General features: G+C 55.4%; 109 protein-coding genes (1 of these 109 running past the window's edge). 60 read left to right on the plus strand and 49 right to left on the minus strand.

Annotated features, from left to right (window positions below; genetic code table 11):
- Window positions 1-150 precede the first annotated feature (150 nt).
- The 7 genes from J7J49_RS15820 to J7J49_RS15850 all read left to right on the plus strand — a co-directional run bounded on the left by J7J49_RS15820 (window position 151) and on the right by J7J49_RS15850 (window position 6,950).
- Window positions 151-1,323: an ABC transporter substrate-binding protein gene (locus J7J49_RS15820; RefSeq protein ID WP_215093943.1), complete on the plus strand. Its 1,173-nt coding sequence runs from the start codon at window positions 151-153 to the stop codon at window positions 1,321-1,323.
- Window positions 1,324-1,390: 67 nt separating this feature from the next.
- Entirely contained in the window at window positions 1,391-2,251 is an 861-nt protein-coding gene (locus J7J49_RS15825) for a branched-chain amino acid ABC transporter permease (protein ID WP_215093945.1), read from the plus strand.
- Window positions 2,252-2,263: 12 nt separating this feature from the next.
- Window positions 2,264-3,328 (plus strand): branched-chain amino acid ABC transporter permease, encoded by a 1,065-nt coding sequence (locus J7J49_RS15830; RefSeq protein WP_215093947.1) that lies wholly within the window; start codon window positions 2,264-2,266, stop codon window positions 3,326-3,328.
- 3 nt (window positions 3,329-3,331) lie between these two features.
- Window positions 3,332-4,099, plus strand: a complete 768-nt coding sequence (locus J7J49_RS15835; protein WP_215093949.1) for an ABC transporter ATP-binding protein — start codon at window positions 3,332-3,334, stop codon at window positions 4,097-4,099.
- Window positions 4,096-4,827 carry an ABC transporter ATP-binding protein gene (locus tag J7J49_RS15840; protein WP_215093951.1) on the plus strand — a complete coding sequence of 244 codons (732 nt, stop codon included), beginning with the start codon at window positions 4,096-4,098 and terminating at the stop codon, window positions 4,825-4,827. Before J7J49_RS15835 ends, J7J49_RS15840 begins: the two co-directional genes overlap by 4 nt.
- Window positions 4,828-4,909: 82 nt before the next feature.
- Window positions 4,910-6,109 (plus strand): benzoate/H(+) symporter BenE family transporter, encoded by a 1,200-nt coding sequence (locus J7J49_RS15845; protein WP_215093953.1) that lies wholly within the window; start codon window positions 4,910-4,912, stop codon window positions 6,107-6,109.
- A 37-nt stretch (window positions 6,110-6,146) separates the two neighbouring features.
- Window positions 6,147-6,950 (plus strand): universal stress protein, encoded by an 804-nt coding sequence (locus J7J49_RS15850; protein ID WP_215093955.1) that lies wholly within the window; start codon window positions 6,147-6,149, stop codon window positions 6,948-6,950.
- A gap of 19 nt (window positions 6,951-6,969) precedes the next feature.
- Here the strand turns inward: J7J49_RS15850 and J7J49_RS15855 are convergent, their stop codons facing one another.
- Window positions 6,970-7,872 (minus strand): LysR family transcriptional regulator, encoded by a 903-nt coding sequence (locus tag J7J49_RS15855; protein WP_215093957.1) that lies wholly within the window; start codon window positions 7,870-7,872, stop codon window positions 6,970-6,972.
- A 253-nt stretch (window positions 7,873-8,125) separates the two neighbouring features.
- On the opposite strand from J7J49_RS15855, the gene J7J49_RS15860 reads away from it, so the two are divergent.
- Together J7J49_RS15860 and mscL are read left to right on the plus strand one after the other, a co-directional pair.
- Window positions 8,126-8,569, plus strand: coding sequence for a universal stress protein (locus J7J49_RS15860; protein ID WP_215093959.1), 444 nt, complete (start codon window positions 8,126-8,128; stop codon window positions 8,567-8,569).
- A gap of 140 nt (window positions 8,570-8,709) precedes the next feature.
- Window positions 8,710-9,234, plus strand: coding sequence for a large-conductance mechanosensitive channel protein MscL (gene mscL / locus J7J49_RS15865; RefSeq protein ID WP_064235740.1), 525 nt, complete (start codon window positions 8,710-8,712; stop codon window positions 9,232-9,234).
- A gap of 54 nt (window positions 9,235-9,288) precedes the next feature.
- Here the strand turns inward: mscL and J7J49_RS15870 are convergent, their stop codons facing one another.
- Window positions 9,289-10,566: a heme biosynthesis HemY N-terminal domain-containing protein gene (locus J7J49_RS15870; RefSeq protein ID WP_064235739.1), complete on the minus strand. Its 1,278-nt coding sequence runs from the start codon at window positions 10,564-10,566 to the stop codon at window positions 9,289-9,291.
- Window positions 10,563-11,567, minus strand: a complete 1,005-nt coding sequence (locus J7J49_RS15875) for a uroporphyrinogen-III C-methyltransferase (protein WP_165603394.1) — start codon at window positions 11,565-11,567, stop codon at window positions 10,563-10,565. Before J7J49_RS15875 ends, J7J49_RS15870 begins: the two co-directional genes overlap by 4 nt.
- Before the next feature lie 25 nt (window positions 11,568-11,592).
- Between J7J49_RS15875 and J7J49_RS15880 the strand changes: the two genes are divergently transcribed.
- The gene (locus J7J49_RS15880; RefSeq protein ID WP_215093961.1) at window positions 11,593-11,940 is read left to right on the plus strand and encodes a hypothetical protein; all 348 of its coding nucleotides are present in this window, start codon (window positions 11,593-11,595) and stop codon (window positions 11,938-11,940) included.
- A 165-nt stretch (window positions 11,941-12,105) separates the two neighbouring features.
- On the opposite strand, the gene J7J49_RS15885 is transcribed toward J7J49_RS15880, so the two are convergent.
- Window positions 12,106-12,885, minus strand: a complete 780-nt coding sequence (locus J7J49_RS15885; RefSeq protein WP_215093963.1) for a uroporphyrinogen-III synthase — start codon at window positions 12,883-12,885, stop codon at window positions 12,106-12,108.
- Entirely contained in the window at window positions 12,882-13,826 is a 945-nt protein-coding gene (gene hemC, locus J7J49_RS15890) for a hydroxymethylbilane synthase (RefSeq protein WP_064235736.1), read from the minus strand. Before hemC ends, J7J49_RS15885 begins: the two co-directional genes overlap by 4 nt.
- A 135-nt stretch (window positions 13,827-13,961) precedes the next feature.
- On the opposite strand from hemC, the gene J7J49_RS15895 reads away from it, so the two are divergent.
- From J7J49_RS15895 to J7J49_RS15930, 8 genes are all read left to right on the plus strand, one after another.
- Window positions 13,962-16,751 (plus strand): bifunctional diguanylate cyclase/phosphodiesterase, encoded by a 2,790-nt coding sequence (locus J7J49_RS15895; protein ID WP_215093965.1) that lies wholly within the window; start codon window positions 13,962-13,964, stop codon window positions 16,749-16,751.
- A 97-nt stretch (window positions 16,752-16,848) separates the two neighbouring features.
- Window positions 16,849-18,252 (plus strand): argininosuccinate lyase, encoded by a 1,404-nt coding sequence (argH, locus tag J7J49_RS15900; protein WP_215093967.1) that lies wholly within the window; start codon window positions 16,849-16,851, stop codon window positions 18,250-18,252.
- Entirely contained in the window at window positions 18,249-18,389 is a 141-nt protein-coding gene (gene lptM / locus J7J49_RS15905) for an LPS translocon maturation chaperone LptM (RefSeq protein ID WP_215093969.1), read from the plus strand. The genes argH and lptM overlap by 4 nt, the downstream gene beginning before the upstream one ends.
- Window positions 18,390-18,422: 33 nt before the next feature.
- A complete protein-coding gene (gene lysA / locus J7J49_RS15910; protein ID WP_215093971.1) occupies window positions 18,423-19,694 on the plus strand; it encodes a diaminopimelate decarboxylase in 1,272 nt (423 codons plus the stop codon).
- Window positions 19,694-20,527, plus strand: a complete 834-nt coding sequence (gene dapF / locus J7J49_RS15915) for a diaminopimelate epimerase (RefSeq protein WP_215093973.1) — start codon at window positions 19,694-19,696, stop codon at window positions 20,525-20,527. Before lysA ends, dapF begins: the two co-directional genes overlap by 1 nt.
- A gap of 90 nt (window positions 20,528-20,617) precedes the next feature.
- A complete protein-coding gene (locus J7J49_RS15920) occupies window positions 20,618-21,328 on the plus strand; it encodes a DUF484 family protein (RefSeq protein ID WP_064235731.1) in 711 nt (236 codons plus the stop codon).
- Window positions 21,321-22,277 (plus strand): tyrosine recombinase XerC, encoded by a 957-nt coding sequence (locus J7J49_RS15925; RefSeq protein WP_215093975.1) that lies wholly within the window; start codon window positions 21,321-21,323, stop codon window positions 22,275-22,277. Before J7J49_RS15920 ends, J7J49_RS15925 begins: the two co-directional genes overlap by 8 nt.
- A gap of 13 nt (window positions 22,278-22,290) precedes the next feature.
- Window positions 22,291-23,040, plus strand: a complete 750-nt coding sequence (locus tag J7J49_RS15930) for an HAD family hydrolase (protein ID WP_215093977.1) — start codon at window positions 22,291-22,293, stop codon at window positions 23,038-23,040.
- Window positions 23,041-23,047: 7 nt separating this feature from the next.
- On the opposite strand, the gene yihA is transcribed toward J7J49_RS15930, so the two are convergent.
- Window positions 23,048-23,686: a ribosome biogenesis GTP-binding protein YihA/YsxC gene (yihA, locus tag J7J49_RS15935; protein WP_064235728.1), complete on the minus strand. Its 639-nt coding sequence runs from the start codon at window positions 23,684-23,686 to the stop codon at window positions 23,048-23,050.
- Between the two features lie 357 nt (window positions 23,687-24,043).
- Between yihA and J7J49_RS15940 the strand changes: the two genes are divergently transcribed.
- The 10 genes from J7J49_RS15940 to dtd all read left to right on the plus strand — a co-directional run bounded on the left by J7J49_RS15940 (window position 24,044) and on the right by dtd (window position 32,922).
- Window positions 24,044-24,673, plus strand: a complete 630-nt coding sequence (locus J7J49_RS15940; protein WP_064235727.1) for a c-type cytochrome — start codon at window positions 24,044-24,046, stop codon at window positions 24,671-24,673.
- A 183-nt stretch (window positions 24,674-24,856) separates the two neighbouring features.
- Window positions 24,857-25,489 carry a thiol:disulfide interchange protein DsbA/DsbL gene (locus J7J49_RS15945; RefSeq protein ID WP_064235799.1) on the plus strand — a complete coding sequence of 211 codons (633 nt, stop codon included), beginning with the start codon at window positions 24,857-24,859 and terminating at the stop codon, window positions 25,487-25,489.
- A 2-nt stretch (window positions 25,490-25,491) separates the two neighbouring features.
- Window positions 25,492-26,328: an endonuclease/exonuclease/phosphatase family protein gene (locus J7J49_RS15950; protein WP_353048387.1), complete on the plus strand. Its 837-nt coding sequence runs from the start codon at window positions 25,492-25,494 to the stop codon at window positions 26,326-26,328.
- Window positions 26,329-26,430: 102 nt separating this feature from the next.
- Window positions 26,431-26,991 carry a TRAP transporter small permease subunit gene (locus J7J49_RS15955; protein WP_007112318.1) on the plus strand — a complete coding sequence of 187 codons (561 nt, stop codon included), beginning with the start codon at window positions 26,431-26,433 and terminating at the stop codon, window positions 26,989-26,991.
- Window positions 26,991-28,394 (plus strand): TRAP transporter large permease, encoded by a 1,404-nt coding sequence (locus tag J7J49_RS15960; protein ID WP_215093979.1) that lies wholly within the window; start codon window positions 26,991-26,993, stop codon window positions 28,392-28,394. The genes J7J49_RS15955 and J7J49_RS15960 overlap by 1 nt, the downstream gene beginning before the upstream one ends.
- 188 nt (window positions 28,395-28,582) lie before the next feature.
- Window positions 28,583-29,695 carry a TRAP transporter substrate-binding protein gene (locus J7J49_RS15965; protein WP_064235724.1) on the plus strand — a complete coding sequence of 371 codons (1,113 nt, stop codon included), beginning with the start codon at window positions 28,583-28,585 and terminating at the stop codon, window positions 29,693-29,695.
- A gap of 171 nt (window positions 29,696-29,866) precedes the next feature.
- Window positions 29,867-30,697, plus strand: coding sequence for a bifunctional hydroxymethylpyrimidine kinase/phosphomethylpyrimidine kinase (gene thiD / locus J7J49_RS15970; RefSeq protein ID WP_215093981.1), 831 nt, complete (start codon window positions 29,867-29,869; stop codon window positions 30,695-30,697).
- Window positions 30,698-30,824: 127 nt separating this feature from the next.
- Window positions 30,825-31,718 carry a universal stress protein gene (locus tag J7J49_RS15975; protein WP_215093983.1) on the plus strand — a complete coding sequence of 298 codons (894 nt, stop codon included), beginning with the start codon at window positions 30,825-30,827 and terminating at the stop codon, window positions 31,716-31,718.
- A gap of 137 nt (window positions 31,719-31,855) precedes the next feature.
- The gene (locus tag J7J49_RS15980; protein ID WP_215093985.1) at window positions 31,856-32,440 is read left to right on the plus strand and encodes a chalcone isomerase family protein; all 585 of its coding nucleotides are present in this window, start codon (window positions 31,856-31,858) and stop codon (window positions 32,438-32,440) included.
- A gap of 44 nt (window positions 32,441-32,484) precedes the next feature.
- Window positions 32,485-32,922 (plus strand): D-aminoacyl-tRNA deacylase, encoded by a 438-nt coding sequence (gene dtd / locus J7J49_RS15985; protein WP_215093987.1) that lies wholly within the window; start codon window positions 32,485-32,487, stop codon window positions 32,920-32,922.
- Window positions 32,923-32,937: 15 nt separating this feature from the next.
- Here the strand turns inward: dtd and J7J49_RS15990 are convergent, their stop codons facing one another.
- On the minus strand, window positions 32,938-34,899 hold the full coding sequence (locus tag J7J49_RS15990) for an ATP-binding cassette domain-containing protein (RefSeq protein WP_215093989.1): 1,962 nt from the start codon (window positions 34,897-34,899) through the stop codon (window positions 32,938-32,940).
- Between the two features lie 29 nt (window positions 34,900-34,928).
- On the opposite strand from J7J49_RS15990, the gene J7J49_RS15995 reads away from it, so the two are divergent.
- From J7J49_RS15995 to J7J49_RS16025, 7 genes are all read left to right on the plus strand, one after another.
- Window positions 34,929-35,516 carry a TIGR02444 family protein gene (locus tag J7J49_RS15995; RefSeq protein ID WP_064235719.1) on the plus strand — a complete coding sequence of 196 codons (588 nt, stop codon included), beginning with the start codon at window positions 34,929-34,931 and terminating at the stop codon, window positions 35,514-35,516.
- Between the two features lie 260 nt (window positions 35,517-35,776).
- Window positions 35,777-36,826, plus strand: a complete 1,050-nt coding sequence (locus J7J49_RS16000) for a TRAP transporter substrate-binding protein (RefSeq protein WP_064235718.1) — start codon at window positions 35,777-35,779, stop codon at window positions 36,824-36,826.
- Window positions 36,827-37,135: 309 nt separating this feature from the next.
- Complete coding sequence (locus tag J7J49_RS16005) at window positions 37,136-37,714, plus strand: TRAP transporter small permease (protein ID WP_215093991.1); 579 nt, start codon at window positions 37,136-37,138, stop codon at window positions 37,712-37,714.
- A gap of 30 nt (window positions 37,715-37,744) precedes the next feature.
- Window positions 37,745-39,028, plus strand: coding sequence for a TRAP transporter large permease (locus tag J7J49_RS16010; RefSeq protein ID WP_064235716.1), 1,284 nt, complete (start codon window positions 37,745-37,747; stop codon window positions 39,026-39,028).
- A gap of 21 nt (window positions 39,029-39,049) precedes the next feature.
- Window positions 39,050-39,493, plus strand: coding sequence for a universal stress protein (locus J7J49_RS16015; RefSeq protein ID WP_022521256.1), 444 nt, complete (start codon window positions 39,050-39,052; stop codon window positions 39,491-39,493).
- A gap of 140 nt (window positions 39,494-39,633) precedes the next feature.
- Window positions 39,634-40,314, plus strand: coding sequence for a BamJ family beta-barrel-assembly machinery protein (bamJ, locus tag J7J49_RS16020; protein WP_064235715.1), 681 nt, complete (start codon window positions 39,634-39,636; stop codon window positions 40,312-40,314).
- 3 nt (window positions 40,315-40,317) lie between these two features.
- Complete coding sequence (locus tag J7J49_RS16025; RefSeq protein ID WP_215093993.1) at window positions 40,318-41,418, plus strand: alpha/beta hydrolase family protein; 1,101 nt, start codon at window positions 40,318-40,320, stop codon at window positions 41,416-41,418.
- Between the two features lie 12 nt (window positions 41,419-41,430).
- Here the strand turns inward: J7J49_RS16025 and J7J49_RS16030 are convergent, their stop codons facing one another.
- Entirely contained in the window at window positions 41,431-42,024 is a 594-nt protein-coding gene (locus J7J49_RS16030; protein ID WP_215093995.1) for an SCO family protein, read from the minus strand.
- 5 nt (window positions 42,025-42,029) lie between these two features.
- On the minus strand, window positions 42,030-42,638 hold the full coding sequence (locus J7J49_RS16035; RefSeq protein WP_251048361.1) for a hypothetical protein: 609 nt from the start codon (window positions 42,636-42,638) through the stop codon (window positions 42,030-42,032).
- 2 nt (window positions 42,639-42,640) lie between these two features.
- On the opposite strand from J7J49_RS16035, the gene J7J49_RS16040 reads away from it, so the two are divergent.
- Both J7J49_RS16040 and J7J49_RS16045 read left to right on the plus strand, forming a co-directional pair.
- Entirely contained in the window at window positions 42,641-43,555 is a 915-nt protein-coding gene (locus tag J7J49_RS16040; RefSeq protein WP_215093997.1) for an AEC family transporter, read from the plus strand.
- A gap of 583 nt (window positions 43,556-44,138) precedes the next feature.
- Window positions 44,139-45,131, plus strand: a complete 993-nt coding sequence (locus J7J49_RS16045; RefSeq protein ID WP_064235709.1) for a 2-hydroxyacid dehydrogenase — start codon at window positions 44,139-44,141, stop codon at window positions 45,129-45,131.
- A gap of 22 nt (window positions 45,132-45,153) precedes the next feature.
- Here the strand turns inward: J7J49_RS16045 and argE are convergent, their stop codons facing one another.
- From argE to J7J49_RS16065, 4 genes are read right to left on the minus strand one after another with little or no spacing between them, the layout of a single operon-like run.
- Window positions 45,154-46,341, minus strand: a complete 1,188-nt coding sequence (argE, locus tag J7J49_RS16050) for an acetylornithine deacetylase (RefSeq protein ID WP_215093999.1) — start codon at window positions 46,339-46,341, stop codon at window positions 45,154-45,156.
- Between the two features lie 35 nt (window positions 46,342-46,376).
- Window positions 46,377-47,849: a tripartite tricarboxylate transporter permease gene (locus tag J7J49_RS16055; protein ID WP_215094001.1), complete on the minus strand. Its 1,473-nt coding sequence runs from the start codon at window positions 47,847-47,849 to the stop codon at window positions 46,377-46,379.
- Window positions 47,850-47,874: 25 nt separating this feature from the next.
- Window positions 47,875-48,378, minus strand: coding sequence for a tripartite tricarboxylate transporter TctB family protein (locus tag J7J49_RS16060; RefSeq protein ID WP_215094003.1), 504 nt, complete (start codon window positions 48,376-48,378; stop codon window positions 47,875-47,877).
- Between the two features lie 56 nt (window positions 48,379-48,434).
- Window positions 48,435-49,400: a Bug family tripartite tricarboxylate transporter substrate binding protein gene (locus J7J49_RS16065; protein ID WP_251048362.1), complete on the minus strand. Its 966-nt coding sequence runs from the start codon at window positions 49,398-49,400 to the stop codon at window positions 48,435-48,437.
- A gap of 227 nt (window positions 49,401-49,627) precedes the next feature.
- Here J7J49_RS16065 and J7J49_RS16070 point away from each other — a divergent pair, with 227 nt between their 5' ends.
- Window positions 49,628-50,548: a LysR family transcriptional regulator gene (locus tag J7J49_RS16070; protein WP_082906731.1), complete on the plus strand. Its 921-nt coding sequence runs from the start codon at window positions 49,628-49,630 to the stop codon at window positions 50,546-50,548.
- Window positions 50,549-50,630: 82 nt separating this feature from the next.
- On the opposite strand, the gene trmB is transcribed toward J7J49_RS16070, so the two are convergent.
- Genes trmB through thiS form a run of 3 tightly spaced genes read right to left on the minus strand, consistent with a single transcriptional unit; the run spans window position 50,631 to window position 52,443 of the window.
- On the minus strand, window positions 50,631-51,401 hold the full coding sequence (gene trmB / locus J7J49_RS16075; protein ID WP_215094007.1) for a tRNA (guanosine(46)-N7)-methyltransferase TrmB: 771 nt from the start codon (window positions 51,399-51,401) through the stop codon (window positions 50,631-50,633).
- A gap of 15 nt (window positions 51,402-51,416) precedes the next feature.
- Window positions 51,417-52,226 (minus strand): thiazole synthase, encoded by an 810-nt coding sequence (locus J7J49_RS16080; RefSeq protein ID WP_215094009.1) that lies wholly within the window; start codon window positions 52,224-52,226, stop codon window positions 51,417-51,419.
- A gap of 10 nt (window positions 52,227-52,236) precedes the next feature.
- Window positions 52,237-52,443 carry a sulfur carrier protein ThiS gene (thiS, locus tag J7J49_RS16085; protein ID WP_007112347.1) on the minus strand — a complete coding sequence of 69 codons (207 nt, stop codon included), beginning with the start codon at window positions 52,441-52,443 and terminating at the stop codon, window positions 52,237-52,239.
- Between the two features lie 137 nt (window positions 52,444-52,580).
- Between thiS and J7J49_RS16090 the strand changes: the two genes are divergently transcribed.
- Both J7J49_RS16090 and J7J49_RS16095 read left to right on the plus strand, forming a co-directional pair.
- Entirely contained in the window at window positions 52,581-52,970 is a 390-nt protein-coding gene (locus tag J7J49_RS16090) for a DUF423 domain-containing protein (RefSeq protein ID WP_064235701.1), read from the plus strand.
- Window positions 52,971-53,112: 142 nt separating this feature from the next.
- Window positions 53,113-53,559 (plus strand): DUF411 domain-containing protein, encoded by a 447-nt coding sequence (locus J7J49_RS16095; protein ID WP_215094011.1) that lies wholly within the window; start codon window positions 53,113-53,115, stop codon window positions 53,557-53,559.
- On the opposite strand, the gene J7J49_RS16100 is transcribed toward J7J49_RS16095, so the two are convergent.
- Window positions 53,540-54,145 (minus strand): nucleotidyltransferase family protein, encoded by a 606-nt coding sequence (locus tag J7J49_RS16100; RefSeq protein ID WP_215094013.1) that lies wholly within the window; start codon window positions 54,143-54,145, stop codon window positions 53,540-53,542. The genes J7J49_RS16095 and J7J49_RS16100 overlap by 20 nt on opposite strands.
- A gap of 22 nt (window positions 54,146-54,167) precedes the next feature.
- Window positions 54,168-55,184: an XdhC family protein gene (locus tag J7J49_RS16105; protein ID WP_215094015.1), complete on the minus strand. Its 1,017-nt coding sequence runs from the start codon at window positions 55,182-55,184 to the stop codon at window positions 54,168-54,170.
- 223 nt (window positions 55,185-55,407) lie between these two features.
- Between J7J49_RS16105 and paoA the strand changes: the two genes are divergently transcribed.
- From paoA to paoC, 3 genes are read left to right on the plus strand one after another with little or no spacing between them, the layout of a single operon-like run.
- Entirely contained in the window at window positions 55,408-55,974 is a 567-nt protein-coding gene (gene paoA / locus J7J49_RS16110) for an aldehyde dehydrogenase iron-sulfur subunit PaoA (protein WP_215094016.1), read from the plus strand.
- The gene (locus J7J49_RS16115; RefSeq protein ID WP_215094018.1) at window positions 55,971-56,921 is read left to right on the plus strand and encodes an FAD binding domain-containing protein; all 951 of its coding nucleotides are present in this window, start codon (window positions 55,971-55,973) and stop codon (window positions 56,919-56,921) included. The genes paoA and J7J49_RS16115 overlap by 4 nt, the downstream gene beginning before the upstream one ends.
- A gap of 3 nt (window positions 56,922-56,924) precedes the next feature.
- Complete coding sequence (paoC, locus tag J7J49_RS16120) at window positions 56,925-59,126, plus strand: aldehyde oxidoreductase molybdenum-binding subunit PaoC (protein WP_215094020.1); 2,202 nt, start codon at window positions 56,925-56,927, stop codon at window positions 59,124-59,126.
- Window positions 59,127-59,140: 14 nt separating this feature from the next.
- Here paoC and J7J49_RS16125 read toward each other — a convergent pair whose 3' ends face one another.
- The 3 genes from J7J49_RS16125 to J7J49_RS16135 form a co-directional block, all read right to left on the minus strand.
- Window positions 59,141-60,643 (minus strand): methyl-accepting chemotaxis protein, encoded by a 1,503-nt coding sequence (locus tag J7J49_RS16125; protein WP_133733606.1) that lies wholly within the window; start codon window positions 60,641-60,643, stop codon window positions 59,141-59,143.
- 277 nt (window positions 60,644-60,920) lie between these two features.
- Window positions 60,921-61,337, minus strand: coding sequence for a PaaI family thioesterase (locus J7J49_RS16130; RefSeq protein ID WP_133733605.1), 417 nt, complete (start codon window positions 61,335-61,337; stop codon window positions 60,921-60,923).
- A 70-nt stretch (window positions 61,338-61,407) separates the two neighbouring features.
- A complete protein-coding gene (locus J7J49_RS16135) occupies window positions 61,408-63,594 on the minus strand; it encodes a malate synthase G (RefSeq protein ID WP_215094022.1) in 2,187 nt (728 codons plus the stop codon).
- Window positions 63,595-63,840: 246 nt separating this feature from the next.
- Between J7J49_RS16135 and J7J49_RS16140 the strand changes: the two genes are divergently transcribed.
- Both J7J49_RS16140 and J7J49_RS16145 read left to right on the plus strand, forming a co-directional pair.
- Entirely contained in the window at window positions 63,841-64,833 is a 993-nt protein-coding gene (locus tag J7J49_RS16140) for an alpha/beta hydrolase (RefSeq protein WP_215094024.1), read from the plus strand.
- A gap of 22 nt (window positions 64,834-64,855) precedes the next feature.
- Window positions 64,856-65,425, plus strand: a complete 570-nt coding sequence (locus tag J7J49_RS16145; protein ID WP_251048363.1) for an NADPH-dependent FMN reductase — start codon at window positions 64,856-64,858, stop codon at window positions 65,423-65,425.
- Here J7J49_RS16145 and J7J49_RS16150 read toward each other — a convergent pair.
- The 6 genes from J7J49_RS16150 to J7J49_RS16175 all read right to left on the minus strand — a co-directional run bounded on the left by J7J49_RS16150 (window position 65,422) and on the right by J7J49_RS16175 (window position 74,121).
- Window positions 65,422-66,930 (minus strand): YifB family Mg chelatase-like AAA ATPase, encoded by a 1,509-nt coding sequence (locus J7J49_RS16150; RefSeq protein ID WP_215094028.1) that lies wholly within the window; start codon window positions 66,928-66,930, stop codon window positions 65,422-65,424. The two genes, J7J49_RS16145 and J7J49_RS16150, sit on opposite strands and share 4 nt — an antisense overlap.
- 106 nt (window positions 66,931-67,036) lie before the next feature.
- Complete coding sequence (locus J7J49_RS16155; protein ID WP_215094030.1) at window positions 67,037-67,942, minus strand: ABC transporter substrate-binding protein; 906 nt, start codon at window positions 67,940-67,942, stop codon at window positions 67,037-67,039.
- Between the two features lie 170 nt (window positions 67,943-68,112).
- The gene (locus tag J7J49_RS16160; protein WP_215094032.1) at window positions 68,113-70,233 is read right to left on the minus strand and encodes a TonB-dependent siderophore receptor; all 2,121 of its coding nucleotides are present in this window, start codon (window positions 70,231-70,233) and stop codon (window positions 68,113-68,115) included.
- A 158-nt stretch (window positions 70,234-70,391) separates the two neighbouring features.
- Entirely contained in the window at window positions 70,392-71,375 is a 984-nt protein-coding gene (locus tag J7J49_RS16165; RefSeq protein WP_215094034.1) for an AraC family transcriptional regulator, read from the minus strand.
- 61 nt (window positions 71,376-71,436) lie between these two features.
- Window positions 71,437-73,590: a TonB-dependent receptor gene (locus tag J7J49_RS16170; protein ID WP_215094036.1), complete on the minus strand. Its 2,154-nt coding sequence runs from the start codon at window positions 73,588-73,590 to the stop codon at window positions 71,437-71,439.
- Window positions 73,591-73,767: 177 nt separating this feature from the next.
- Window positions 73,768-74,121, minus strand: coding sequence for an accessory factor UbiK family protein (locus J7J49_RS16175; protein WP_215094038.1), 354 nt, complete (start codon window positions 74,119-74,121; stop codon window positions 73,768-73,770).
- 357 nt (window positions 74,122-74,478) lie between these two features.
- On the opposite strand from J7J49_RS16175, the gene J7J49_RS16180 reads away from it, so the two are divergent.
- The 3 genes from J7J49_RS16180 (at window position 74,479) to glnK (ending at window position 76,637) form a co-directional block, all read left to right on the plus strand.
- Window positions 74,479-74,817 carry a P-II family nitrogen regulator gene (locus tag J7J49_RS16180; RefSeq protein ID WP_007112359.1) on the plus strand — a complete coding sequence of 113 codons (339 nt, stop codon included), beginning with the start codon at window positions 74,479-74,481 and terminating at the stop codon, window positions 74,815-74,817.
- Window positions 74,818-74,861: 44 nt separating this feature from the next.
- Window positions 74,862-76,109, plus strand: a complete 1,248-nt coding sequence (locus tag J7J49_RS16185) for an ammonium transporter AmtB (RefSeq protein ID WP_215094040.1) — start codon at window positions 74,862-74,864, stop codon at window positions 76,107-76,109.
- A gap of 189 nt (window positions 76,110-76,298) precedes the next feature.
- Entirely contained in the window at window positions 76,299-76,637 is a 339-nt protein-coding gene (gene glnK, locus J7J49_RS16190; RefSeq protein WP_007112362.1) for a P-II family nitrogen regulator, read from the plus strand.
- A gap of 145 nt (window positions 76,638-76,782) precedes the next feature.
- Here glnK and J7J49_RS16195 read toward each other — a convergent pair whose 3' ends face one another.
- Complete coding sequence (locus J7J49_RS16195) at window positions 76,783-77,559, minus strand: ferredoxin--NADP reductase (protein ID WP_064235686.1); 777 nt, start codon at window positions 77,557-77,559, stop codon at window positions 76,783-76,785.
- A gap of 180 nt (window positions 77,560-77,739) precedes the next feature.
- On the opposite strand from J7J49_RS16195, the gene J7J49_RS16200 reads away from it, so the two are divergent.
- Complete coding sequence (locus J7J49_RS16200; protein WP_009286188.1) at window positions 77,740-78,666, plus strand: LysR family transcriptional regulator; 927 nt, start codon at window positions 77,740-77,742, stop codon at window positions 78,664-78,666.
- A gap of 4 nt (window positions 78,667-78,670) precedes the next feature.
- Here J7J49_RS16200 and J7J49_RS16205 read toward each other — a convergent pair whose 3' ends face one another.
- The 8 genes from J7J49_RS16205 to phnD form a co-directional block, all read right to left on the minus strand.
- Complete coding sequence (locus J7J49_RS16205; protein ID WP_215094042.1) at window positions 78,671-80,527, minus strand: methyl-accepting chemotaxis protein; 1,857 nt, start codon at window positions 80,525-80,527, stop codon at window positions 78,671-78,673.
- Window positions 80,528-80,772: 245 nt separating this feature from the next.
- Window positions 80,773-82,908: a methyl-accepting chemotaxis protein gene (locus J7J49_RS16210; protein ID WP_215094044.1), complete on the minus strand. Its 2,136-nt coding sequence runs from the start codon at window positions 82,906-82,908 to the stop codon at window positions 80,773-80,775.
- An 11-nt stretch (window positions 82,909-82,919) separates the two neighbouring features.
- Window positions 82,920-84,791 (minus strand): methyl-accepting chemotaxis protein, encoded by a 1,872-nt coding sequence (locus J7J49_RS16215; protein WP_215094046.1) that lies wholly within the window; start codon window positions 84,789-84,791, stop codon window positions 82,920-82,922.
- 124 nt (window positions 84,792-84,915) lie between these two features.
- A complete protein-coding gene (locus tag J7J49_RS16220; protein WP_215094048.1) occupies window positions 84,916-85,344 on the minus strand; it encodes a host attachment protein in 429 nt (142 codons plus the stop codon).
- A gap of 133 nt (window positions 85,345-85,477) precedes the next feature.
- Window positions 85,478-86,287 (minus strand): phosphonate ABC transporter, permease protein PhnE, encoded by an 810-nt coding sequence (gene phnE / locus J7J49_RS16225; RefSeq protein ID WP_215094050.1) that lies wholly within the window; start codon window positions 86,285-86,287, stop codon window positions 85,478-85,480.
- Window positions 86,281-87,093 (minus strand): phosphonate ABC transporter, permease protein PhnE, encoded by an 813-nt coding sequence (gene phnE / locus J7J49_RS16230; RefSeq protein WP_215094052.1) that lies wholly within the window; start codon window positions 87,091-87,093, stop codon window positions 86,281-86,283. The genes phnE (J7J49_RS16225) and phnE (J7J49_RS16230) overlap by 7 nt, the downstream gene beginning before the upstream one ends.
- On the minus strand, window positions 87,080-87,874 hold the full coding sequence (gene phnC, locus J7J49_RS16235; RefSeq protein ID WP_064235679.1) for a phosphonate ABC transporter ATP-binding protein: 795 nt from the start codon (window positions 87,872-87,874) through the stop codon (window positions 87,080-87,082). The genes phnE (J7J49_RS16230) and phnC overlap by 14 nt, the downstream gene beginning before the upstream one ends.
- A gap of 57 nt (window positions 87,875-87,931) precedes the next feature.
- Complete coding sequence (phnD, locus tag J7J49_RS16240; protein ID WP_215094054.1) at window positions 87,932-88,924, minus strand: phosphate/phosphite/phosphonate ABC transporter substrate-binding protein; 993 nt, start codon at window positions 88,922-88,924, stop codon at window positions 87,932-87,934.
- Between the two features lie 173 nt (window positions 88,925-89,097).
- Between phnD and J7J49_RS16245 the strand changes: the two genes are divergently transcribed.
- Window positions 89,098-89,697, plus strand: a complete 600-nt coding sequence (locus J7J49_RS16245) for a histidine phosphatase family protein (protein ID WP_215094056.1) — start codon at window positions 89,098-89,100, stop codon at window positions 89,695-89,697.
- 53 nt (window positions 89,698-89,750) lie between these two features.
- A complete protein-coding gene (locus J7J49_RS16250) occupies window positions 89,751-91,214 on the plus strand; it encodes a sensor domain-containing diguanylate cyclase (protein ID WP_215094058.1) in 1,464 nt (487 codons plus the stop codon).
- 39 nt (window positions 91,215-91,253) lie between these two features.
- On the opposite strand, the gene J7J49_RS16255 is transcribed toward J7J49_RS16250, so the two are convergent.
- The 7 genes from J7J49_RS16255 to hemE form a co-directional block, all read right to left on the minus strand.
- On the minus strand, window positions 91,254-91,646 hold the full coding sequence (locus J7J49_RS16255) for a RidA family protein (RefSeq protein WP_007112377.1): 393 nt from the start codon (window positions 91,644-91,646) through the stop codon (window positions 91,254-91,256).
- Window positions 91,647-91,823: 177 nt separating this feature from the next.
- Window positions 91,824-92,552 (minus strand): amino acid ABC transporter ATP-binding protein, encoded by a 729-nt coding sequence (locus J7J49_RS16260; protein WP_040480329.1) that lies wholly within the window; start codon window positions 92,550-92,552, stop codon window positions 91,824-91,826.
- A 135-nt stretch (window positions 92,553-92,687) separates the two neighbouring features.
- The gene (locus J7J49_RS16265) at window positions 92,688-93,788 is read right to left on the minus strand and encodes an amino acid ABC transporter permease (protein ID WP_064235675.1); all 1,101 of its coding nucleotides are present in this window, start codon (window positions 93,786-93,788) and stop codon (window positions 92,688-92,690) included.
- A 15-nt stretch (window positions 93,789-93,803) separates the two neighbouring features.
- On the minus strand, window positions 93,804-94,994 hold the full coding sequence (locus tag J7J49_RS16270) for an amino acid ABC transporter permease (protein WP_215094060.1): 1,191 nt from the start codon (window positions 94,992-94,994) through the stop codon (window positions 93,804-93,806).
- 102 nt (window positions 94,995-95,096) lie between these two features.
- Window positions 95,097-96,122 carry an amino acid ABC transporter substrate-binding protein gene (locus J7J49_RS16275; protein ID WP_064235673.1) on the minus strand — a complete coding sequence of 342 codons (1,026 nt, stop codon included), beginning with the start codon at window positions 96,120-96,122 and terminating at the stop codon, window positions 95,097-95,099.
- Between the two features lie 285 nt (window positions 96,123-96,407).
- Window positions 96,408-97,274 (minus strand): polyamine aminopropyltransferase, encoded by an 867-nt coding sequence (gene speE, locus J7J49_RS16280; protein ID WP_064235672.1) that lies wholly within the window; start codon window positions 97,272-97,274, stop codon window positions 96,408-96,410.
- Entirely contained in the window at window positions 97,274-98,386 is a 1,113-nt protein-coding gene (gene hemE / locus J7J49_RS16285) for a uroporphyrinogen decarboxylase (RefSeq protein WP_215094062.1), read from the minus strand. Before hemE ends, speE begins: the two co-directional genes overlap by 1 nt.
- Before the next feature lie 262 nt (window positions 98,387-98,648).
- Between hemE and ribA the strand changes: the two genes are divergently transcribed.
- The 3 genes from ribA to cheZ all read left to right on the plus strand — a co-directional run bounded on the left by ribA (window position 98,649) and on the right by cheZ (window position 100,972).
- On the plus strand, window positions 98,649-99,284 hold the full coding sequence (gene ribA, locus J7J49_RS16290) for a GTP cyclohydrolase II (RefSeq protein ID WP_064235670.1): 636 nt from the start codon (window positions 98,649-98,651) through the stop codon (window positions 99,282-99,284).
- Window positions 99,285-99,329: 45 nt separating this feature from the next.
- Complete coding sequence (gene trhA, locus J7J49_RS16295; protein ID WP_215094064.1) at window positions 99,330-100,004, plus strand: PAQR family membrane homeostasis protein TrhA; 675 nt, start codon at window positions 99,330-99,332, stop codon at window positions 100,002-100,004.
- A gap of 281 nt (window positions 100,005-100,285) precedes the next feature.
- Window positions 100,286-100,972 carry a protein phosphatase CheZ gene (gene cheZ, locus J7J49_RS16300; RefSeq protein WP_064235668.1) on the plus strand — a complete coding sequence of 229 codons (687 nt, stop codon included), beginning with the start codon at window positions 100,286-100,288 and terminating at the stop codon, window positions 100,970-100,972.
- 84 nt (window positions 100,973-101,056) lie between these two features.
- Here the strand turns inward: cheZ and J7J49_RS16305 are convergent, their stop codons facing one another.
- The 5 genes from J7J49_RS16305 to J7J49_RS16325 all read right to left on the minus strand — a co-directional run bounded on the left by J7J49_RS16305 (window position 101,057) and on the right by J7J49_RS16325 (window position 105,715).
- On the minus strand, window positions 101,057-101,680 hold the full coding sequence (locus J7J49_RS16305) for a glutathione S-transferase family protein (protein ID WP_215094066.1): 624 nt from the start codon (window positions 101,678-101,680) through the stop codon (window positions 101,057-101,059).
- A gap of 134 nt (window positions 101,681-101,814) precedes the next feature.
- Window positions 101,815-102,579, minus strand: a complete 765-nt coding sequence (gene djlA / locus J7J49_RS16310) for a co-chaperone DjlA (RefSeq protein WP_064235666.1) — start codon at window positions 102,577-102,579, stop codon at window positions 101,815-101,817.
- A 30-nt stretch (window positions 102,580-102,609) separates the two neighbouring features.
- Entirely contained in the window at window positions 102,610-104,535 is a 1,926-nt protein-coding gene (gene dxs, locus J7J49_RS16315) for a 1-deoxy-D-xylulose-5-phosphate synthase (protein ID WP_215094068.1), read from the minus strand.
- 2 nt (window positions 104,536-104,537) lie between these two features.
- The gene (gene ispA, locus J7J49_RS16320) at window positions 104,538-105,431 is read right to left on the minus strand and encodes a (2E,6E)-farnesyl diphosphate synthase (RefSeq protein ID WP_215094070.1); all 894 of its coding nucleotides are present in this window, start codon (window positions 105,429-105,431) and stop codon (window positions 104,538-104,540) included.
- Window positions 105,425-105,715 (minus strand): exodeoxyribonuclease VII small subunit, encoded by a 291-nt coding sequence (locus J7J49_RS16325; protein WP_215094072.1) that lies wholly within the window; start codon window positions 105,713-105,715, stop codon window positions 105,425-105,427. Before J7J49_RS16325 ends, ispA begins: the two co-directional genes overlap by 7 nt.
- Before the next feature lie 236 nt (window positions 105,716-105,951).
- On the opposite strand from J7J49_RS16325, the gene serA reads away from it, so the two are divergent.
- Window positions 105,952-107,196 carry a phosphoglycerate dehydrogenase gene (serA, locus tag J7J49_RS16330; protein WP_064235662.1) on the plus strand — a complete coding sequence of 415 codons (1,245 nt, stop codon included), beginning with the start codon at window positions 105,952-105,954 and terminating at the stop codon, window positions 107,194-107,196.
- Between the two features lie 72 nt (window positions 107,197-107,268).
- Here the strand turns inward: serA and J7J49_RS16335 are convergent, their stop codons facing one another.
- Entirely contained in the window at window positions 107,269-107,958 is a 690-nt protein-coding gene (locus J7J49_RS16335; protein WP_215094074.1) for a pirin family protein, read from the minus strand.
- Window positions 107,959-108,141: 183 nt separating this feature from the next.
- On the opposite strand from J7J49_RS16335, the gene trhO reads away from it, so the two are divergent.
- The 5 genes from trhO to ybiO all read left to right on the plus strand — a co-directional run.
- Window positions 108,142-109,104, plus strand: coding sequence for an oxygen-dependent tRNA uridine(34) hydroxylase TrhO (gene trhO / locus J7J49_RS16340; protein ID WP_215094076.1), 963 nt, complete (start codon window positions 108,142-108,144; stop codon window positions 109,102-109,104).
- 86 nt (window positions 109,105-109,190) lie between these two features.
- Window positions 109,191-110,024: an enoyl-CoA hydratase gene (locus J7J49_RS16345; protein ID WP_215094078.1), complete on the plus strand. Its 834-nt coding sequence runs from the start codon at window positions 109,191-109,193 to the stop codon at window positions 110,022-110,024.
- A 145-nt stretch (window positions 110,025-110,169) separates the two neighbouring features.
- A complete protein-coding gene (locus tag J7J49_RS16350) occupies window positions 110,170-110,991 on the plus strand; it encodes an IclR family transcriptional regulator (protein WP_215094080.1) in 822 nt (273 codons plus the stop codon).
- A gap of 28 nt (window positions 110,992-111,019) precedes the next feature.
- Window positions 111,020-111,451 (plus strand): YqaA family protein, encoded by a 432-nt coding sequence (locus J7J49_RS16355; protein ID WP_215094082.1) that lies wholly within the window; start codon window positions 111,020-111,022, stop codon window positions 111,449-111,451.
- A 171-nt stretch (window positions 111,452-111,622) separates the two neighbouring features.
- Window positions 111,623-113,102, plus strand: the 5' portion of a protein-coding gene (gene ybiO / locus J7J49_RS16360; RefSeq protein WP_215094084.1) for a mechanosensitive channel protein. It continues 920 nt past the right edge of the window; only the first 1,480 of its 2,400 coding nucleotides appear in the window; it begins with the start codon at window positions 111,623-111,625; its stop codon lies beyond the right edge, outside the window.

The following is a 113,102-nucleotide window of genomic DNA, read 5'->3' on the forward strand; positions in this document are numbered from 1 at the left end:
ATCACAAGAAAAGTCGTGCAGCTGAATAACGACTATATCCATCAGGTTATCGACGTATATCACGTGTGACTTGATAAGACAGGGATGTCGCTTATTGCTGTATTCGTAGCCAAAACAACTTCATAACAACTGAACCCTGGTGAAAATATAATGAAAACATTTAAAAAGACCTCCCTAGCCACTCTCCTTAGTGCCACTGCCATGCTGTCAGCAGGGAGTGTCGTTGCCAATGAAGATCCGGTGAAACTTGGCTTGATGCTTCCCTATTCAGGCACCTACACAGCCCTTGGAGAAGCCATCACTAATGGTTTGAAATTGGCCATTGAGGAAGAGGGTGGCCAGTTGGGTGGTCGTGATGTGGAATACATTGAACTTGATTCAGAAGCTGACCCATCTAAAGCGCCTCAAAATATGAGTCGTTTGGTCAATGGCGACGATGTGGATTTCGTCATTGGGCCCGTACACTCAGGCGTTGCTATGGGCATGCTGCGAGTGGCTAAACAGACCGGTGCGATTACCATTATTCCTAATGCGGGGCTAGGCGCTGCGACTAATGAGCTGTGCATGCCGAACGTTTTCCGCACCTCGTTCAGCATGTGGCAGGACAGCTACCCGATGGGCAAAGTGGCTTACGATCAAGGGCACCGCAAGATTGTAACCATAACTTGGGATTACGCAGGTGGAAAGGAAGATCTCGCTGGTTTTGAGGAGGCGTTTACCGCTGAAGGCGGTGAAATCGTCCAGCAAATTTTAGTGCCTTTTCCTAGCACTGAGTTCCAGAGTTACCTGACGCAAATCGCCAGTTTAGCACCAGATGCGGTCTACACCTTCTTTGCCGGTGGCGGCGGGGTGAGCTTCGTTAGGGATTATGCAGCAGCAGGACTCAAAGAGAGTATTCCGCTGCTAGGGTCAGGCTTCCTTACCGAGGGTAATTTAGCGGCTCTGGGTGATGCCGGGGAAGGCGTGATGACCACGCTACACTACGCCGAAACCCTCGAAAATGATGCCAACAAATCCTTCGTTTCAGCCTACGAAAATGCCTACGGAGAAATGCCTGATACCTATGCGGTACAGGGCTATGACACAGGCATGATGCTGATCCAAGCGCTCTCTGTATTGGGTGGCGATACGTCAGATCAAGAACGCTTGATAGATGTATTAGCCAATGTCCAATTGGAAAGCCCGCGTGGGCCTTTAAGCTTCTCTAACTCCCACCACCCCATCCAAAATGTTTACCTGCGAGAGATCCGCGACGGCAAGCATGAAGTCGTCAGCATCGCTTCCGAGAATCTAGAAGTACCCGATGAAGCTTGCCAAATGTAACGGCATCTTTATGCACTATGGGGCGGGCATCTAGCCCGTCCCTCACTCTGATTTTCGGAGGGATCTCATGGATCTCGCATTTTTCAGCGTACAGCTCCTTAACGGCCTGCAGTACGGCCTGCTACTTTTTTTGATTGCCAGCGGTTTGACGCTGATCTTCGGCATTATGGGGATTATTAATCTCGCCCATGGCGCCATGTATATGATCGGTGCTTATTTGGTCTATGACCTCACACTCCGACTGGGCAATTTTTGGCTCGCCATTCTGGTGGCCATCCCCATCGCGATTGCACTAGGGCTCATCATTGAGCGTTTGTTTCTCGATACGCTTTATAAGCGCGATCATCTATATCAGGTCCTACTGACGTTTGGGCTGATTTTAGTACTCAACGAAGCGCAGCGGATTATCTGGGGGGGCGATGTGCATCGTATTCCAGTGCCCGCGCCTTTTGATACCAGTATTCAACTCACCGACAACCTTCAGTACTCGGTCTACCGGCTCTTTGTGATGGGGGTCTGCTTAGCATTAGCAGGCGTGATCTATTGGGTTATTCGCCATACGCGCCTGGGCATCATCATTCGTGCTGGTGCAGTGAATCGCGACATGGTGGAAGGTTTAGGGATCAATGTAAGAACCCTCTTTACGCTTATCTTTAGCGTTGGGGTCGCACTGACTGCCTTCGCTGGAATGATCGCCGCACCGCTTACGTCCATCGCGCCAGGTATGGGCGATAGCATCCTCATTACCTGTTTTGTGGTCGTGGTCATCGGCGGCATCGGTTCTATCAAAGGGGCTTTCTGGGGCGCCATTCTGATTGGCATGGCCACCACTTTTGGTTCGGTTCTGATTCCAAGTCTTGCCAGCATGGTGATCTATCTGATCATGGCCGCCGTCTTGTTGGTTAAGCCACGCGGCTTGTTCGCTTGAGGAGAGTGAGAAATGTTACATAGATACCCCAAGCGTGTTGCTTTCATTATGTTGGCTTTAACAGCTCTTGTAGCGCTATTTCCTCTTTGGGGAGAAGCGGTATTTGGCAGCAAAGCTGATTTTTATTTAGAAAAACTGACGCTGATGCTGATTTTGGCCCTGTTCGCGATGAGCCTGGATTTACTCGTTGGCATGATTGGCTTAGTGAGTTTAGGGCACGCCCTGTTTTTTGGACTTGGCGCTTATACGTTGGCATTGGCTAGCCCGGATTTCAGTCCAGCATCAATGTGGTGGATGCTGCCACTGGTAATGGGCGTGTCAGCTCTTGCCGCTTTAATAGTGGGGCTACTGGTCATTCGCACCAATGGAATTTTCTTCATCATGACCACCCTGGCGTTTGGTCAGATGCTTTATTACTTCATTAGCACCTCACAGTTTGCAGGGGGTACTGATGGTGTCTTCATTATGTTCCGCCCAAGCGTCACTGTTGGTGAGAACACGTTAGTCGATCTTGATAACCCTTATAGCTTCTTCTACTTCTGTTTGGGGACGCTGGTGATCGGGTATTTCTTTTTACGCTGGCTGACCCACTCCTACTTTGGGCAGGTGCTTGACGGTATCCATGACAACGAACACCGTATGCAGGCCCTTGGTTACGCCACCGGCGGCTACAAGCTGGTGGCCTTTGTTATCGCAGGGGTAATGGCGGCAATAGCCGGGATGCTAGCGGCAATGCAGTACGGTTTTGCGAGTCCCGCACAGCTTGGTTGGCACACCTCTGGAGAAGTGTTAATGATGCTGATTTTAGGCGGCATGGGAACCGTTTTTGGCCCCATTTTAGGCGCCTTTGCCTATGAAATTCTGCTCTACCTCTACGAACATGCCACCACTCATTGGCCAATACTGATGGGGCTAACCATCATCGTGGCCGTATTAGTGTTACCACGCGGTATTGCTGGCTTGATTATTGCGCCGCCCTGGCAGCGCAAGCACCCCGCGAATGCTGAAACGCTCGAAACAGAAAATTCGTCTGCACGAGCCTCCTCTCAACCCGTCACACAGAGTAAGGAGGACTGAGCAATGCGCGATGAAATTGTATTAGCTACCCATGGTTTAACCCGTCGCTTCGGGGGTTTAGTGGCCGTCAACGATGTTGATTTTGATGTTAAATCCAACGAAATACACGCCATTTTGGGGCCTAATGGCGCGGGTAAAAGCACGTTGATTAATCTTCTCTCCGGGGAGATCCCCCCATCTGAAGGGCAGGTGCTCTATCACGGCGACCCAATCCAAGGCAAAAGCGCTCGCCACATTGCGCGTATGGGTATCGGTCGCAGTCATCAGAAGACCAATATCTTCCCGCGTCTCAGCTGTCTGCAGAACTGTGAATTAGCTGCGCGTATTCATATGGGCGGCGTGTTTGGCAGTTGGCGTTCCCGACAAACAGCCCGCAAGGTTAGCGAGCGTGCTCAGGAAGTGCTTGATACCTGCCAATTGACTCACCGTGCTTATACGACGGCAGCTGATATGAGCTATGGCGAACAGCGGCAACTGCAGATCGCCATGGTGCTGGCGACGGCACCGTCGCTGATGCTACTCGATGAGCCGATGGCGGGTATGGGACGCGAGGAAACAGTCCAGGTAACCGAATTGCTCGCGAGCCTTACGGATCGCTATACCTTGGTTTTGATTGAGCACGATATGGACTCGGTGTTCCGACTGGCTGATCGTATCACCGTCATGGTTGATGGCTGCGTTTTGGAAAGCGGACCGACTGAACAAATACGCACCAGCGAACAGGTACGCGATGTCTACTTGGGGCGTCATGATAAAGGGGCAACCGCATGAGCGTAGAAAACACCACTTCTCCATTGGTTGAGGCGCGCGGACTGCATACTTATTACGGTGAGAGCCATATTTTACATGGGGTAGATTTGACCCTGATGCCCGGTGAGACGCTGAGTCTCTTGGGCCGTAACGGAATGGGCAAGACCACGACGCTGAAGTCGATTCTTGGCTTTGTGCCGCCACGACGGGGAGAGGTCTTTATCAAAGGTATCTCCGCAACGAAGCGCCGGCCTTGGCAACTGATTCGACAAGGCATCGGCTACGTGCCGGAGGGACGCGGTATTTTTCCAGGGATCAGCGTGCGTGAACACCTTATTATGGCTGCACGTCCTAACGCGCGTGGAGAGACCCCTTGGACATATGAGCGCGTCTTGGATACGTTCCCGCGGTTAGGGCAACGTATTAATCACGATGGTTCTTTTCTATCAGGTGGTGAGCAGCAGATGCTTTCCATTGGCCGCGCGCTGACCACAAACCCCGACCTGATGATCCTTGATGAAGCGACCGAAGGACTCGCGCCGCTGATTCGTGACGAGATTTGGAAAATCATCCATGACATTAAGGCGACCGGTATTTCGACCATCATTGTCGATAAAAATATCGATAACTTACTCGATATAGCGGAAAAACACCTGCTACTGGTCAAAGGTGAAGTGGTCTATAGCGGCGATTCTAAGGGGCTGAAAGACAACCCATCGATACTCGAAACCCATCTCGGCATCGCTTAATAATCTGGCTCCGGCAAGCAAGTGCTTGTCGGAGCTGATGTTGGCTATTAGTCAAATTTAACGACATTGGGAAGTTTGTAGTATGCAATTTTATAAGCAATTGCACAGGGATTGGTCGATTCCGGCGATTACGGCTGGTTTTGTGGCCGTGCTGATCTCTTACTCTGGTCCGCTCGCTATCTTTTTTCAGGCGGCTCAAAGCGCCGAAATATCGAACGCGATGATGACATCGTGGGTCTGGGCCATCTCTATGGGGGCTGCTGTTTCAGGTATTTTGCTTAGCCTTTGGCTGAAGGTGCCCGTAGTGACCGCTTGGTCGGCACCAGGTACTGCTTTGTTGGTAACCTTATTCCCAGGGCTGTCACTCAATGAAGCGGTAGGCGCCTACTTAACCGCGGCATTGATCATTTTCGTGATCGGTATCACTGGCTCCTTTGATCGTATTATTCAGATGATTCCTCCCGGTATCGCTAGCGCGATGATGGCGGGTATTCTCTTTCAGTTTGGCGTAGGTATCTTTGTCTCATTGGAGAGCGTGCCAGCGTTGGCGATTGGTATGATTATCGCTTATCTCATATTTAAGCGGCTAACGCCGCGTTATAGCCTAGTGCTCTTGTTGGTAGTTGGCGTCGTTTTGGCTGTCGTTTTAGAAGGCGCAAGCCTGGAGGGCGTTTCTATACAGCTTGCCGAGCCGCAGTTCATCCGTCCTGTGTGGACATGGGAGGCTACCTTGAGCCTGGCCATCCCGCTGGTATTGGTTAGCCTCACAGGCCAGTTCTTGCCAGGTATGGCGATCATGCGCAGTTCTGGCTATAACATGGCGGCTAAGCCGATTGTCACGTTGACTAGCCTGACCTCCTTTGCGACAGCCTTTTTCGGTGGCATCACCACAGTGATCGCGGCGATTACGGCGGCAATTTGCACCAGCAAAGAAGCGCACGAAGATCCCGACAAGCGTTACGTGGCCGGAGTGGCCAATGGCGTCTTCTACCTAATCGGTGGCACTTTCGCAGGCACTATCGTGCTGCTCTTTACCTCGCTGCCCAGTGAATTTGTCGCTGTACTGGCGGGTTTAGCGTTGATTGGCGCTATTTCAAGCAATGTCAGTGCGTTTGCCGCCGAAAAAAATCACCTGGAGGCCTCAGTCATTACTTTTATTGCCACGGCATCGGGAGTTAGTTTCTTAGATTTGGGCTCTGCTTTTTGGGGAGTGGTTGTTGGGGCGCTTGCCTACAACCTCTTGCACCGTCGTTTTCGTTCGCTTAAGCGTAAAAACCAATAACAATAGTCACTACTGTGGCGGTAGTAGGAGTATAACCATGGAAAAGATTTTTGTGGCGCTTGACGATAGTGAAGCCTCTATAGGTTCACTGGTATTTGGCCAGAGGTTAGCAGCACAGTTAGAAGTGGATATAAGCGTTATCTCAGTGGTACCAGGAAAAGATAATATCGCCGCAAGGCAATCTCAGTTGCAATCGCTTATGTCGGCTCACCATTTGGAAGCAATAGCGCTTGACGTGGTTGCCCATGAGAGTGCCAAGGCGTATCTCGGTGAGCTTGCCAGCCGCGATGATGCTGGACTATGCATGATGGCCCACGGTCGCCGTCCGGTGCCGGAAATGCTGATTGGAAGCGTCACTGCTGGTGTGGTGCGTCGAGCCCATCGTCCGGTTTACTTGTGCGGACCTCGTTACGACAGCCGTGTTCATCAGCGTATTGACGTATTAGCCGTGTGTGTCGATGGCTCTAAGCTCTCTGAGCATATGCTGCCGCATATGGCATCCCTATCTAAGCGCTTGGGCGCGCGTTTTCAACTGCTGCAAGTGATTGATACTTCGGTGGCCAGAAAGCCAACGGCGCTAGGTCATACGGATGTGATGGAATCAGCCTACTTAACCGCTTTGGCGCGTCGTGTCGAGAGTGAACAAGCGATTGAGGTTGATTGGGAGGTGCTGCATGGCGACCCGGCCGACTCTATCGTCAGTTACTTAGCTGATAGCCACAACACTATGCTCGCAATGACGACCCATGGCCGCAGTGGCCTTTCGCAAGTGGTTGCTGGCAGTGTTAGCCATGAAGTGCTGCACGAAGCTACTTGCCCTGTGGCTGTACTGCGGCCTTGAGTTGCTTGGATAATGGCCGTTATGGGTAGCGTCCAGAGCGGCGATTTTCAACAAGCACATCTAAAATAGCGTTTGCTTCCAGCATTAGCGAAGAGGGTTTTTCTCCGCGGCGACGGCTACAGATAACAGGTGAGGTAATAGTCTTGTCTGCCAGTGGTACATAACAAATGCCATCCCGTTGAACGCGTTTTACCTGTTCTGGAACCAGCGTAATTCCGATACCTGAGGCCACCAAGCTAAGTGCTGTCTGAACCTCGTTTGCTTCCTGTACCACTTCGACCTTTAAGCCCTGGCGTCGGAAGATCCCTAACACCATGTCCGCGAGGCTTGGCCGTGGTTTCGCTGGGAAGAGTATGAGTGGATAGCGAGCTAGTTCTTCACAGCTAGGGGTCGTGCCTGCTAACGGATGCCCGCTGGATAAAGCTGCAATTAACGGTTCATCGAAGAGTATCTCCTGTTCGACGTCTGGGTCATCGATGCGTAAACGCCCAAAACCCATATCAATGCGGCCAGCTTTAAGTGCCTGAATTTGTTGTACTGTCGTTAGTTCTGCCAGTGAAAGCTCGACATTATCCATTCGGCGTAAATCACGAACAAGCATAGGAAGCTGCCCGTAGAATACAGAAGGCACAAAACCAATACCGAACAGGGCGCGTTTACTACGTGCCATGTGCCTTGTCGCATCAATGGTCACTTCTACTTTCTCTAATATCTGCAGAGCATGCTGCTGAAAAAAAACACCAGATGATGTGAGCCGCAAGCCTCTGGAGCTTCGCTCAAATAACTCCGCACCCACTTCTTGCTCTAATTGCTTTATTTGGCGCGAAAGTGGAGGCTGAGACATGTGTAAGCGCTCAGCAGCAGAGGTAAAATTAAGCTCTTCAGCCACAATGCAAAAGTACCTAAGGTGGCGTAGTTCCATGATACCTCCAAGGTATGAGCGGCTACTTAAATAATATTGGTTTTGTCATTCTGCTGCTTTCAAGCTGGCTGCAATCTGACGTGCGGAAATTGCTTGCGTGACATGAGCCCGTGCGTTGTTTAGCAGTATATCTTGAGTCTTCTTAATTCAGCTAAATAATGGTTACAACGCTACCAGTATTTAACTGTTTAAAAGCTAAATATTGTCTAAGACTTTAGTTTCAACAAAGCACATAAATAGGATTGAATCAGCTATGTATAATCGCATTTTAGTTCCGATTGATGGCTCTGAAAACGCTCAACAAGCGTTGTCAGTAGCCTGTAAGCTGTTGAGTGAGAATTCCTCAACGCTTTATTTATTACACATCCCGGAAGCCTTAGCATATCCCACCACGCTAGTTTGGGGTGTCGGTGCCCTGAATGCTGAAGCTACCTTTTCTGAACGTGAAAAAGCAGGAGAGCAGTTGCTGATGCAAGCTGCTCAGTCAGCGCAAGATCAGGGTGCTCAGCAAGTAGAAAAGAAACTGGTACAAGGTGATCCGGTAAGGGTGATACTCGATACTGCCAATGACCAGGGCATAGATACGATTGTGATGGGGAGCCGTGGATTAAGTGACTTAGCGGGCGTCGTTATTGGAAGCGTTTCGCACAAAGTGAGCCACTCCGCTAAATGCCGTGTGATTTCAGTAAGTCATTAAACGTTGATATCAGCGAGTGACTATCCACAGGCTCCAACCTGAATAAATTTACTTGCCGCCTAACGTACCGTCGCCCATGCTCTTAATTGAATGAAATGACGCTGGGTATTGGCTAAAACGAAACGTTGGGACGTTTGAAAATGGCAAAGTTTTTTCAGGAATTCCGTGAGTTTGCGGTAAAAGGTAACGTCGTCGATATGGCGGTGGGGATTATTATCGGCGGGGCATTTACGCTAATTGTGCAGAGCCTGGTGGCGGACGTCATGAACCCGCTGATTGGTTTGCTGGTGGGCGGGGTCGACTTTTCAAATCTATTTGTGGTGTTGCGGCCAGGGAGTGTGGCTGGCCCTTATGCCACGCTGGCGGATGCCCAGGCGGCAGGGGCGGTAACGCTAAATGTTGGGCTGTTTATCAATGCGGTGGTGAGCTTTACGATTGTCGCCTTTGTCGTTTTTCTATTGGTGCGCACCATTAACCGGTTAAAGCGCGAAGAGGCGGTGGCCCCGGCAAGCCCGACAGAGCAGCCTTGCCCTTATTGTTTGATGGTGGTGCCGATCAAAGCCACCCGCTGCGGTCACTGCACAGCAACGCTTTCTCAGCCAGTCGTGGCTGAAGCGCCGGTTGAGACCACCATGCCACCCCAAACGCCGCCAGCCAAACCTTGACTCACTAAAAAGGGCGCCTAAAAGGCGCCCTTGAATGTTATACCAGAAGCTCAATTAGGCGCTTTTCTTGATGGTTTTACTCTCTTTTTGCTTACTGTCTGGTTTTTTGCTGTCGTTAGCATCGCTGGGTTGCGGTAGTGATGGCAGCGATTTAGCCAGCATTTCAACGCTGTGGCGGTAGTAGAGCTGGCTCTTATTATGCTCGCCAAGGCTTGCATAAAGGCGCGCAAGCTCAGCGCAAACTTCGCCATTGGGGCGCTGACGCTGGCTGGCTTCAAAGTACTCTAGCGCCTTTTGCCACTGGCCGATGCGTAGCGAGAGGCGGCCGCAAGCGAGCAGCAGCTCTGGATCGTTGGGACGCTCCTGCAGCCATTTTTCGGCTTTTACAAGTTGGCGAGCGGCGTCCACATTTAGCAAGCCGTAGCGTTTTACTAAACGTGCGTCCCAATGGTTATCCAACGAGTGGTTGAGCAGACGTTCGGCGATGGGCTCTTCGTTGGCCTGAATCAGCGCCTCGGTATAGAGTACGATCAGCTCGGTATTGCCGCGCAGGTAGTCGGGCATATCGGCCCAAAGGCCACGCACCCGCTCGATGTTGGTGGGGTTTTGCGCCTCAAATACGATGAGTTCACGGTAGGCTTTAAATTCCAGCTGCTCACGCTCTTGCTGAGTGATGAGCTTCTGCGCCGCGAGGCGTGGAATCAAACGCCGTAAACCTTCCCAATCATTGACGCTTAAATGTACCTGTTTGAGTAGTTTGAGCACCTGCGGGTGATTAGAAAGCTTTTTATCCAGACGATTAAGAATCGCCAGCGCCTCTTCCGGCTGCTGGCGCTCAATCATCATTTGCGCCTGCATCAAGCCTACTGCCGTGTCGGCGCCGTCGGTGGTTAGCTCCGCTTGATTCAGGTGCTCCTGGGATTTGCTGTGATGGCCCTGGTAATGGGCGGCCAGCGCTGCGGATAGGTAGTTAACCAGCGGTGTGCTGGAGTCATCGGCGGCGTTAAGCAGCGTTTTCTCCGCTTTTTTCCAGCGCCCCTCGGTCAACGCTACCAAGCCACGCACGGTGCGCTGCATGGCGCGACGGTTGCGGGCACGGCTGTTCCAACTGCGAAAGCGTCCCATGGGGCGAATAATGCCGCTGAGCAGGCGCAGCACAAAGTGTAGGACGATAAAGGCGGCAAACAGCAGCACCAGACCAAACCAAAACGAGGTTTGGATGGAAGAGTCGCCCACGCGGATTAGCCAGTAGCCGGGCACCGACATCATCAGGTGCCCAAACAGAGCCCCGACGGCGAGGCCTGCGACAATGAGGAGAACAAGCTTTCTCATGCATCACCTCCGCTTTGGCCACGTGTCTCATAGCGGTTCTCGATAAAGCGTGCGAGTTCCTGCTGTGAAGCGCTGATATCGGGCAGCTCCGGCTTTACCTCGGCCTGCTTTAGCTCTTCAAGGCGCGTAATAACGCTTTGTGTCTCTTCGCGCGTGGTGTCGTAGTAGTCGTTCAATAGCTGTAGTGCTTTATCGATACTCGCGTCATAAAGCGCTTTTTCTTCGTTGAGCAGGGCTAACTGCGTCTGCTCCAGCACCAGGCGTAGGCTCTGGCGCAGGTAAGACTCTTGCTCTGGCGTAATCAGCGCTTCCAGGGCTTCGTCGTGATGACGGATCACTACCAAGTCTTTGAGCTCTTCACCGAAGCGCGCCAGTTGGCGTTGGAAAGTGCCGGTGGGCGGCTCTTCGATGCTAGAGGTTACCGCCTGCTCTTCAATTTCTTGGGAGAGACGTAAGCTAGAAATACGCTGCTGCTGTGCATTGAGTGCTAAATAGAGGCCGGTGCGGTCAATCTGGGGGACAGCGTCTAGAGCGGCTAGCTCATTGGCAATCGCTTCGCGTACAGGGGTCAACGCGGGGTTATCAGCATCAACCAGGCGGGCGTCGGCGGTACGCAGCAGTGCTGCCGCGCCATCTACGTCGCCTTCAAGCTGTAGGCGCTGGTTGGCCAAACGCAGCAGGTAAGCCGCTTCGGCATGCAGCCACTCGCGTTCGTCGGTGTCCTGCTCTTGAGAGAGCTGATCCAGCACTTGGCCCAGGGTCTCATCGACGTCGCTGCGGTAGCTGTCAAATTCATCACGCAGGTCACCCAGTGTGCTCTGCAGCGCTTCATCGCGCTCGGCTTCACCGCTATCCAGGCGTGATTCAAGGTCGCTAACCGCCTGTTGCGAGGCGCTACCCTCAGTCTGTTGCGCCAGTTCGTCGAGGCGCTGCTGCTGACTATCCAGGCGTTGCCAACCTTGCCAAGCGACGAACACCAAGGCAATTGCCAGGATAACCACCAGGGCAATCGCGAGACCGCCACTTTTGCCGCCTCCGCTTTTGCCACCACCGCTCTGGCTGCTGCCTTTGTGGCCAGTGGGCGGCGTGGTGCCCGCCGATGACTTGTCGCTGGTCGGCTTTGACGAGGCGGCGTTTGAAGATGGCGAGCTCGAAGCTGACCCACTTGAGGAAGAGGGGCTTGGTTGCGCTGAACTCGGTGAAGCTGATGCAGGGCTAGTGGCGCTCTCTTTAGGTGTGCCAGGGGCGCTTGCATTGCTTGTCGTGGTATCTGACGGTTTAGCCGTGCTGGTAGCGCTGCTAGCAGCGGTTGAACTCGCAGCTGGCGAGCCCTTTCCACGCCGCCGCGACCGACTATTTTTAGCATCGCTCTGAGCAGGTGTTGTTGAGCTCGGCGTTGCGGTCGGCGTGTTGGGCTCAGTCGCGTCGGTCGTGGAAGCTGCTTTGTCGGTCGTTTTAGGGACGCCTTGGGAGGCATCGGCGGACGTGGGTTGTACATCGTCCTGATCGTTTACTTGTTTGCTCATGTGTCGCTAGCCCTTAGTAAGTTCCTTGATCGACATCGGCACCCTGTGGGTCGCAGGTCTCCAACGCCGCTATCAACGCAGCTGGCGTAGCTCCGGACGCCACCTTAAGGTCACAAAAACCCAGTATGCCAGCCAGTGTAGCCAAACGGCGACTGGAAACGATTAGCGGTTGGTTCAAGGCCGCCTGATTACACCATTTTGCCAGATGTTCCAGCAGTTCGCTGCTGGTGACGATCAACGCCCGGTAATTACCTGAAAAAAAGCGCGTTTGCAGAGTGGGAGCGAGGGGTTGGAGCGTGCGTCGATACACCGCCACCCGCGTTATCTGAGCCCCTCGCTCGGCAAGCGTTTCAGCGATCAGGGTGCGGCCTCCTTCTCCTGCCACCAGTAGAATGCGCTGGTGTGCTAACTGCTGTAGCGAGGCGAGCGCAAGTAGCGCTTCGCTGGTATCTTCACCGGCACTCGGCGAAGGCACATGCACGCGCACTCCCAACTGATCATAAAGCGTCGCCGCGGTGGTGCTGCCAACGCTGTAGTAATCGATGCCAATGGGCAGTTGTGGCCAGAAGCGATCCAATGCTTCGCTTAAACACGTCGCCGCAAAGGGGCTGATGACAATTATCTTATGGTACTGATCAATATCCAGCCAGATTTGCCGCATCGCGGGGTCTTCTGGCAAGGCTTCAAGTTGCATCACGTTCAGTGATTCAACGCTCTCGCCCCGTTCACGTAGCGCAGCGGCAAGTGCTTCTCCGCGCTTGCCTGGGCGACAGATCAGTACTGGCTGGTTCATATGGCGCGACCATAAACCTCAGCTAGAATTTCGCCAGCGCCCTGGTCAAGTAGATCTTCAGCAACGCGAATACCCAGCGCTTCAGGTTCGTGCATTGAGCCGCTGCCTTCAGCACGCAGCACTTCAGTGCCTTCAGGATTGCCAACTAAGCCGCGTAGCCACAGGGTTTCATTGGCGGTGTCCAGCACCGCATGGCCTGCAATGGGCACTTGGCAGCCGCCCTCTAAACGGGTATTCATGGCCCGCTCGGCGCGCACACGCGTTGCGGTGTCGGCGTCATCCAGCGGGGCTAACAAGGCTATCAGTTCGGGATCATGCAGGCGGCACTCAATGCCTAACGCGCCTTGACCGCAGGCGGGCAAGCACACTTCCGGCGGCAGTGCCTGGGCAATCCGCTCATCCAAGCCTAAACGTTTGAGGCCAGAGGTCGCCAGGATGATGGCGTCGAATTCGCCCGCATCTAATTTGCCTAGCCGGGTTTGCACGTTGCCACGCAGGTTAAGAATTTGCAGGTCGGGGCGGGCTTCTCGCATCTGCAACCCGCGCCGTAGGCTGGCGGTGCCAATGCGAGCGCCTTCGGGAAGCTCATCCATACTGGCGTAGTGATTCGAGACAAACGCATCGGTAGGGTCGGCGCCCTCTAAAATGACCGAAAGGCCCAGCCCTTCAGGGAAGTGCATCGGCACATCCTTCATCGAGTGGACGGCAATGTCGGCGCGACCATCCAGCATGGCATCTTCCAACTCTTTGACGAATAGACCTTTGCCGCCAATTTTAGATAGCGGCGTATCAAGAATTTTATCGCCCTTGGTAGACAGCGCCACAAGCTCGACCTCAAGGCCGTCGTGGGCCGCCATTAAGCGGTCGCGAACGTACTCCGCCTGCCACATGGCCAATTGGCTTTTACGCGTGGCAATGCGCAGTTTGGTGATTGATAGCACGTTATTCTCCCTATACCGCAGACACGGCGAGTCAAGCTATGATAAATGTCATCATAAAGCACCGAACGCCACAGTAAAAATAACGGAACTCATTATGCTCACGTAACGTGTTTTATTTGTTCCCTAGGAAATCTTATGTCTTTAGTGTTGCCCCAAGGTCAGCTTGACCAATTTTTCCTGCTTTCGCAGGATCTGTTCTGCTGTATTGACTTTGAAGGCACGCTGCTGCAAGTCAATCCAGCCTTCGAGACACTGCTAGGGTATTCATCCGAAAAATTAATCGGGCGTGCCTGTGGCGTTGTGGTGAATTCCCTTGATCATCCCGTCATCGAGCGGGCGCTAAAGCGAATGCATCAAGGAGAAAAGGTCATTCCTTTCGAGGTGCGCGCCGTTTCCGCAACCGGCAAACAGCATTGGCTAGAAGTGACGGCTTCATTTGGCGAAGGGGTGATTTACGTAATCGCCCGGGTGATTACGCGCCGTAAAGCCGCCGATGAGCAGTTGCTGCGCAACCAACGCCTATTCAAAATTGCCGGTGAAACCGCGCTGATTGGCGGTTGGTATGTCGATATGGCGGATGGCAAGCCAATTTGGTCAGATGAGCTCAGCCATATCCACGGTATGCCCGCTGGGTTTCAACCCAGCGTTAAAGAGGCGTTCGCTTTCTATGCACCGGAGTCGCGAGAACGCCTGCTGGCGGCATTCAATGCCTGCTGTGAGCACGGCGTAAGTTTTGATAGTGAGTATGAGGTGATTACCCGCCAAGGTAAGCACCTTTGGGTTCGGGCCATTGGTAAAGCGGTATGCGATGACGAGGGGCGCATCATTCAGGTGCAGGGAGCGTCGCAGGATATTACCGAGCAAAAGCAGCTGCGCGAAGAACTCACCCAGCTTGCGCACCGGCTTACCATGACCCTCGATAGCATTACCGACAGTTTTTTTACCCTGGATACTGATTGGCGTTTTAGCTACGTTAATCGTGAGGCTGAGCGCACGTTGAAGCGCAGTGAAGGCGAACTGCTAGGCCAGCATATTTGGCAGATCTTTCCTGACGCCGTGGGCAGCAGATTTCAGAAAGAGTATCAGCGTGCCGCGAGCCAACAAGTAGCGGTGCATTTTGAGGCGTTCAATCCGCGGCTCAATAGTTGGCTTGAGGTGCACGTATACCCTTCAACTGAGGGGCTTGCGGTCTATTTTCGCGATATTAACGAGCGTAAATTGACCGAGCACCAGCTAAAACTGCTGGAGCGTAGCGTTGAGTCAAGCACCAATGGCGTCATCATTGTCGATGCGCAACGTGCTGATTGGCCAATTGTGTATGTCAATGCCGCCTTTGAGCGCATTACCGGCTATTCGCGCAGTCAGGTACTGGGGCGTAACTGTCGTTTTCTACAAGGAAATGAGACCGACCCCGCCACCATTAAGCAGCTACGGGAGGGGGTTACCGAACAGCGCGAAGTACACGTGGTCATACGCAACTATCGGCGTGATGGCACGGTTTTTTGGAACGACCTGTACATTTCGCCTGTTCTCGATGAAAACGGCCAAGTAACCCACTTTATTGGCGTTCAGAACGATATTTCTGAACAGCGCGAATATCAGGCCCAGCTTGCCCATAACGCCCACCATGATGCCCTGACAGGACTGCCCAACCGTCTGCTGCTAGGTCAGCGTTTAGAGCAAGGGTGCGTGGTGGCGCGCCGCTACCAGCGCTACATAGCCGTGCTGTTTATTGATCTGGACGATTTTAAGCCGATCAACGATACCTTGGGCCATGAAGTGGGCGATTTTATTCTGGTCGAGGTTGCCAAGCGCCTGGAGAATGAGCTGCGCCCCTGGGACACTGTGGCACGTTTTGGCAGCGACGAATTCGTCGTGCTGCTGCCAGATCTGGCCCACCAAAATGATGTGATACAAGTGGTAGAGCGGGTTCTTCAGGGGCTTTCACCACCTTACTCGTATCGTGGCAGCGAGCTGCGCATCACCGCCAGCATCGGCATTGCCATCAACGATGGCAGCATAAAAAAACCACGCCAGCTTATCCAGCAAGCGGATTTGGCAATGTACAAAGCCAAACGGCGTGGGCGCAATACCTATCACTGGTATACCGAAGACTTGAATCGCAAGGTAAGCGAGCGGGTCAGCTTGCGCAGTGCACTACAGCACGCCATTGAGCAGCAGCAGTTTGAACTTCATTATCAGCCGCAAATCCACGCCCCAAGTGGTCGCGTGGTTGGCGTTGAGGCGCTGATCCGTTGGCCGCACCCTGAGCGCGGTAATATTCCGCCGTCAGATTTTATTAGCCTTGCCGAGGATACCGGCCAGATCATTCCCATCAGCGAATGGGTGTTGGCCACCGCTTGCCGCGATGCCCAGCAGCTTAATGGCCTGGGGTTAGGTGAAATCACTATGGCGGTCAATATCTCGCCGATGCAGTTTCAACGGCCCGGTTTTTTCGCCTCAATTGAGCAGGTGCTGGCTAGCAGCGGCCTCACGTCATCGCTGTTAGAGCTGGAACTGACCGAGAGCGTTCTGATGGACAGTGCCGAACAAGCGATCCAGGCGTTAAAGAGTTTGCGTACGCTGGGGGTTCAAATTGCGCTAGATGACTTTGGCACCGGCTTCTCTAGCCTAAGCTACTTAAAACGCTTACCGATTAACCGCATCAAGATTGACCGCTCCTTTGTGCGCGATGTGATCTCCGACCGCCGTGACGCCGCCATTATCGACGGCGTTGTCGCCATGGCAAACAAAATGGGGCTGGAGGTGCTGGTCGAGGGCGTAGAAGAAGCCGAGCAATTTAACTACCTTCAGCAGCGCGGCTGTGACTATTTCCAGGGCTACTATTTTGCCCGCCCCATGCCCCTCGATGCCCTGCGCGAATTTTTGCACAATCCACCGGCGGTCATACCGTCACACTCTTAGCCCCTGCATAAATAAAAACGGCGTGCCGCTGACCGGGGCGACTCTGGTACACTTTCTGCTAACGACTCCTTTGTTTTGTCAGCAGGAAATATCTTCGATGAGCCAAGCCACGAATCAGTCTTGGGGCGGTCGCTTTAGCGAGCCCACCGATGCCTTTGTTGCACGCTTCACCGCGTCAGTTAATTTCGACCAGCGCCTGGCCCCCCAGGACATCCAGGGCTCCATCGCCCACGCCACTATGCTGGCTCGGGTCGGGGTGCTCACCGATGATGAGCGTGATGCGATTATTAACGGTCTGAACGAGATTCAGGGCGAAATCGAGCGCGGCGAGTTTAACTGGTCGGTGCCGCTGGAAGACGTGCACATGAACATCGAAGCGCGGCTGACCGAAAAAATTGGCATAACCGGTAAGAAGCTCCACACCGGGCGTTCGCGTAACGACCAGGTCGCCACCGATATCCGCCTGTTTATGCGCGATGAGATCGATGTGATCGAAGTGGAGCTGAAACGCCTGCGTGAAGGCATGATCGAACTGGCTGACCGCGAAGCCGAGACGATTATGCCCGGCTTTACCCACCTGCAAACTGCCCAGCCGGTCACCTTTGGCCACCATATTCTTGCTTGGCAAGAGATGCTGGCTCGCGACCACGAACGCCTGTTGGACTGCCGCAAGCGCGTCAACGTAATGCCGCTGGGCGCTGCCGCCCTGGCCGGCACTACCTATCCCATCGACCGCCACGTGACCGCAGAGCTACTAGGCTTTGACCGCCCGACGGAAAATTCCCTGGATGCAGTCTCCGATCGTGACTTCGCCATCGAATTTACCAGCTTTGCCAGCATCCTGTTGATGCACCTGTCGCGCATGAGCGAAGAGCTGGTGCTGTGGACCAGCGCCCAGTTCAATTTTATCGATCTGCCCGACCGCTTCTGCACCGGCTCATCCATCATGCCGCAGAAGAAAAACCCCGATGTGCCGGAGCTGGTGCGGGGTAAAACCGGTCGCGTGTATGGCCACCTGATGTCGCTGTTAACACTGATGAAATCACAGCCGCTGGCCTACAACAAAGATAACCAGGAAGATAAAGAGCCGCTGTTCGATGCGGTAGATACCGTGCGTGATTGCCTAAAAGCCTTCGCCGATATGGTGCCCGCCATTGAGCCCAAAAAAGCCAGCATGTATGAAGCGGCGCGGCGTGGTTTCTCCACTGCGACTGACTTGGCCGACTACCTGGTGCGCAAAGGCGTGGCCTTCCGCGATGCCCATGAAATCGTCGGGCAGTCGGTGGCTTATGGCCTGAAAACCGAAAAAGACCTGTCCGAGATGAGCCTAGAAGAGCTCCAGCAGTTCTCCGACATCATCGAGCAAGATGTTTTCGAGGTGTTAACCCTGGAAGGCTCGGTCGCCGCCCGAAACCACATTGGTGGCACCGCACCCAATCAGGTGCGGGCGGCCGCTCAGCGAGCTCGTGAGGCACTGGCTGCGCTCAAGGCGGGCGCATGAAAGCACTGGCTATCATGGCCTTTTCGGCACTGCTGTTCGTTAGCTTGGCAGGCTGTGGGCAAAAAGGGCCGCTGTATTTGCCGGACGATGCACCCGCCACCGAACCGTCTGGCCAGCCGTCTGAGCCCTCTGAATAGAGCGTTGCAGGCCGAGGAGAAGGGGAGAGCACCATGGATTACTTTAATTACCGCGATGGCGTGCTGTACGCCGAAGATGTGCCGCTGTCACGGATTGCCGACGAGCACGGCACGCCCTGCTATGTCTACTCAAAAGCGACCTTTGAACGTCACTTTCGCGCCTATACCGAAGCGCTGGGTGGTCACCCGCACCTGATTTGTTACGCGGTGAAGGCTAACTCTAACCTGGCCGTGCTGGGCCTGTTGGCCAAGCTGGGGGCGGGGTTCGATATTGTTTCCATCGGCGAGCTTGAGCGCGTGCTTAAGGCGGGTGGCGATCCGGCGAAGGTGGTATTTTCAGGCGTTGCCAAGCAGCCCCATGAAATGGTTCGTGCGCTGGAAGTAGGCATTAAGTGTTTTAATGTTGAGTCACGCCCCGAGCTTGAGCGCTTGAATCGCGTCGCCGGTGAGCTGGGCAAAATAGCGCCGGTTTCGTTGCGGGTGAATCCGGATGTAGACGCGGGCACCCATCCGTATATTTCCACCGGTTTGAAAGATAATAAGTTCGGTATCCCGGTCGATGAAGCGCTGGATGTCTACGAACTAGCGGCAAGTCTGCCCAATCTGCAGGTAAAAGGCCTTGATTGCCACATTGGCTCGCAGCTTACTGAAACGGCGCCGTTTTTAGATGCGCTGGATCGCCTGCTGATGCTGATGGAGCGCCTGCGTGAGCGCGGTATCGAAATCGACCACCTCGATTTAGGCGGCGGTTTAGGCGTGCCCTACCGCGATGAAAAACCGCCCCAGCCGTTTGATTACGCCAGCCAACTGCTGGCGCGGCTTTCCCGCTGGGAAGGCGGCGAGCAGCTCACCTTGTTGTTTGAGCCAGGCCGTTCGATTGCCGCTAACGCCGGTGTGATGCTGACCCGAGTGGAGTTTTTAAAGCCCGGCGAGACCAAGAACTTCGCTATTGTCGATGCGGCCATGAACGACCTGATTCGCCCGGCCTTGTACCAAGCCTGGCAGGCGATTGTGCCGGTGGATACCCGCCAAGCGCGGGAAAGCGCCTATTACGACGTGGTGGGCCCAGTGTGTGAAACAGGCGACTTTCTGGGTAAAGAGCGTGAGTTGGCGATTGCCGAAGGTGATCTGCTGGCGGTGCGCTCGGCAGGTGCCTACGGTTTTGTTATGGCGTCGAACTACAACAGCCGCCCGCGTGCCGCCGAGTTAATGGTCGATGGCGACAACTGCCACCTAGTGCGCGCGCGGGAAACCGTTGCCAGTCTATGGGCGGGTGAAGCGCTGCTGCCCGAAGGGAGGCGCTAATGCTGTTACACTTCACCAAAATGCATGGCCTGGGCAATGACTTTGTCATGGTGGATCTGGTCACTCAGCGCGCGCGGCTGGACGAAGCGCAAATTCGCGTGCTAGCCGACCGACGCTTTGGCATTGGCTTTGACCAGCTATTGGTGGTCGAACCGCCCCGCGATCCGGAGATGGATTTTCGCTACCGCATTTACAATGCCGACGGCAGTGAAGTGGAAAATTGCGGTAACGGCGCGCGCTGTTTTGCTCGCTTCGTGCGCGACCAGCGGCTAACCCATAAGCATGAAATTCATGTGGAAACTGCCGGTGGGCCCTTGGTACTCACCGTTCAGCACGATGGTATGGTACGCGTGGACATGGGCCGCCCGCGGTTTAGCCCTCTGGCGCTGCCGTTCGATGCGCCTGGTGATCAGCCTCTTCACCCACTTGAAGTGGGCGATGAAACGCTGCAGATCGGCGTGGTCTCTATGGGCAACCCCCACGCGGTGATGCAGGTCGACAATGTGGATGATGCCCCGGTCGAGCGCCTCGGGCCCTTAGTAGAGGCGCACCCGCGTTTTCCCAAGCGTGTTAACGTGGGCTTTATGCAGGTGCTCTCGCCCAGTGAAATCCGCTTGCGCGTGTATGAACGTGGCAGCGGTGAAACGCTGGCCTGCGGTACCGGTGCCTGCGCCGCGGTAGCCAGTGGCATTCGTCAGGGGCTGCTGAAAAGCCCGGTAAAAGTCCATTTGCCCGGTGGAGAGCTCAGCATTGAGTGGCCTGACCCTGAAGGGGCGCTAACCATGGTGGGGCCGGCCACACGCGTCTTTGATGGACGCATAGCTCTTGGTTAATTAATTCTTGGTTAAGTAGCCTTGGTTAAGTGGCTCTTGGTTAAGCAGTGCTGGGTTAAGTAGTACCCCATTAATTCGAGGAGAACGGCGATGTCTCAAGCCCCCGAACCCCGCAAGACGCTCGAGCCTGATCAAGTGGCGTTCTGGCTGGCGCGCCATCCCGATTTTTTCGTCGGCCGTGAAGGGCTGCTCCAGCAACTGCAGGTGCCCCACCCGCATATCGACGGGGCGGTGTCACTGCTCGAGCGCCTGGTGTTAGACCTACGCAAGCGTGCTGAAACCGCTGAAGGTCGCCTGGAGCACCTGCTGGAGACCGCCCGCCATAACGAGTCCCAGTACCGCCGGCTGCGCGAAACCTTGATCGCGTTGGTAGAAGCGCCTGATCGCGATGCACTGGCGCAAGCGCTGGCTACCCAGCTTAGCGAGCGCTTTGAAACCCCGGCCACGGCGTTGTGGTGCCCTGCCACGTTAAGCGACAGTGAACCGACGCCCCCTCAGCCGCCGCGCCATGTGTTGGATCAGTACGCTAGCACGCGGCTGTCGGCGCTGTTGGATGGCCGCACCAGCCGCTGCGTTAAGCTAAGCGTTAGCGACTGGAAGTGCCTGATACCCCATGTCAAAGCACCCCGCAAAGCGGGTTCCTGCGCTATTTCGCGCCTCTCAGCGGGCGACTCCTTGGGCTATTTACTGCTAGCCAGCCCCAGCCCTGATGCTTACCGGGCCAGTATGGACACGCTGTTCACCGAGTACTTGGGCGATATCGTCGCGCGGCTGCTGGTGCGTCTGGGCGATCATGGCTAAATCGCCGCTAGATGAGCCATCCCTGGTTGAGACGCCGATAGCCAAGCGCGTTGAGGCCTTTCTAGCGATGCTGGCGTCCCATGCAAGCCCTGCCACGGTGGAGGCTTATCGGCATGATCTGGCGGCGCTATGTACCTTCACAGAGCGCCGCGAAGTGACGGATCCCACGGCGCTAGATACCGCACTGCTAAGGGCGTTTTTGGGCTCAGAGCGCAGCCGCGGCTTGGCGCCTAGAAGCTTGGCTAGGCGTCGGGCGGCACTGTCACGTTTCGCTGATTACTTGGTTAAGCAGGGCGTACTGGTGGATAACCCGGTGGGCTTACTGCGTACGCCTAAGCAGCCCAGCCACCTGCCGCGCCCAGTGGATGTCGATGCGCTGGCGCGCTTTCTTGATACACCCCACGACGGTTCGCCCTTGGGCGTGCGCGATCAGGCCATTCTTGAACTGTTTTACTCCAGCGGCCTGCGCTTAGCGGAGCTGGCGGCGCTTGATTTGGGCGATTTACAGAACAGCCGGGTAAGGGTGATCGGCAAAGGCGGTAAGCCGCGTCAGGTGCCGGTAGGGCGCCGTGCCCAGCAGGCGCTGGCTGAGTGGCTAGGGTGTCGTTCCGTGCTCGCACCTATTAACGAGCAGGCGCTATTTGTGGGCCAGCGCGGACAGCGCTTGGGCCATCGCGCCATTCAAAAGCGCTTAGCGCAGCTGTCGCTTGCCCGGGGCCTGCCCGAGCATTTGCATCCTCACCGTTTACGCCACTCCTTCGCCAGCCACCTGTTGGAGTCGAGCCAGGATTTACGCGCCGTGCAGGAGCTGCTGGGGCACGCCAATTTGTCGACCACACAAATCTATACCCGGCTTGATTGGCAGCATCTGGCGACCAGCTACGATGCAGCGCATCCTCGGGCTAAAAGAAGCCCCAGTCCCGGCAACGGGGACAATAGAACCAAATAGCCCAGGAGCAAACATGACGATGCTGAAGGCAATTACCTTCGATTTGGATGACACGCTTTGGGATAACCACGGGGTGATGGCGCGTACCGAGGAGGGCCACTATCGCTGGCTTCTGGAGGCCCTTCAGACATGGCGAGCGGCACGCCAGGAAACCGCCCTTGCGTTATCCCATGAAGAGGGCGGGCTGGATTACCTTCAGCGTCGTCAACAGTTGGCTAAAGAAGTGCCTGAACGGCGGGGTGACTTCACTTGGCTACGTTTGCGCGCCCTGGAGGCCCAGTTAGAAGACGCAGGCCTGCACCGCAGTGCTGCGTTGATGTGGGCATCAGCGGCGATGAATGAGTTTCACCGCCTGCGCGTGCAGGTCACCCCCCACCCGGAAGCGGCTGGTTTGCTGGCCACCTTGGCGGAGCGCTACCAGTTGGCGGCGATCACCAACGGCAATATTCATCTTCAACGTCAGCCGCTGGCTAGCTACTTTCCGGTCGCCATTGCGGCGGGCGAGTTACTGGCGCCCAAGCCGGATCCTACGCCGTTTCTCACCGCGCTCTCGCGCTTAAACGTGGCCCCTGAACGCGCCATGCACGTGGGCGACTCCTGGCAGGAGGACGTGCTGCCCGCTCAGCAACTGGGTATGCACGCGGTATGGATTTCTGAAACAGAGGAGCAGACGTTGCCGCCGCGTGTGTATCGCATAGCCCATATTAAAGAGCTACCCAACGTGCTTGATACGTTAGAAAAGACGTTAGAAAAAAGTGACTAGAGGGGCGTCATTCGGGCGGCGTATACAGCCACTGATTGAGCTTCTGTGACAGTGTATCGACGCCGTCGCGCTTGAGAGAGGAGAATAGTTGAACGGAGACGAGATCTTCCCACTCCTTCAACTGCGAGCGTACTTTTTGCAACGCCGCGCTGGCAGGCCCTCTTTTCAGCTTGTCGGCTTTGGTGAGCAAAATATGCACCGGCATGCCGCGCTGGTCGGCATAGTCGAGCATCATTTGGTCGAACTCGGTGAGCGGGTGGCGTACGTCCATTAGCAGTACTAAGCCGCGCAGACTAAAACGGTTGCGCAGGTACTCGGCAAGGTGTTTTTGCCACTCTAGTTTGACCGCCTCCGGTACCTTGGCGTAGCCGTAACCCGGCAGGTCGACCAAACGCCGCGCCTCGTCGTTCATCACGCTGAAGAAGTTGATCAGCTGGGTGCGCCCCGGCGTGCGCGAGGTGCGCGCTAACGCATTTTGTTGCGTTAGTGCGTTGATAGCACTGGATTTGCCCGCGTTTGAACGCCCGGCAAAGGCGACTTCTGCGCCGGTATCATCCGGGCATAGGGCCAGGGTGGGGGCGCTGATAAGAAAGCTTGCTGTCGGGTAGTTCAGCCGAGGGACTAGGCTATCATGGGGGGTAGTCATGGGGTTGATCCTGAAAAACGAACATAAAAACGGCCTACTCTGCGCACTATCACCTCTTTATCGCCTCATCATCAGGTAAAGTAGAGCGCATAATAGCGACTCATGATAAAGAAATGAGAGCAGTACCGCGACGAATTACCCCTAAAGCAGTCCAGCACTTGCATTCCCGCCGCTGGGGTGATTCGTTATAATACAAGCGGTTTATATCTGCGACCTGGGGCGCTAGTGTACCATCGCGATACGTTGTTGGTGTTAGCGGAGGTTGGTATTGGCGGAGCTAACCCTGGTAACTTGTGAAACCTGGGAGGCGCTCAGGGTGCGTACCAGTCAAACATAAAACGGCATAGTGGAATAGCAATGAGAAAGTTACTGGCAAGCCTAGCAATTACCATGGGCGCCGTTGGCATCGCCCACGCTCAAACGGACTATCAAGCCGATGCAGACGCATCCGCTGGCCAGGAAATGGCCCAAACTTGCGCCGCCTGTCATGGGCAACAGGGCATTAGCCCATCGGGCGCTTTCCCTAACCTGGCGGGTCAGCAGATGTCTTATCTGGCTAAGCAGATTATGGATATCCGCGACGGCAACCGCATGGTTCCCCAAATGGCTGGTCAGGTAGATGACTACTCTGATCAAGACGCCTGGGACGTAGCGGCACACTTTGCACGCCAAGATGCCAATCTAGGCCAAACCAGTGACGAAGACGCTGAGTTACTGGCCCGCGGTGAAGAACTTTACCGCGCTGGCGATATGTCCAAGGGCATCCCAGCCTGTGCTGCCTGTCACACACCGACCGGTGTCGGTATCGGTAGCGCCGTTTATCCGGGCCTTTCTGGTCAGCACGCTGAGTACACGGTCTCAACGCTGCAGGATTTCGCGGCAGGCGATCGTAACAATAGTCCCAACAACATCATGGGCGACATTGCTTCAAAAATGAGCGACAACGATATGGAAGCAGTGGCTAATTATTTGTTAGGTTTGAACTAACGTTTTAACAAACTCGTTTCAAACTGGAAATAAGCAGCCTCAACACTTCCTCATGTCGTTTGCGGGCCCTCACTTGGTAACGTGCTTGTAACGTTCGCTAGCTGAGGGAACCCGCTCATGTATCCACGGTCTCACTTTTCGCTTACTCATGGAGAGTCTTTTAAGATGTCTAAAACGCAAGCGATGTTAAAAACGCTAATGGCCGCACTGGTTGGTTTGGGGCTTTCTGCGGCAGTGAGTGCCCAGGAAGTGGTTGAGGGTCAGCACTATGAGGTGCTTGAAGCGCCGGTAGAGACCCAGGTTGACGATGGGCAAGTTGAAGTCACCGAAGTTTTTTGGTTTGGCTGCCCGCACTGCTACCGTCTGCAAACGCCGATTAACGAGTGGTACGAGACCCTGGACGACGACGTCAGTGTCGTCAAAATGCCTGCCACCATGGGCGGCGATTGGAATACCCACGCGACAGCATTTTACGCGGCTGAGTCGCTGGGCATCGAAGATGAGCTACACGCTGATTTCTTTAACGCCATCCATAAGGAAAAACAGTCGCTCACAGAACCCGATGAGATTGCAGCTTTCTTCGCCAACTATGGCGTCAGTGAAGAAGAAGCCAAGCAGGCGCTGACCAACTTTAGTGTGCGTAGCGAAGTGAATGAGGCTAACCGGCGCATGCGTCAAATGAAGTTGATGGGTGTGCCAGCCCTAGTGATTGATGGCCGTTTTCTGGTAACGCCGAGTTCAGCCGGCAGCCTTGATAACATGCCGAAAATCGCTGAAGCGTTGGTCGAGCAGGTGCGTGCTGAGCGCGCAGAATAACCGTGTTGCGTGAAGTGAGGGAGCGTGATGAAGCAGCCATAATCGGCCCACGCTCGACGCTGCTTGAAGACGGGCACTTGCGTTTGCTTACCTTTAATTTACAGGTGGGCATCCAGACATCTGCGTATCATCACTACCTTACCCGTAGCTGGCAGCACCTACTGCCTCACCCGCGACGCCAGAAGCGGCTGGACGTGATGGGAGAAGTGCTGAGCAAGTTTGATGTGGTGGGGCTTCAAGAGGTCGATGGCGGTAGTTTTCGCTCAAGCCGCGTCAACCAAGTGGAGTATCTCGCTGCCAAAGCGGGGTTTCCCCACCATGTTCAGCAGCTCAACCGCAATCTGGGCCGCATCGCTCAGCACAGTAACGGTTTACTCTCGCGGTTGGTGCCCAGCCAAATAGAAGAACACCGTTTGCCAGGTGCCATGCCTGGTCGCGGCGCGATTCACGCACGTTTTGGCGAAGGGCCGGATGCGCTGCACGTATTCGTCGCCCACTTGGCGCTTAGCCATCGTGGCCGGGTGCGCCAGCTCAATTATTTAAGCGAGATTATCCAACCGTTACGCCACGTGGTGGTAATGGGGGATCTCAACTGTACCCCTGACCAGTTGCATGCCCATGAGCGTTTCAGTGCGTCGCTACCGCTGCACCCGGTTAAACCCCTGCTTAGCTACCCCTCCTGGCAGCCGCGCCGGGCGCTGGATCATATCCTGTTGTCGCAGTCGTTAGAGGCCGCCGAAGTTCGGGTGTTAGATCATCTGTTCTCTGATCACCTGCCGATCGCCGTCGATCTCCCCTTGCCCGAGGCCTGTTTAACGGCCATTCGCCCAAGCGTTTAATAATAACCATGCTGTGCAGCGCGTGGGCGCTGCATTGTCCGCGTATATGCGCTATTGTCTGGGGCGCTGACTCCCCTTAGTCGTTTTACGCGAGACACTTCCATGTCGGACACAACACAACTACCTGCATTTATTGGTGCGCTGGACCGCGCTTCAGAGTGGTTCGGACGTACCCTTGCGTGGCTGATCATCATTATGATGTTGATTCAGTTCGCGATTGTACTGCTTCGTTATGCCTTCAGTGTGAACAGCATTTTTATGCAAGAGCTAGTGATGTATATGCACGCCAGTGTCTTTATGCTTGCGGCCGCCTATACGTTTCGTCACGACGGCCACGTGCGGGTTGATATTTTCTATCGAGGCATGACCCCGCGCCGCCAAGCGTTAATCAATGTCGTGGGCATTATTACGCTACTGATTCCGGTGATGATCTTTATCATTGCTTCTAGCCTGGGCTATGTCGCTAACTCCTGGCGTATCCTGGAAAGCTCCCCTGATTACGGCGGTATTCCAGCCGTCTACGCGCTGAAAACCTTAATACCGCTGTTTGCCGTGCTGATGATCGTGCAAGGCGTCATTGAGATTGTGCGCAATGGCTACGTGATGGCCGGGCGGATAGTGCCGTCCGCAGCCGGTGGCAATCATCTTGAGGAGCGTGTTTGATGCTGGAATTCATGCCGATTATTTTATTTGCCGTTATATGCATTGTGTTGATGTTCGGCTTTCCCGTAGCACTCTCCCTGGCGGGTACGGCGCTGCTGTTTGCCGGTATGGGGCTGGGTCTTGAAGCGATAGGTATCGACGCCAACTTTGATAGCGGCTATCTCGCCGCCTTGCCCAACCGGCTCTACGGCATAATGACCAACCAAACGCTGTTGGCGGTGCCGCTGTTTGTGTTGATGGGCGTGTTGCTGGAAAAATCTAAAGTGGCTGAAACGCTGCTGGATGCCATGGCCTTGTTGTTTGGCGCTATGCGCGGCGGTTTGGGTATTTCGGTGACGCTGGTGGGTATGTTGATGGCGGCCTCAACCGGTATTGTGGGGGCCACCGTGGTCACCATGGGGCTGATGTCACTGCCGACAATGCTTAAGCGTGGCTACAGCACATCGTTGGCCACAGGCACCATTTGCGCTACCGGCACCTTGGGCCAAATCATTCCACCCTCCATCGCCCTGGTACTGCTGGGTGACGTGCTGTCATCGGCGTATCAGCAAGCGCAGCTGGACATGGGCATTTTTAGCCCTAAAACCGTTTCGGTGGGCGACCTGTTTATGGGCGCGCTAGTGCCTGGCTTGCTGCTGGTCGTGATGTATATGATTTACGTCGCCCTGGTGGCCTGGTTGCGCCCGCATATGGCGCCTGCTGCTGACCGTGAAGAGTTAATGGCTGAGCTTGGCCATACCTCAGGGATTGGCATGCTGCTGCTCAAAGGGCTGGTGCCTCCCGTGGTGCTGATTGTGGCGGTACTGGGCTCGATCTTAAGTGGTTTTGCCACGCCTACGGAGGCCTCCGCAGTAGGCGCCTTTGGCGCTCTAGTGTTGGCACTGGCTTACCGTCAGCTCGACTGGGCGACGTTGAAAGACGTGCTACGCTCAACGACTCACGTCACCACCATGGTGTTTTTGATCCTGATCGGTGCGGCGCTGTTTTCGCTGGTGTTTCGTGCCTATGGCGGCGAACACATGGTCACCGAACTGTTCGAGTCAATGCCCGGCGGGGTGGTAGGCGCTACGATCATCGTTATGCTGGTGATTTTTCTGCTCGGCTTTATTCTCGACTTTATCGAAATCACTTTCGTGGTGGTGCCGATCGTCGGGCCGATTCTGCTCGCCATGGGGCTTGATCCGATTTGGCTGGGGATCATGATCGCGATCAACCTGCAAACGTCGTTTTTAACGCCACCTTTTGGCTTCGCGCTGTTCTACCTGCGCGGCGTGGCGCCGCCGTCTGTGTCTACATCGGCGATTTACCGTGGCGTTATCCCGTTTATTTTGATGCAGCTGGGTATGCTGCTCATGCTGAGCTTCTTCCCGCAGCTAGCAACATGGCTGCCTGATCAGTTTTAGTTCAAGGGCAATGAGTAGACGTCTAGTGAGTTGAAATACATCGCAGCTATCAACGGATAGATGTGGCAACCTAATTAAAAAGCAGTTAATAGCCATGAATGGCCTGTAGCAAACCGCCTGGTGTTCTACGCTAGGCGGAGTATTCCCTACTCAATAATAGTAATAATAGAAAGTAAGAGGGTTATTGTATGAAAGCCAAAACACTCCCCGTCGCCATTGCCATGACGACCGCTCTCTCCGCCAGTTTGCTGGTGGTCTCTAGTGTTGATAATCACGCCCAGGCACAAGAAGACGAGTTTCGGTGGAAAATGGTCACCTCCTGGCCGAAGAATTTCCCAGGGGTTGGCCAAGGCCCTGAGCGCCTATCGCAGCTGGTTGATGAAATGTCGAATGGTCGTTTGACCATTGAGGTCTTCGGGGCTGGCCAATTGGTGCCGGGTTTTGAGGTGTTTGACGCCGTTTCCGACGGCACCGCTGAACTTGGCCACTCTGCCTCCTATTACTGGAAGGGCAAAGCACCTGCCGCACAGTTCTTTGCCGCTGTGCCGTTTGGGATGAACGCCCAAGAGATGAACGCCTGGCTAAGCTATGGCGGTGGCATGGAGCTGTGGAACGAGCTTTACGATGACTTTGGCGTTGACGTAATGGTCGCGGGTGCCTCAGGCGTGCAGATGGGCGGCTGGTACAATAAAGAAATTAACTCGGTTGACGATCTAAACGGCCTGAAAATGCGCATGCCCGGCCTGGGTGGCGAAGTCATGAGCCGCATGGGCGTGGCCATTGTTAACATGCCTGGCGGCGAAATCTTTACCTCGCTACAGTCGGGGGCGATTGACGCAACCGAGTGGATTGGCCCCTATAACGACTTGGCGTTTGGCCTGCATCAAGCTGCCGACTATTACTACTATCCAGGCTGGCACGAGCCGACGGTGATGTTCGAGGCGATCGTTAACGAAGAGGCTTATGCGGAGCTGCCAGCGGATCTGCAGGCGATCCTGCGTAGCGCGATTAGCGACATCAACCAAAGCGTGCTGGATGAGTACACCGCGCGTAACAACGACGCGCTGGAAACCCTGGTCAACGAGCACAGTGTTGAGTTACGCCGCATTCCTGACGATGTACTCGCTCAAGCCCGCGAACATTCGGCTGATGTGGTTGCAGAGTTGGCGGAATCAAGCGAGCTGGCCACGCGTATCTATGACTCTTATCAAGCGTTCCAGGAAAAAGTTGAGGATTACCACGCCATCTCCGAGCAAGCGTACTACAACGCCCGCAACCCCGAAGGTGACACCGCCCAATAGTTGGCCGTGCTCGACGTACACGAACGCAATGGCCGCCTGCGGGCGGCTTTTGTGTGGCTGGCAGTTACGTTTTCGGCAGCATAAGGCGCGCAGCTTGGGTATCCTAGTGGGTATCTTAAAAGCAGGCGCACAGTGGCGTTTGTTTTGCCGATTTTGTCGTGAAGGAGCCTCATGTCTACCCATTCCCATCTTCGCAATGTGCTTACCATCGCGGGTTCCGACCCGTCCGGTGGCGCTGGTCTACAGGGCGATTTAAAAACCTTTTCAGCCCTCGGCGTTTACGGCACCAACGTAATTACCGCGGTGATTGCCCAAAACACCTGCGGCGTGGCCTCGGTATACCCTGTTGCCCCTCAGGCCATTCGCGAGCAGTTGGAGCACCTGCTGGATGATGTGGCGATAGAGGCGGTTAAAATTGGCATGGTGGCCAGCCGCGAGGTCGCCGAGGTGATCGCCGATGTGCTGCGTCAGCGCCGCCCACGCTGGATTGTGCTCGACCCTGTGATGGTCGCTAAGAGCGGCGATATTCTGGTCGGCGATGAAGGCATTCGCGCTGTACGCGATATTCTCGTGCCACTGGCCGATGTGATTACCCCTAATCTGCCGGAGGCCGCGGTGCTGCTCGACACGCCGTCGCCCACCAGCTTAGACGCCATGGAGGCGATGCTACCGGGCTTGGCGCAGTTGGGCGCGCCCTATGTGGTGTTAAAAGGCGGCCATCTAAGGGGGGCGACCTGTCCGGATCTATTGGCAACCCCCAACGGCCATGAGTGGTTGCCCGCCTCGCGTATCGATACCGACAATTTACACGGTACCGGCTGTGCGCTCTCTTCGGCGATTGCCGCCTGCCTGGCGAAGCTCCCCGTGGATGCCGACGCGGATGCCCCGGTAGCCGCGATCAGCGATGCCAAGCAGTGGCTGCACGCGGCGTTAGAAGCGAGCGTGCGTCTAAATGTAGGCAAAGGCCGCGGCCCGGTGCATCATTTTCACGCCTGGTGGTGATGGGGTGTAGTGCGATAAGGCATGTGGGCAATCGGTAACTTGCCAGAAACCGCATTGCGCACCATGCTAAGGAGTGTTTGCTTAACGGCTTGTAAGGCTGAGTTGCTCAGCCGAGGAGCGTTTCGCCATGCCTCGTTCGATCCCAAGTACCAACCCAAGTACTATCCCAAGTACGAACCCAAGTACGATCCTATTCGCCACCGATCTTTCTGCTGACAATCGCGCGGCGTTTGCCCGGGCATTACGCTTGGCCTACGCCCGAGGGGTACAGCTAGATGTGCTGCACGTGTTGGATCCTTACCTGCCGCGGCGTGTGCTGCGTGATGTCGAGAGCGCGGTGGTGGAAGACATCACCACCATGCTGACGGATCTACGCGAAGACTACGCCCTGGAGGCGCCGAAAACGCTGATCCAGACCGTGACCGGTTCACCTCACGTTGAAATTGTCCGTGAAGCCCACGAGCGCAATGCCGAGCTGATTGTGCTGGGCATGCATCGCAAGCGCGGGCAAAAAGACCTGCTGGCGGGCACTACCGCTATGCGCGTGCTGCGCAGCGCCCCTTGCCCGGTGGTGGTCTCTTCTCATCAGCCCACCCAACCTTGGCAGCACATCCTGGTGCCGATCGATTTTTCACTAACGGCGCGGCATACCTTGAAAGAGGCGCTGATTCGCTTTCCTGAAGCCACGCTCACCCTACTGCACGCCTGGACACTGCCCGGTGAACGCGAACTGGGTTCGCAAGCCTATTACGCCCACTGGCGAGAGCATGAGGTGCTACGGCTACGCGAGCAGTTGAATAATGAAATTGATACCCTGATGAGAGAGCTTGACGGCGTGCCCGACGTTGAATTGGTGCTAGAGCAAGGCGCGCCCTGTGACGTGCTGCAGGCGTACATGAAGCGCCACTCGCCGGATCTGGTGATGATTGGCAGTCGCGGGCAGCCCCATCACACCAGCCAGCTAACCGAGATGCTGCTGTGTGAACCGCACTGCGATCTAATGCTCTGCCGCGCTTGGTAAGCGAGTGCTATTAAAAAATAAGTGCTATTAGAAATAAGTGCTATTAGAAAAAGTACTGTGCTGACAATAGTGAGTATTGTACGGAACCTTTATTTCTATTATCGGTATGTATAGATATTATGCCGTAAGGAGGTTCTATGTACACATGCATATTGGGTGCTAGGCGTGTCGTTCAATTGTCACTGCTTCTCGCGGGGCTCTCGTTAATGCCCTGGGCGATGGCCAGCAGTGTGACCGAAAAAGGCGAGGTGTTTGAGCGCACCGTAGAGGAACACGGCCAGCGCTATGGCCTGATCGGGAGCGGCGTGTTTCGTTACATGATCTGGACGGCCTACGCTGGCGCCTATTACCAACTTGAAGGTGAAACCCAGCCGCAGCCGTTGAGCGACGTACCACGGCGTCTGGAGTTGGCTTATTTTCACGCCATCGACGCCTCCGACTTTGCTGAAGCGACTGAGAAAACGCTCAAAGATACTCTCACTCTGTATGAATTCAATCAGATTAAAGAGCCACTTGCGCGTTTAAATCAGCGCTATCGGGACGTAGTGCCTGGAGATCGCTACCTGCTTAGCTGGAACGGCGAGCAGCTGCGTCTGGCGCTAAATGGAGAGGTGCTGCTTGAAGAGGAGAATGCAGAGTTTGCCAGTGCGATGTTTAGCATTTGGCTCGGCGAGCGCCCACTAGGTGAGGGCTTTCGCGATGCGCTGCTAGGGATAAATTAACAAGCAGTCGTTATAATCGCCGTTTGTTAGTTCGGAGAAGCTTTGTGAAGGCACTCATTCAGCGCGTTAAGCGCGCCAGCGTAGAGGTTGAAGGTGAGATCGTTGGCAGCATCGATCACGGCCTGCTGGCGCTGGTGGGGGTGGAGAAGCACGATGACGCGGCCGCTGTAGAAAAGCTGCTGCATAAGCTGCTCCACTACCGCGTGTTTGGCGACGCTGACGGTAAGATGAATCACAACCTACAGCAGGTGGGCGGTGGCTTGCTGCTGGTTTCTCAGTTCACTCTGGCAGCAGATACTCACAAAGGGCTGCGGCCCAGCTTCTCCAGCGCCGCTCCCCCAGCCAAAGGTGAAGAGCTGTTTAACTTGCTGGTTAGCCAAGCGCAAACTGCCTGGCCGAACGTGGCCACCGGTGAGTTTGGCGCCGATATGCAGGTAGCGCTTATCAACGATGGCCCGGTAACGTTTTTGCTGGAAAACTAGTTTGGTTTTCTAGCGCTAGCTTTCCGCACCTTCGCTGGCGAGCAGCTCCGCCTCCATGGCCTCTTCGGCGCTAAGCCACTGCCGTTCCGACGCATCTAAACGTGCTTTAATTTCCGCTTGCTGGCTAAGCGTCTTGGTTAGTTCGGCTTTGCGAGCGCTGTCGGTATAAAGCTCTGGGTCTGCCAGGACTTGCTCTACTGTATCGAGTTCCTGCTGGGCTTTTTCCATGGTTTTTTCCGCCTGATCGCGCTGTTTTTTCAGCGGGCGCAGCTTTTCGCGTAGCTCGGCGGCCGCTTTGCGCGACGCCTTGCGCGCTTCACGGCTGTCGCCGCTGGGCTGCTGGTTCTGGCGCTCGGCTTTTTCACCGCGGGAATCCCGGCGACTCTCTTCCAGGCGCGCTTTGAGCCAAACCCGGTAGTCCTCCAAATCGCCATCGAAGGGCTCGACGCGGTTATCCGCCACCTTCCAAAACTCATCCACCGTGGCGCGCAGTAGGTGACGGTCGTGGGAGACCAGAATAACCGTGCCTTCGAAGCTGGCCAGCGCCTGGGTCAGCGCCTCGCGCATCTCTAAGTCCAGGTGGTTGGTGGGCTCATCGAGCAGTAACAGGTTGGGTTTTTGCCAAGCGACGAGGGCCAGCGCCAGGCGGGCTTTCTCACCGCCGGAGTAGTTGGCGACTTTGCCGAAGGCGTCATCGCCCTTAAAACCAAAGCCGCCCAGGAAGTTACGAATCTCCTGGTCGCTGGCGGTGGGCGAAAGGCGCTGCACGTGCACAAAGGGCGTCGAGGTGACATCCAACCCTTCAAGCTGATGCTGAGCGAAATACCCAATCGCCAAGTGCTCGCCGGGTACGCGCTTGCCATTGAGCAGTGCTAGTTCCCCGGTGAGCGACTTAATCAGCGTCGATTTACCCGCTCCGTTGGGGCCCAGCAGACCAATGCGGCTGCCGGGCAGTAAGGTAACGTTGACCTTATCCAGCTGCACATTGTCATCACCCCCATTTTCACCGGGATAACCCAACTGTGCCTGATCCAGCACCAGCAGTGGGTGCGAGGTTTTATCGGCTGCGGGCAGCGTAAAGTGGAAGGGGGAATCGACGTGGGCAACGGCGATATCTTCCATCCGCTCGAGCATTTTGACCCGGCTTTGCGCTTGCTTCGCCTTGGTCGCCTGGGCGCGGAAGCGGGCGATAAAACGCTCAATCTCTTCCCGGCGCGCCTGCTGTTTGGCGGCTTCCGCTTGCTGCAGGGCAAGCTTTTCGGCACGGGTGCGCTCAAACTGGGAGTAATTACCGCGGTACAGCTCCAGGGTTTGGTGATGCATATGCACGATGTGGTCGCACACCGCATCCAGGAAGTCGCGGTCGTGGGAAATCAGCAGCAGGGTGCCAGGGTAGCGGGTCAGCCACTGCTCCAGCCACAGCAGGGCGTCCAGATCCAGGTGGTTGGTGGGCTCATCGAGTAGCAGTAGGTCGGAAGGCATAAACAGCGTGCGGGCGAGGTTGACCCGCATCCGCCAGCCGCCGGAAAACGCCGACAGCGGGCGGCTAAGGTCAGACTGAATAAAGCCTAGCCCCACCAGCAACTGCGCCGCGCGTGATTCTGCGCGGTAGCCATCCAGGGTTTCAATTAACCCGTGCAGCTCGGCTTCTCGGTGGGCTTCACCGGCTTCTCTGGCAGCCAATAAATCGGCTTCAGCCTTGCGTAGCGCCAAGTCGCCATCGAGTACATACTCGATAATCGGGCGGTCGAGGGCGTCAACTTCTTGGGCCATATGCGCAATGCGCTGGCCGCCGCTCATCTCGACATCGCCCTGGTCGGGGGCAAGCTCACCGAGCAGAAGTTTGAACAGGCTCGATTTACCGGCGCCGTTTGCCCCGATAATCCCGGCTTTTACCCCGTTATGAAGGGTAACGTCCGCGTTGTCGAGTAGCGTTTGCGTGCCGCGTTGCAGGGCGACTTGGCGCAGTGCGATCATGCCTTCTCCCGAAGAAAGTGGGTCATTTGATGCGAAACTCTATTGCGCTTGATTCTACCCGATTGCAGCGCCTACAGCAGACACCGTTATGGGATTTTGCACTGGCGCTGTATGCCAAGCCCGGCGTTGAAGCAGCTTGCCTGAGGCTTCAAGAGGAGGCCGAACTAGATGTATGCGAGGTGCTGTTTCACTGTTGGCTCTACTCCTGCGGACTTGAAGTCATACCTACAGCGGTGGCTCGTCAGCGTGAGCAACGGCGCCTTTGGCAGAGCCGTGTGACGGGGGTGTTGCGCGGATTACGGCGCGATTTAAAAGCCACTGCGGCGGAAAGCGAGTCCATAGCGGCTCTGCGCGAAACTATTAAACAGGCAGAGTTGATGGCTGAACGTGAGAACCTTCAACGTTGGCAAACGTGGGTATGGGAGTCACCAAGCGATGAGCAACGTGTGGTAAACGTTGTCGAAATGTCGCTAGATGCAGCTAAATGGTTGCGAAAGCAGCTGTTTTCTACTCAAGTTGACCAGCTCTCTGGCGACGCCTTGAAAGCGCAAAATGTATGTCTCGATGCGCTACATACGCTTACTTGCCAGCTTGACCCTCACCGAGGAGCGCGCTAGCCTGAATTTAAGCTGTTTTTGAAATACCTAGCGTTATTCGCCCGCGAATGTGCAGTATGAACAGCATTGTTTGTGTAAATACTGTGTGTAGATATCGTCTGTAAGCGGATATCGATTAGCGAATAACAAGCCCGTGTTGAGAAACGCAGAGCTGACCTGAATTAACCTAAATTTAGACAATTGGGTTCTCAAAACGGGTTTTAAAAACTAGGTTGTTGCGCACTCGTACAGCGCGCTTACCACTGCAAGGGGAACATCGCATGAAGGCAAGCAAATCCGTTTCTACTATTAATTCTGTCACTACCAAGTTATTGACCACGGCCAGTGTGGGTGCACTGCTGTTTGGTCTCAGCGCCGCTGCTCAAGCAGACAACTGGCGCTACGCTCACGAAGAGTATGAAGGCGACGTTCAAGACGTTTTTGCCTACGCTTTTAAAGAGTATATTGAAGATAACTCAGACCACACCGTACAAGTTTACCGCTTTGGTGAACTGGGTGAGTCTGACGACATTATGGAGCAGACCCAGAACGGTATTCTGCAGTTTGTAAACCAATCGCCTGGCTTCACTGGCGCCCTGATCCCTGAAGCGCAAATCTTCTTTATTCCTTACCTGCTACCGACCGACGAAGAGACCGTACTGACGTTCTTCGACGAAAGTAAGGCGATCAATGAGATGTTTCCAGCGCTTTATGCCGAGCAAGGCTTAGAACTGCTGAAAATGTATCCAGAAGGCGAAATGGTCATCACCACCAATGAGCCGTTCGCTACGCCTGATGAGCTAAATAACAAAAAAATCCGTACCATGACAAACCCGCTACTGACAGAGACCTACGACGCCTTCGGCGCTACGCCGACGCCGTTACCGTGGGGTGAAGTCTACGGTGGTTTGCAGACCGGCATCATTGACGGTCAAGAGAACCCAATTTTCTGGATCGAGTCCGGTGGCTTGTACGAGGTGTCTCCGCACCTGACATTTACCGGCCATGGCTGGTTTACCACTGCGATGATGGCCAACCAAGACTTCTACGAAGGCCTATCTGAAGAAGATCAAACGCTGGTGAACGAAGCCTCTGAAGCTGCGTATGACCACACGATTGAACATATCAAAGGCTTGGCTGAAGAGTCGCTAGAGAAGATTCAGGCAGCGTCTGATGAAGTGACGGTGACACGTCTTGATGAAGAGCAAATCCAAGCCTTCCGTGAGCGTGCTCCGCAGGTCGAAGAAGCCTTCCTGGAAATGACGGGTGAAGGTGGTGCAGAGCTACTTGAGCAGTTTAAAGCTGACCTTGAAGCCGTAACCAACGAGTAATCACTCTCTAAGCCATAGTGGCGCACGAGTGATTATCAGGGGGCAGCAAAGGCTGCCCCTTTTTATTGTGCGGTGGTAAGGCGTAGGCCATTCGGGGCTGTTTTAACGTCGTTACTGTCGGGTTACGTACATCTAGCGTTGAATCACCTGCAGCTGCATGCCGTTACGCTAGAGTTCACTTCTGGCCAATGGTACGAAGTAGATGTGAGCTAGACAGGTGTGCAGTAGATAGGTCTTGAATAACGCTGTGTTTATTGTGCCGACGGCACTTAACTGATGCCGTTAGAGCCGTTCAAAAGGAGTCCGGCCATGACCGATGATGAGATGGAAAAGAGTTACCGCTCCGGTTTGCCGGGCGTGTTAGGTGTGATCGACACTGCAATTAGCAAAATAGAAGCCGTGATTCTCGCGATGGGTGTTTTGCTAATGGCGCTGAATACGGTCACCAACGTGGTTGCTCGCTTTGTATTTGGCAACAGCATCATGTTTTCTGGTGAGCTGAATAGAATTTTAATCATCATGATTACCTTTGCGGGCATTGGCTATGCCGCGCGTCACGGTCGCCATATTCGTATGTCGGCTATTTATGATGCGTTGCCGGTCGGTGGGCGTAGAGTGCTGATGATCTGCATTGCGCTGTTCACTGCGCTGGTGATGTTTTTCTTACTCTACTATTCGGTTGTTTATATTATTGATCTGCAGAGCAAAGGTCGCGTGTTGCCTTCCTTGGGCTTACCAGTGTGGATCATTTACCTGTGGGTGCCGATGGGCTTTCTAATCACCGGTATTCAATACTTGCTGACCGCCGTTAAAAACTTCACGTCCCACGATGTCTATCTTTCGACGGGCGTGGTGGATGGTTACAAAGACACCGAAACAGAAGTCTAACGCGGGACACTGCACCCTAGGGGAACAGCTATGACGACAATAATGGTCACCACCATGATTGCCCTGCTGCTGCTGGGCTTTCCAATGATGATTCCGCTGATTACCGCCGCGGTAATTGGCTTTTATATGATGTTTAACGGTTTCGGCCAAATGGATACGCTGATTCAGCAGATGATGGCGGGCATACGCCCGGCCTCACTCATTGCTGTGCCCATGTTTATCCTAGCCGCCGATATCATGACCCGTGGACAGTCGGCAAATCGACTGATCGATATGGTCATGTCGTTTATTGGCCACGTTAAAGGAGGCCTAGCGGTCAGCACCGCGGCTTCGTGCACGCTGTTTGGTGCTGTGTCCGGGTCTACCCAGGCAACCGTGGTCGCCGTTGGTTCGCCGCTGCGTCCTAAAATGCTCAAAGCGGGCTATTCGGACTCTTTCACGCTAGCGCTCATCATCAATGCCAGCGACATTGCGTTTTTGATTCCGCCCAGTATCGGTATGATTATTTACGGGGTTATCTCGGGTACTTCCATTGGCGAGCTGTTCATTGCCGGGATTGGGCCAGGGTTAATGATCCTGTTGATGTTTTCGGCCTACAGCGTTATTTATGCCATCGTAAAAGACGTACCTACCGAGCCAAAATCGAGCTGGAAAGAGCGTGCAGTAGCGGTTCAACAAGCGCTGTGGCCACTAGGTTTTCCGGTCATCATCGTGGGCGGGATCTACGGTGGTATTTTCAGCCCGACAGAGGCCGCTGCCGCCTGCGTACTGTATGCCGTTTTACTCGAGTTTGTGGTCTTCCGCTCGCTCAAAATGAACGACATTTATGCCATCGCTAAATCTACCGGCTTGATTACCGCCGTGGTATTTATCCTGGTGGCAGTGGGTAATGGCTTCTCGTGGATCATTTCGTTTGCCCAGATTCCACAAATGATCTTGGAGGCGGTGGGGGTCAATGATGCGGGCCCGACCGGGGTATTGATCGCCATCTGTATCTCCTTCTTTGTGGCCTGTATGTTTGTTGACCCGATCGTGGTCATTCTAGTGCTAACGCCCATTTTTGCGCCCGCCATTGCGGCAACGGGCCTAGATCCTGTGCTGGTAGGTATCTTGATTACCCTGCAGGTGGCGATAGGCTCAGCAACCCCGCCCTTTGGGTGCGATATATTCACGGCTATTGCGATTTTCAAGCGCCCCTATTGGGATGTGATCAAAGGCACGCCGCCGTTTATCTTCATGCTGATTTTAGCGGCCGCTCTGCTGATCATGTTCCCGCAAATTGCGCTGTTCCTACGCGATGTTGCCTTCCGCTAAACAGCCACAAGGAGTACGCGAATGTTTAATCGCATTTTAGTCCCGGTGGATGGTTCTAAAGGCGCCTTAAGGGCGCTGGAAAAGGCGGTGGGCTTGCATATGCTAACCGGCGCTGAGCTCTATTTGCTGTGCGTGTTTAAACACCACAGCCTGCTGGAAGCCTCGCTCTCTATGGTGCGGCCTAACCAGCTGGATATCCCAGATGATGCGTTAAAAGAGTACGCCACTGAGATCGCTGTGCATGCGAAATCCCATGCGATTGAACTGGGTGCGGACAGTGCCCGCGTGCGCGCTTTTGTGAAAGGGGGGCGGCCCTCGCGCATTATTGTGCGCTTTGCCCGTAAGCGAGAGTGCGACCTGATTGTGATTGGCGCCCAGGGCACCAATGGCGAGAAGAACCCGTTGTTGGGCAGCGTTTCTCAGCGTGTGGCGGGTGCCGCACACTGCCCTACGCTGGTCGTCTAATTCCGCTAAACCTCTCTCTCATTTTGTGGTCTTACTAACACCCACCACCCCCAAGATGCAGCTCGGGGCGGTGGGTGTTAGTCTTTGTGTGATACTGATTGGCGTTCGGCGCCGCTATATACAAGATAAAAGGATCTTTCATGAAACAATTGCTCTCTACCACGGCTCTGACAGGTTTGCTTTTGGTCGCTCCTTTTGCCGCGGCAGCGCCAGAAACTGATGAACAGCGCTTGGCTTATAGCCTGGGTGTCACCCTGGGTGAAAGCATGCAGGCAGACATCGAAGACCTAGATCTCGATGCGTTCACAGACGGCATGCGCGATGTGTTTGAAGGCAATGACTTGGCGCTCAATGAAGAAGAGATGACCGAAGCGTTGATGGCGTTCCAAGAGCAGTCCATGCAAGCGCGGCAAGCGGAAGCCGAAGAGCTGGCGCAGAACAATCTCGAAGAGGGTGAAGCCTTCCTGGCCGAGAACGCTGAGCGCGAGGAAGTGACCGTGACTGACTCTGGCCTTCAGTATGAAGTGCTTGAATCCGGCGATGGCGCCAAGCCTGGCCCTGAAGATACCGTTGAAGTGAACTATGAAGGCATGCTGTTAGACGGCACTGTCTTCGATAGCTCTTTTGAGCGCGGTGAATCCGTCAGCTTTCAAACCAACCAAGTGATCGAGGGTTGGCAGGAAGCGCTGCAGATGATGAGCGTCGGCGATAGCTGGATGCTGTATATTCCGGCTGATATTGCTTACGGCGAGAATGGCCAGGGGCCGATCGGGCCTAACGAAGTACTAACGTTCCGCGTTGACTTGCTAGGCGTTGAATAAGCGATGACTTCAACCCCCTCTTCTAACCTGCACGTTTTCGCTCAGACACTGGTTTGCTTGGGGCTGTGTACACCGCTGCTAGCGCAAGCTGATACCACCGACGAGCCCGAGGATTTGCCAGCCTTAAGTGCTTCAAGTGAGCAGGCTAGCGTGGTGGGGGTATCGTCGGGCGGTTATATGGCTACCCAGCTGGCGGTGGCCTGGCCCGAGCGGTTTAGTGGCCTGGGCGTGCTAGCGGCGGGGCCTTGGAGTTGCGCGCAGGGCTCGCTGAGCTTGGCGCTTAACCAATGCATGATGACCCGCCGCGGCGCGCCTTCGTTGGATGAATTGGAGGCGCGTCACCAGCGCTATCTCGGGCTTGAACAGGTAGGTAGCGCTGAGGCACTTAGTCAGCTCCGGGTCTATGTGTGGCATGGCGAAGAGGATGAGGTGGTTGAGCCACTGCTCGGCGATTTGCTTGCTGAACAGTGGCAGCAGTGGCTAGCTACGCCTGACCAATTGCGCGTTGCACGCAGCGACAATGCAGGGCATGGCTGGCCGGTACGGTTACCCAGTGAAGCCGCCCCAGGGCCCCAGGAATGGGGCGATTGTCGTCAGGGTGGTGGTAGCTTTCTATTATCCTGCGATGACGATATCGCGGGAGAAATGCTGGATTGGCTCTACCCCGAGCGAGACGTCCCTGGCGAACGCAGTGGTGAAGAAGGTGGTGAGCCGGGTGGCGAGTTAGTCGCATTTGATCAGTCAGAATTTGCGGTAAAGGGCCTATCCGACACGGGCTATGTGTTTATACCCGAAGGCTGCGATGCGGGCGAGTGCCCGGTAACACTGGCATTGCACGGCTGCCAAATGAACGCAGAGGCTATTGGCGATACGTTCATACGTTACACCGGGCTAAATGCTTGGGCAGCAGCGCATCAGCAAATCGTGCTCTATCCTCAGGCCGAAAGCAGTATGGCGAACCCGCAGGGCTGCTGGGACTGGTGGGGGTTTGCTGAAAGTACCTGGCAGTTAAGCCCGCAGCACGATACCCGTAATGGCACCCAAATTGGCGCGTTAATGGCCATGTTGGATCGTTTACAAGCCGCGCCTGAACAAGCCGATTAAAAGAAACGCCGATTAACCGCCAAGTTCATGTTCTAACGCTGACACTAAGCCGTGAGGCGTGGGTGAGTAGAGCACTCGCTGGAGTATATCGCCCTCGCGGTTGACTAAAAAAAGCGAGGCGCTGTGATCAATGGTATAGGCCATTGCTGAGTCCGGCGCTTCGACTTTTCGCCATATCACACCATAGCGTGAGGCGACATCCTCTAGCTGTTCTTGACTGCCCACCGCGCCGATAAACGCCTCGCCGAAAAAGCCCATGTACTCTTGCATGCGCGGAATGGTGTCGCGTTCGGGATCAACGGTGATCATCACCGGCACCACGCGCTCGCGCTGCTCCTCGGAGAGCTGGGCCAGTGCTTGGCGTTTTACCGACTGAGTCATCGGGCAAATATCGGGGCAGTAGGTATAGCCAAACGAAACAATCGCGATTTGATTCTCGTCCAGTTGGGTCAACGAAAAATCACCCTGGGTAGAGGGTAGTTCAACCGGACCGCCCACGGGCTCTCCCTCTTTGGGGGCGAAAGCATACTGGTAGAGGCCAATGCCGCTGGCCACCAGCAACACTGCGACTACACCCGCGCCTAGCCATAATGGTTTACTTGCCATATGCGTTAACTCCGAATCACGTCAAAATCGAACCAGCTACCCACTTTGCCTTCTGCGGTTTCCAGTATGACACGCGCTCGCCAGGGCATAACGCTTTGAGTACAAATTCCCACTTGGGCTTGACCTTTAAAATGGCCGGGCGCACCTGCGCTAAGGGCAAAGCGATGTAATCCCAAATCCATATCCCGGCCAATAAAATCAACCTCGACCTGGGACGCGGTAACACCATCGACTTCCACTTCCAGAGGTAATATTTCCAATGCGTCAATCCGCCCATCGGACTCAACGTGGAGCGTGATGCGGCCCAACTCACCCAAGGTGGCGGAGCAGGGTTCTGCATGCAAGTTGCAGCTTGAAGTGGGCGGAAACCATGTCACATCACTGTCGCGGTGGAGCCAGTGTGAAAAGGCATACCACGCGCAGGCCGCTAGCGCCAAGCCAGTGACCAGTATCAGTACCCTTAAGAGGGGGAAGCCCGCCGGGGGTGCAGGTTTTGATATCATCTTCATGGCAGAATAATCGCTACGCAAGCCGTGGGGACGGGGTGTTACAGCCATGGTACCAGTAATCGCGCCGATATCGCTGTGCTGGGATGTCGCAGGCAAAAGGGACATAAATGGAGAGTATCACTGGCGCTTTAGGCCCACTATTTCTATTGATCTTACTGGGCGCTGTGCTTGGCTATTGGCGTTGGCCTAGCGACACTTTTTGGCCGCAGATGGAGCGGCTGATCTATTTTGTGCTGTTTCCCGCCATGCTGGTGGGCACCTTGGCGACTGCCGATGTGAGCCAAGTGCCGGTAGGCCGCCTCGCCATGGTGTTACTCGGCGCGATGGGGCTGTTTGGCTTGTTGCTTTGGCGTTTGCGCGGCTGGCTTCAACTGACGCCTGCTGCTTTTACCTCGGTTTTTCAAGGCGCGGTGCGCTTTAACACTTATGTGGGTGTGGCAGGGGCTGCTGCCTTACACGGTAGCCTAGGGGCGACCACTGCGGCGGTGGCGGTAGCGTTGATGGTGCCGGTGGTTAACGTGATGTGTGTGGCAAGCTTTGTCAGCGCGGGTACCTTGGGTGGGGCAAGCGTGGGTAAAAGCGCCATGGCGCTGATTAAAAACCCACTGATACTAGCCTGCATTGGGGGCATTGGCCTGAACCTTTCGGGCATTGGTTTGCCAGGTTGGAGTCAAGATACGGTGGCGCTACTGGGGCGTGCGGCGCTGCCATTAGGATTGGTGGCCGTCGGCGTGGCGCTGCGCCCGGCAGCGTTGCTGCGTATTGACCGCGGCGTGCTGGCCACCAATAGCATTAAACTACTGCTTATGCCTGCGCTGGTATTGGCGTTAACTTGGATACTACAGTTGGATTCGGTCAGTCGCGATGTGGCGCTGCTGTTTGCAGCACTCCCTACGGCGACCTCTGCGTATATCCTCGCCCGCCAACTGGGCGGCGATGCCGAGCTGATGGCCGCGATCATTACCGGCCAAACCTTACTAGCCATGCTTACCCTGCCGTTTTGGCTGCAGCTGGTTAGCTGACAGGAAGGCTGGCAAAACTAAATAAAAAATATTCGTATTTGTGTTGACGGGGTAAATGAGAACTATTACAGTGTGATTGTCAGCGTTTAATGAGACGCTGGCAGCCACGACAGCTGTTGATTTAAGAATCAGCGCCAGTTTTCTGTCATGGTTTCTCCCTCTCATTGCTAGTCACGGTCTTTTGCCGCTCCTTTGGAGCGGCTTTCTTTTTTTGTGGGTTCCAATTTTTTGTACTCTATCGAGGGGGCGGGAGCGGCTATGAACGTTGCCATCTGCAAGCGGTAATAAAAAATATTCGTATTTGTATTGACGTGGTAAATGAGAACTATTACAGTGTAGTTGTCAGCGTTTGATGAGACGTTGGCAACCAGGACAGAAACCGCCAGTTTCCTGTCATGGTTTCTCCCTCTCATTGCTAGTCACGGTCTTTTTGCCGCTCCATTGGAGCGGCTTTCTTTTTCTACCCCTTTATTAATAAACCAACCTCTGCCAGAGCAAGGCGTGAAAGGTGCTGCTCGTGCCACTCCCGTCACCTATGCTGTCCCTGTAGACCACCTTTAGCTTGCTTTGGGAGAATAGAGATATGCGCATCGCTGTATTTAGCGCTAAACCCTACGATCGCACTTTTATCACTCGTGCTAACGCAGCAGAGCGTCATTCGTTGAGCTTTTTAGAGGCGCGCTTGACGGTCGACACCGCCCCTTTGGCCAACGGTTTTGACGCGGTTTGCGCCTTCGTGAATGACTGCCTTGATGCCGCCGTGTTAGAGCAACTGCATTACGGTGGCACAAGATTAGTGGCGCTGCGTTCAGCGGGCTTCAACCACGTTGATTTGGTTGCCGCCGAACGGTTAGACATCACGGTGGTTCGGGTACCTGCCTATTCGCCCCATGCTGTGGCGGAGCATGCAGTGGCCTTAGTGCTAAGCCTTAATCGCATGACCTATCGTGCCTACAACCGGGTGAGGGAGGGCAATTTTGCCCTGGATGGTCTGCTCGGCTTTGACCTACACGGCAAGACGGTAGGTATTATTGGCACTGGACATATTGGGCTGATTTTTGCCGATATAATGCGCGGCTTTGGTTGCCGAATAGTGGCCAGTGACCCGTTTCCCAATCCGCAGGCGAAGACGTTTGTAGCGTACGTGCCGCTGGAGACGCTGTATGCCGAAGCGGATATTATCTCGCTTCACTGCCCGCTAACGCCAGACACAGACCACTTGATCGATGCCGATGCCATCGCGCAGATGAAGGAGGGTGTCATGCTAATCAATACTGGCCGTGGAAGGGTGGTCGATACCCAAGCCGTTATAGCCGGCCTGAAAAGCGGCAAAATTGGCCGATTAGGGCTGGATGTCTATGAAGAGGAGGAGCAACTGTTCTTCGAAGACCTCTCCCACAGCGTGATTAGCGATGATCAGTTTATGCGCCTAACCACCTTCCACAATGTGTTGATCACCGGCCATCAGGCTTTCTTCACCGCAGAGGCACTGACCAATATCGCCGAGACCACGCTGGCGAACATTGATGCTTTTGAAAGTGGCAACGGCACCATGCACCGGGTAAGTGCCAAATGACTCACCTCCACTCGTGTGGGCGTTAGTGTTTCATCCAAGTGTTTAACTCATCGAAGAACGCTAGGCACTGACTGAGCTGATCAATCTCAATAAACTCATCGGGCTTGTGGGCTTGGCGAATAGAGCCGGGCCCAATAATCACCGAGGGTATGCCGCCATCGATCTCGAACACACCACCTTCTGAACCATAAGAAACCTTGCCCCCGCGCTCGGGAAGAATGGGCTCAAGCTGCTTAAACATATCGCTGTCGGTAGCGTCCCCCATGGCGGGGTAGGCGAATAACTGTTGCCACTCAATGGCGGCATCGGCTGATTGGCGCTGCATTTCGGGGAGCAGAGTGGCCTCAATATCGCTGATCAACGCTTGAATATCCGTGGCGGCTGCCTCCTGGTCGATGCTACGTAGCTCAAAGATAAAGCTACAGGTGTCGGGGGTCACGTTGGTTGCCACACCGCCTTCTATCATAGTGGTCAGCGTTGTAGCGTGAGGAACGGTAAAATCGTGGTCGAAGGGGCCATCTTGCTCATATCGTCGTGATCGTTCGGCGATCATGGTGATAATACGCGAGGCATACTCCACCGCGTTGACATGCTGCGGGGAAAACGATGAGTGGCCCCCTTCACCGCGCACCGTTACCCGCATAGCGATCTTGCCTTTCTGACCGTTAATCAGCTTCATTTCGCTGGGTTCGCCGATAATCGCCAGAGCCGGTGGTACCTTGAGCCCAGCTAAGTAGCGTGCGATGGCGGGGGCGCCCAGGCAGCCCACCTCTTCATCGTGAGAGAAGCAGAAATAGAAAGGTCGCTGTAGTTCGCCGTTGGCAAACGCAGGTGCAGCGGCCATAACGCACGCTGCAAAGCCTTTCATGTCGCAAGTACCACGCCCAAACAAGCGACTGCCGCGCTGCTCCATTTTGAAAGGGTCGCTTTGCCAGCTCTTCGGGTTGGCAGGCACCACGTCCGTATGGCCGGAGAGGACGATGCCAGCCACGTTGGCCGGGCCCAGGCGGGCGACCAAGTTGGCTTTTTCACCACTCTCATGGGGCAACACCTTCACCTCCGCGCCCAGACGGGCGAAGAACTCCTCCATGTGATGAATAAGTTCGAGATTGGAGTAAGCACTGGTTGTGTCGTATGCGATCAGGTCAGCGAGGTGTGATACCGCGGCTTCCAACTGCGGGTGAGCGTTAGGCGTAGCACTAGCTTGCATAGCGTTAAATCCTTGGCAATAAGGGAATCTTTGGCTCAGGCCTTGGTTTTCTTGAGCTGCTGACGAATCGTCACGACCACCACAAATATCGCCAGCGAAGCGAATAGCCAGGTGATAGGCGACGAGACCAGGATGCTTGGATCACCACGGGAGAGCGCAAGGGCACGACGCAGGTTCTCTTCCAGCATCGGGCCGAGAATGAAGGCGATTAAAAAGGGCGCGGCGGGTATGGCGAATAGGTACATGAAAAAGCCAAAGATGCCCATCGCCAGCAGTACGATGACGTCATACATACTGTTGGAGATCGAAAAAATACCGAAGACGCAAAGCGCTAGCACAATCGGCGCCATCAACCCCGGTGGAATTCGCGAGATATGCGAGAAAAAGCGCATCGTTGCTTTACCCGCACCAAACAGCAAAACAGACGAGAACAGCATGCCAATAAACAGCATGTAAACCTCATTAAGGTTGTTCTCAAATAGCATCGGGCCTGGGGTCATGCCGTGAATCATAAAGGCGCCCAGCATCACGCCCGTGATCACATCGCCCGGCACGCCCAGCGCTAACAGCGGGATCATGGTGGAGCCACAGCAGCCATTGTTAGCGGACTCGGATGCTGCGATCCCCTCTAGCTCGCCCTTACCAAAGTTTTCGCGGTTCTTTGAGCTACGCTGTGCTTCGCCGTAGGAAGAGAACGCCGCTGCCGAGGGCCCAATACCGGGAATGGCCCCCATCACCACACCAATCATGCTGCCTTTAAGCATTGCCTTTAAGGATCGGCGCAGCTCATCTCGCGTTACCCGGTTATCGCCCAACTGCATGGGTTTATGGCTTTGGTTGTGACGAAAAACAATAATCTTAAGCAGCTCTGGGATCGCAAACAGACCGATGAGCACGGGTGCCACGGCAAGCCCGCTCTGCATATCCACGGTGAGATCAAAGCGGAACGAGCCGTACATATCTTCGCCCACGGTGGCTAACAGTAGCCCTAAGCACGCCGATACTAGTCCAAGCAGCAGTGAACGCCCTGACACCCCAGCCACGGTGGTGAGCGCGAAAATCATCAGCATAAAGTATTCGGGTGGGCCGATACGCAGCGCGAGGAGCGCCAGCGGTGCGGCAATAAAAATCAGCGACAGGTTGGAAATAAAATCCCCGGTACAGGACGAGTAGAGCGCCATGTTAAGGGCTTTGCCCGCCTTGCCCTGTTGGGCCAACGGGTAGCCGTCAAGGGTGGTACAGGCGGCTGAAGCAGTACCTGGCGTCTTGATCAAAATCGCCGAGACCGAGCCGCCATAGGTGGAGCCTTTGTAGAGCGCAACGAGTAATAAAATACTCGGGATCGGCTGCATATAAAACGTAAAGGGCAGCGCCAGCGTCACCGCCATAGTGCCGGTCATGCCGGGAATAGCGCCGATAATCACGCCACCCCAGATACCGGCGGCCATGATCAAAAAATTCTCAAGGGTAGCAACCGCCTGGAAGGCAACCAGCAGGTCGTTGAGCATAGTGGTCAGTCCTATACGCGGTAGGTTAAATACCGATAGCCTTGAACAGGCTGCCGACAGGGAAACGCGTATTGAGTGCGCTGGAGAAAAACAGGTAGAGCACCAGTGGGAGTGCGACGGCCACGATGGCTGCCACCACTTTATGGCGCCAATAACCGGTCAGTATCAGCATCGCCATTAACAGCAGAATGCTCGATAGCAAAAAACCGAGCAGCATCACTGAGCCGATAAACAGCGCAAAGGCAAGTACCGTCCAGCCGAAGCGAGTGAGCAGCGTGACAAGTGGCGTGTTACCACGGATGGCGCTGGCATCTTCAGGGTCGGCGATGGCTTCGGTTTTACGTGAAAAAGACAGCCCAACAAGCAGTATGCCCAGCGCCATGCCTAGCATGGAAACTGTGCGTGGCCACATATCAGGCGGCGGAGCAAATCCGGGAATAAAGCGTGGGCGGGGCACATAGGCGGGTATCAGTAAAAACAGAACGATACCGAACAGCACCGTAATAACTAAACCGCGTGTTATACCCATGACCCCTCCAGTGAATAGCTGTTGTATGCAGTGATAATGAAGTGTTTAACGCTGGTTTATTCCAGGTAGCCAAACTGTTCAGCTAAGGTGCGGTAAAACTCGTACTGCTCCTTGGCGTAGGTCTGCATATCGACGCTGCCAATAGTGGAAATTGAGCCGCGGTCATCAGCACGGCTGAGCCACATTTCATCTTCAGCGACCTGCTCCATTACCTCTGCCCAGGTATTCATAACGTCCTCAGGTAGATCTGGCGGGCCATATAGAGCGCTCCAGCCAATCACTTGCCCAGCTAGTTCATAACCCAGCTCTTCAGCCGTCGGCACGTCCGGCAGTGTTTCCATGCGCTCTGGAGAGAACACCATTAACGGGCGCATATCACCGCTCTCGATATGCGGCATCAGCGATGCTGCTGCGATGGCGAGAAAATCGACATGCCCGCCCAGTAGCGCTGTTGCGAGTTCACCACCCCCTCGGTAGGGAATCAGCGTTGCCGCTGTCAGCGGATCCATTTCCACGTCAGCCAGTAGTGACTGCACCGTAAAACCATCAATGGCAGTGGCACCGGAAGCGGCGTAGCTCATCGCACCAGGGTCGTTTTTGATGCCTTCCAGCAACTCCTCAACGCTTTCATAGGGTGAGTCGTCGGCCACGGCGAGGATCATCGGTGTGGCTTCAAGCGGACTGATAAAGGTGTACTCATCCCAATCAACACTGCTGTTTTCGTTGACCGCCGGTGATAGCGCCATGCCGACGCGGGCTAACAGCAGGGTGTACCCATCGGGGTCAGCCTGTGTCACATCGCGAGCGCCGGTCATTCCCCCTGCGCCGGCTTGATTGACGACCGTGACAGGCTGGCCTAAATATTCGCGAGCCGACTCCGCTAGCGCCCTTCCCGCCAGATCGGAGGCGCCGCCAGGGCCATAAGGGACCACCAGCGTGACGGGTTCTGAGGGGTAGCTCTGAGCATAAGCGGTGGAGGCAGCGAGCAGCGTTGCTGCCGCTAAGCTTAAGGTGAGTTTCATACTTATCTCCGCAATCGTTATTGCATAGCTTTCATGGAGTGGATTTGTTAATAGCATTTTTGAACCCAGCGCTTTTAACATAGACAGGTATGAAATTTGTTGCAACAATTCGATTTAGTATTCGATTTTGTTCTAGTGGTGAGCCAAAGTTGCAAGCTTATTGTTTATAAACATTGTTTTTATTCGCTGCTTATTGAGTAAAAGACTTCTTGAGTGGGACTAACACCATGAAAATAAAAGAAATTGAAGCGTTTGATGCCTTTATGAAACACGGCACGACGAAGGCTGCCGCAGAAACGCTAGGTATTAGTCAGTCAATGGTAAGCCGCTTGCTAATCGGCCTGGAGGACGAGCTAGGCTTTGCGTTGTTCAAACGTGCCCGTAACCAGCTTTCGCCAACGCCAGAAGCATTTTTATACCATGCGTCCGTTTTACGACTGATGGCGAGTATTCGAGACACTCAAAAAGACGCGGATGCTATTGCTAATAACCAGTTGGGCAGCGTTGTAGTCGCTGCCCAGCCCATTTTTTGCGACACCTTTTTACTCGATGTCATTAAGCGCTTTAAACAAAATCACCCTAATGTAGGCGTTCGAGTTATCGACGCAGGGTTGCAAGAGTTGCTTAAAATGATCGACAACAATACTTGTGATGTGGCGCTGGGGATAACGCTGGAAGCCGACACTTATGGGGCAACAGTCAGTAGTCTTGCGCGCTGTTCCGCACGCTGCATCATGCATCGTACGCACCCGCTTGCTAAGCAAAACGTTGTCTCGATCACAAGCTTACAAAATCAGACATTCGTAGAGCTAATGGCAGATAGCCCACTGCGTGCAAGGGTGGACTACATCATGCAGACCATTGATATAAAAAGGCATATTGCCGCTGAAATGCGCCATATGCGCGGGGTATGCGCATTAGTTGATCGCGGACTTGGGGTCGCAGTGATTGACCCGATTGCAGAACTACTACTTCAGGGAACAGCTGTTGTATCAAGGCCAATGGAACCAACCATTGAGTGGGAAATTGCCTTACTGAAATCTAAACACAGGCCGTTAAGTAACGTGGCTGAATCTTTCTGCGAAGAGATATACGCTGAAATCGACAGCTTGCATCAAATGGGTATCTTAATATCGCTTAATAATTAACAGACGCCCGCTCAGGATTGATTCTGACCGTGGCGTCTAACGCTGCAATAAACCTTCTCTGTCAATCTAGTTGGCAGAACGTTTAGGCTTCCCGACGGTAAATCAAATCCCACACACCATGGCCGAGTTTTTCGCCACGCGCTTCAAACTTGGTTAGCGGACGAAACGCCGGGCGCGGCACGTAGGGAGCTGTTTCCGCGCTGGCGGTGTTGGCATAGCCGGGGGCCGCTTCCATTACCTCGGCCATCCACTCCGCGTAGGCTTCCCAGTCGGTGGCCATATGGAAAGTGCCGCCGGGCATCAAACGGGTACGGATCAACTCAATAAAAGCGGGCTGCACGATACGCCGCTTGTGGTGCTTCTTCTTTGGCCAGGGGTCGGGGAAGAACAGCTGTAGCGTGGTCAGCGAGCCTTCGGGCAGGCACTGCTCAAGCACGGCCAAAGCATCCTCGCGGTAAACGCGCAGGTTAGTCAGGCCACGTTTATCGACTTCATCCAGCAGCTTGCCAACGCCGGGAGCGTGGACTTCTATGCCGATAAAGTCGGTGTCCGGGTGGGTTTCGGCCTGCTCAATCAGCGAGTTGCCCATGCCAAAGCCGATTTCCACTACCCGCGGTGCCTGACGGCCGAACAGGGCGTCCAGGTCTTGACGGCCGTCGGCGATGGTCAGGCCAAAACGCGGCCAAATATCTTCTAAGCCACGGTTTTGCGCCTGGGTCATACGACCCGCGCGAATGACGTAGCTTTTAATGCCACGGCGATGCAGCGGTGCATCCGTACTTTCCGGGCCTGTGGTGGCGTTGCTTTCAGGGGCGGGGCTGCTTTCGTTAGCGGCGTTTTTGGGTTCAGTCATGGGGTCTCGAATCAATTAACCGTTAATACGGCCAGCGAAAGGTGAAGAGGGATCGGCGGACTGGCGGCGCGGCATGCGCCCGGCTAAAAACGCATCGCGACCGGCTTCTACGGCCAGCTTCATGGCGTTGGCCATGCGTATCGGGTCGCGGGCGTGGGCAATGGCGGTGTTGAGCAGCACGCCATCGCAGCCTAGCTCCATCGCCATGGCAGCATCTGATGCCGTGCCAATGCCTGCATCAACCAGTACCGGCACGCTGCTCTGCTCGACGATCAAACGCACGTTATGCGGGTTTTGAATACCGTGGCCTGAGCCAATCAGTGAACCTAGCGGCATGATGGCGCAGCAGCCCATGGCTTCCAGTTCGCGTGCCACAATAGGATCGTCGCTGGTGTACACCATGACGTCAAAGCCATCAGCAAGCAGCGTTTCGGCGGCTTTTAGCGTCTCGACCACATTGGGGTAAAGCGTATGGTCGTCGCCCAGCACTTCCAGCTTGACCAGCTTGTGACCGTCGAGCAGCTCACGGGCCAGGCGGCAGGTGCGAACGGCATCTTTAGCGTTGTAGCACCCGGCAGTATTGGGTAGCAGGGTGTAGCGCTCGGGGGAAATAACGTCTAACAGGTTGGGCGCATCGGCGTCCTGGCCTAAATTAGTACGGCGCACCGCAAAGGTGACGATTTCAGCGCCGCTTTGGGCAATGGCAGCGCCGGTTTCGGTAAAGTCCTTGTACTTGCCTGTTCCCACCAGCAGGCGCGAGTGAAAGTCGCGTCCAGCGATAGTGAACGGGGTATCGGCTAGCGGTTCATGAGTTAACTGGATCATAGTGTTTCCTTTAGCCGCCGCCAATGGCATGCACAACTTCTACATGGTCGCCATCGACCAGACGGGTGTCGGCGTGCTGGCTGCGGGGGACAATCTCTTCGTTAATTTCGACGGCGATACGACGACCGCTAAGGCCCAGCTGTTCAACTAAGTCAGCGGCGGTTAGGCCAGGCGACAGCGTATGGGGTTCACCGTTTAGACGTATCTGGATAGACATAAATAGGTGTGTCTCATTCGTCGTGGCAGTTCGTACTCTCAGGTATTCTCTATTGTAGCGGTTTCGCGCCGCGCAAGGTAAGCCGTAGCAGCAATCAGCGTGATGGGTGCCGATCATAATTGAAGCAGGAGAGCAGCGTGCAACGGATAGATAAAGTGTGGTGGTGCGTAGCGGCGCTGTCTGGCGCCGTGATGGTGATGCTCGGCGCCTACGCGGCCCATGGCTTGGCGGCACGTACTACCGAAATGATGGTGAGTGCCGTTGAAACTGGTGTGCGCTACCAGGCATGGCATACGCTCGCCATTATGGTGGTGTTGGTATGGCGACAAGTGCAGCCGCTGGCCGGTCAGCGTTGGGTGCTGGCGCTGTGGACGCTGGGGGTTGTGTGCTTTTCAGGCTCGCTTTACCTGATGGCGTTGGTGGGGCTGAATCTTGGCATTGTCACACCCATTGGCGGGCTGCTGCTGATGGCAGGCTGGCTGGCGCTTGGTGTGGTAGCACTGTTAGCGCAGCACCGCTATCGCTAACCTTGATCTGTCGGGGCGTATCTTGACCTTGAGGCAACACACAGGTGGTAAGCTTTATGCCTCTGCCGTTTTATGGCTGATATAGCAGCGTGCCTCGCCGTTTTACTCAATATTTTAGTCGTTTCTATCAAGGAGGTTATTTATGAGCCGTTTAACTACCTCACTATTGCTGTCTGGTGCACTGGTTCTGGGGGCGACCTCGGCGCATGCGGCACTGCCTGACGAAGCCACGCTTTACAAAAATCCCCAATGCGGCTGCTGTGACGAATATGCGCGCCATCTTGAAGAGCTTGGCGTAGAAGTGACGATTATTGATGACGTAGAGCTGGGCGATATCAAACAGCAGGCGGGCGTGCCCTATGGCCTGGGCTCTTGCCATACCATCGAGATGGGCGAGTATTGGATCGAAGGCCACGTACCGATGGAAGCCGTGCAGGCGCTGTTTGAGCAACAACCCGATATTGACGGAATTGGCTTGGCGGGTATGCCCATTGGCACGCCGGGTATGCCGGGGCCACAGAGTGAACCCTATGACGTCTATACGTTTAGCGACCAGCAAGATGAGCCGTTTATGACGCTGGCGCCGTGATGCTGTGCTCCTCCGGCGTGTCGATATCGATAAGTGTGCCGTCGTCTTGCACGGCATACTCTTGGTAGTGCGCCGCGTGGCGACGAATAATGTCTTTGGCACCGGTATCGCCGCTTAAAGATTGAAGGGCTGGCCATAGTGAATGTCCGAATATAACCGGATGGCCTGGTTGGCCTTTGAAACAGGGCCTCACGATGGTGTCGTGAGTGGCTAGCTGCTGTAGCGCGGATAGCGTGTCTCGCTGAAGGTAGGGCATATCGCCCAATAAAATCGCCACCGCTTCCACGTTAGAGAGGTGAAGATCATTGCTAAGCGTAGCTACCGCCTCGGCCAGACTTGAACCCAGGCCAAGGCGCGCCTGACGAATACGAATAAGCTGTGTGCCTTCGGCAAGCCCTAAAAGGTCTGCGTCGTCCTCTTCGCGGATCGCCACGCGCAGCAGAGGAAAGGCTTGCTCGGCGTTGGCGACGCTGGCAGCTAACAGCGTGCGTCCATCAGCCAAGCACGCGCAGCGCTTGTCGCGCTCACCAAACCGGCGCGAGTAACCGGCGGCCATGACCAATGCGACAACGTTGCTAGAGTTCATCAAGACAGCTCATCGAGATAGTTCATTGAGATAGCTCATCGATAGTTCTTCCGTGCTGCACCCGCACGATATCCGCCATAACAGCGAGGGCAATCTCAGCCGGGGTCTTGCTTCCCAGTGCTAGGCCAATCGGCATATGCAGGCGGCCGACCTCCTCTTCTGTTAACCCTCCAGAGCGAATCAACCGCTCAGCGCGCGCAGTTGATGTACGTCTTGAACCCATCACGCCGATATAGAAAGCGGACGTGCGAACGGCTTCCATCATGGCTAAATCATCAATACGCGGGTCGTGAGTGAGCGCCACAACCGCCGTTGCGCTATGGCAAGCGCCGGAGGCAATGTACAGCGAGGGCAGTAACGCTTTGACGGCCACCCCCGGCACTGCAAAGTCTGCGCAGGCCGCCTCGTCTGGATCGCAGACGATCACTTCAAACCCCAGAGTGGCGGCAAAGGCGGCGCAAGGGGTGGAAATGGGCGATATGCCGGCAATAATGAGTCGTCTGGCTGGGGCAATCCGCATTTGAACAACATCTTGCCGATCATGTTCTTGCTCATCGTATGGTTGTTCATCCAACCGAACCACGCGAGGGCCGAGCGTGGCATCCTCGCTGAAGGATTGCTCTCCCGTGGTTAAATTCACGTTTCGTATCAAACGGTGATGGCCATTAAGGGTAGCTAGCAGGGTGGCCAAGTGCTTCTGGGTGTCAGCTGTTGAGCGCAGGCGTTCGATCAACACTTCTAAAACACCGCCACAGGGAAGCGCAATATGCGCGCCTTGGGTATCGTCGGGATCACCATAGCGTGTCACAGTTATTGGGCGATCGTATTCTCCCACGCCGAGACGCTTTATAAAGTCATCTTCTACACAGCCACCCGAAAGCGAACCGATGTGCTTGCCCTCTTGGCTGACGACCATCCAAGAGCCCGGCGCGCGCGGCGAAGAGCCAAATGTGGCCAGCACGGTACACAGCCAAATCGTTTTCCCTTCCTGAGACCACTTAAGCGCTTGCTCAATCACTTGCCGATCCAAATGCTGCATTTATAACGCTTCCAATAGTTAGCAAACGGCATCCATTGCTTGTTTTGGCGTGGGCATAAGACTTATAGCCTAGCGTAGCAACCGCATGTACAGAGGATGTAATAGATCTTTTTTTTCAGAACCTTTATGCCCGAAAGCCGGGTTGCTTACTCCAATCATGACTATGCTGAAGTCGTGACGACATTCATAAAGCGACAGCAATGAGCAAGGAAGGCACATAGTTATGAACCCACTTAACAGCGCTGAAAGGCATCGCGAAACTGCGCAGAATCGCGCGGAGCGCTCGAATGTCTCTTTAGTGGTTAATGGAGCAAGGCACCAGCTTGAACTGGATAATCGAACGACGCTGTTGGATGCCTTACGTGAACATTTAAAGCTCACTGGCACCAAGAAGGGTTGCGACCACGGGCAGTGCGGCGCCTGCACGGTATCGGTGAATGGCGAACGGATTAACGCCTGCCTGACGCTAGCCGTCATGCATGAAGGCGATGACGTTGTGACCATCGAAGGGATGGGAGAGCCCGACGATCTTGACCCCATGCAGCAAGCTTTCATCGATCATGATGCCTTCCAGTGCGGCTACTGCACGCCGGGCCAGATCTGTTCGGCAAAGGCAGTACTTGAGGAGATTCGTGCGGATCTGCCCAGCCATGTAACGAAGGATCTAACCGCACCGATTGAGGTGACCGACGCCGAGATTCGCGAGCGCATGTCGGGCAATCTCTGCCGCTGTGGTGCTTACGCCAATATTCTAAAAGCCATCAATCAGGTAGCGGAGGAGCATGCATGAGAGCCTTCTCCTATGAACGCGTATCAGATCCCGCTCTAGCGGCCGCCCGCGCTGCTGAAGTGCCTGGCGCCAAATTTATTGCCGGTGGCACCAACCTGCTTGATTTAATGAAGCACGAGATTGAAACCCCGCTGCACCTGATTGATGTAACGGGTACCGGGCTCAACGCTATTACCGAGACCAGCAGTGGCGGTTTGCGTGTCGGGGCGTTGGTCAGCAATAGCGTGCTGGCCGCCGACCACCGAACTCGTCGCGATTATGCGGTGCTCAGCCGAGCCCTTGTCTCTGGCGCATCGGGCCAGCTTCGCAATAAAGCCACTACCGGCGGTAATCTGCTCCAGCGCACGCGCTGCCCGTATTTTTACGACACCGGCATGCCCTGCAACAAGCGCTCGCCTGGGGCTGGCTGTGCGGCACTCGGTGAAGGCGCCAGCTCGCGTGGGCTGGGCGTTATCGGCACGTCAGAGGCGTGTATCGCCACTCATCCCTCGGACATGGCTGTTGCGCTCAGGGTATTAGATGCCGAAGTGGAAACCGTTACGCCGAGTGGGGAGACGCGATACCAGTCGCTGGATGCGTTTTACCAATTGCCTGGCGACACCCCAGAGGTTGAAAACACGCTGGCGCCGGGCGAGATGATTACCGGTGTTGTGCTGCCCGCGCCTGTTGAAGGCCGTCATGGCTATTTTAAGGTGCGCGATCGAGCGTCTTACGCTTTTGCGCTGGTATCCGTTGCGCTTATCCAAACGCCGGATGGCAGCGGCCGTGTCGCGCTTGGCGGCGTGGCCCCGAAGCCTTGGCGCCGTGACGCCGCCGATGCGGCGTTGCCTCAGGGCGCATCAGCGGTCATGAGTCAATTACTAGATGGTGCCCGCCCGACCCAAGAAAACGCTTATAAGCTTACTCTGGCAGAGCGAACGCTTGCCGCGCTGCTGGCTCAGGAGTGACCCATGGACTTTAATCAATCAGCGGAAGATAACCTGTTCGATCGCGCCCGTATTATCGGCAAACCCCATGCGCGAATCGACGGCACGCTTAAGGTGATGGGGCGTGCGCCCTATGCTTACGAGCGTCATGACGTTGTGGCAAACCAACTGGTGGGTTATCCCCTATGCGCGACCATTGCCAAGGGGCGAATCACCCATATGGATGCGTCTGCTGCCCGCGCCGCGCCGGGCGTTGTATCAGTGGTAACAACGCTTGAGATTGAACCGCTTGAACGCTCGGAAAACAACGTTGCCCGGCTTTTCGGTGGCGATAAGATCGCCCACTACCACCAAGCAATTGCGGTAGTCGTAGCAGATACCTTGGAGCAAGCGCGAGCTGCCGCAACGCTGATCGACGTCAGCTATCAACAAGAGCAGGGTGACTTCGACCTTGAAGCTGCCTGGGAAAAGCTGGATAACACTGGCGAACCGCTGTCAGACGTGGGTAACGTTGAAGGCGCGTTTCAAGCTGCGGCCTTCTCGCTAGATGAAATTTATCGCACCGCTTCCCAAAGCCACGCCATGATGGAACCCCACGCGTCGATTGTTGATTGGTCAGATGGCGGCCAGATGACGGTGTGGACGTCGAACCAGATGATCGAAATGAATAAACAGGCGTTGGCGACCTCCTTCAATATCGACCCCGACACGATTCGTGTCGAAAGCCCCTTCATTGGTGGAGGTTTTGGTGGAAAGCTATGGCTACGCGCTGATGCGGTACTCGCCGCCCTCGGCTCGCGGGCCTCAGGGCGGCCGGTCAAGCTGGCTTTGCCTCGCCCGCTGGTGTTCAATAATGCTACTCACCGCTCTGGCACCATTCAGCGACTGCGAATCGCTGCCGATGCCCAGGGCAAGATAACCGCCTTCAACCATGCCGCGGTTTCGCATACCCTGCCCGGCGGCACCGGCGAGAACCCGGTCAATCAAACCCGCACTTTTTATGCCGGTGCGAGTCGCCGCGTCGCTCATCAGCCTGTTGAGATGGATTTACCCGAATCGGCGGATATGCGCGCTCCCGGCGAAGCCTCAGGGCTTGCCGTGCTGGAAATTGCCATGGATGAAATGGCGCAGAAGCTGGGCATGGATCCTGTCGAGTTCAGAATACTCAATGACACCCAAGTCGACCCAGAAGATCCCTCAAAGCCCTTTAGCGAGCGCTATTATGTTGAGTGTTTACGCCAAGGCGCAGAAGCCTTCGGCTGGGAGGCGCGCAACCGCACGCCTGGGGAAAAACGCGAAGGAGAGTGGTTGATCGGTCACGGTATGGCAGGGGCCTATCGCGGAGCGCCCACGCTGGATTCCGGGGCACGCGTACGTTTGCAGGGCGGGCGGCTGATCGTTGAGACCGATATGACCGATATCGGCACCGGCTCCTACACCATTCTCGCTCAGACAGCTGCCGAGACAATGGGGATGGCCATGGAGGATGTGGAGATTCGGCTAGGCAACAGTACCTATCCTATTTCTTCCGGGTCGGGCGGGCAGTTTGGCGCTACTAGCTCAACCGCTGGCGTGTACGCCGCCTGTTTGGCGCTTCAAGAGCAAATAGCCAAGCACTTAGGTGTCGAAAAGCCACGTTTTGAAAACAGCCGCGTGCTAGCCGGGGATACTGACTTGGCGCTTGCCGATGTGGCAGATGGTGAGGAGCTTGTCGCCGAAGATACTATCCACTTTGGCGACTTTAAAGACGACATGCAGATTGGCACCTTTGGGGCGCATTTTATTGAGGTAGGCGTGCATGCCTATACCGGCGAGACGCGTGTTCGGCGTATGCTCGCGGTGTGTGATGCGGGCCGCATCCTAAATCCGATCACCGCGCGTAGCCAAGTGCTTGGCGGTATGACGATGGGCGTGGGTGCAGCTTTGTCGGAGGGGCTAACCGTTGACCTTGAGCGCGGTTTCTTTGTTAATCACGACCTTGCCAGTTACGAGGTGGCGGTTCACGCCGATATCCCCGAGCAGGAGGTTATTTTTCTGGATACCACGGATGCGGCTTCATCGCCCCTAAAAGCCAAGGGAGTCGGTGAGCTTGGCATCTGTGGCGTGGCGGCGGCAATCGCCAACGCGGTTTATAACGCCACCGGCGTTCGGGTGCGTGAATATCCCATAACCCTTGATCGAATGATCGACCAACTCCCGGAGGCTGGTCGCGGTGCGATTTTATAGTGCCGATTAAGGCGTCAAACCGTGGGTGAGGCAATCAGCATTGGCTTCTCGGCGGTAGACGAAGAGAGCGGGAGTGTGAACCCACTGACGGCGTTCATCATCTTATCAGCGGTGACCGATAGTTGTTCTGCCATGCTGTGGGAGTTTTCAACCGCCGCACGGGAGAGCTCCAGGGCATTGTAAATTTCGTTAACGCTTTGCTCGAGCTCTTCAACGCCTTGATGCTGCTGGCTAATTGCGCTTTCAGAATTGTTTAAACGCATGGCGACCTGCTCAAAGCTTTGAATAAGTGACCGAGTCGTCTCCGCAATGGTGGAAGTTTGTTTAACCCCTAGCAACACTTGGTCGGTGGTGGCCGCAATGGTATGGCGGATCTGAGTAGCAGTTGTTTGGGTATTTTTCGACAAGTTACGCACTTCGTTGGCAACCACGGCGAAGCCACGGCCGTGTTCACCAGCTCTTGCTGCTTCAACGGATGCGTTTAATGCGAGAAGGTTGGTTTGAAATGTGATGTTATCAATTTCGCCAAGCATCTCCTGGATAGCTTTGGAGTGCTTATCGAGTAGCCGCATCATTTCACCCATTTCCTCGACTTGCTTACCGTTTTGTCGAGCAATTTTCTCAGCATCGTTGGCCAGTTGACGTATATGTTGAGATTCTTTGGCGGTTTCCCGAGTCGAGGCTGCGAGTTCCGTCGTGCTAGTGGATATGCGCTCGGTTTGACTGCTGTTACGGGACGTTTGAGTGCGTAGTTGCTCTTGAGCAACAAAAAGCTGCTGACTGTAGTCCATAACGTGGCTTGCTGCGGTTTGTGTTTTTCGCAGGCTATCCGCTACCTGGTCGCGCATTTCTACGATTGCCGAGACTGCGGGCAACTGCTGTTCTTTTCTGCTGAAGGCAACGTCCAAGTTTCCGCTACCGGCGGCAATGGCAAAGCGAGTGACGTGAAGCCCTTCTTGCACCATGCTTTCCAGCACTTTTGCCAAATAGCCAAGAATAACGACTTGGACAACCACAGCGCCGCCGTGCATAAGTAAGCAATACAGTAAATCGACGGGGCTGTGGGTTATCGCCCCCTCTTCCATGACATGCATGTCACCCATGCTCACGTAAAGCTGAACGAGCCCCTGATACTGAAGCCAGGTAAAAAGAGCATGGTGAAGTGCTATGACCAAACCACCAAAAGCAATAACTCGCCAGTCGCTATAAAGGATTAAAACAGAGAGCAAGATAAAGATGCCAAAGTGTGCTTCGATCATACCGCCACTTTGTTCGATCAATACGGCCGACCAGACCATCATCACAGCGGCTTTGATGAACCCGTTAGCAATGTGGCCTGGTAATTTATGCTGGAGAATATAGGTAAGCGGTAGAGTGGCAGCACTTACCACCGCTACTAGCATCAGCGTTTGGGTAAAAAAGCTAATCACCAAGCATAATAAAGCGACAAACCCTAGTGGCCACCACATGAGCCTGTCGGTTCGCGCAATATGGTTCGAGAAAGAGGCGTCTGGCATTATTATATTTTCCTTGCTTTGCAGCGGAAAAGAGTTGCTAGGGGGAATGCCCTATCGACATTTTTTAAAATAACTTCATGGAGTTTTGCTAAATATAAGCAGTCTTTTCTATAGTTAGCACTTTCGCCGTAAGATTAATGGAATGTTTATTCTTTGAGTAGTTAGTTAACAATTTTTCACTATTTGCTTTTGCTTATGTTTTGATATAAGGATCACTAATAAATCATCCTCGTTTAGCTGGCTATTCATATTTGAGTGAGGTAGATCCCGTCAAGGCTTAGGCTTTCTTTGGTAGCGCATAGCTAGCGGTGACATGGACGACTGGGTGTACTTCATCACTGACCGAGAAAATCTGCACTTCTCCGACCGCTAAACGTCGACCAAGCTTGATCAATTTGGCGTGGGCGATAATATCGTGATCTCCGGAGGCGGCACGCAGGAAATGGCAGTTTAGGTCGCTGGTCACTGCCATCGGTTCGGGGCCGATCTGTGCCAGAATCGCAACGTAGAGTGCAACATCTGCAAAGCCCATCATGGTAGGGCCGGAAACCCGGGGGCCGGGGCGCAGATGCTCATGACCGATTTTAAGGCGCATGGTGGCAGTCATCTCACCTACGCTCTCTATCTTGCCCATCCGCTGGGGAAAGACTTCATCCAGAAAGTTTTCGATTTGCTCGGCAGTCATTACGGTCATTATTGTTTTCCTTTATAAAAAAGCCCCGAGGCATAAGTCTCGAGGCTGATTAAACCATAAAACGAATTTACTACACCTTATGCACCTGGGCCTTATGCACCTGACGCCATTCGTGCAGTAGCGGCTCGGTGTAGCCGGAAGGCTGGACGCGCCCTTTGAAGATCAGGTCGGAGGCGGCTTTGAAAGCGGTAGAGCCTTCAAAATCGGCGCTCATGGCGGTGTAGGTGGGGTCGCCTGCATTCTGCTCGTCGACCACTTTGGCCATACGCTTGAGGGTCTCTTCTACCCGCGGCGCATCGACAATGCCATGGTGTAGCCAGTTGGCGATGTGCTGGCTGGAGATACGCAGCGTGGCGCGGTCTTCCATCAAGCCCACGTTGTGGATATCCGGCACTTTCGAGCAACCTACGCCGTGCTCTACCCAACGGACTACGTAGCCCAGAATGCCCTGGCAGTTGTTGTCCAGCTCCTGCTGTTTCTCTTCATCCGACCAGTTGGCGTTTTCCGCCACGGGCACGCTGAGTAGCTCATCCAAATAGTCGGGCTCGCCCAGGCCTTCCAGCTCGCGCTGAACGTCGGTGACATTCACCTGATGGTAGTGGAGTGCGTGCAGCGCCGCCGCCGTAGGAGAGGGCACCCAAGCAGTGTTGGCACCGGCTTTCGGGTGGCCGATTTTCTGCTCTAGCATGTTGTGCATCAAGTCCGGCATGGCCCACATGCCTTTACCGATCTGGGCGCGACCGCGCAGACCGCAGGCAAGGCCCACCTGCACGTTGCTCTTCTCGTAGGCCTGAATCCATGCGGCGCCTTTCATGTCGCCCTTGCGCACCATGGGGCCCGCTTCCATGGCGGTATGCATTTCGTCACCGGTACGGTCGAGGAAGCCGGTATTGATAAACGCCACCCGTGAAGCGGCCTCGGCAATACACGCCTTGAGGTTAACCGTGGTGCGGCGCTCTTCGTCCATGATGCCCATTTTCAGGGTATCGCGGCTCATGCCCAGAATGTCTTCGACGCGACCAAACAGCTCGTTGGCGAAGGCGACTTCTTTAGGGCCATGCATTTTCGGCTTAACGATATACACAGAGCCGGTGCGCGAGTTGCGCGGCTGGTCGGCGTCTTTTTTCAGATCGTGCAGCGCGAGCAGCGAGGTGACGACTGCATCCAGGATACCTTCCGGTAGTTCGTTACCTTTGTCATCCAAAATCGCTGGTGTGGTCATTAAGTGACCCACATTACGCACGAACATCAGCGAACGGCCGGGCAGCGTGACGCTACCGCCATCGGTGGTTTGCCAAGTGCGATCAGCGTTCAGCTTGCGGGTAAAGGTTTTGCCGCCTTTTTCGATCTTCTCTTCTAGATCGCCCTTCATCAGGCCCAGCCAGTTGCTGTAAACACCCACTTTGTCTTCTGAATCCACCGCGGCAACGGAGTCTTCGCAATCCATGATGGCGGTCAGCGCAGCTTCCACCACCACGTCTTTAACGCCTGCCGGGTCGGTTTTGCCGATAGCGTCGCTGGGGTCAATCTGAATTTCCAGGTGCAGGCCATTGTTACCCAGCAAAATGGCGTCGGGTTTCGCCGCTTCACCGCTAAAACCAATTAGCTTGCCGGAATCCTTAAGGCCCGTCTCACGACTGCCTTCAAGCGTCACCACCAGGTGCTCATCACGAATAGCGTAGTTCACTGCATCACGGTGCGAGCCAGTTGCCAGCGGCGCCGCACGGTCAAGCACGCCACGGGCGTAGGCAATCACTTTGGCGCCGCGTTTCGGGTTAAAGCTGGTGCCTTTTTCCGCGCCGTCGTCTTCTGAAATCGCATCGGTGCCGTACAGGGCGTCGTAAAGACTGCCCCAGCGCGCGTTCGCCGCGTTCAGCGCATAGCGTGCGTTGCTCACCGGTACGACCAACTGAGGCCCCGCTTGAACGGCGACTTCACGGTCAACGTTGGCGGTGGTCGCTTTGACGTTGGCCGGCGCTTCGGCCAAGTAACCGACCTCTTTCAAGAAGCGGCGGTAGCCCGGCATATCGGCCACTGGACCGGGGTTTTCCCGGTGCCATGCGTCGAGTTTTTCTTGTAGAGCGTCGCGCTCTTCAAGTAATTGACGGTTTTTTGGGGTCAAATCATGAAACAGGGCATCCACACCGGCCCAAAAGGCATTTTCATCAACGCCTGTTCCCGGTAGCGCCTGCTCATTGATAAAACGATCTAAATCGCCTGCCACCTGTAAACGGTGGCGCGTGATACGCTCGCTCATGGGGTTTCTCCTGTGAGGATGCTCGTGGGCACTCTGCTCTTTAGAATCTGTTCTTTAGAACATGGTTGGCCACGGGCAGATTAAAATGTATTTATGGAAAATAATTCCACATCTGCTTGGGCATGTAAACAGCGTAGACCCTAATGCGCTAAAATGCTCGACCAAATGACTAGGCATTAGGTGCTGGGAGAGCTACCCATCTGCCGCGCCTGGGCCAACGGACAATGGCGTTATGGAGAAACATCGATGAGTGATTTCCAACATCTGGAAGGCTTGTTTCGCCACGCCTCGGGCGACACCGCCCTTAGCCGCTTACTGCCAGGGGAAATTTTGGCAGACGCCATGCAAGGCTATTTCCAGCACTATGGCTTAGAAGCGCTGCTGTTAGATACCAGTGAAGTGCATGCAGGTTTTATTGATACGGGGCGCTTTGCACTGTGGTGCCAAGTCTGGAGCCCTCCGCAGCCGGTGGGCACTGCCTTTGTGGTTCACGGTTACTATGACCATATGGGGTTATATCGCCATTTGCTTGAACGCCTGCTGGCGAAGGGCTGGCGAGTGGTGTTGTGGGATCTACCCGGCCACGGACTTTCCAACGGGGCGCGGGCGGCAATAGAAGATTTCGATGATTATCAACACTGCCTGGCCCATTTGCAGACGACTCTTAAGGAACAAGGCATGGCGCCTGAGCCATGGTTAGGCGTGGGCCAGAGCACCGGTGGGGCGATTCTGGCCACCGACGCGCTCACCCGCCGTGAGGCTTCCGGCTGGTCAGGTTTGGTGCTGCTGGCGCCCTTGGTAAGGCCTTGGGGGTGGAGCCAAACAAGCTGGTTGCACTTGATAGCCAGTCCGTTCATAAAAGAGTTGCCGCGTAAATATCGCTCCAACTCTAACGACGAGCAGTTTACCGAGTTTCTACGTAATAGTGACCCGCTGCAGCCCGAGCGGCTAAGCGTTGCTTGGGTGAGCGCGATGCGCCGCTGGATGCCGCGACTGCTGGCCCAGGAGCCCAATCCATTGCCAACCTTGATACTTCAGGGCGAGCAGGATTTGACCGTCGATTGGGAGTGGAATTTAGCCATACTGGCGAAGAAGTTTCCCAATGCCGACATTCATCGCCACCCGGAAGCCCGCCACCATTTAGTCAATGAATCTGATGCCATTCGGGAGGAGTTGTTTGAAGCACTGGATGTGTTTGTCGATAGTGTTGTCGGCGATGTTGGCAAAAATATGCATTAACGTACTTTTAAAAGGAGAGACAATGTCAAAGGTGCTGGTATTTGCGGGCAGTGCCCGAGAAGCGTCACTGAACAAACAGCTAGCCAAACTGGCCGCCAAGCGGATTGAAGCGCTGGGTGGGGAAGCAACCTTTATCGATTTAAAAGATTACCCCTGCCCACTGTTCGATGAGGATATCGAAACCCAAGGTATGCCGGATAACGTACTGAAGCTGCGCGATATATTGGCAGATCACCAAGCACTGCTGGTTGCCTCGCCGGAGTACAACGGCTTTATTACACCGTTGCTGAAAAACACCTTGGATTGGCTATCCAGGCCTTACCAAGAGACGCCAGGGCTTGGCCTGTTCGCCGGTAAGTGGGCAGCGCTGGTGGCCGCATCGCCCGGTGGACTGGGCGGTATCCGAGCTCTGCCGCTGGGCCAGCAGTTGCTTGCCAATCTTGGGCTGATCGTATTGCCGCAACCGTTATCGCTACCCAAGGCAGGCAGCGCGTTTAACGATGCAGGCGCGTTAAATGACGCTGCTACCGGCGAGAAGCTTGACGCCCTCTGCCAACGGCTTGTCGATGTAATGGCCAATAACCACCGTTAAGCGCCCTTCAGCATCCGATCCAGTTGGCGGTAGCCAATCGCCTCGATCAGGTGCGGTTGGGTGGGCTTGGGCTCGCCCTGTAGGTCAGCCAGGGTGAGTGCTACCCGCAGTACGCGGTGGTAGGCACGGGCGGAGAGTTTGAGTTTTTCGAGTACGCCTGCCAGCCAGGCGCGCTCTTCATCGTTAAGTGCGCAGGCGGCTTCCAGGGCTTTGCCGCTTAGCTGGCTGTTTAGCGCACCGCGGGCCATTTGGCGTTCTCGGGCGACCATTACCCGCTCACGCACAGCTTCCGATGATTCGCCTTGGGTTTGCGCGGTAAGCTGTTCTGGGGGGAGCGCGGGCACTTCCACTTGCAGATCGATGCGGTCTAGCAGCGGCCCGGAAAGCCGTGCTTGGTAACGCTGGATTTGGCTGGCGGTGCACTGGCAGCGTTGGCGCGGGTCGCCTAAGTGGCCGCAGGGGCAGGGGTTCATTGCGGCTACCAATTGAAACCGAGCTGGATACCGACGTTCATGGCTGGCGCGAGCTAAATGTATCTCTCCCGTCTCTAGCGGTTGGCGCAAAACCTCTAGCACATGGCGGGAAAACTCCGGTAGCTCGTCTAAGAACAGTACACCATGGTGAGCGAGGGATATTTCGCCGGGTTTGGGTTTTGAGCCACCGCCCACCAGGGCGGCGGCACTGGCGCTGTGGTGCGGTTGCCTAAATGGCCGCTTACCCCAGTCCGCTTCCAGCGGTAGCCCGCAGACCGAACGCACGGCGGCCACTTCCAGCGCATCTTCTTCTGATAGCGGCGGCAAAATACCGGGCAGCCGACTGGCCAGCATGGTTTTGCCGGTGCCGGGAGGGCCTGCAAATAGCAGGTTATGCCCCCCGGCCGCAGCGACTTCCAACGCGCGTCGAGCCTGCTGCTGGCCGCGTACATCGGCAAGATCATCCACCGGGGCAGTGGTTTTCACCGAGGCGCTTAGCTTGTGCGGGGGGATCTTCTCTTGGTCGAGTAGGTGGGCGACGACTTGCCAGAGCGTGTCGGCGGGCAGCACCGGCAAATCGCCTGCCAGTGCTGCTTCATCGGCGCAGGCGCGGGGAATAATTAGCGCTTTCTTTGCTCGCCGTGTGGCCAGGGCAAAGGGCAGTATGCCCGGCACGGCACGCAGCTTGCCATCCAGGGCTAGCTCGCCCGCACACTCCATGCCTTCCAACGCTTCCACGGGAATTTGTCCTGAGGCGGCGAGAATGCCAAGAGCGATGGGAAGGTCGAAGCGGCCGCCCTCTTTGGGCAAATCGGCAGGGGCGAGGTTAAGCGTGATGCGTCGCGTATTGGGGAAATCAAAGCCTGCATTGACGAGTGCACTACGCACCCGTTCGCGGCTTTCTTTCACCGCTGTTTCCGGCAAACCCACCAGCGTTAGGCCCGGCAAGCCGTTAGCCAGATGCACCTCAACATGCACCGCCGGTGCATCTAATCCCACGCCCGCTCGCGTGGCGACAATGGCTAGCGTCATGCTCTTCCCTCGCTGCGTTTAGGTAAAAAAACCTAACCCCAATGTAAGCGAACTCTACTTTATCTTAAGTGCCTAACCTATCGTAGTTAAGGACGCTTTGGTAGCGTCACGGTTTTCTACCTACCAAGTGATTAACCGCAGTAGCTTCTTCCAACGCCGTGGTTAGTTCTCGGGCAAACCGCTGGGAGGAAGGCAGCGCGCCAAAGCTCCATGCGGGCGGCAGGTGCACCAGCTTGTCATGCTTAACGCTGGGAAGCTGCTGCCATAAGCCGCTTTTTGCCAACTGCTCCTCGACCCCGGCGGGCAGCGGGTCGATGATTACCAGTGTTGCCTCTGGGTAGCGTGCCAGCGCTTCAATCCCCACCAGCGCAAATCCCCAGGCATTCGTGGCTTGATCCCAGGCATTGGGGAGGTCGAGCTGTTCCAGCACGGCGTTGTATAAGCTGTTTTCCCCAAACACCCGCACGTGGCGGGCATCCATAAACTGCACCATCAGTAGCGGCGCGATTTCTGTCTGTGAGTGGAGGCGGGTCTCTCGCAGGTTGGCCATCAAGGCGTCGGTTTCCGCGATCAGCGCTTCTGCCTGGGGTTGGTGCTCGGTTAACTCGCCTAGCTGGCGAGTCACTTTTTGCATCTCTTGCCAGGTATCAGTGCCGGGGGCGTAGAGCGAGAACAGAGTGACCGGCGCGATTTGCTCCAGGCGCGGGGTTAAACCGGCAAACATGGGCGAAATCAGCGTTTGCTCTGGCGGCACTTGGGCCAGCAGTTCCATGTTGGGCTGGGTGCGCAGCCCCATATCGCTAACGTTATCAGGAATGCGCGGTTCGCCTACCCAGGCACGGTAGTCACTCTGCTGGGCGATGCTGCTAACCGGGGCGTCTATGGCCAGCAGGGTTTCGGCGATCGTCCAGTCTACCGTGGCCCATTGGGCCTGGGCGTTGGAAACGCTCAGTAGGCAAGCGGCGAACAACCCGCAGCGGGCGAGCAAACAGAGCAGGGAGGTGTGGCGCATGGTGGTGAGAGGTCATCCGGAAAATAAGAGCTGTATTTAAACGATAATATTTATTGTTTGCAAACCTGTATTCAACGAAAAATGCCCAGGCGCGCTGGCCTGGGCAGATGTGTGAACGATTGCTTAATGATGCTTAGACAAGGGCTTAGACAAGGGCTTAGGCCGAAAGCTTAGAAACGGTAGTGAACGCTGGCGGTGACGCCGCGCTCAGCGCCGAAGTAGCAATATTCAAGCGAGTTACAGGAAGCGACATACTCCTTATCGAGCAGATTGCTCACGTTTAAGCGCGTTTCGACCCCTTCAACGCCGACATGGCTCAGGTCGTAGCCAATAGTGGCATCGACCAAGGTGTAGTCGGGCACGGTTTCGGTATTGGCCCGGTCAGCGGCGATATCCGCGTAGTGCCGGACGCCGACCCCCATATCCACGCCGTTCAGCCAGCCGTCGTTGGCCTGGTAGTGGCCCCATAGCTGCACTTGATGGCGAGGGGAGTAAATGGCGTTATTGCCCTGGTTGCCATCGTCGCTTTTGGCGTAGGTGATATCGGTGAAACTGTAGCCCGCCTGAAGTGAGAGGGTATCCGTTAGCTGGGTTTGCGCTTCCAGTTCCAGCCCTTGGGATTCGATCTCCCCCACCGCGCGGTAAGGATCGCTAGGCTGCTCTTTGGTGGCGACATTCTCCTGGCTGATATGGAATAGGGCCGCGCTGTACTGGCTGGCGCTACCATGAGGCTGAACCTTCAAGCCCGCTTCCCACTGTTTGCCTTCCATCGGGGAGAGCAGATTGCCGCTCTCATCCACGAAACTGGTGGGTGTGAAGGCGGTGGAGTAGCTCAGGTAAGGCGCCACGCCGTTATCAAACAGGTAAACCACACCGGCGCGACCACTGAATTGGGTATCGCTGAGGGAACTGGTGTCACCGCTATCGCGGTCGGTATTGTCGATATTCACCCAGTCGTAGCGGCCGCCCAAGGTGAAGCGCCAGTTTTCCATGGCGATTTGGTCTTGCAGGTAGACGCCGGTCTGGTCGATCTCATGTCGTTCGCGTATGGGGGCGTAGAACTCGATAGGGCCGCTGCCATAAACGGGGTTAAAGGCATTGAGCGGCTGAAAATACCCCGTAGGCCATGACACGTCGTTCTCCCGCTGCTGGTAATCCACCCCGAACAGCAAGGTGTGATCCATAAAGCCGCTGCTGATGTTGGCTTCAAGCTGGTTGTCGAGCGTCCAGGCTTCCAGCGACTCATTGCTACCGGAGTAGTAGCGGGTGAGTTCGTCAGATTCCGGTGAGACCCAGCCATAGCCGTAGACTTGATTGAGCACCACATCAGAATTGAGGTAACGCATTAACTGGCGGCCCGTTACCTGGTCGTTAAAGCGGTGCTCCAAGGTGTAGCCGACCATGCGTTGGGTGCGCTCATAGGTGTCGTAATCCTCTTCACCATCATAAAAGTGATTGCTGATCTTGCGGCCATTGTGGGCAACTACCGCCCCTTCATAGGGGACGCCAGAGTGGTAGCCGCCTTCCGGCTCATCCTGCAGATACGCCTCCACGGTGAGGCTCGTGTCATCGGCCATGTCCCAGGTGAGGCGTGGCGCAATGGCATAGCGTTCTTCTTCTGCCGGGCCAAACTGGGTATCCGCGGCGCTGGCAATCCCGGTCAGCCGAAAGGCCACCCGCTGCTCTGCGCCAATCGGCCCGGTGAGGTCAAACGCTGCGCTGCGCTGGTTGTTGTTGCCCACCCGAAAGCGCAGTTCACCGCTTTGTTCAAATTCTGGCCGCTTACTGTTCAGGGCCACTACACCGCCTGGGGAGGCGCGCCCATAAAGCACCGAAGCGGGCCCACGGACGACCTCTATGCTTTCCAAAAACCACGGATCGATGCGCATACTGCTATGGGAGTTGGCATCGCCCATGACTTTTAGGCCATCTAAGAAGGTATTGCTCAAGCTGCCGTCAGAGAAACCGCGTAGCACCAGATAATCGAAACGATTCGAGGCGCCAATCTGGTTACTGTAAACACCGGGCGTGTAGTCGGTGGCGCGCTGTACGGTGCTTACACCACGGTTATCCATCTGCTCCCGGGTAATGGTGGAAACGCTCTGGGGGATTTCGATGGTCGGGGCTTCTACCTTGGTGGCGGCCTGCTGGGCGGTGACCGTGACCGTTTTCAGCTCGGTGCTTTCCTGAGCGTGCAGTGGTGAAACGGCCAGGGCGGCGATAACGGCAGCACTGATGGGAGAGCGTAAAAAGTGTGGAGCGCGAAGCAGACGGTGATGGGGGATGGACATGGGGAGTACCTGCAATAAGAGTCAATTAACTAGTGTGTTAATGAGAATTATTGCGCTTATTTGCTTGTGAAAGGTATGTGCAATGACAAAAGGCGTATGCGCGCTGCTAAAAAGCCTCCTACAAGGGAACCTACCGCTAACATAACAACGCAGCGACCTTAGTGGCGGTTGAGCACTTCATGGGGCGTGATACCAAAGGCGCGCTTAAAAGCAGTGGCAAAATTGGTGGCATGGCGGTAGCCACAGGCGTGAGCGGTTTGCTGCACGCTATAGCCTTTGCGCAAGTACGCCTGGGCTTGGGCCAGGCGGCAGCGGCGTAAATAGTCGAAGATTGAGCAGCCGTAACAGCGCTGAAACTTGCTACGCAGGCTACTGGGACTCATGGCGGCGTTGCTGGCCAATTGCTCCAGCCGATACGCCTGGTGGGGATACTGTTCGAGCTGCTGGCGCAAACGTTCCAGGCGCTGATGGTCGCTATGGGTAAGGCCCGCTGGGAAACTGACGGCTTTCCCTGTGTCGCCGGGCTCAGGGCAATTGGCAGGCAGCCCATGCGCTAACAGCTGGAGCGCTAGACCCTGCCATAACAGACGCTGCCTTTCTGCTGGCCAGTTCGTGACCAGTGCCGCTTCCAGACTGTGGTGAAGGAGCTGTGGCACTTGCCAGGTATGCAGCACGGGCGTTGCCGGAGGAGCAACGTCGATGGGTAAGGAAGCAAGCGGCTCGCTGGAAGCGAGCAGCGATATGTTCAAAATGCGCAAACGTTGCGGCGCGGGCTGGAAGACTTCAAGCCCGATCTGCTCGTTGAAATGTGCACTAAAGGCGTCACCGGCCTGCAACTGAAATGACTGGTGACCGAGCCCCACTTGGATACGCCCCTCAAGGACAACACTGAGAAACCACGCAGCGGAACGCCGGGAGGTGGAGGCGTACGCGTGCAGGACGTCAAGATCCGAGTGCGTCACCCGCAGCGTGGGCGTTATCTCGACATCCATCACCCGCCCGCGGGCCACGCATGGCGCTGGCTGGGCGCGCTCGGACGCTTCGGGAAAGCGGTAGTCGATCCCGAAGCGCTGACCAAGCGCCAGCAGGTCATGGGTGGTGAGTGGCGTGCCAGATGGCGTTATCGAATCTAGTGCCGCCATTTCCACTTCCATGACCATTATCTCGTCCTTGATCGGTTATCAGCGTTTAGCGAACCAGCGCTCAGTAAGCCATCGACCAGCTCAGAGTGTAAGTGCGCCCACGGCCCTGGTAGTCATAGAGGTACTCTGGGCCATAGTAGGGCGAATAGAACATCGCGGCGCGCTGACCCCAAACGGTGGAGTACTGGTCATCCAGCAGGTTCTGCACGCCCAGGCTGACGGTGCCTAAGCCGGTCTCCTGGCTGAGCGATAAGTCGAGGGTGGTATTGCCTTCGATCTCGCGGTCGGCAGCGTCCTTCAGGTCGAAGTTATGGTTGGCTTGCAAGCGCGCTGAGCGAACATAGTCAGTCCAGCCGATAAAGGCGGTGGCGGAAGAGAGCGATGCATAGCGAGCGTCACGTTTCTCCCAGTCGCCCTGGTCGTTCTCCTGCTCAGAGCGTACCAGGTGGAGTGTGCCCCCGAGCTCTAGGCCATTGTCGAAGTAGCGAGTCACGGCGGTTTCCAGGCCGAAATCGCGTTTCTTTTCGTCTACTACGCTGACGCTTAGATCTTCGGCGTTTTCCACTGTCTTGTCCGACCAGGCGTAGTAAAGCGCCGTTTGGGCCGTCCAGTTACCCCCTTGGTAGCGCCAACCTAGCTCGACCTGATCCGTCTCAATGGCAGACAAGGGATTATTAGCGACACTCACATCAGGGCTCTTGCCGTAGTACTTGGCGGGATCCGGCAGCTCGAAGCCCTGGCTGAACTGTAGCCAGTTCTGGTGGCCGTTGCGGTGATCATAGAGGGCGCTGGCATTGAACAGGGTTGCTTCGTAGTCATTTTCGCCGCCAGGGATCCCCTGGAACTCATCCACTTCGACGTCCATATGCTGCTGGCGCACACCGGCGGAAAGCTTGAGCGCTTGAGTGGCCTGCCAGTCGCCCTGAACAAAGCCTGACAGCCCATCCACTTGATAACCGGGGTAGCGGGGTTCAACCCCAGAGGCTTGCTGAACCAGACCGCCGGAGGCGTCCGATATAGCTTTATCGAACAGCATCTGACTGGCATCGAACGTTTCTCGATCCATATCGAGGCCGTAGGTTAGCGAAACGTCGTCACCCAGGCGCGACTCGAAGAGCGCCTTGATGCCGCTCAAATCGGTATTTTGTTGTGAGGCGCGAAACTGCAGACCGTTGGCGACAGGGTAGGGGAAGGCCTGGAAGCTGGACTCCTCCTCACGGTGAAAAGCCTGAAGGTAAAAATTCTGCCCCCACAGGTTAGCGTGGTGATAGTTGACGTTAACCAGCTTGCGGTCGGTTTCCGGGTCGCGCTCTGAGCGGTAACCGTCGCGAATCTCGGCATCATTCAAGTTGGGCGTCGCCGCGTCGAGGTTGGGAAAGTAAACGCCGCGATCGCCTTCGTAGCCGGAACGATATAGCTGGGCGCCCAGCTCCAGGCTCTGTTCATCGCTCAAACGGAAGGAGAGGTTACCCAGTACATCAATGCTGCGATTGTCCTGCAGGTCGGTTTGGGCGATATCCGGGAAGATCTCTTGGCCGCTGCCGTCATAGTGCCGGCCGTTATCCCCAATGGCGGTGCCCAGGTAGCCTTGCACCCGCTTGTTGCCGCCGCTGATCGATTGCGACAAGCGCCGGTCTATATCGTCACTGTTGTTGAATCCGGTGGTGATGCCCGCTTCTGTGCGCCAGTTGAGGCCTTCCTCACCCTTGCGGGTAATGATGTTGATCAAGCCCCCGGTAGCGCCGCCACCATACAGGCTGCTGGCGCCGGAGAGGACTTCCACGCGCTCGATATTAAAGGGGTCAATGGCATCGAACTGACGGGAAAGCCCGCGGGAACTGTTCAGCGATACGCCGTCGATAAGCACCTGCACGCCACGGCCGCGCATATTTTGCCCATAATTGGTGCGTCCTTGTGGCGCCAGATCCAGCCCCGGCACCAGACGCCCCAATGCCGTCTTGAGGTCTGCACCATTGCGGGTCTGTTGTTGCAGCATTTCCTTATCGATTACCCATACCGCACCAGGAATTTGGCTGATTTGGGTGGGCGTACGGGATCCCACAACCACCATGGTGTCGTTGGCGTCTGTGCTGGGGGCCGTGTTTTGGGCGAAAACGCTGTTGGAGAAGCCCAGCAACAGACCAGTGCCGATAAGTGCAGCAGTTGAAGAAGGCGACTTGGCAAACGGTGATTTTGAAAATGGCAGCGCGTACATGGTGAACAATCCGCGAACAGTGAGGAGTTAGGGAGCGGAGAGTATCACCAGGAAACACAAAGTCAACGATAGTGATTCGTGTTTATTGTAGGAGTAATGTTTGCTTATAAAGGTCAGTGTTTGCTCATAAATGCAGCAATGGGCCATTGCCCTATTGCTGCCTGTGAAGCCAAAGCGTTAAGCGGGCTTATTCTTCTGCTTTGTATCTGAATCTGTATCTGTATCTGGTTCGGGGGTAGGCAACGGCGGTACTTCTGCTTCCATTGGCGTGTCAGTGGAACCCGTGGAGGCTTCAACGGCCGCTTCAAGGTTGGCGACCTGGCGCTCTAATGCCTCTACCCGAGACCGAGTGCGCTGCAGTACGTCCATTAAAATGTCGAAATCTTCCCGTGAGACAAGCTCCAGGCGATCAAAGGCGCCACGCACGACTTGCTGCACGCCCTTTTGAATATCTTCCGGTGCCTGGGAAGCGTTTTGTAAACGGTCGCCAATCTGCTGGGCCAGTCGGCTAATGCGGTCTTGAGGCGCCATCGTTGCTCTCTCCTTAATAACTCGCTAAATGAACATCTATGTAATTGCTTACCGGTAAGGATACGCAACAGTTGGCAAATTCGCATGCGCCGCGTGAATTTCCTGTTGATTGTTTGGACTGCATCTAAATGGAGCAGGCTACTTTTGCTTACGCTCTTTTTTGGTGCAATAGCTGTGGTGAGGGAATGGCTTTGCCCAGATTTAGCGCTGTAATGCGCTCTATTTGTCGGCTAATAAGCTGAATTATAAGAAAAAAAAGTCAGCTGGCACAGTATGCGCATTAACGGTTCAGGTGCTTATTCTGGCGGCTGTGCCGCTACCAATCTAGCAGGACTTATCCAGCAGGGGAGATCCGGGATGAAACTCATCACCGCTATCATCAAGCCATTCAAGCTCGACGACGTTCGTGAGGCATTAGCCGACAACGGCGTTCAGGGCATTACGGTCACTGAAGTTAAAGGTTTTGGCCGTCAGAAAGGGCATACCGAGTTGTACCGTGGCGCGGAATACGTCGTCGACTTTCTGCCCAAGGTGAAAGTGGAAGTGGCCGTAGACGATGCCCGCTTAGAGAGCGTGCTGGATGCCATTTGCAGTGCGGCTAACAGCGGCAAGATCGGTGACGGCAAGGTGTTTGTGACACCGCTTGAAGACGTTATTCGGATTCGGACAGGCGAACGCGGTGCAGACGCCGTTTAAGGCTGTATTGCGGATCATTTCTATAGTTCAACGGGGAACTTACAATGAATGAGTTGGCTGATCTGAGCTACGCGCTCGATACGTTCTACTTTCTAATATGTGGCGTGCTCGTTATGTGGATGGCCGCAGGCTTCTCCATGTTAGAAGCGGGCTTAGTGCGCTCCAAGAACACCGCTGAAATCCTCACCAAGAACATTGCGCTGTTTGCGATTGCCTGCACCATGTATCTATTGGTGGGCTATTACATCATGTACTCCAGCAGCGCTGGTGGTTTCTTACCCAACCTGGGTTTCCTGATTGGCGCTGAAAACAGCGTCGATGCGGTGACTGCCGGTGGCGACGATGCACCTTATTACTCCATGCGTTCCGATTTCTTCTTCCAGGTAGTCTTCGTTGCGACCGCTATGTCGATTGTGTCGGGTGCTGTCGCCGAGCGCATGAAACTATGGGCATTCCTGGCCTTTGCTGTGGTCATGACCGCGTTTATCTACCCGGTATCCGGTTACTGGACTTGGGGCGGCGGCTGGTTGTCTGAAGTGGGTTACTCTGACTACGCGGGTTCAGGCATCGTACATATGGCCGGTGCGGCTGCAGCACTAGCCGGTGTGATCGTGCTGGGCCCCCGTAAAGGCAAGTACGGTAAAGACGGCTCTATCCACGCGATTCCGGGTGCCAACATGCCACTGGCAACGCTGGGTACCTTCATCCTGTGGATGGGCTGGTTCGGCTTTAACGGCGGCTCTGAGCTTAAACTGGCGGCGGTCGATTCCGCCAACAATGTGGCGCAAGTGTTCGTTAATACTAACGCTGCGGCGGCAGGCGGTGTGATTGCCGCCCTGATTCTGGCCAAACTGTGGTTCCGCAAAGCGGATCTGACCATGGCGCTGAACGGTGCACTGGCTGGCCTGGTGGCGATTACCGCTGATCCGCTTTCTCCATCTGCGCTGGGCGCGACCATTATTGGCGCCATCGGCGGCATCATCGTAGTCGCTGCTATCGTGACACTCGATAAAGTGAAGCTGGATGATCCGGTCGGTGCGATCTCGGTACACGGTGTGGTGGGTATCTGGGGCGTGCTGGCAGTGCCGCTGAACAACGGCGACGCGTCATTCGGTGCTCAAATCATCGGTATCGCAGGTATCTTCGGTTGGGTCTTCCTGGCAAGCCTAGTGGTATGGCTGATCCTGAAAGCCATCATGGGCATCCGGGTGAGCGAAGAAGAAGAGTATGAAGGCGTTGATATCGCAGAGTGCGGTCTTGAAGCCTATCCCGAATTTGGTATTAAGAAATAAACAGCGGCATTAAGAAATAATTTAATGCTGACCAAGTGAGCTGGCGTGCTCCTTCTGGCCTCCCCTGAGTGGGAGGCTTTTTTATTCTCTGCCAATAGCGGTGTATGCTGGTAGTTAGCGGTCATCGGTTGCGCAATCGCAGCCGTGCAACCCGACCCCATCACGGCCACCCAGTTAGAGGATATGGTAATGAAATTGATCACAGCTATTATCAAGCCGTTTAAGCTCGACGATGTGCGCGAATCGCTCTCTGATATCGGCGTACAGGGTATTACGGTGACGGAAGTGAAGGGCTTTGGGCGCCAGAAAGGGCATACCGAGCTGTATCGTGGCGCTGAGTATGTGGTGGACTTCCTGCCTAAAGTGAAGCTGGAAGTCGCGGTGGATGATGATATGGCCGAGCAGGTGATCGATGCCATCACCCAGGTGGCGAACACGGGTAAAATCGGCGACGGCAAAATCTTTGTAATGCCGCTAGAGCAGGTGATTCGTATCCGTACCGGCGAAACAGGCAAAGACGCGGTTTAAAGGTGAAGGGTAAGGTGTGAATAGTAAGTAGTGCCGAGTAGACAAAGCCCCTGGGGAGAGCGTCCCCAGGGGCTTAACTCATAAGGTGATGGTGACAATTTTCTATTCACCCCTCACCCCTCACCCCTCACCCCTCACACAACGATCACTTCTCAACAAACGCACGCTCAATGACGTAGTCGCCCGGCTCGCCCATACGTGGCGAAATATTTAGACCCAACTCGTCGAGCAGGGCGCTGGTATCGTCCAGCATGGCGGGGCTGCCACAGATCATCGCGCGGTCTTGGCGTGGGTCGATGGGCGGCAGGCCGGTATCTTCAAACAGCTTACCCGTACGAATATGGTCGGTCAGGCGGCCCATGGTGTGGAACTCTTCCCGGGTAACGGTCGGGTAGTAGACCAGCTTTTCAGCAATATCTTCACCTAGGTACTCATGGGCTGGCAGCTCTTTGGTGATGAAGTCGGCGTAGGCCAATTCAGAGACTTCGCGCACCCCGTGAACCAGTACGATTTTCTCGTAGCGTTCATAAACTTCGGGATCCTGAATCAAGCTCATAAAGGGCGCCAAACCGGTACCGGTGGAGAGCATATACAGGTTGCGGCCGGGCAGCAGGTCGTCGGTGACCAGCGTGCCTGTCGGCTTGCGGCTGACCATAATCTGGTCACCCACTTTCAGGTGCTGAAGTCGTGACGTGAGCGGGCCATCGGGCACTTTAATGCTGAAGAACTCCAGGTGGTCTTCGTAGTTGGGACTGGCAATAGAGTAAGCGCGCATCAGCGGTTTGCCATTCACTTCCAAACCAATCATTACAAACTGACCGGTTTTGAAGCGCAGGCTACGCTCTCGGGTGGTGCGGAAGCTGAATAGAGTATCGTTCCAGTGATGAACGCTAAGCACTTCTTCCAGAGCAAACTTACTCATGCCGTTTTCTCCTGTAGCCGACGCTGGCGCTAAACCATATCGGTCATATTCTGAAAAAGAATAAAAATTATTAAATAAGTTGCCTGCAAGTCTAAGCAAAGGGTGCTATATCTGTTAAGCGAATTATATTGATAACGCTTATCTGAAAAATAGATATAGATCAAATATAGGTCAGACGCTATGCACTACACCTTGCGGCAGTTGGAAGTCTTTGTGGCGGTTGCCCAGCATGAGAGCGTATCCCATGCGGCGCGGGCGCTGGCCATGTCGCAGTCGGCGACCAGCACGGCGCTGGCGGAGCTTGAGCGGCAGTTCGACTGTCAACTGCTGGATCGGATCGGCAAACGCTTGAAACTTAACGCGCTGGGTTTTCAGCTATTGCCTAAAGCGGTGGCGCTGCTTGATCGTGGTGAAGAGATCGAAGAGTTGCTGCGTGGGCAGAAAGGGGTTGGATCGCTGGATGTCGGCGCCACGCTGACCATTGGTAACTACCTGGCCACGTTGCTCATCAGCGACTTTATGCAGCGCCACCCCGGCAGTCGGGTGCGCCTGGCGGTGCGCAATACGCGCCATATTATCGAAGGCGTGCGCCAGCACTCGCTAGATTTAGGCTTGATCGAGGGACAGTGCGACGATGACATGATCATTAGCCAGCCCTGGGTAGAAGATGAGCTGTGCGTGTTTTGCTCGCCGCGTCATCCGCTGGCAGGCCGCGAGCATCTTGAGCTTGAGCAATTGCTGCGTGAGGACTGGATTATGCGCGAAGAGGGGTCTGGCACCCGAATGACCCTGGAACACGCCGCCCGCCACCGTCGCAGCCGGTTTAATACGCTGCTGGAGCTAGAGCATACGGAAGGTATTAAACGTGCCGTGGAGTCGGGGCTGGGGATTGGCTGTGTCTCGCGCTTGGCGCTACGCGATGCCTTCCGGCGCGGCAGCTTGGTACCGCTGCCCACGCCGGAGTTGGATCTAAAGCGTCAATTCACGTTTATTTGGCACCGACATAAATACCTCACCACCGGCGTGCGCGAATTTCTGCGCCTGTGCCGTGAAATGACCGCTGGCGCTAAACGCAGCGATGACATTGCACTGCCGCCCATTCCTTAGTCCCTCAAAACGACGCGAGCGCTTTGGGCGAGTTTAACGTTAACGGCGCAGGTGGGTGTTGAGACAGTTTGAAGCTGCCTATGGTGACCGCTAAGTGATCGGCCTGCTCTTTCAACTGCTCGGCAGCGGTCGTGGACTCTTCTACCATGGCCGCGTTCTCCTGGGTCATGCGATCCAGCTCTGCGACAGCGATGTTGACTTGTTTGATACCTTCGCTCTGCTCACTAGTCGCTGCGTTGATCTCCTCCAAAACATCGGTTACGCGGGTAATATGCGTGACGATGTCTTGCATGGTAGCCCCCGCATTACGCACCAAAGTAGTGCCGTTATTCACCTTGGTTTGTGAATCTTCGATCAGCTTTTGAATATCGTTGGCGGCCTCGCTGCTGCGCCCGGCTAGCTTGCGCACCTCGTCAGCTACCACGGCAAAACCACGGCCATGCTCGCCAGCCCGGGCCGCTTCCACCGAAGCGTTAAGCGCCAGCAGGTTGGTCTGGAACGAAATGCTGTTCATTAAGGTGACAATTTCACCGATCTTATCCGACGCGTGGGTAATGTCTTCCATGGTGTTCACCACATTTGCGACAACCTTCCCACCTTCGTTGGCGACTTCTGAGGCGGTTTGAGATAGCTTATTGGCTTCTTTTGCGGATGCTGCCGTGTGTTGAACGGTACTGGTGATTTCCTCAATCGATGCAGAGGTTTGCTGCAGGCTAGCGGCCGCGTTATCGGTGCGACGGGATAGATCCTGTCCGCCCATGGCGATCTCATTGGCGGCATGGTGAACGGATTCGCTGCTAGTGCGTACATCGATTAATACCGCCTCCATTTTGCTCACGAAGCGGTTGAAAGCACCGCTCATCTGGGCCACTTCATCGCGGCCTTGCTCCGGTAGACGGCGGGTCAGGTCTCCCTCGCCACTAGCGATGTCATCCAGCGCATCCCGGGCCCGTTCAAGACCGGCGAAGGTTCGCTTGAGCCACAGGCTGAGCAGCAGAGCAGTAACGGCGATAATAATCAGTAGCGTGATCAACGAAGAGTGGAGGATGGCGCGAAGGCCAGCAGTGGCCTCGCGTTCGTCCAGTGCGACGCCGAGCTCCCAGTCAGTACCCGCGATGGGGGTCGCCGATAGCCGCTTAACCTGGCCGTCGACTTGAATCGGCTCCCAGGCGTCTCGGGTAGCGCTCAGTCGTTCGATAACGGCGGGGGTCAATGTCTCGCTGACCTGGCTTAGTGGCTTGAGAGTCAGCGCCGTGTTGGGGTGCGCGATCAGCGTCTCGCCGCCACTGCTCAGAAAGGCGAAGCTCGATGGCGTCGGCTGAATGGCATTGACCTGATTGACCAGACTGTCGATCGCCACATCTCCGCCGACCACCCCATATAGGCGACCCTCACGCTTGACCGGCGTGGCAAAGGTAACCACTAAGCGATTGCTGTTGGCATCCACGTAGGGCAGCGAAACGATGGTGCTATCCTGATCCATGGCTGCTTGATACCAGCTGCGCTGGCGCGGGTCGTAGTCATTAGGTGGTTTCCAGCCATCGGAAGAAAGATGACTGCCATCGGTTTGACCGTAAAAGGCCGCTATGAATCCACCTGAGTCGGCTAGCTGTTTTAGGGGCTCGAGAGGGGCATTATCGATCACGGGCGCGCGAGCTGCTTCTAGCATCGCGGCACGGGCAGACACCCACTCTTCAATTGCCAGGGCATTACCCTGTGCGATGGATGCCTGTTGCCGAGTTACCTGCTGCTCGTTGTGAGCTTGCAAGGTCAGATAACTAACGGAGGCGTTGATGGTCAGTGCCAGCGTGATAACCACCAAAGTGATCATCAGAATGCGCAAGCGTAGGGACGACAGCATTAATAAAGTCTCGCTATTAAGGAAAAATGAGGTCAGAAGTTGACCGCTTGGTAAGTAACATCTGCTGTCATGCTATCGGCATTGATGAATGCGACTTTAGGTGTATGTTTGTGTTTGTCTAAGTTCGTTAAGGAAGGAGGTGCGTGCTAGATACAGTTATGTTTATAAAGGCAGCATATTTATAAAGGAGCCCCAAAGTGAGGCCCCTTTAGGTTAAGGACGATGATTGGAGATGGTTGTGCCAATTACCGGTGAGTAGTGTCGAGTCTCCCTGTTGGTAGCTGCGTTGCATTTGGCAATGCCCCGAGCGATGAGCTCGGCTCTTGTTCGCTCAATTTGAAGCCGCCCACAAGCGAAGCTAAATTATCTGCTTGAGCGTTCAACTGCTCAGCGGCAGTCGTTGATTCTTCAACAAGTGCAGCGTTTTGCTGGGTCATCTGATCCAAGTCGGAGACTGCAATACTGACCTGGCTAATACCATCACTTTGTTCTCGCGCTGCTGTACTGATATCGCCTAGCATCTGAGTGATTCGGGTAACGCTATCGGCTAGCTCATGCATAGCGGTTTCAGCACCGCGAACCATTTGGGTGCCGCTTTCTACCTTCCCCGCCGATGTATCAATGCGTTGGCGAATATCTTTAGCCGCATCGCTACTGCGACCAGCCAATTGGCGCACTTCATCGGCCACTACCGCGAAGCCCCTGCCGTGTTCGCCAGCACGGGCGGCTTCTATGGAAGCATTAAGTGCCAATAGGTTCGTTTGGAAAGCAATGCCATCAATCACGCTAACAATGTTCTGAATTTCATTGGAGTTAGTGCGGATCTCATCCATCGTCGACACTACCTGTTTAAAGGCGCCGTCGGTACGTGAGGCTAGCTCGGAAGCCGTTTGAGAAAGCCCGCTCGCTTCCTGTGAAGCTTGGGTCGTGTGTCCAATAGTGCTACTAATTTGCTCCATTGCCGTCGATGTTTGCTGCAAGCTTGCTGCGGCCTGTTCAGTGCGCCGTGATAGGTCGTGGCCGCCTTGAGTAATCTCATTGGCTGCGTGGTTGACGGCTTCGCTACTGCGGCGAACATCCAGCAGAATGGTCTGAATTTTTTCTGCAAAAGCATTGAACTGCGCAGCCACCGCGGCACTTTCATCACGCCCATGTACCGGGAGACGTTGGGTAAGGTCACCATGGCCTGAGGCAATCTCTTCCATGCGGCTGGCGAGTCGCTTAAGAGGCCGCGCAATGCGCCCGCCGATCCACCATAGCGCTGCCACACCCAGTGCTGCTAGCAGCAACCCTACCACCGTCATGCCCAGCGTGTTTTGCTGACGCTGCTCGCTGAGAACGGTTTGTAGCGCACTCAACTCAGCAAGCGCAACATCTTCAGGGAGCTGGAGAACCAGCACCCAGGGTTGGCTGGAATCACCAATAGTAATAGGCTGATAGCGCTGCAGTAGACCATCGCTAACGCTACTTTGTAGGCTACTTTGCTCTGATGCCTCTCGGATACCCGCGAGAATAGTGCCGCTAAGGGATTTACTGGCAGGCGAGCCCAGACTCTCTTCGCCTGCTGTATCGGCTACTAGCCCCCCGCTTCCCGCGATGAGTGCCATGCGCCCGGCCCCGTTGTAAAGCGCTTGATTGGCGTCGCTTAGCAGGGTTTGGATAAAGTTAAGGGAGAGGTCTACCCCCGCAACGCCACGAAACTCGCCATCCACCAAAATGGGCGCATTAAACGAAGTGACCAGCTGCGTCTCGCCGCCATAATCATATGCAGCCGGATCGATAATGCAGGAAGCTAGGGTTTCTCGAGGGCAAAGATAGTATTCGCCCTCACGAACGCCGCTAGGAAGGCGCTCTTCACTCTCCATGGTATCGCCCAGCGGCAGCACTGCCAGCGTCCCATCATCGGTGCGGTACCACCAGGGCATAAAGCGGCCGCTGCCGTCATGGCCGTAACGCTCATCGCCAGCGTAGCGCTCGTCATCCCCAAAGGCGTTTGGTTCCCAACCAATAAATGCATCTAGAAGCGTTGGATTAGTGGCGACTGTTTGGCGAACCAGATTCGATAACTGGCGGCGGTTAAGGTATAGAGAACGCCGACCCTCTTCGTCCTCCATGCCCATCAAGGCGTTGGTGGTCGCCAACTGGTGGGCGATTGTCATAGCATTGTTTAGTTCGCGCTGAATGCGCCCGCCCTCTGCTTCGGCAATAGCATCCAAGCGCGCATTCAATGCGCTTTCCATCAATGCGCTGGTATGTTCATTCACCGTTTGCTGGGTGCGGGCCGCGGCGAACAGGTTATAGATGACTAACGCAGCCACAATCGTGAGCAGGCAGGGGCCCGCAAGTGCGACGACGAAAGAGCGTAACGAGCGAAAATGCATAGCGTTACCCCTTAAGTAATGTGATGGCGGCGGTTGTCATGTGCTTGATACTGCACTTGCAGGGCAGGTGCCGCGGCGTGAGACAGCTTAAAACTACTTATAGTGCCAGCCAGATGATCGGCCTGCTCTTTTAGCTGCTCAGCAGCGGTCGTGGACTCCTCCACCATGGCCGCGTTTTCCTGGGTCATGCGATCCAGTTCTGCAACCGCGATGTTGACCTGATTGATACCGTCGCTCTGCTCGCTAGTGGCCGCGTTGATCTCCTCCAAGACATCGGTCACGCGGGTAATATGCGCGACGATATCCTGCATGGTAGATCCCGCATTACGAACTAGAGTGGTGCCGTTATTCACCTTGGTTTGTGAGTCTTCTATCAGCTTTTGAATATCGTTGGCGGCATCGCTGCTGCGTCCGGCTAGCTTGCGTACCTCGTCGGCCACCACGGCAAAACCACGGCCATGCTCGCCAGCTCGAGCGGCTTCCACCGAGGCGTTAAGCGCCAGCAGGTTGGTCTGGAATGAAATGCTGTTCATTAAGGTGACGATGTCACCGATCTTATCAGAGGCACGGGTGATGTCTTCCATCGTTGTCACCACATTCGCCACGACTTTTCCGCCTTCGTTCGCCACGTCAGAGGCGGTCTGAGAAAGCTTATTGGCCTCTTTTGCAGATGCCGCCGTGTGTTGAACCGTACTGGTGATTTCCTCTATCGATGCAGAGGTCTGCTGCAGGCTAGCGGCCGCGTTATCGGTGCGACGGGATAAATCCTGGCCGCCCATAGCGATCTCATTGGCCGCGTGGTGGACGGATTCACTGCTGGTGCGCACATCTATCAATACGGTTTCCATTTTGCCCACAAAGCGGTTGAAGGCCTTGGCAATTTGCGTGACCTCATCATTGCCCTCTTCGGGCAAACGTCGAGTTAAGTCACCCTCTCCCGAGGCGATATCATCCATTGCGTTACGTGCAACCAACAAGCGGCGCAGCAGCAGTGAAAGCAGTAAGCCAAATACTACCGCAGTGATCGCGGCCACGATCAGCAGTGTGATTATCGACGTCGTGGCTATCGCGCGCAGGCCAGCGGTTGCCTCGGCTTCATCCAGCGCGACAACCAGTTGCCAATCGCTATTGCCACCAACAGGTCGGCTAAGTAATAGCTTGCTGCTCTCCTCAAGAGTTATTTGTTGGGGGTTAGTAGCGGATGCAAGCTGTTGTAAGTAAGCGGCGTTTAAATCATTACTCAAGGTGGTAGATGGCTCGAGTGTAAACTCACTATTGGGATGGGCAACTAGTGTGCCATCACCCGTTACCAGGAAACCGAAGCTGGAAGGAGTAGGAGATATACCATCAACTATGGCCACCATATTGCTGATGTTTACGTCGGCGCCTATTACCGACTGTAGCTCATTGTTTTGGTAAAACGGCCGGGCAAAGGTAACGACAAGGTCGCCGCTTTGGGCATCAACATAGGGGGCAGTAACAATGGTATCTTCGGATTTTTCAGCTGCTTGATACCACGGACGCATGCGAGGATCAAAATCTGCAGGTGGCTCCCACCCATCGAAGAAAATTGTTTCACCACTTTCGGCATAACCTATATAAGTGGCCATGAAATCGCCAGAGGTCGTTAGCTGGCGCAGTGCAGCACTAGGGTTGCTACTAGCGGCAGCTTCTTCCATACCCGTTAGCATGGTGCTACGCGACTCCATCCATTCGTTGAGCGCGCTGCTATTGCCGCTAACCACGGCGTTAAGGTTACGGGTTATTTGCTGGTCATTATGGTGTTTTACCGTGGTGTAACTGGCAATGCCGTTAATTATCAGAGCGAGGGTGATCGCCACTAATGCGGCTAATAAAATACGTGCTCGGAGGGTGGATAGCATGGTCGCTCTCGACGTAGAAGTGCATGTCAGTACTCGGGGAAGGTACCGTTTGTAATGTCTTCTAAGCTATCGGCGAGAGCGACCCTTTCTTTAGTGTTGAATGAGGGTGAAGTGTTAGATATTCCTAGCGTAAATCACTAACCGCCTCTTGGATATCGGCCAGTGACGCTTTACTTAGATCTTTTGATAGGGAATGAATCACTAGCTTCTGTGTGGGGCCATCGAGTTTATCGCGTAAAAGCCCCAAAAATTTAGGCGGCGCCACCATAATGAGCTTTTCCATACTGTTGCCTACTCGAGCGCTGTAAAGTCGTTGAGCGACCTCTTTCGCAAATAGCTCGTTTTCGTGCTTAGTAGCCGCCCCCTCTTCGCCGGAAGAGCGTGCCGTACTGGACATCGACTCGTGCACATCACCGCGATGGTCGGTGATCAAATCACCTTCATGCAGCCGCCCTTCTGCGTGAACCAGGCTCTCCTGTTCCGCCAGCGTCAAGGCATCACGGGTAAAGATACGTGCGCGAGCGGCGTCGGCTACCACGATATAGGTTGTCATCGCTGTGCATACTCCATGTCGTTGATGGTCATTTAACCATGGCAAGCGTTTGGCGTTAGGTCAAACACTTGCCATGGCTTAAGCAACTGGTTCTAAGCAACTGGTTCTGAACAACTGGTTCTAAACAACGGGGCTACAGCACTTTGCGACGCAGCAAGCTGGTGACCGCTTCACCGATCAGCACTAGCACAATAATGGCAATCAAAATGGTCGCGACGGTAGGCCAGGCGAAGGTGTCAATTGCACCCTGTAAAATCACGCCAATCCCCCCCGCGCCAACTAATCCAAGCACGGTTGATTCGCGAATATTGATATCCCAGCGCAGGATCACAATGGCAAAAAACGCTGGCATGACTTGCGGCACAATGGCGTAGGCGACCACCTTGGCCTTGGAGGCTCCGGTGGCTTCCATCGCTTCCACCGGGTTGCGGTCAATCTCTTCAATCGCCTCACCCATCAGCTTGCCGATAAAGCCAATGGAACGAAATACAATGGCGAGAATGCCCGCTAACACGCCAGGGCCAAAAATCGCCACGAACAGCAGTGCCCAGATAATGGTATTTACCGAGCGGCTGGAGACCAGAATAAAGCGCCCTAGCCACAGGCAGGCGCGGTTAGGTGTGGTGTTCTGGGCGGCAATGTACGCCACCGGTAACGCCAGGAAAATCGTTAGGAAGGTCGCCAGAGTGGCAATATGCACGGTCTCAATCAGTGCGGCGATGATGCCGTTTAACCCAGCGGGGCTGGGTGGCCACATGCGCGCCCCAAGCGCCGAGATCTGATTGGGCGCATCCCACACCCAGGGCCAGAAAATATCAATATCGCGCACCGCCCAAACCACCATCATCAAGGTGGCTAAAAGCACGCCATAACGGATAAGGAGCTGTTTACGGTCGTGGCGTTGCCAAACCCGGTCAGCAAGCTGCTGTGCATGATCTACCATATTTTTTTCCTTACCCAGCCGCTGACACCTTCGCTGAGCAAAATGACGGCGATGATAATGAGTAGAATCGCAAAGGCGAAATCGTAATCGTAGCGTCCAAAGGCGTTCATTAGCGTACCGCCAATGCCACCTGCACCGACGATCCCGACCACCGCCGAGGCGCGCAAATTACTGTCCAGTTGGTACATGGAAAGCCCAACTTGACGTGGCAGTATCTGCGGGAAAACGGCATAAAACAGAATGGCGATATAGCCCGCACCAGCGGCTTTCATAGCCTCTACCTGCCCCCAGTCGATCTCTTCTATCTCTTCGGCAAGCAGCTTGCCTACGAAGCCAATGGAGTAGAGCGTTAAGGTGAGAATGCCCGCTAAGGGGCCAAAGCCCACGGCGGCCACAAACAGAATCGCCACAATCACCGGGTGGAAACTGCGCGATATGATAATCACCGCCCGGCCAATAATATAAATTGGCATGGGCGCAATATTACGCGCAGCCATTACAGCAAAGGGAATCGACAGAAAGACCCCCAGTAGCGTCGCCAAAATAGCGATTTGGAAGCTCTCTTTAAAGCCTGTTAACAGTAGCTCGTAACGCTCAAGATTGGGCGGGAAGCCACCGCTAAAAATACGTGCGGCGCGGGGCAACCCTTCAGAGATACGCGCCCAGTTGAAGGGCAGTGAGCCAAAGGCCCATACCAGGTAGACCACCGCCACCAGGATCAACCCGTAGCGCAGCACTGGGTTGGCAATAAACGGCGGCTTTTTCCAAGTACGGGGTGCTGTGGAATGAGCGTCAGGCGGAGTCATGGGTGTGCTCCTCTGGCGTATCCGTAATTGCATCGTCCGGTGCGTCAATCCCCCCGTAGATGGCATCCAGTGCGTCTTTGTTGAAGTCGGCAGGCGCACCATCAAAGATCATCTTGCCGTGGCGTAGGCCCACAATACGCTCGGTATAAGTTTTGGCCTGAGCAACGTTATGGATATTGATCAACACCGGCAGCGACAGCTCGCTGGCCAAGCTTTGCAGCAGCACCATAATCTGCTCAGAAGTGCGCGGGTCTAGCGAGGCGGTGGGCTCATCGGCGAGCAGCACTTCAGGTTCCTGCATTAGCGCGCGAACGACGCCTACCCGCTGGCGCTCGCCGCCGGAAAGCTCATCAGCACGCTTGTTGGCGTAATGCGCAATGCCCACCCGCTCCATCAGTACAAAGGCACGCTCAATATCGGCCTGGGGGTAACGACGTGAAATCGCTTGGTAGAGATTGACGTAACCCAACCGCCCGGCTAGCACGTTCTCCATCACGGTTAAGCGATCCAGCAGGTTAAAGCCCTGGAAAACCATGCCGATTTTGCGGCGTGCGCGGCGCAATCCAGCGCCTTTAAGGTTCACCAACTCATTGCCGTTGAGTTTGATAGAGCCAGATGTGGGCTCTACCAAACGGTTAATGCACCTCAGCATAGTGCTTTTGCCGGCGCCTGACGCGCCTACGATAGAAACAACGCTGTTTCCCTCTACCTTGAGGTCAAGCCCTTTCAGCACGGCTTCATCGTGGCCATAGCGTTTGACCAGATTGGTAATTTCCAGCATGTGTCCGCTTCCATCGTCGAGAAAATAACCGCACCGCCGGTGGCGATGCGTTAGGTTTTACTCTTCCAGGTTTTCTGGCGTATAGCTCACGTTATTAGCGGCTTGGATGGTGCGAATCACCTGCCAATTATCTTTGTAATTGATCGGAATAAATTTCTCGACGCCCTCAAACTCTTCACCCAGCTCGGTGCCAATAAAATCAAAGCTGAAGAAAGCTTCTTCAATTTTTTCGACTAAGTCTGGGTGCAGATTGTGCGCGTAGTTGTAAGACGTGGTGGGAAAACGGTCGGATTCGTAGATCAGACGCACGTCTTCTTCATCGTAAAGACCGCGTGCGGCCATCCGCTCTACCACTTCGGAAGCGACCGGAGCCGCATCGTAATCCTTGGCCACTACGCCCAGCATGGATTGGTCGTGGCTACCTGAGTAGACCACTTCGTAATCTTCGTCGGGGGTGATGCCAAGTTCAGGCAGCAGTGCGCGGGGCGCTAAGTTACCCGAGTTAGAGGTGGGTGAGGTGTGGGCAACGCGCTTGCCTTTGAGATCCTCAACTTCATGAATATCAGAGTCAACGTGGGTAAACAGCTGCAGGGTATAGCCAAACTGACCGTCATCAGAGCCCATTAACGCAAACGGCACCGCACCGGCCAGGTTCACCGCAAACGGCGTGGGGCCGGTGGAGAAACCGGCGATATGCAGCCGCCCGCTGCGCATCGCTTCTACTTGGGCAGCATTGGACTGCACCGCAAAGAAGCGCACATCCCGCTCAGTGACGTCTGATAGGTGGTCAATAAAGGGCTGCCAAATATCTGAATAGATGGCCGGATCCTCTACGGGGGTGTAAGCAAAAATCAGCGTATCAGGATTGGCCCATTCAGACTCATCGGCGGGGCGATCAGCGACCATATCGCCATTCTCATCGCAATATATAGCATCTAAAACGCCGCGCTCACATTCAGCTTGGGCGTGGGTAGAGAGCAGGGTAAGTGGTAGCAGAGATATAGCGGTAAGCATCGCAAGCGGGCGCTTGCGGAAGAGCGAAGTTGTCATGGTAAGCCTCATCTGTGCGTTATTGTTGTGTTCTTGCTATGCATCAAACTGTGTTTCCTTTGCTGCGTTTTGCCACTCGTTAAAGCGAGAAATGTTTCATAAGTGGACATTTGGCGCGAAGGATGATTATTTTCGAAAGCAGACACTTTCAATCTAGGGTTTGTGACGAACTTATGTCAAATACTTTACAGGCGCCTTACGACCATTGGCGCAACCGCTATTTACTAATCCGCCACGGCCATAGCCAAGCCAATCAGCAGGGCGTAATTGTCAGCTCGCCGGAGCGCGGTGTGGCGGAGTTCGGTCTTTCCGAGTTGGGCGAGCAACAGCTTGCCCAGAGGGTTGCCGACTGGCAGTGGCCGACACCCACGCTTGTCGTGCACTCGGATTTTCTGCGCACGACGCAAACGGCTGCCCACATTGCCACTGCGTTTGGGCTCACCCCAAGCGTGGAAACACGTTTGCGAGAGCGCCATTTTGGCGAGTTTGAAGGGCAGAGTGACGATCGCTACGCCAGCATATGGGCGTTAGACGCTGAAGATGCCGATCACCAGCACCATGGGGTAGAGGCGGTGAGTTCGGTGGCGGGCCGCATGCAGGCGGTAATCGCTGAGTGGGAGCAAAAGGCCAGCGGTGAAACTATTGTGCTGGTCAGCCACGGCGACCCACTGCAGATTCTGCTCACCGCGCTGGCGGGGAAGGTGCTGACGGCCCACCGTGAGCAAACGCCGTTAGCGCCCGCGAGCATCACGCTTTATGGGCGTAGCGTGTAATCCCTCAAGGAGGCTGTGTGGTAGCCTCAAAGAAAAAGTAACGAGACACTACTATGCCTGCTCCTTTCTCGCCGGATGCGTCGAGCCTACTAAAAGCCCTCTCTATCGGCAGCAGTGCCTTGATAGATGAGCATTTTTGGAGCGATGGCGTCGATCAACTGCTGGCAGCGCTAGGGGAGGCGTCGGGTGTTAATCGGGTGTGGATATTTCAAACCATAGAGCGCAACCCAAACGGTGTCCTGCAGGATTTTGTTTTTGAGTGGGCATCTGCGTCGCACTATCGTGAGCGGACGCAAAAGCGCTTTCGCTTTTTTACCACGCTGATTGATGATGACGAGTATGAAGAAATGGTCAATCGTCGCGAGCGAGGTGAACCCCACACCTGTATTACCTCGCGGGTGGCCCCTGGTACGCTGCGCGATAATTTAGAAAGCCAGTCGATACAGTCGATGGTCACCGTGCCCATTATGGTGGATGGCCAGTGGTGGGGCACGCTGGGTTTTGACGACTGTGAACGCGAAGTTGACTGGGAGGGAGCGGGGTTACAGGCGCTGGTGATTGGCGCTGAGCTGATCGCCTCGGCTATTTATCGTCAGCAGCTTACCCGCAGGCAGCGTCAGGTTGATCTGCTGCAGCAGGTCGCCGCCTGTGGTACCTGGGAGATCAACACGCGCAGCGGTGCTACCTGGTGCTCTTCGGCGTTGCTGCTGTCGCTGGGGTATCCTGGCGATTACGCTAGGCTCCCGCTGCGTCGCTTGCTGGCTCATGCCATGCCCGCAGACCGTCTACGCGTATTTGGGTTGATACGCGAATGTCAGCAGCGCCTGCAAACCCAATGCCGTATTGATGTGCAGCTTAGGGTAGCGTCGGGTCATTGGCGCTGGCATGAATTGGTGATGGAGAGTTACTACACCGCTGATGGGTATTTGGCGCGGATCGGCGGCTTGGTCATCGATATTAGCCAACGCAAAAAAATCGAAGAGCAGGCCTGGGTGGCGGCGGAGTTTGACGCCTTGACCGGCACGCGTAATCGACGTGGGCTGGCTAATCACTTAGCGCAGCTCCAAGAATTTGATTCAGCTGCAGATTATTATTTACTGATGATTGATATTGATTACTTCAAGCATATCAATGATCGCTATGGCCACCCCGCGGGGGATTCCCTGCTGGTGGAGATGGCAAAGCGTGTACATGAACTCCTGCGTCCAGAGGATTGCTTGGCGAGGCTTGGCGGTGAAGAGTTTGCCGTTACGGCGGGTGAGTTATCCCACCAGCAGGTGGTGGAACTGGGTGAGCGTATTCGCGAACGCATAGCCCAACAGCCGTTTTATCTGACGGCGGGGGATGCACAAACACCCACCATGGTGACGCTCACTGTCAGTGTTGGCATTGCGCCCTTGGCGCTCTCCAGTGATTTAGACCAGAGTCAGGCAGTGGCCGTCGGCCAGGCTGACCAAGCCCTCTATGCCGCTAAAGAAGCGGGACGCAATCGCGTCGTAGCGTACTGGCAGCCGTGAAAAAGACGCCTGACAAGGGGTTGCTTACTGCTACAAGGTTTACTGCTGAGACGGTGGAATCCAAGCAATCATATCGACTTCTACATCTGCACCGCCCGCTAAACCAGTAACCCCAATGCAGGTGCGAGTGGGTAACGGCTGCGGGAAGTAGCTTGCGTAGACCTTATTCACCTCTTCAAAGTGGCCCATATTGGTGATAAATACCCGGGACTGCACCACATATTCGAAGGCGCTGCCGACTTCTTCCAACACAATCGCCAGGTTCTGCATCACCCGATGGGTCTGTTCGGTGAAGGTGCCCAAAAGCATCTCGTTAGTTTCGGGCACCGTCGGCATTTGCCCAGTGATAAACACCAAGTCGCCTACCCGACAGGCGTGGGAAAAGGGGGCGATGGGCTGAGGCGCGCGGTCAATAAACAGCTTTTCAATCATGTGTTTATCCTTTTTTGACTGTTTTTAATACCTGTTTTTAATAACTGTTTTTAATAGCTAGTTGTAATAGCCGTTTGTAATAGCGGCTATTTTAAACGACTGCTCAACATCATGGGCCTCCAGTGAGGCCCATGATGAGGTACTTATCCACAGCTACTTTGTTGCTAGGGCTGTGTATTAATGCCCGAGGATCTGACTTAGGAACAGCTGAGTACGCTCGGATTGTGGGTTGTTGAAGAAGGGTTCAGGTGCGTTTTCTTCAATAATTTGACCCTGATCCATAAAGATGACCCGGTCAGCCACTTGTTTGGCGAAGCCCATTTCGTGGGTCACGCAGATCATGGTCATGCCCTCTTCCGCCAGCTCCACCATAACGTCGAGCACTTCTTTGATCATCTCGGGGTCGAGTGCTGAGGTGGGCTCGTCAAACAGCATCACGTCAGGGTGCATGCACAGCGAGCGGGCAATCGCCACCCGCTGCTGCTGGCCACCCGAAAGCTGCCCTGGGTATTTAGTCGCCTGTTCGGCAATGCGTACCCGCTCCAGATATTCCATCGCCAGCGCTTCGGCCTCTTTGCGGGGTTTCTTTTGTACCCACATTGGCGCGATACAGCAGTTTTCCAGCACTGATAAGTGCGGGAACAGATTAAAGTGCTGAAACACCATGCCGACACTACGGCGAATCTGCTCAATACGCTTAACGTCTTGGGTTAGCGGTATACCGCCCACCACGATTTCACCTTTTTGATGCTCTTCAAGGTGGTTAATGCAGCGAATCAGCGTTGATTTACCCGACCCCGAAGGGCCGCACACCACGATACGCTCGCCGCGCTTCACCTCAAGGTAGATATCCCGCAGTACGTGAAAATCGCCGTACCACTTGTTAACGTTGCGCATCTCGACCATTAGGTCAGAAGTACTGGTGTCAGACGTACTGGTTTCAGAGGTGTTTGTGGCTGCTTGTGTCATGTTGAAATCCTACTTAAAACGTAATGAGATGCGGCGCTCGCTCTTGAACTAGCGATTGAACTAGTACCTGAGCTAGTGCTTATGGCCGGTGTTTAGCTTGCGCTCTAAATACTGGCTGTAGCGCGACATGCTGAAACAGAAGATCCAGAACACGAACGCGGCGAATACATACCCCTCGATAGAGAAGCCCAGCCAGCGCGAGTCGGAAAGCGCCGCTTGCACAATGCCCAACAGGTCAAACAGCCCGATGATCATCACCAGGGTGGTGTCTTTAAACAGCGAGATAAACGTATTAACGATACCCGGAATCATCATTTTTAGCGCTTGCGGCATCACGATCAGCCCCATGCGCTTCCAATACGTCATCCCTAGCGCTGCGGCGGCCTCATCCTGCCCTTTAGGAATCGCCTGCAAACCACCACGAATGACCTCGGCCATATAGGCGCTTTGGAATAGCGTCAGGCCGATCAATGCACGCACCAGGCGATCAACGCTGAGTTCTGACGGTAGGAATAGCGGCAGCATCACCGAGGCCATAAATAGGATGGTGATGAGCGGCACACCGCGCCAAAACTCGATAAAAATCACGCAGAAGGTTTTGACGATGGGCATGTTCGAGCGTCGCCCAAGGGCGAGCACGATGCCAATAGGAAGCGCACCAATCATCCCCACGCTGGCCAGTAGCAGGGTCAGCATCAAACCGCCCCAGCGGTGGGTGGAAACACGTGGTAGGTCGAAGTAGCCGCCGTGAAGCAGCACGTAGGCGATTACCGGGAAGATCAGCAGCGCAAAGAGTGCCATCCAACGCTTGAACGGCAGGCGCGGGATGACCATCCAGGCAATAATGCCGGCAAACATGGCAAACACGATGTTGGCGCGCCAATATTCGCTGCTCGGATAAAGGCCGTACATAAACTGAGAAAAGCGCGCATTGACGAATACCCAGCAGGCGCCTACTCGTGAGCAGTCTTCACGGCTATCGCCCACCCAGTCGGCATCAATAAACGCCCACTGAACCGTTGGTACCACCAGCAGGTACAGTACATACAGGCCCAGCAGCGTAAAGATGCTGTTGATAGGGCCGTTGAACAGATTGCCGCGTAGCCAGGCAATCGGGCCAATGGTGCCTTTAGGAGCCGGGCGCTGAGGTATGGTTTCTTTATTGTGAATCATGGGGTCGCCTCCGGCCTAGCGTTCAACTAGCGCAACGCGAGCGTTGAACCAGTTCATGAACATGGACACCAGCAAGCTGATGATCAGATAAACCGCCATGGTCATGGCAATTACTTCGATGGCCTGACCGGTCTGGTTGAGCGTGGTACCGGCGAAAACCGAGACTAAGTCGGGGTAGCCGATGGCGGTGGCCAGTGACGAGTTTTTAATCAGATTGAGATATTGGCTAGTGAGCGGCGGAATGATGACGCGCATGGCCTGGGGGATGACCACCAAACGTAACACTAATTTGCGCGGCAAGCTCAATGCCTGGGCGGCTTCCGTTTGGCCATGGGGAATGGCCTGGATGCCCGAGCGCACAATCTCAGCAATAAACGATGCGGTATAGATAGACAGCGCCAGCCACAGGGCCAAAAATTCGGGGATGATGGTGATACCACCGCCGAAGTTAAAGCCGCGCAGTACCGGCATCTCCCAGGTGACCGGGACACCGGTGGCCACCAATACCAGCAATGGCAGGCCAAAAATAATCACCAGCGACATCCAGAAGACCGGCAGGCGCTTCCCGGTGGCTTCATGGCGGCGCTTGTTCCAAATGACCAGTGCAATGCTGGCAATGATTGCCACCACAAAGGTAGCGGGGATCAGCCCAAATCCAGACTCAAACAGCGGTTGGGGCAGGTACAGCCCACGCACGTTCAGGAAAATGGCTTCGCCAAACGCCATACTTTCCCTGGCGCTAGGTAGCGTCCGCAGTACCGCGAAATACCAGAAGAAGATTTGCAGCAACAGCGGGATATTACGAAACGTTTCGATATACGCGTTGGCTAGCTTAGCGATTAGCCAGTTGGGCGATAGTCGCGCAATACCGACAATAAAACCAATAATCGAAGCCGCTAACACGCCTAGTCCGCCCACTAACAGCGTGTTGAGCAAGCCGATAATGAAGGTGCGGCCGTAGGTGCTTTGGGAGGAGTACTCGATTAAGGTTTGACCAATACCAAAGCCTGCTGTGTTGCCCAGGAAGCCAAAGCCTGTCGTGATGCCGCGAGCATTCAGGTTGGCTTGGGTATTGCCGATAATATAGATCAGGAAAGCCGCAACAACCGCGACTAAAATGAGCTGAAAAATAAGTGCGCGCTTAGCGCGGTCTCGCCAAAACGGCGGCTTTTGGCCGGCGGGGCGAGCGTTAGGTCTTACAGACATGGGTGGCGTCTCCGCGATACGGAAGGTCAATCAGATGGCCCGCCTATTCCCTTTTAACAGAAACCTGTGAAGAGGGCGGCGGGCCGGGGTCAAGCGAGACGCTTAGCGAATCGGGGGAGCGTACTGGAAGCCGCCGTCGTTCCACAGGGCATTTACACCGCGCTCAATTTCCAGCGGAGAGTCCATACCCACGTTACGTTCGAAGCTTTCAGCGTAGTTACCGACTTGGCTAATGATGTTGTAAGCCCAGTCCGCTTCAAGACCCATGCCCTCGCCATAGTTGCCGTCTTGACCAAGCAAGCGAGCTACATCGGGGTTTTCAGAGCTGAGCATCTCTTCCGCGTTTCCGCTGGTCACGCCGTACTCTTCTGCGTTAATCATCGCAAACAGCGACCATTTCACGATGTTGAACCAAGTGTCGTCACCCTGACGAACCACAGGGCCCAGCGGCTCTTTGGAAATAACGTCAGACAGGATCATTGACGCTTCAGGGTCATCAAGCTGGATACGCAGTGCAGCTAGCTGAGAAGTATCAGATGTCAGCACGTCACAGCGGCCAGCTTGATAACCACCCACAGTTTGCTCAGAGGTATCAAATACGATTGGGTTGAATTCCATGTCGTTAGCACGGAAGTAGTCAGCCAGGTTCAGCTCTGTAGTGGTACCTGATTGAATACAGATGGAGGCACCGTCGAGCTCATCGGCACCGGTAATGCCCAAATCGCGAGAGACCATGAAGCCTTGGCCGTCGTAAAAGTTAACGCCGGTGAAGTTCAGACCCAGGGTAGTGTCGCGGGTGGTCGTCCAGGTTGTGTTGCGTGACAGAACATCAACTTCGCCAGACTGCAGGGCGGTGAAGCGCTCAACGGCGTTAAGGGAAATGTAGTTAACGGCTTCTGCATCGCCGAGTACCGCTGCCGCTACTGCGCGGCAAACATCAACGTCCAGGCCCTGCCAATTGCCGTCGTCATCGGGTGCGGAGAAGCCCGGCAAACCATCGCTCACACCACACTGAACGGCGCCACGCTCAATCGTATCTTCCAAGGTATCGGCTTGAGCAGTCGCCATTCCCGCTAGGCTAAGTGAGCCAGCGGACGCTAGCAGCGCTAGGTGTTTTTTATTGAACATTTAGTTTCCCTCGAAGTTATTGAAAATCAGCTATTGAAGATCAGCTATTGAAATCAGTCGCTGAAATCAGTAATTGGTATCGCTATGCATGCCGTAGCATGTAACTAAACCTAGCAAGGAAGATGCCAACAAGGGTACAGGCGTTAATTCAGCGCTTTTCAACGCTACTCAACGAATTCAAGACGAAGGTCTAGGTGCAAAAAAGTTACCGCTCAACTCGCTTTGCACCTTTATAGGGCAAGCTGAGGTGAGCGGTAACAGAAAGGCGGGCAATCGGAGTGCGGTTTATTCGCTTGCGAATGCCCTGCGCATAAACGGCGGTAGGGCGAGCGCGCCACGATGGGCTTCAACGCTGTAGTACTCAAGGGGCAGGTCGTGGCTGGCGGCCGCCTGTTCGCGGAACGTATTCACATCGGTGGCTTTACCCGCCAATGTCACGCTCCACCAGCCTGAGGGGTAAACAGGCTGCGGGAAAGGCAGTGTGGCAACGCTGTTGAAACCCGCTTCAAGCATATCGTGGCGTAATTCACGAATGATCGAACCCGTGTGGTAAAGCGGTGATTCGCTCTGCTGCACCATCACGCCGCCGCTTTTCAAAATACGATGGCAGCGCTTTAAAAAGTCGGTTTTGAACAGCCCTTCAGCAGGCCCAACCGGGTCGGTGGAGTCGATAATCAGTACATCAATGCTCTCATCAGGTGCATCGTCGACCCACTTGACGCCATCAGCGAACAGCAACTCGGCGCGCGGGTCGTTATTTGCTTCTACCAACGACGGGAAAAAGCGTTCAGACGCTTTGGTAACTTCTTCATCGATATCAATTTGGGTAACTTTCTCTACGCCTGGGTGGCGGAGCACTTCTTTTAGCGTGCCGCAGTCGCCGCCACCGATAATCACCACTCGCTTGGGATCCTGGTGGGTAAACAGTGCCGGATGAGCGATCATCTCGTGATAAAGAAAGTTATCGCGATCGGTCAGCATCACGCAGCCATCCAGCACCATCAGGTTGCCGTAGGTCTCGGTGGCGTAAACCTCCAGGTGCTGGTACTCGCTCTGCACATCCAGCAGCTTTGCAGAGATTTTTAGTGAGAAAGCGCTGCCGTGGCTATCGAAGACTTCGGTAAACCACTGGTCGTCGCGTAAATCGCTCATCAATTGGCTCCTGAATGCTGTGCATTTGTGTGCGTCGGAATATCGCGGTGATACTGCGGACTTAGCTCGTGCAGCGCCTCCATAAAGGCGGTGACGTTATCGGGGTTGGTAAACTGGCTGATGCCGTGGCCCAGGTTAAACACATGGCCAGGGCCGTGGCCGTAGCTTTCCAGCACGCGAGCCACTTCAGCACGGATAGCTGAGGGGCGGGCAAACAGCACGTTGGGATCCAAGTTGCCCTGTAGCGCTACCTTGTGGCCAACGCGAGCGCGCGCATCGGAAAGCTCGGTAGACCAGTCGATACCTAGCGCATCGGCACCGGCACAGGCGATATGCTCAAGCCACTGGCCGCCGTTTTTGGTGAACAAAATCACCGGTACGCGGCGTCCCTCGTGCTCGCGAATCAGTCCGGAAACGATTTGCTCCATGTAGCGCAGCGAAAATTCCAGGTACGCGGGTGTAGACAGCGCGCCGCCCCAGGTATCAAAAATCTGCACTGCCTGGGCGCCCGCTCGGATCTGCGCGTTCAGGTAGTCAGTCACCGCGTGGGCCAGGGTATCCAGCAACTGGTGCATGGTATCCGGCGTATCGTAGAGCATGGTTTTCAGATGGCGGAAGTCTTTGCTGGAACCACCCTCGACCATATACGTCGCCAATGTCCAGGGGCTGCCGGAGAAACCGATCAGCGGCATACGGCCATTCAGCTCGCGGCGAATGGTCGACACTGCGCGCATCACGTAATCCAGGTCGCGCTCGGCGTCGGGTACGCTGAGTGCGGCGACCTCTTCCGCGGTGCGCACAGTTTTACGAAATTTGGGGCCTTCGCCGGTTTCAAAATAGAGCCCCAGACCCATGGCATCGGGAATGGTTAAAATATCTGAAAACAGAATGGCGGCATCCAGCGGGTAGCGCTCCAAGGGCTGCAGGGTGACTTCGCAGGCCAGATCATGGTTGCGGCACAAGTCCATAAAGCTGCCTGCATCGGCACGACTGGCGCGGTACTCCGGCAGATAGCGGCCCGCCTGGCGCATCATCCACACCGGGGTGCGGTCGACGGGCTGACGCGCTAGCGCGCGAAGGAATCGATCATTTTGCAAAGGTGTAGGGGTCATAGATACTTGCTCTTAAGAAATTTGCCCGCATCGTACTTGAAGCCGTATCGGGGAACGTATGAACGCAATTGTACTTGAAGATAGCCATTAGAGCGGCGTACTCGATGGCAAAAATCGTCGCACCCAGTCAATTTTTCTCGCCTAATTAGCCGATTTTAGCTTCTTCGCCAGCGTGAGGCGTGCGCCGCTTCCTGTTAGAATACTGGCCCACTTTGCCAACACTGGTGTGGTTAACTGGTTTGGTCAATCAGCGAGGTAACCTGTGACCATTCGCTTCATTGCCGCTTCCCGGCTGCCCACGCCCTGGGCAACATTTACTATGCATGGCTTCGAAGATGAGGCCACTGGCAAGGATCATATCGCCCTAACGCTGGGTGATGTGACCGGCGACGAGCCGGTATTGGGGCGGGTACATTCCGAGTGTTTGACGGGCGATGCGCTGTTTTCCATGCGCTGCGACTGCGGCTACCAATTGCAGGAAGCGCTTAAACGCATCGCTGAAGAGGGCCGCGGCGTACTGTTTTATCTGCGCCAGGAAGGGCGCGGTATTGGCCTGTTAAACAAAATTCGCGCTTATCATCTGCAGGATCAAGGCGCCGATACGGTTGAGGCCAACGAACAACTTGGTTTTGGCGCCGATATGCGCCGCTACGACCTGTGCGTACCGATGCTCAACCACCTGGGCATTACGTCGTTAAGATTAATGACCAACAACCCGCGCAAAGTAGACGCGCTCACCCGCGATGGGGTGAACGTGGTGGAACGCCTGCCGATCACCACCGGCTTGAATCCCCATAACGAGCAGTACCTCTCTACTAAAGCGGGTAAGCTCGGTCACATGATGGCGTTGGATGATTTCACCCATGCCAGCGATGTGGATATTGAGCGTAAGGGGTGATAGAAGGAGTGCTATTAAAGAGGAGTTCGTTAGGAGCGCTCTAGAATGAAAACCGTATGTGAAGAGCAGGGCGAATTCAGCATCGTTGAAGAGTGGCTGCACAGTATCACCCACGGTATCGGTGCCGTGCTTAGCCTGGTGGGGATGGTGGTGCTGCTGGTGGCCGCGAGCTTCGCTGCCCATGTTGACCCGTGGAAAATTGTCAGCCTGAGCCTCTACGGCATCACGCTGGTTCTGCTGTATACCGCTTCGACTCTTTACCACGGCATCCCTCATCGGCGCTGGAAGCAGCGCTTTCAGCTACTGGATCACTGCGCGATTTATCTACTCATCGCCGGGACTTACACACCCTTTTTACTCGTCAATATGCGCGGCACTACGGGCTGGGTCTTGTTTGCCGCCGTATGGTCGTTGGCGCTCCTGGGCATTGCCTGCATACTGCTATGGCCTCAGCGCTTTTCGGTATTACGCGTAGCGATTTATTTACTCATGGGCTGGATGATCGTGCTGGCGTCAGGCGAGCTGGCCGCCAGCTTATCGAAAACCGGTATCGTCCTGCTGGCCGCAGGAGGAATTACCTATACGCTAGGGGTTATCTTCTACGCCGTGCGCGCTATTCCCTACAACCACGCGATTTGGCACCTGTTTGTGATTGGCGGCAGTGTCTGTCACTACTTTGCCGTTTATAGCGCCGTTCTTCCGCACGCTTCGGCTGCTTAACGGTTAATAGCTTGTTTTCGAGCCATTACCTACTTGAACCTGCGTGACAATTAGACAGCTTTTAGGGTATGAAAATACCTGTAACTCGCAGAATCTTTCTATTAACTAAGCGTTAAACTTAAGTTTTAGGATATTAAGCCGAAAGTAGTATTGGGGTTTGCTGCTGACCTGGATGTTATGTAGCGTCGAACGGCCTTAAAAACCACAGCGGGTTCGTATAGTGATGTCTATCACCACACCCAAAACGACATTCAATAAGATTTTCCAACAAGAGGATTGTCATGAGCACTGTTAACAACGCCCACGACACGACCATGCCGTCGGTACTGGGCAAAAAAGACAGTACTGATGAGATGGTGCATCGCATTGGCCACTTAACGCGCCTGCTGCGGGACAGCATGAAAGAGCTGGGCTTAGATCAGCAGATTACACAGGCGGCGCAAGCGATACCGGATGCCAATGACCGGCTCAACTACGTTGCCTCAATGACGGAGCAGGCCGCAGAAAGGGCATTGAACGCCGTTGAGCGGGCGCAGCCAGTGCAAGATAGTCTTGAAGAAGAGGGCGCGGCGCTTAATAAGCGCTGGCAGGCAGCGGCAGCCAAGCTCGCCGCGGTAGAGGGTGACCCTCAGCTTGTCGAGGATACCCAGCGCTTTTTGAGCGATAAGCTGCCCGCCGCAACGGGGGCGACGCAAAAAGAGCTGCTTGAAATCATGATGGCCCAGGACTTCCAGGATCTCACTGGCCAAGTGATTAAGAAAATGATCGAAGTCATCAAACTCATCGAAGAGCAGCTTGTTCAGGTGTTAGTCGATAATGTGCCCAACGTTACCGATGGCGTTAAACTTGAAGATGATCGCGATGAACATGCCAAACTGCGTAATGGGCCACAGGTGGGTAAAGACAAAACAGATGTGGCAACAGGGCAGGATCAAGTAGACGACCTGCTTGATGAGCTTGGTTTTTAGCGGACGACTAGCCTGGAGCACACACAACCGTTGCCGCGCACTGACAGCAACGGTCTTGAAGCGTTTTGATGCCGTTGGTTCTGATTAGCCCTTCGCTGCTGCCTGCTCTCTTTCCATTGCCCTTGTCATCGCGGCGCGCTGAATATGGCGCTCGCGATAAGCCATCAGCGGTTCGGGTAAGCGGTGCTTCATGCTGATTGCCCAAGACAAGGTATGGGTTAAAAACAGATCCGCGAGGGTAAAGGTTTTACCCACCAGGTTTTCTTGCCCGTTATAGCGGCGCTCTAGTGCGCTTAGCGCACGCTGAAACTCCCAAGCGCAGGTCGGCAAAATAGCGGGAACCCGCCTATCTGTGGGCAGGGCAAATTTATGTTTGGCCTGATTCCATAATGGCTGCTCAATTTCCGTGACAATAAAGCTGAGCCACTGGTCGACCTGAGCGCGGGTGGCGGGGTCGCTGGGTAGTAACGAGTCATCACCGTACGTCTCGGCTAAGTAGCGGCAAATCGGTGCCGACTCAAATAGCGTTAGCTCTCCATCCTCAATCACCGGTACCTTGCCGTCCGGGTGTCGCGCCAAATGCTCGGCTGTTTGCCCCTCGCCTTTATCCAACGCCACGTGCTGGCACTGATACTCAAGGCCTAACTCTTCAAGCGTCCACGCTGCGCGTAGCGAGCGGGAGTGGGGGAAAGTGTATAGCGTGATCATGGCGTGTTCCCTGCTGACAGTAACAATGGAAACTTCAATCTAGCGGGCGTTAGTGACACTGTCGATTCTATATACTGCGTTTTTGAGCTCACTTGTTAAGCATTGTTCTTAAGCACCGCTCTTAAGCACCGCTCTTAAGTGCTCTCCCTCGCCGCACGAATGCGTTCGTAGGCGTTGCCGATTTCGCTGGTGCGCGCTTGGGCGACGTCACGCATGCTTTCGGGCAGGCCTTTGCCAGCCAGTTTGTCGGGGTGGTTTTGGCTCATCAGACGGCGGTAGGCTTTTTTGATCTCGCTGTCGCTGGCATCTTCAGAAACGCCCAGTACACGATAGGCATCTTTAAGCGCTTCTTCGCTTGCGCCCTGGGAGTTGGCGGCGGCGCCGTGCAGCATCGCTTCGATCTGCTGCACTTCGGCGTCGCTGCAGCCTACGCCGCGGGCAACGCGCAGAATCATCTCGTGCTCGGCGGGGTGCAGCACGCCATCAGCCGCGATAGCCGAGAGTTGCACCTGGATAAATACCTGACGCAGAACCGGCTGGCGCTGGGTAAGGCGGTTAACGCTGGCCAGCTCGGCGTCCAGATTAAAGTCATCGGCGCGGCCACGCTCGAAGGCGGCGCGCGCCTTGGCACGCTGTTCCCCCTGTAAGTGCATTTGATCAAACAATTTTTCGGCGACGTCCAGCTCGCCTTCGGTGACTTTGCCGTCGGCTTGGCACAGGCAACCCATCACCGAGAAGATCGATTCCAGAAAACCTTCCTGGATGCGCATCCGGGCGATATTTAGGCGATGGCTAAGGCGTTTGCCTAGCCACCAGCCCAGGCCGCCGCCAATCAACAGACCCACCGGGCCGCCGAATGCAAGGCCAATCAAGGCGAAAATAATAATTAGAAATAGCATATTGGTCTCAAGTAATTTAAAAATAATGGCTTATGGCAGTCGAGCGCGTATAGCCTGCTCAATGCCTGCGCTATCCAGGTGGCAGTCGGCAAGCAGCTGCGCAGGCGTGCCGTGCTCTACAAAGGCGTCCGGTAGGCCGAGGTTGAGCACTTCTACCTGAACGCCTTCGGCGAGGAGCAGCTCATTGACGGCGCTGCCCGCGCCACCGGCAATCACGTTTTCTTCCAGTGTCACCAATAGCTCGTGCTCGTCGGCGGCGTGCAGCACCGCATCGCGATCCAGCGGTTTGATGGAGCGCATATTGATATGGGTGGCGTTCAACTTTTCGGCGACTTCCGCAGCTGGGCTGTTGAGGCTGCCAAAGGCAAGTAGCGCGATACGCACGCCGTCGTTGGCGGCATGGCGACGCACTTCCGCTTTGCCAATGGCGAGTGGCTCAAGATGCGTGGGAATTTCCACGCCTGGGCCGGTGCCGCGGGGGTAGCGCACTGCGGCGGGGCCAGGGTGGTGATAGGCCGCACTTAGCATGGCGCGGCACTCGGCTTCATCCGCCGGGGCCAAAATCACCATGCCGGGCACACAACGCAGAAAGGAGAGATCCATGCTGCCATGGTGGGTGGGGCCGTCTTCGCCCACCAAGCCCGCGCGATCAATGGCAAAGGTGACGTCCAGATTCTGCACAGCGACGTCATGAATAAGTTGGTCGTAGCCGCGCTGCAGAAAGGTCGAATAAATCGCCACCACCGGCTTCATGTCTTCACAGGCCATCCCCGCTGCCAGCGTCACCGCGTGCTGCTCGGCGATTGCTACATCAAAATAGCGTTGCGGGTACTCTTTTGAGAAGCGAATCAAGTCGGAGCCCTCGCGCATGGCGGGGGTAATGCCCATCAGGCGCGGGTCGGTGGCCGCCATATCGCACAGCCAATCGCCAAACACGTTGCAGTACTTTTTCTTGGCGGGCGGCGGGGTAACCACCGGTTTCTTGACCGTTGTAGCGTTGGCTAACGTTGCGGGTTTTTCCAGCTTGGTGATGGCGTGGTAGCCAATCTGATCCGCCTCGGCGGGCAGGAAACCTTTGCCTTTCACCGTTTTAATATGCAGAAACTGCGGGCCGTCGAGGTCGCGCAGGTTTGCAAGCGTATGGGTGAGCGCATCAAGGTCGTGGCCATCAATCGGGCCAACGTAGTTAAAGCCCATCTCTTCAAACAGCGTGGCGGGGCTGACCATGCCTTTCATGTGCTCTTCGGTGCGTCTGGCCAGCTCTAACGCGCCGGGCAGGTGCGAAAGCACTTTTTTGCTCTCTTCGCGTATTTTCAGGTAGGGCTTGCTGGAGAGCACTCGGGCAAGGTAGGTCGCCATGCCGCCGACGTTCTCGGAAATCGACATTTCGTTGTCGTTGAGAATCACCAGCAGGTTGGCATCTACGTGGCCTGCGTGGGCCAGGGCTTCAAAGGCCATGCCGGCGGTCAGCGCACCGTCGCCAATAATCGCACAAACGCGGCGCTTATTACCCTGTGCCTTGGCTGCCAGTGCCATCCCCAGTGCCGCCGAAATCGACGTGCTGGAGTGGCCGACGCCGAAGGTGTCGTATTCGGACTCGGCGCGGCGGGGAAACGCCGCCAAGCCGCCATGCTGGCGAATGCTCAGCATCGTTTCGCGGCGGCCGGTAAGAATTTTATGTGGATACGCTTGATGACCGACGTCCCAGACTAAGCGGTCGTGGGGGGTATTAAAGGCGTGGTGTAGCGCGACGCTAAGCTCGACCACGCCAAGGCCCGCGCCAAAGTGGCCGCCGGAAACGCCCACGCTATAAAGTAGGTAGGCGCGCAGCTCATCGGCCAATTGGTCGAGTTGCTTGGCATTCATGGCCCGCAGCGCGGCGGGGTGAGCAAAAGAGTCAAGCAGCGGCGTCGTGGGGCGCTCGCGGGGGATCTCGTCGAACAGCTTCATGGGCATCTTTAGTGGTCGCGCTCGATCATATAATGGGCTAAGTCGGCCAGCAGTGCGGCACGTTCGCCCAGTGGGGCGAGCGCGGCAATGGCCTCGTCGATCAGGCTGTGCGCTTTGCGTTGAGCGCCTTCTAACCCCAGCAGACTGGGGTAGGTGGGCTTGGCTCGTGCAGCATCGGCGCCTGACGTTTTGCCTAGGGTAACGGTGTCGCCGGTCACATCCAGGATATCGTCGTGAATCTGAAAGGCTAGACCAATGGCGCGGGCGTAGCGAGTAAGTGCATCTAAGCGGGGGTCATTGTCGTCGACGGCTACCAGACCGCCCAGGCGCACAGCGGCGACAATCAGGGCGCCGGTTTTGTGGGCGTGCATGTGGGCGAGGGCATCGACATCCGGGTGGCCGCCGACGGCGTCTAAATCCAGCGCTTGCCCGGCCACCATGCCATCCCGGCCAGAGGCCGAAGCCAAGGTGTGCACCAAATGGCCCAGCCGGGGATGAGCCTTGCTGGCCAGCACTTCAAACGCCAGCGCCTGAAGGGCATCGCCGGCGAGAATCGCGCTCGCCTCATCAAAGGCTTTATGCACCGTGGGCTGACCACGGCGCAGGTCGTCGTCATCCATAGCGGGTAAATCATCATGGATCAACGAATAGGCGTGGATTAACTCGATGGCGGCGGCAGGGGCGTCCAGCGCCTCATCTTGCGCGCCTAACGCATGCCCGGCCATATATACCAACAGCGGGCGCAGGCGTTTACCACCCGCCAGCAGGCCGTGGCGCATGGCGGCTTCAAGACGAGGCGCTACCGCTGGGCGGCTATCAAACAGCGCCGCTAGCGTGGCGTCTACCCGGGCATTGCTGGTCTGGCGCAGGGTGGCAAGCTGGCTAGGCTGCATGGCTACCATGGGGGCGTCTCCTTGCTGTCATCCTCGGCCGCATCCTTGGGGTCGTCGGGGCCAGCGAAGGGCGCTACGTTTAAACGCCCTTCGCTGTCTTCACTCAACGCCCGCACCTTGAGTTCGGCGCTATCCAGACGCTGTTGGGCATCGCGGGTCAACCGCACGCCTTGTTCAAACGCGGTCAGTGCATCTTCCAATGAGAGCTCGCCTGACTCGAGACGTTCAACGATGGTTTCGAGTTGCTCAACCGTCGCGGCAAAGTCCTGCGGGGGTGGTGTCGTGTCGCTCATTGGGGCTGCCTACAAACCGGTATTTTTAAAATAGGCCCACAGTATACACCGAGGCTGGGGGGCGGCGTCTGCCCTCTTCAATACAGCGTGTTGCGCGACTTGCGGTTCATTCATCGTCAGCACGCAGACTTTTCATCATTCACACCCGGTCTGAACGACGCGGGTTGTGCTACGATATGCGCCTCCCGTGAACCGATACACGGCGCATGCCGCCGACCATAGAGGTTGATTCAGCCATGGCCAAAACGTCCCTGGACAAGAGCAAGATCAAGATCCTGCTACTCGAGGGCGTCCACCAAAGTGCGGTGGACAATTTTCACAACGCCGGTTATGAAAATATCGAGCACCTGCCCACATCCCTTGATGAAGACGCGCTGATTGAGAAGATCCGCGATGTTCACTTCATCGGTATTCGTTCCCGCACCCAGCTAACGGAACGCGTGTTCGAGGCGGCGGAGAAGCTGGTGGGCGTTGGCTGTTTCTGTATCGGCACCAATCAGGTCGATTTAACCGCTGCGCTTACCCGCGGTATCGCGGTGTTTAACGCGCCGTACTCCAACACCCGTTCGGTGGCCGAGCTGGTGCTGGCAGAAGCGATTATGCTGCTGCGCGGTATCCCCGAGAAAAACGCCCGTGCCCACCAGGGTGGCTGGTTGAAGTCTGCCAAGAATTCCCACGAAGCGCGCGGTAAAACCCTCGGTATCGTTGGTTACGGTAGCATCGGCGCGCAGCTTTCGGTACTGGCTGAATCGCTAGGCTTTAACGTTATCTTTTACGATGTCATTGCCAAGCTGGGCATGGGTAATGCCAGCCAAGTGGGCAGCCTTGAAGAGCTGCTGGGCCGTTCCGATGTGGTCAGCCTGCACGTGCCGGATCTTGCCTCTACTCGTTGGATGATCGGTGCGAAAGAGATTGCCGCCATGAAAGATGGCGCTATCCTGATTAATGCCGCCCGCGGCAGTGTAGTAGAAATTGAGCCACTGGCGGATGCCATTAAAGCAGGCAAGCTAAACGGTGCCGCAATTGATGTCTTCCCGGTTGAGCCGAAAGGTAACGACGAGGAGTTCCAGAGCCCGCTACGTGGCCTGGAAAACGTGATTTTGACCCCGCACGTGGGCGGTTCTACCCTGGAAGCTCAGGAGAACATCGGTATCGAAGTGTCAGAGAAACTGATCACTTACTCCGATAACGGCACCACCGTGACCTCGGTCAACTTCCCCGAAGTGGCGCTACCCGCTCACCCGGACAAGCACCGTTTGCTGCACATTCACGACAACGTGCCGGGCGTGCTGTCGCAGATTAACCGTGTGTTGTCTGAAAACGGTATTAACATCTCCGGTCAGTATCTGCAGACCAACGAGAAAGTCGGTTACGTGGTGATTGATGTAGATAAAGCCTACGGCCCCCAGGCGCTGGAAGCGTTGAAAAAAGTAGACCACACGCTGAAGATTCGTGCGCTCTACTCGGCGCAAAATAGCTAAAACGTCGTTAGTCAAAAAGGCGGTAAAAAAACGGCGCCTCTTAGGAGGCGCCGTTTTAGTTGGTGTCGGTAATCAAGCAAGGTCAAACAACAGCACTTCGCCCGCTTCTTTCCCTGTCAGATTGATCGACTCCTCCGGCTGAAACGCCGCGGCGTCACCTGCGCTCAAGGTCTCCCCGTTAACGTCCATTTCGCCATTCACTACATGCAGCCAGGCGTAGCGTGAAGGGGGAGGTGCTACCTGTTCGCCCGCGCTAAACAGGCCCGAGTATAGGTTTAGATCTTGATTAATACTCACCGACCCATCGCGCCCTTCTTGAGAAGCCACTAGGCGCCACTGCCCTTGACGCTCGGCGGTAGGAAAGGCTTTCTGCTCGTAGCTGGGTTTAATGCCGAGCTGTTTGGGTTCAATCCAAATCTGCAAAAAGTGCAGCTCGTTCTGCTTGGAGTGATTGAACTCACTATGCAGTACGCCAGTGCCTGCCGACATGCGCTGAACATCGCCTGGGCGTATCACTTCGCCGTTGCCCATGTTGTCTTTGTGCTCCATCTCACCTTCCAGTACGTAGGAGATAATCTCCATATCCCGGTGAGGGTGGGCGCCAAAGCCATGGCCGCCCGTTACGCGGTCTTCATTGATCACGCGCAGGGCTCTAAATCCCATATGCTTGGGATCCATATAGTTGGCGAATGAAAAGGTATGGAAAGAGCGTAGCCAGCCGTGGTCAGCGAAGCCCCGCTCATTAGAACGACGAATAATCATGATGTTCTCCGCAAGTGGCGTGAGGGAATAGTGACAATATACGCCTCACAGCGGCTGCGTGGGGTGAAGCTTTCAGTAAGGTTGTGTCGAATAAATCGACGTTTTCCAGTGCAGATTGCGCTAAAATATGCGCGTCTTTTAACCCGGTCCGTCCTTTACGAGGATGACTACCTGGAGCTTTGCATGTCTGTATCCATCCCGATGTCTACCCCAATGCCGCCCATTGTGGTCGCGGCGCTATATAAATTCGTCACCCTCAACGACTTTGAAGCGCTGCGTGAGCCGCTGCGCCAAACCATGCTGGATAACGGCGTAAAAGGCACCTTGCTGCTCGCCAAAGAGGGTATTAATGGCACGGTAGCGGGCAGACGCGAGGGTATTGACGCGCTGCTTACCTGGCTGACAGCTGATCCACGCTTAGCCGATATTGACCACAAAGAGTCTTACTGCGACGAGACGCCGTTCTACCGCACTAAGGTCAAACTCAAAAAAGAGATCGTCACTCTCGGCGTGCCCGATATCGACCCCAACGACACCGTGGGTACCTACGTCGAGCCGGAAAACTGGAACGACATCATCGCCGACCCGGAAGTGCTGGTGATCGATACCCGCAACGATTACGAAGTGGCCATCGGTAGCTTTGAGCGTGCAATCGATCCTAAAACCACCACTTTTCGCGAATTTCCCGAGTACGTGCGCGAGCACTACAACCCGGAGAAGCACAAGAAAGTAGCGATGTTCTGTACCGGCGGCATCCGCTGCGAAAAAGCCTCCAGCTTTATGCTGAAAGAGGGCTTTGAAGAGGTCTACCATCTTAAAGGCGGCGTGCTGAATTACCTGGAAAAAGTCCCCGAAGAGCAGTCGCTATGGCGCGGTGAGTGTTTTGTGTTCGATAACCGGGTCACCGTTCGCCACGACTTGAGCAAAGGCGAGTTCGAACAGTGCCACGCCTGCCGCATGCCGATCTCTGCCGACGATATGCAGTCTTCAGCCTATGAGCCGGGGATTAGCTGCCCACACTGCATCGATTCATTGCCGGAAAAAACCCGTGCAGCGGCACGGGAACGCCAGCGTCAAATCGATCTGGCCAAACAGCGCGGCGAGCCGCACCCATTAGGCCGCGATACCCGCCTAATGAAAAAATAAGCGAGTGCACCGTAGGCAAGCATCGTGCACAAACCTTGTAGGCTAGACTGATGGGCAAAAGTGTTACTCAAAACCAGGAGTTCACCATGCCCATCACCTCTGACAGACCTTCTTCTGAAGCCCTTTCTGAAGATCCCTCTTCAACTGCATCCATGCTGCAACGCCTTGATCATCAAGGTGTTGTGACGCTGACAATGAGCGCGCCAGAGCGCTTTAATGCGCTCTCGGAAGCCATGCTGGGAGCACTTCATGACGCCCTGACCGAGATTGCTGACGATAGCAGCGTGCGCTGTGTCGTCCTCGCGGCGGAAGGTAAAGCCTTTTGCGCCGGGCATGATCTGAAGCAGATGCGCGCCAACCCTGATAAAGCCTACTACCAAGCGCTGTTTGCCCGCTGTAGCGAGGTGATGCAGGCGATTGTCCACCTGCCGGTACCGGTCATCGCCAAAGTGCAGGGTATTGCCACCGCCGCGGGCTGCCAACTGGTGGCAAGTTGTGACCTGGCTGTCGCTACCCGCAGTGCCCGCTTTGCTGTTTCGGGTATCAACGTTGGTCTGTTTTGCTCGACCCCAGCGGTAGCGCTCTCCCGCAACGTTGCACGCAAGCGCGCCATGGAGATGCTACTTACTGGAGAGTTTATCAACGCCGAGAAAGCTGCCGAGTGGGGGTTGATTAACCGCATAGCTGAGGACGATACGTTGGATGAGGTAACTACTCAGTTGACCGATAGTATCTGCGCTAAAAGCGCCGTGGCGGTGCGCACCGGGAAAGCCATGTTTGCCCGCCAACTCGCCATGCCACTTGATGAAGCCTACGCCTTTGCCGGAGAAACCATGGCCTGCAATATGCTGGCCGAGGATGTAGGAGAGGGGATCGATGCCTTTATCGCCAAGCGTCCACCGTACTGGCGGCATCGCTGAATGAATGGAATTCGTTTCCGTAAACGCGACAACGGCGGCATTAGCACGTTATCCTGATGCTCTTTGTGTTCCAGGAAAAGCACCTCCGAAGAGAGATTCTTTTAAGGGAGTCGCCTCCAGGAGATAGCGAGTAGGAGAGAACCAGGTGAGTGAAGCTAAACGCAGGACGGTTGGTCGTCCGGCGACTACCGCCAAAGCCAGCGGAGGCCATAGCCAGTCGCTGGTGCGTGGTTTAACGCTGCTGGAATATCTATCAGCCAGCCCGCTTGGGTTAGCCCTTTCAGAAGTGGCAGAGATGGCCGAATTAGCGCCCTCTACCACCCACCGGCTGCTGCAAGCCTTGCAGAGCCAGGGCTTTGTGACCCAGGAGAACGAACAGGGCCTGTGGCGTATTGATGTCAAAACCTTCCGTATCGGCAATAGCTTTCTTGAAGCCCGCGACGTGGTGGCCACCAGCCGTCCCTTTCTGCGCCGTTTAACCGCGGAAACCGGTGAGACCGCGAATTTGGGCATTCGCGATGGGGCGACCGCGGTGTTTCTCGCTCAGCACGAATCTCCGCAGATGATGCGCATGATCACTCGCCTAGGCTCCCGCGCTCCGCTGCACGCCTCCGGGGTGGGTAAAGCGCTGCTGGCGTGGATGGCCGATGACGAGCGGGCTCAACTGCTGGATGGTCACGAGCTGGTAAGAGTGACCGCCAATACGCTCTATCAGCCCGATACCTTACATGTGGAAACGGGGCAAATTCGTGCCCAAGGCTTTGCCTGCGACCGTGAAGAGCATGCCGTTGGCCTGCACTGCGTGGCCGCCTGTGTGTTCGATGAGCACGGTGCACCGCTGGCGGCGATTTCGGTTTCAGGCCCTGTAGCGCGAATCCCAGAAGCGCGTTTGCTAACCTTGGGTGCGCTGGTGCGCCAAACGGCTGATGAAATAACCCAGCATTTAGGTGGACAGGTGCCGCGCTAACGCGGGCCGCTAAGATCATGGCAACACCATGCTAAGCCTGTTTTTTGTCGCCCTGGTCAGCGCAACACTGCTTCCCGGTGGGTCTGAAGTGTGGCTGGCGCGGTTGTGGTGTCTTGGCGAGTCGCCGCTGGGGCTGTGGTGGGTGGCTACGGCAGGCAATACCCTCGGTAGCATGATTAACGTGGTGATGGGCCGTTACGCACGCCAGTTTCAAGATCGCCGCTGGTTTCCTGCATCGCCGCGCAGCTTGGCGCGCGCAGAAGGTTGGTATCACCGCTTTGGCGAGCTGAGCCTGCTGATTTCCTGGGTGCCGATTATTGGTGACCCGCTCACCGTGCTGGCCGGCGTGTTCCGACTTCCTTGGTGGCGTGCGCTAGCGTGGATTGTGGTCGCCAAAGGTGCACGTTACGCCGTAGTTTTACTATTGGCACAGCAGTGGCTAGTGCCGCTGTGCCAGTAAAACGCCTTATTAATCAAGCCATGTTATCCTGTACAACTTTTTAACAAGCTGGCTTGTTAGTATAAAGTGTCAGAATAGAGTGTAAGCAGTATCGGAAGCCTAACGTTAGTTTGCGGAACATCGGGCAGCCGTTAGATTGAACACAACACTCACCCAAAAGGAGGTTTAGGTGTGAAGCCACTTCGTTTAATACCCTGGCTAGGTGTCTGGCTGTTGGCAATGATTGTCTTAATGGCCACGCCAGCAATGGCGCAGAGCGGGCCGAGTGAATCGGCTAGCGCGGACAGCTCAGAAGCGACCACAGAGGCGGCGCCTACTTCTTACGAGGCCTTGGCGAACCTGTTAGCAGATGAGCAGTCACGGCAGGAGTTGATTGAGATATTGCGCAATCAAGCCTCAGCGCTGCCCGCAGGTGTGGCCAGCGAACTTTCGCCAGAAGCCGCTGCCCAGGGCAGTGAGATAGCGCCTGAAGATGTCTCATTGCCGCGCCAGTTAGCTGAACTCACCAGTCGTGTAGTCAGCGATGTGGGGGGCCAGTTTGAGCAAGTGGTTAGCATCGTGGGTGGTCTGTTCTCTGGTGGGGAGGCAGACAGTGTCTTTGATATGGCGGCGTTCACCAGTGCGGCGATCAATCTGGGTATCGTCATTGTCGCCACCTTTGCGATGTTTATGATTTTCCGCCGCCTCGCCAAACCGCTGTTTACCAAAATCAGTGGCTGGTCTCTACATGGCAGTAATTTAACGCCTGTCCTGCGCTTGATTGCCTGCGTAGCGATTGCGGTGGTTATCGATGTACTGCTTGTCGGTTTGGCCTATGTGGGCGGTAATTTAGTGGCGACGTTTGCGGTTGGGGAAACCGGTGAACTTTCGACTCGTGCCTCGCTGTTTTTAAATGCGTTCTTAATTATTGAGCTGCTTAAAGCCGCTGTGCGGATGCTGTTCTCGTCGCGCTACGAAGGGCTGCGGCTACTGCCTATTTCTGCCCAAGAAGCCTCCTATTGGAACCGCTGGTTGGCCCGTTTGATCGGCATGGTCGGTTACGGCCTGATGGTGGTCGTACCGCTGGTCAACTTCTATGTGGCGGCCTCGCTAGGACAAGCCGTCGGTACGCTGATTATGCTGTTGGCGTTTATCTACGCGGTGGTCGTGGTGCTAAGAAACCGCGCCCGCCTGCGCGACAACATGAACGAGATAGCGGCAAAGACAACCTTAACCGCCAGCCGCGTCTCGATGCAGCTGTTGGCCCGTACTTGGCATCTGTTCGCGCTGCTGTATTTCTTGATCGTTTTTGTACTAACGCTTACGCGCCCCGGCGATGCGCTGCCGTTTGTGATGTATGCCACTCTGAAGTCGTTGGCCGCGATTGTGGTGGGGCTGTTGGTGTCGTCTTTTCTTACTCAAACCATTGGCCGCCGTATCACGCTGTCAGACGACTTGCGGCGTAAGCTACCTTTGCTTGAAAAGCGTCTAAATAGCTACGTTCCCAATGCGCTACGCGTGCTGCGTACGATCATTCTGATCGTGGTTATCATGGTGGTACTGAACGCCTGGGGCGCCTTTGATCTTGCTGCCTGGTACGCCTCTGAGCGCGGAGCCAACCTGGTCGGCAACCTGACCAGCGTCGCGGTGATCTTGATTGTAGCTATCGCCG

This window comes from Halomonas sp. ISL-56, assembly GCF_018612805.1.
Taxonomy (GTDB): domain Bacteria; phylum Pseudomonadota; class Gammaproteobacteria; order Pseudomonadales; family Halomonadaceae; genus Vreelandella.

Bases quoted from the DNA above. Each gene is read 5' to 3' on its own strand.
- J7J49_RS15840 (WP_215093951.1), top strand. From the start codon at position 4,096: ATGAGCGTAGAAAACACCACTTCTCCATTGGTTGAGGCGCGCGGACTG.
- argH (WP_215093967.1), top strand. From the start codon at position 16,849: ATGAGCCAAGCCACGAATCAGTCTTGGGGCGGTCGCTTTAGCGAGCCC.
- J7J49_RS16215 (WP_215094046.1), bottom strand. From the start codon at position 84,791: ATGCTATCCACCCTCCGAGCACGTATTTTATTAGCCGCATTAGTGGCG.
- J7J49_RS16145 (WP_251048363.1), top strand. From the start codon at position 64,856: ATGTCAAAGGTGCTGGTATTTGCGGGCAGTGCCCGAGAAGCGTCACTG.
- J7J49_RS15830 (WP_215093947.1), top strand. From the start codon at position 2,264: ATGTTACATAGATACCCCAAGCGTGTTGCTTTCATTATGTTGGCTTTA.
- J7J49_RS15860 (WP_215093959.1), top strand. From the start codon at position 8,126: ATGTATAATCGCATTTTAGTTCCGATTGATGGCTCTGAAAACGCTCAA.
- phnC (WP_064235679.1), bottom strand. From the start codon at position 87,874: ATGCTGGAAATTACCAATCTGGTCAAACGCTATGGCCACGATGAAGCC.
- J7J49_RS15920 (WP_064235731.1), top strand. From the start codon at position 20,618: ATGTCTCAAGCCCCCGAACCCCGCAAGACGCTCGAGCCTGATCAAGTG.
- J7J49_RS16175 (WP_215094038.1), bottom strand. From the start codon at position 74,121: ATGGCGCCTCAAGACCGCATTAGCCGACTGGCCCAGCAGATTGGCGAC.
- J7J49_RS16265 (WP_064235675.1), bottom strand. From the start codon at position 93,788: ATGATTCACAATAAAGAAACCATACCTCAGCGCCCGGCTCCTAAAGGC.
- J7J49_RS15955 (WP_007112318.1), top strand. From the start codon at position 26,431: ATGTCGGACACAACACAACTACCTGCATTTATTGGTGCGCTGGACCGC.
- J7J49_RS16065 (WP_251048362.1), bottom strand. From the start codon at position 49,400: ATGAAACTCACCTTAAGCTTAGCGGCAGCAACGCTGCTCGCTGCCTCC.
- J7J49_RS16180 (WP_007112359.1), top strand. From the start codon at position 74,479: ATGAAACTCATCACCGCTATCATCAAGCCATTCAAGCTCGACGACGTT.
- J7J49_RS15960 (WP_215093979.1), top strand. From the start codon at position 26,991: ATGCTGGAATTCATGCCGATTATTTTATTTGCCGTTATATGCATTGTG.
- J7J49_RS15945 (WP_064235799.1), top strand. From the start codon at position 24,857: ATGTTAAAAACGCTAATGGCCGCACTGGTTGGTTTGGGGCTTTCTGCG.
- J7J49_RS15925 (WP_215093975.1), top strand. From the start codon at position 21,321: ATGGCTAAATCGCCGCTAGATGAGCCATCCCTGGTTGAGACGCCGATA.
- paoC (WP_215094020.1), top strand. From the start codon at position 56,925: ATGGACTTTAATCAATCAGCGGAAGATAACCTGTTCGATCGCGCCCGT.
- J7J49_RS16150 (WP_215094028.1), bottom strand. From the start codon at position 66,930: ATGACGCTAGCCATTGTCGCCACGCGAGCGGGCGTGGGATTAGATGCA.
- lysA (WP_215093971.1), top strand. From the start codon at position 18,423: ATGGATTACTTTAATTACCGCGATGGCGTGCTGTACGCCGAAGATGTG.
- J7J49_RS16335 (WP_215094074.1), bottom strand. From the start codon at position 107,958: ATGATTATTCGTCGTTCTAATGAGCGGGGCTTCGCTGACCACGGCTGG.
- J7J49_RS15835 (WP_215093949.1), top strand. From the start codon at position 3,332: ATGCGCGATGAAATTGTATTAGCTACCCATGGTTTAACCCGTCGCTTC.
- J7J49_RS15930 (WP_215093977.1), top strand. From the start codon at position 22,291: ATGACGATGCTGAAGGCAATTACCTTCGATTTGGATGACACGCTTTGG.
- J7J49_RS16040 (WP_215093997.1), top strand. From the start codon at position 42,641: ATGGAGAGTATCACTGGCGCTTTAGGCCCACTATTTCTATTGATCTTA.
- J7J49_RS16355 (WP_215094082.1), top strand. From the start codon at position 111,020: ATGCTAAGCCTGTTTTTTGTCGCCCTGGTCAGCGCAACACTGCTTCCC.
- J7J49_RS15980 (WP_215093985.1), top strand. From the start codon at position 31,856: ATGTACACATGCATATTGGGTGCTAGGCGTGTCGTTCAATTGTCACTG.
- J7J49_RS16015 (WP_022521256.1), top strand. From the start codon at position 39,050: ATGTTTAATCGCATTTTAGTCCCGGTGGATGGTTCTAAAGGCGCCTTA.
- J7J49_RS16200 (WP_009286188.1), top strand. From the start codon at position 77,740: ATGCACTACACCTTGCGGCAGTTGGAAGTCTTTGTGGCGGTTGCCCAG.
- paoA (WP_215094016.1), top strand. From the start codon at position 55,408: ATGAACCCACTTAACAGCGCTGAAAGGCATCGCGAAACTGCGCAGAAT.
- J7J49_RS16000 (WP_064235718.1), top strand. From the start codon at position 35,777: ATGAAGGCAAGCAAATCCGTTTCTACTATTAATTCTGTCACTACCAAG.
- J7J49_RS16255 (WP_007112377.1), bottom strand. From the start codon at position 91,646: ATGATTGAAAAGCTGTTTATTGACCGCGCGCCTCAGCCCATCGCCCCC.
- J7J49_RS16205 (WP_215094042.1), bottom strand. From the start codon at position 80,527: ATGCTGTCGTCCCTACGCTTGCGCATTCTGATGATCACTTTGGTGGTT.
- J7J49_RS15850 (WP_215093955.1), top strand. From the start codon at position 6,147: ATGGAAAAGATTTTTGTGGCGCTTGACGATAGTGAAGCCTCTATAGGT.
- dxs (WP_215094068.1), bottom strand. From the start codon at position 104,535: ATGCCCATGAAGCTGTTCGACGAGATCCCCCGCGAGCGCCCCACGACG.
- J7J49_RS16245 (WP_215094056.1), top strand. From the start codon at position 89,098: ATGTCAAATACTTTACAGGCGCCTTACGACCATTGGCGCAACCGCTAT.
- J7J49_RS16305 (WP_215094066.1), bottom strand. From the start codon at position 101,680: ATGATCACGCTATACACTTTCCCCCACTCCCGCTCGCTACGCGCAGCG.
- J7J49_RS16260 (WP_040480329.1), bottom strand. From the start codon at position 92,552: ATGGTCGAGATGCGCAACGTTAACAAGTGGTACGGCGATTTTCACGTA.
- phnE (WP_215094050.1), bottom strand. From the start codon at position 86,287: ATGGTAGATCATGCACAGCAGCTTGCTGACCGGGTTTGGCAACGCCAC.
- J7J49_RS16010 (WP_064235716.1), top strand. From the start codon at position 37,745: ATGACGACAATAATGGTCACCACCATGATTGCCCTGCTGCTGCTGGGC.
- thiS (WP_007112347.1), bottom strand. From the start codon at position 52,443: ATGTCTATCCAGATACGTCTAAACGGTGAACCCCATACGCTGTCGCCT.
- J7J49_RS16045 (WP_064235709.1), top strand. From the start codon at position 44,139: ATGCGCATCGCTGTATTTAGCGCTAAACCCTACGATCGCACTTTTATC.
- J7J49_RS15965 (WP_064235724.1), top strand. From the start codon at position 28,583: ATGAAAGCCAAAACACTCCCCGTCGCCATTGCCATGACGACCGCTCTC.
- J7J49_RS16100 (WP_215094013.1), bottom strand. From the start codon at position 54,145: ATGAACTCTAGCAACGTTGTCGCATTGGTCATGGCCGCCGGTTACTCG.
- J7J49_RS16325 (WP_215094072.1), bottom strand. From the start codon at position 105,715: ATGAGCGACACGACACCACCCCCGCAGGACTTTGCCGCGACGGTTGAG.
- J7J49_RS15995 (WP_064235719.1), top strand. From the start codon at position 34,929: ATGCGAAACTCTATTGCGCTTGATTCTACCCGATTGCAGCGCCTACAG.
- J7J49_RS15820 (WP_215093943.1), top strand. From the start codon at position 151: ATGAAAACATTTAAAAAGACCTCCCTAGCCACTCTCCTTAGTGCCACT.
- J7J49_RS16060 (WP_215094003.1), bottom strand. From the start codon at position 48,378: ATGGGTATAACACGCGGTTTAGTTATTACGGTGCTGTTCGGTATCGTT.
- thiD (WP_215093981.1), top strand. From the start codon at position 29,867: ATGTCTACCCATTCCCATCTTCGCAATGTGCTTACCATCGCGGGTTCC.
- J7J49_RS16345 (WP_215094078.1), top strand. From the start codon at position 109,191: ATGCCCATCACCTCTGACAGACCTTCTTCTGAAGCCCTTTCTGAAGAT.
- ispA (WP_215094070.1), bottom strand. From the start codon at position 105,431: ATGGTAGCCATGCAGCCTAGCCAGCTTGCCACCCTGCGCCAGACCAGC.
- J7J49_RS16035 (WP_251048361.1), bottom strand. From the start codon at position 42,638: ATGTCCCTTTTGCCTGCGACATCCCAGCACAGCGATATCGGCGCGATT.
- J7J49_RS16220 (WP_215094048.1), bottom strand. From the start codon at position 85,344: ATGACAACCTATATCGTGGTAGCCGACGCCGCTCGCGCACGTATCTTT.
- djlA (WP_064235666.1), bottom strand. From the start codon at position 102,579: ATGCTATTTCTAATTATTATTTTCGCCTTGATTGGCCTTGCATTCGGC.
- cheZ (WP_064235668.1), top strand. From the start codon at position 100,286: ATGAGCACTGTTAACAACGCCCACGACACGACCATGCCGTCGGTACTG.
- J7J49_RS16105 (WP_215094015.1), bottom strand. From the start codon at position 55,184: ATGCAGCATTTGGATCGGCAAGTGATTGAGCAAGCGCTTAAGTGGTCT.
- J7J49_RS16165 (WP_215094034.1), bottom strand. From the start codon at position 71,375: ATGGCGGCACTAGATTCGATAACGCCATCTGGCACGCCACTCACCACC.
- J7J49_RS16130 (WP_133733605.1), bottom strand. From the start codon at position 61,337: ATGACCGTAATGACTGCCGAGCAAATCGAAAACTTTCTGGATGAAGTC.
- J7J49_RS16270 (WP_215094060.1), bottom strand. From the start codon at position 94,994: ATGTCTGTAAGACCTAACGCTCGCCCCGCCGGCCAAAAGCCGCCGTTT.
- J7J49_RS16080 (WP_215094009.1), bottom strand. From the start codon at position 52,226: ATGATCCAGTTAACTCATGAACCGCTAGCCGATACCCCGTTCACTATC.
- J7J49_RS16185 (WP_215094040.1), top strand. From the start codon at position 74,862: ATGAATGAGTTGGCTGATCTGAGCTACGCGCTCGATACGTTCTACTTT.
- J7J49_RS16070 (WP_082906731.1), top strand. From the start codon at position 49,628: ATGAAAATAAAAGAAATTGAAGCGTTTGATGCCTTTATGAAACACGGC.
- J7J49_RS16195 (WP_064235686.1), bottom strand. From the start codon at position 77,559: ATGAGTAAGTTTGCTCTGGAAGAAGTGCTTAGCGTTCATCACTGGAAC.
- speE (WP_064235672.1), bottom strand. From the start codon at position 97,274: ATGAGCGATTTACGCGACGACCAGTGGTTTACCGAAGTCTTCGATAGC.
- J7J49_RS15885 (WP_215093963.1), bottom strand. From the start codon at position 12,885: ATGAACCAGCCAGTACTGATCTGTCGCCCAGGCAAGCGCGGAGAAGCA.
- J7J49_RS16025 (WP_215093993.1), top strand. From the start codon at position 40,318: ATGACTTCAACCCCCTCTTCTAACCTGCACGTTTTCGCTCAGACACTG.
- phnE (WP_215094052.1), bottom strand. From the start codon at position 87,093: ATGACTCCGCCTGACGCTCATTCCACAGCACCCCGTACTTGGAAAAAG.
- dapF (WP_215093973.1), top strand. From the start codon at position 19,694: ATGCTGTTACACTTCACCAAAATGCATGGCCTGGGCAATGACTTTGTC.
- J7J49_RS16155 (WP_215094030.1), bottom strand. From the start codon at position 67,942: ATGCGCCACACCTCCCTGCTCTGTTTGCTCGCCCGCTGCGGGTTGTTC.
- J7J49_RS16170 (WP_215094036.1), bottom strand. From the start codon at position 73,590: ATGTACGCGCTGCCATTTTCAAAATCACCGTTTGCCAAGTCGCCTTCT.
- argE (WP_215093999.1), bottom strand. From the start codon at position 46,341: ATGCAAGCTAGTGCTACGCCTAACGCTCACCCGCAGTTGGAAGCCGCG.
- J7J49_RS15990 (WP_215093989.1), bottom strand. From the start codon at position 34,899: ATGATCGCACTGCGCCAAGTCGCCCTGCAACGCGGCACGCAAACGCTA.
- J7J49_RS16095 (WP_215094011.1), top strand. From the start codon at position 53,113: ATGAGCCGTTTAACTACCTCACTATTGCTGTCTGGTGCACTGGTTCTG.
- mscL (WP_064235740.1), top strand. From the start codon at position 8,710: ATGGCAAAGTTTTTTCAGGAATTCCGTGAGTTTGCGGTAAAAGGTAAC.
- J7J49_RS15940 (WP_064235727.1), top strand. From the start codon at position 24,044: ATGAGAAAGTTACTGGCAAGCCTAGCAATTACCATGGGCGCCGTTGGC.
- J7J49_RS16030 (WP_215093995.1), bottom strand. From the start codon at position 42,024: ATGGCAAGTAAACCATTATGGCTAGGCGCGGGTGTAGTCGCAGTGTTG.
- J7J49_RS16135 (WP_215094022.1), bottom strand. From the start codon at position 63,594: ATGAGCGAGCGTATCACGCGCCACCGTTTACAGGTGGCAGGCGATTTA.
- yihA (WP_064235728.1), bottom strand. From the start codon at position 23,686: ATGACTACCCCCCATGATAGCCTAGTCCCTCGGCTGAACTACCCGACA.
- serA (WP_064235662.1), top strand. From the start codon at position 105,952: ATGGCCAAAACGTCCCTGGACAAGAGCAAGATCAAGATCCTGCTACTC.
- J7J49_RS16005 (WP_215093991.1), top strand. From the start codon at position 37,136: ATGACCGATGATGAGATGGAAAAGAGTTACCGCTCCGGTTTGCCGGGC.
- trhO (WP_215094076.1), top strand. From the start codon at position 108,142: ATGTCTGTATCCATCCCGATGTCTACCCCAATGCCGCCCATTGTGGTC.
- J7J49_RS15855 (WP_215093957.1), bottom strand. From the start codon at position 7,872: ATGGAACTACGCCACCTTAGGTACTTTTGCATTGTGGCTGAAGAGCTT.
- J7J49_RS16055 (WP_215094001.1), bottom strand. From the start codon at position 47,849: ATGCTCAACGACCTGCTGGTTGCCTTCCAGGCGGTTGCTACCCTTGAG.
- hemE (WP_215094062.1), bottom strand. From the start codon at position 98,386: ATGACCCCTACACCTTTGCAAAATGATCGATTCCTTCGCGCGCTAGCG.
- J7J49_RS16210 (WP_215094044.1), bottom strand. From the start codon at position 82,908: ATGCATTTTCGCTCGTTACGCTCTTTCGTCGTCGCACTTGCGGGCCCC.
- J7J49_RS16250 (WP_215094058.1), top strand. From the start codon at position 89,751: ATGCCTGCTCCTTTCTCGCCGGATGCGTCGAGCCTACTAAAAGCCCTC.
- J7J49_RS15870 (WP_064235739.1), bottom strand. From the start codon at position 10,566: ATGAGAAAGCTTGTTCTCCTCATTGTCGCAGGCCTCGCCGTCGGGGCT.
- J7J49_RS15825 (WP_215093945.1), top strand. From the start codon at position 1,391: ATGGATCTCGCATTTTTCAGCGTACAGCTCCTTAACGGCCTGCAGTAC.
- J7J49_RS16125 (WP_133733606.1), bottom strand. From the start codon at position 60,643: ATGCCAGACGCCTCTTTCTCGAACCATATTGCGCGAACCGACAGGCTC.
- bamJ (WP_064235715.1), top strand. From the start codon at position 39,634: ATGAAACAATTGCTCTCTACCACGGCTCTGACAGGTTTGCTTTTGGTC.
- glnK (WP_007112362.1), top strand. From the start codon at position 76,299: ATGAAATTGATCACAGCTATTATCAAGCCGTTTAAGCTCGACGATGTG.
- J7J49_RS16160 (WP_215094032.1), bottom strand. From the start codon at position 70,233: ATGTCCATCCCCCATCACCGTCTGCTTCGCGCTCCACACTTTTTACGC.
- J7J49_RS16140 (WP_215094024.1), top strand. From the start codon at position 63,841: ATGAGTGATTTCCAACATCTGGAAGGCTTGTTTCGCCACGCCTCGGGC.
- trmB (WP_215094007.1), bottom strand. From the start codon at position 51,401: ATGACTGAACCCAAAAACGCCGCTAACGAAAGCAGCCCCGCCCCTGAA.
- lptM (WP_215093969.1), top strand. From the start codon at position 18,249: ATGAAAGCACTGGCTATCATGGCCTTTTCGGCACTGCTGTTCGTTAGC.
- J7J49_RS16275 (WP_064235673.1), bottom strand. From the start codon at position 96,122: ATGTTCAATAAAAAACACCTAGCGCTGCTAGCGTCCGCTGGCTCACTT.
- trhA (WP_215094064.1), top strand. From the start codon at position 99,330: ATGAAAACCGTATGTGAAGAGCAGGGCGAATTCAGCATCGTTGAAGAG.
- J7J49_RS16115 (WP_215094018.1), top strand. From the start codon at position 55,971: ATGAGAGCCTTCTCCTATGAACGCGTATCAGATCCCGCTCTAGCGGCC.
- J7J49_RS15895 (WP_215093965.1), top strand. From the start codon at position 13,962: ATGTCTTTAGTGTTGCCCCAAGGTCAGCTTGACCAATTTTTCCTGCTT.
- phnD (WP_215094054.1), bottom strand. From the start codon at position 88,924: ATGACAACTTCGCTCTTCCGCAAGCGCCCGCTTGCGATGCTTACCGCT.
- J7J49_RS15975 (WP_215093983.1), top strand. From the start codon at position 30,825: ATGCCTCGTTCGATCCCAAGTACCAACCCAAGTACTATCCCAAGTACG.
- J7J49_RS15845 (WP_215093953.1), top strand. From the start codon at position 4,910: ATGCAATTTTATAAGCAATTGCACAGGGATTGGTCGATTCCGGCGATT.